We start from the raw sequence: 115,343 nt of genomic DNA, 5'->3' as shown, positions 1-115,343 counted from the left end.
AAGTCAGACCCTGGGACGCGTGGACAGAATGAATTGGTGGGGTGGTGTGAGCCAGAGCACTTCATAGCGCACAAGCCAGATCCGGACCGTCTAGGATGGGATTTTCTCCTTGAGGCGACCCCAGATCATTCCCCAGATCGCCCGCTCGATCAGCAAAATTCACTTCCGAAATTCCTTTTGCAGGTCAAGTCGACCGAGCAACAATCGAGAGTCCCACGAATAAAACTTTCGGCCTTGAAGCACCTCGTTGACGCTGATCTGCCGGCGGCGATCGCTGTGCTCTACTATACGAAGGCCTCTAGGCGTTCAGTCAGACGGCTGATAGTGCCTATCGATGACGGTGTGATCGCCGACACTTTGCGTGCTGTTCGTGAACAGGAAGCGGCCGGCAATCGCGCGATACATAATGTCAAGGTCCCAGTTCCGGTGGCGCGCGGCGTCGAGATCGGACCGGACGGGGAGGGGCTCTCGACACATCTTCACCAAATGCTTGGAGGAGACCCGAGTCGTTATGTCAGCCGTAAGATTAATTTCCGAGAAAGCTGCGGCTTCGACGACGAGCCGACCGTCGGCCGCTTTTTTATCCCGGGTGAGAATGCTCGTCAAAAGCTCGGCGAGCTTTTTCTTGGTAGCCATCGAGAAATCGAAGTCAGTGACCTAATTATCGAGCGGCGCCGATTTGGCGTGCCCTTGAAGAATGACCAGCTTTACATTCGTGATGCCATCTTGGCGATGAATGCTCCGCCAATTTCGTCCGCCTCTATCGAAATAGAATCTTCGTCGGGTGAGTGGATTGCGTTTAGCGTAGACGTCTTCATTCCTCCGCCCTTTGCCGAAGGCGCTACGATACGTTTCGCAAATCAGTTCTTCGAACTCAACATGGATTTCGAGAAACGCTGGGCCGGCATGGTCTTTAATTATGAAGGGGAGCGTGATGTCGATCTGGCAGAGGCAGTATCGATCGTCGAGCTCGGTGCAATCCTTGCTCGCGAGTCCAAGTCAGTCACTATTCATTTCGGGGAAGCGCAACTGCCGCTGGAGATGTCGTCGGATCAAGGACCTTTTTCGCATTGGATTCCGGTCGCGCCGGTCTTGCGTCGGATCAGTGACGCTATCGAGAGATCTCAGCGTCGTGCCGGAGGCCCAATAAAATTATCCTCATTCTACGAATGGGTGGAAGATAACGCTGAGCTTTTGGCTCTCGGCTCGACACCAGGGGTGAACATGTTCTTCCCCCGATGGGCAGACGATGCCATTGTCGATAGCCAAGAGGTGATCCTGGCGCCGATGTCCGTCGATATCGCCGGAATTTTGTACTCGGCCCTTGTGGAGGTTCCGATTGTTTCTATGTCGAGGGCCGATAACGAAATCAGATTGATCGGAGGGCAACCGACTATCGTGGATGACGTTGTGCGCGCCCATGGTTCAGACATCTCCGACTTTATAGATTTTGCGGTCGAGAAGTCACGCAGACGCAGAAATAGTAACGGCCCGGCTTTCGTTGCAGGGGGATTTGAGAACTGGACAAGCAGCGCCAAACGCAACTGATATAGGCGACTCCATCGACAATGTATCTTGCTGACGCCCTTATGTTGAACGAGGCATCATAATGATGACGGCTGGCTTGGATGAACCTTCAAAACCTGAGTTCGCGTCTTTCGATAGCTATCGACATTTCGCGTCCCGGTGAGACATGAACGGCGCTATGTTTGGGACGCGCCCGTGCGGGCTTTCGTGGACACGGTCTTGGCGACAAAGAAAAAACGAGATGTCGCCTTGCGCAAAGGATGGTTCTCTTTCGAGCGCAGCCGGAATCGAGTACTATGCGCCCGGTAAGAACCGAGCAGAGGACCCATCCGGTTACGATGCTGCAAGGATGAAACCTCGGCCAAACAGGTCGACAGAAGGCCGTGCAATCCCAGCTGGAATGCCGGTGCTTTATCTCGGAACCACCGAACAGAACGTGATTTCCGAGATCCGCCCTTGGGCCGGCGCCGAGGTTTCCGTAGCCCAACTCAAACTGAAGCGGAAACTCCGCGCCCTCAATCAGGATGCGTATGCTACTTCCCAAGCTCTCTTTAACGCGCCCCCAATATAGGATAGGTTGCATGCCGGGGCGAGGGGATCTGATTTGCCAACTGCACGAACTATTACCGTCAAGGAGACGATCGATCTTCTCGACGGACAATTTGCCGAGGTCGCAAAGGCAGTGGCGCAAGGCAGCTATGCGTTCTGGCTCGGCTCTGGCATTTCACGCGACCGCGTCATTGGTCTTGACGGTGTCCTTGCCAAATTGATCGAATTTTTGCGCAGCCACGCGACTACAAATCAGAACTGCCGTTTCACAACAACGTTGAATCGGATCATCGATCTCGCCGAGCCAACGCCGGGCGAACGCGCCACGATCGATGTAACGAAGCCGGCGATCGACTGGCCATGTCTCGACAATATCGTCTCAAGGCTCTGGGGAAAATACTCGGAGGTCCTCTCTCAAGATGTGGAGAACGAAAAGCAGGATTATCTCCTTTGGGATGCCCTCGACTTTCCAAACACATTCGCCCATCAGCAAGCAGACGCCGAACATCTCGCAATCGGAATTCTCGCGCTGGAGGGCGCGGTGTCCGAGATTGCAACGCCAAACTGGGACGGGCTGCTGGAAGGGGCGCTTGTCGAACTAGGTCATCCGCTCACCTCCTTCCAGATTACCGTCGAAGGGGCAGATCTCCGTGGTCCGCCGGCGGCGACAAAACTCTACAAGTTTCACGGTTGCGCGCTGCGTGCGATCGAAAAAGAAGACGAATACCGCAAGCTCTTAATTGCCCGAAACGATCAGATCATCGGTTGGATGGGCAACGCGACATTCACGATTGTTCGAGATCAGCTGACGGCGCTGATTCAGCGCTCTCGAACCCTAATGATTGGTCTGTCGGCGCAAGACGCCAACATTCAGCACCTTTTTGGTAAAGCAGGTGCAATCAAGGGATGGAAGTGGGATGCGTCGCCACCGCCGATCATGTTCGCCGCCGATCAATTGACTACCGGGCAAAAGACGGTCCTTTCGGTCGCCTATGGTGACGACTACGAAGATAACCGCCACCAAATTGGTGCTTCCGCCTTGATACAAGCTTTTGGAAAGCAGCTTCTATTGGCGCTGGTTTTGTCGGTCATCACCCAGAAGCTGGAGATGTTGGCAAGTGACGCCAGCGCGCCCAATTTACGTCAGGCTGACCGCGATGGGATTGCCGCCGGCCTCCGCTATTTACGTGACGGCGCCGCCGAGGCTGCCAATAATGATCGACTGACCGCTATCAAGCGGTTCGCTCAGGCGCTGACACGGGCGAAATATCAACTCCAGAACGGTGAAAATCCGGTCGGCGCGGTTCAGTATTTCCCACTCGATCACCGCCCCACTCATCAGATGAAAGGTGACGTCGCGCTGGCAGTGACCGGGCAGCGCGAAGCCGCCAATGCTTTGGGTTTGATGGGTCTGATCGCACAGTCCGGCGACTGGGCGCTCGGTCTTGATGACCCGACAGATCCCGCATCGGGAGCGCTGCGCATCACCTCGTCTGTGGCGCACGCACGCGTGTTCTTTGCCGCAAACGATGACAATATTGCAAGTCTGATAGAGTGCGGCGCTTTTGCTGAAGACGACGCAGATGTCGTGATATTTTGCTCGAAACGAGTAACGGCACGTCAACAGAGAAATCCGAGCGCCAACTATAGGACCGGCGTGTCGGGGCCGAGATATATCGCGTTCGGGCCGATGCTCCAGCAGACGGCGGATCTAGACAGCTTGCTATCTGATCTCCGCGCGGAGGTCGCCATATGAACACAGCAGAGCAGGTCGTCGATATTCTCAAAAGGGAAGGGCATTACCGCGAGCTGCCCAAACCCTTCAAGATAGGGACGCTCAGTTTCGAGTTTACCTCCGCGCTAATTGCTACGGAGAAGGCAAACGATCTGGTGATCGTAATCGATCTCAAAAGTGATGTTCCCGATGAGGGGGCTGTGCGCAAAGTCCATGCTTTGACACGTGCGCTTGACGTTGTCCAATCGCGCAGGTCGGTCACTGCGGTGCTCACTCAAGGACAGGCATCGTCTGAGACGGTACATGCGATGAGTCGTGTCTGCCGCGTGTTGCCGATCGGCACGCCGGTCGGGCAGAATGCCTCCGACCTCGTGCGCGACTGGGTATCGGTGCTGCTTCCGTTAAAAACACCTGAGAGCGTCGAGAGCATGGTCCATTGGGAAGAGGACGTGCGCAAGCTCCTGTCCGAGAATACCCCGGCCGATCTCACACAAAATATCTTTGCCAGCGCGTTGACCGATAAAAATGCCGTTGAGGCAGTGCTGCGTGACCAGTTGACGGCGTCGATTTCGTCCGCGATAGCCGAGGAAGGGAATGATCCATGACCAGTCCGCGGCTCAGCACTCTCGTCATTGAAAACTTCAGAAGCTTGCGCGGCAAGGTCGTCATTCCGCTCGATGCCCAGGTCATTCTCGTTCACGGCACCAATGGAATGGGCAAGACCAGCGTGCTATCGGCGATCGAGCTGGGCTTGACGGGCAAAATCCGCCATCTCGCCGAGGACGACAATGGCTACCAGCGGTTTCTCACACATCTTGAGGCCGACGGTGGCCGTATAGATCTGACGACGACCGCACCACTTCGCGCTGACGGTAAGACCGCCGGTGCATTGATCTTTGGTCAGAACAGCCTCTTTACAGCCAATCCGTTGCTCGCAGGCGATGACATCGGCTTTTTCGCCGAGCGGTGCTATCTCCCGCAGGCCACGCTGGGACGACTACTTGAACTCTACGACGATCAAAAAACAGACTCGGCCTCACCGCTGACTAAGTTCGTGAAGCAAATTCTGGGTCTTGATCCTCTCGATGCCATTGTTGACGGCCTTCATGCCGCCGGTCACGTGACGCGCATTCGCAGTCTCGTGCCTGGCTACAAAGACCTTGAAGCACGCCGCAAAGGGGTTGCGACGGATCTCGCCTCGAACACGAACCGAATATTGGTCGCAACCACCGCAAAGAGCACGCGGCAAGAGACCGTTCGCGACCTCTTGAAGACATTACGCCCCGACGAGCCGTCGATCCTGGCTGCCGAACTGGATCCTTCGGCGGTTCGGGTCTTTCTTGAGGCCGAACGGACCGAAGATGAGACATTGTCCCGCCTGACCAGAATGCGGTCTGAGCTGATGGGATTGTCGGCAAGCTGGCAGTCGGTTCCGGCGGACGCGGCAACGCGCGACCGGGCTGAGCGGGAACGCCTCGAGGCCGCGGCGATGAGCGCTCTAAATAGTTGGCGAAATGCTGTCGGTGGGGAACTGCAAGTGCTCCTCGACGAAATTCGTCCATCCTTTCCGGACCTGCCCTCCTTCGACTCGGATCCGGAGGCCCTGCACAAGGCGACCCTGCAACGGACTACAGACGAGGGAAAGCGGTGCCGATCGTTGCTGGCGGCAAGCGATGAAGCGTCTTTAACACTCAGAAAGGCTGAAGCAACGATTCAGCGATCGACTGACCGCATAGGCGAGCTTGATCGTCTTCTTCAGGCAAGCGCGCAGGACGTGCGCACGCTTGCCAACGCTTTGGCTGGAATAGCGCCACATGTTGCCGGCGAAATCTGCCCGGTCTGCGATCGTGACTACAGTGAACACCAAAGCGGTCCGCTGTCGGCACATATCGCGACTAAAATAGGAACCTTGACCGGCGAGGCTGGCCGCCTGCAATCGCTGGCAACCGAACGCGCGGAAGAGACAACCAGGCTGGATCAAGCCAAACGCGAGAAGCTCGGAGTGGAGCGCCTGGTGCTCTCGCCTGAAGAGCAGGCGGACCTCACCAATGGCGCCGGAAAGATGGAAGCCTATGCACAACGTCTTCAAGTGCTTTCAGGCTCGGCGAGAGAGGGATCGCGTCTTACGCGTGAGGCTTCGGCTGCGCAAGGCGTTGCCGCATTGTCCCGACGGCAGGACGATACATCGACATCAATCCTCCCGGGGATCGATGTCGTGATTTTTGAGGCAACCGGACAGAGGGTCAGCGCATTTGCGACCCCGGAGGAAGCACTAGGGCAAACGATCGAAAACATCGAAAGGCAGATCCAGACCGCAGAGGCATTGATATCGACACGTGTTCGCGCCAATTCGGAGTTGGGCCTGCTTGAAAATGACATCCGGGTTGTTCGGGAAATTCAATCCGCAAGGCAGGAGCTGCTAACGCGGTCCAAGGAATTGGAGGATGCTGTTGCCGGCGTGGACCTTGTTCGCGAACACGCCAAGGATTTGGCCGAGGCCGCAGACAGAGCGCGCTCGAAGATTGTCAAGTCGGTGTTCAACAACACCTTGAACAAGGTCTGGCGTGATCTATTCGTCCGCCTGGCGCCATCCGAACAGTTTGTCCCCAGCTTCAGACTTCCACAGTCGGACAAAGGTAGTGTCGAGGCCGTGCTTGAAACGATCCATCGGTCGGGCAAGGTGTCAGGTTCGCCCGGTGCGATGCTCAGTCAGGGCAATCTCAATACTGCAGCGCTGACGCTTTTCCTGGCTTTGCACCTTTCGGTTCCAGCACGCATGCCGTGGCTTATCCTTGATGATCCTGTCCAGTCGATGGACGACGTTCACACTGCGCAATTCGCAGCGTTGCTGAGAACTCTCTCGAAGGGCTTAGGCAAACAACTTGTCGTTGCCGTGCATGAGCGGGCGCTATTCGACTATCTCACCCTCGAACTCAGCCCGGCATTTCCCGGCGATACACTGATCTCCGTGGAAATCAGTCGCAATTTTGAGGGCACGGCAGTCGCAACGCCTCGCGTTTTCGCCTATTCGGAGGATCGTGCCATTGCCGCTTGACAGCGACGACAAGCAAGGTTGCGCCACAGCGTTTTAATCGGTCAGCAATGATGCGAAGAGGTCGCGCAGCTGCGCGTCATTAAAGACGTCGACCTCCGGCTTGGCGGGTGTAAAATCCGGACCATCCTCTCTCTCAGCCTCTTCCTCGATAGCGCGAATTCTGTCGTTGATCGCAGCAATTGCTTGATCGAGCCTGCCTGAGGGAACGCTTGCGCGAGGCGCCAGCTTCGAAAGACTGCTGATACGTTCTTCGAGAGTGGATTCGGAATCGGTTTCGGCGGCACGCTTGCCGGCAAGCTCGATCTCTTTTTGGATCGCTGACTGGGTGGCGGAAATGAGATCAGGGCTCAGTAGCCGTTCGGCTTCCTCAATGGCATCCGACATCTGTTCCAGATCATCGGTATCGACGCCAGACCGCAGCATTTCCACCACATGGCACTCCAGCATATGTGCGAGGCGTTCACGGTCGGGGAAATTGTCATAATACCCACCCTCCCTCAAATTGGCGGTGAGCTCAATCAAATGTGTTCCGTCTCTCCAGGGCTTCCAGCTCACAGCCGTATCTTCCGCGATGGCGTAAGCAGCCTCTGCGAATACATCTGACTGACTATGGGTCCAAAGCTGAAGGACAAGATGGAGTCGTTCGCTGCCAGATCCGCTGTTTCGGAACCATTGGTCCCCTGAGACAGACCTGCCGATCAGCATGGGCGCGATCGGGATGAATGCGTTGGCAAGTTGCGGGTTTGTCGTTCCCACCTCACGACCTCTCGTCGCAAACCGCCAGATCGCTTGGGCCCATTCGAAGAGAGCGGCCGCCGTGACAAAATCCCGTAACATCGCGCCATCCCGGAGATAGTCAGCCATGTAATCGCGAAACGACGGATTGATGTAGGAAATCTTCGTGCCGCGGATATTGATGAATCCACCCTCGAGGATTTTTACGGACTCTTCGAAATCCTTCGGATCGCGCGTTTGTCCGTACTTTTTGCACAGGTAGGCGTGGAGAGCCTCGAAGGAGACGCGGACCGCGGCGAGGTCTTCGCCGAACTCGGCGCAGAAGAACAGCGTGTAGAGTAGGTGTCTTGAACGCGCATCAATGTGGTTTCGAAACGCGATGTCCCAAAGCCGGGACGGGTTGTTGAGGGTCGCGAGAAATTCGGTCGGATACTCGGATGCATCGATACCGTTGGCATGCAGCTTGTCGGTCATCCATTCGATAATGCGTGGATTATAATTTTTGTGGTCGACGATTTTTTCGATAGTGCCTGTTTCGATGAGGGCGCGGATGTGACTGCTATTGGTGCCAGCAACAGAGAGGTGGTTATAGAGAATGCGGGCGCGTATCCGACGTGTGTAGATTCCAACATCGAGAACGTACTTCGTGACGTCCAGCCGCTGATCAGCGAGATGCTCCGATACCCGTCGTGCTTCTTCAAAAATGTAGGCACGGGTGGTGAGAATGAACCGGGCGTTGGGTGAGGCTTTGATCCGTCGAAGAAAACGCGCGAGTTCTGAATCTTTCATCGAAAGGGCATGTCGATCGAGTGCGATACGCCCCAGGAAGTCGTCGAAAATAAAAACTTGCTTCTTAGTGTCGTTGATTGCCGCAAAGCCGTCCGTCAGGCTCATGATCGGAATAAGTTCCCAGCCTTCCGCAAGGTAGGCGTAGGCCAGCATCTCGGCGAGCGTTGTCTTTCCGACACCTGGAGGGCCTGAGATGATCAGGACGTGCTGCTCCTCCAGTTTAGCGGCCGACTGGGAAAAGCTGGGGTTTTGTGCGTAGACCTTGACCTTCGCTTCGATCTCCGCACGGGTGATTGCAGCAAAAGCATGCGCCGCAGCGTGCAGGACACGGTCAAGGACACCTGTGCTGGATAGCCAAAGCTTGATGTGGCTCTTCTCGATTTCAGGATATGAGCGCAGCAGTCCATTAAGGTCGGACTGGCCAAAAATACGCTTCTCATCCTTCAACGCGGGGCCGATTGTTGCGGCGAGGCTCTTCTTGCGGGCTGGTGTAAGGCCCACGGAGGTGGCAAGCAGATATCTGTCTGGTTGCAGCGCATCGATCGAGGCTCGCTCTTTCTTCATCGCAGACTTGAGGGTAGCAAATGGTGAGCCGGCATAATGCTTCGCTTGCAATATGGTCGTTTCGCCGGCCTTCGAATGGCGGCCATCAATTCCCTGGTCTGGGCCAGCAGAAAACGCCTCGAACCTTACGCCGTAGTGTTTCCCTATTAAGTCGTGTGTGGACACCTCCGGGAATGCAAGCAAATTCTTTCGCTTCGGCAATGAGCATGCGGTCGAGTTCCGTCGTGTGTCCGGCCTCTGATGCGGCGTTCAACGCCGCGGGCCCTTATGGATGTTCGGGGATCTGATCCAAATCGGACAGGCGTGCTCGAGGCACCCGCGATTTAACTGGTTTTTCCGATCCCGTCATTCTCGACTTTCGCCCATAAACCTCCGCTTAGAACCACCGCATCCCAACGCTCCAGCCGAACGTTCTCAGGCGGCGGCTGGAGATTGGTATACTCCACCGCGGGCCATCAAGGCCCAAGCGACGCGAGCGATCTTGTTTGCCAGCGCGACCGCGACCAGCATCTTCGGCTTTCGCACAAGCATGTGCCCGAGCCAGGTGTTGGTAGTACGCTGAGCCGCGTGCCGCACGACAGCCATGGCGCCAATGATCAAGAGACGTCGTAGATCTCGTTGTCCCATTTTCGACGTCTTGCCCAGCCGCGTTTTGCCGCCAGTCGAATTCTGCTTTGGGGTGAGCCCAAGCCAAGCGGCAAAATCACGTCCTTTGATGAAGGTTGAGGGCTCTGGAGCAACCGCCACCATCGCAGCAGCGGTAATCGGACCAATGCCAGGGATCGTCATAAGCCGTCGGGCAGTCTCATCCGTTCTCGCACTTTCCTTGACACGCTCATCCAACGCGGCAATGCGTTCATCCAGCACTTCAAGATGATTGATAAGCTCTTTGCCAAGGTCAATTACAGCAATTGGCAGGGCGGCATCCGGATCTTCAAGTGCTCTGATCAGATGGCCAATGTTCTGTGGCCCTTTCGGTGCAACCACACCGTATTCCGCAAGGTGACCGCGCAGTGCATTGATCGTCTGAGTTCTTTGAGCCATCAGCAGGTCACGTGTTTTGAAAGCCATCGCCTGGCTCTGCTTTTCCGCGCTTTTGACTGCGACAAAGCGCATGGTCGGGCGGGACGCTGCCTCGGCGATCGCCTCCGCGTCAGCAGCATCATTCTTTTGCCGCTTCACAAAGGGCTTCACATACTGAGGAGCGATCAGACGTACTTCAAAGCCAAGTTTGCCGATCTCTCGTCCCCAATAATGAGCACTGGCGCAAGCTTCCATAGCCACGACACATGGTGGATGGGCGGAGAAGAATGACAGGAATTTTGCCCGCGACAGCTTTCGGCGGAACGCTATGGATCCATCGGTCCGCATGCCATGCAGCACAAATACATTCTTCGCCAGATCAACTCCAATAATGATAGTATCGTTCATGGACATCTCCTCGTAGCATGGTTTGACACCGCTACATTGGCACATTGCGATGCCGTTAGGAGGTGTCCACCCCATCGGACAAGATCCTCGAAATCTGGATGCGAGAGCGTTCTAAAATCGTAGGTCATCGTCCAGCGTTATTCTCGCAAATACAAAGCCTTGGCTAAGTTAGACGGTGCAACAAGAGATATCCGAGATCAAGGGGAAATATCAATGTAAGCAAGAGTTTAAAGGTATCGTTCCAGGGCTTGGGTTCGTATCCCTTCAAGGCGCTCATTGGAAATTCACCTGTCCCGATATGCTCGGCACCAATCGGATTCAACATAAGAACAGCAGGCCGATATTTGAACAATCACTCGACAGGGCGCTTGATATTCGATTGCGGGATACTCAGTTCAGCGGAGCATGAGAGTTGCGACGATCTGATTCTGGTTGTGCTTTACACCCGCAAGGCGTGGGTTACCGGGCGGTTATCATAGACGCAACCCAGCCTCAGGGATAAAAGCGAACATATCGTACGGAACGCTCGTATAATATCCCGCAACAGCGCTTGCTTCTCGCTGTTCGAAAGAAACAGGACATCGTTCGCGCACCTGACCAGATCCCGATTAATGCCGTCCCGTCCAATTAGCCGAAAACGCTGAAGCTGGAGCCGGGGAGGCGTTACGAATGTCTGAATATTTCCAAAGGCTGCGCGCACCTGCATGACTGAGTAAGTCCCTCTGCGCAATCGCAAAGAATCACAAATTTCACCAGCAGATGATTGAGAACGCTGCCGTTAGTCGCGTACGGCGACAGCATACTCCGTCAGACGCCGGATCTGAAGTCTTGCTGGGGGGTATCGAAGGTTTTGCGTACTTTGCGACCTTCCGAGACAACCGAGAACGCACGTCATAGCGGTTATTCTTGGGAATAAATCCTGGTTCAACCGCAATTAAGTGCGTCTCAGCAGCGCCAGATTCGTGAGGCCAACAATTTCAGTGCTGTTATAGGCGGTACTCTCATTTAATATGGGATACCGACCACTGCATCAGCCTTGACGAACGCCAGAGCTATATTGTTTGATGTCACCATAAACTGCTTCAAATACGCGCCGTAACTGCTCCGGCCGTCCCCCAATCTGAGTCCCCCAAATTTGACGAGGAAACCGCGAAGAAGCTCAACCACTTCCTCATCCAAATGTTCCGCATCCTTGTGCTTGATCATGGTCATCACAGCATTTGAGCGGGCGAATGCGGCGAGTTCGCTGGCGGAAAAAACCGGTTCACCCGCTTCCGCCGATCGGGATATCAGAATGGTTCGTACGCACCACGCGACTCTGCGGTTGATCAGAGGAGCAATGCGTTGATTTTGCCCGTGATCGATAAGGAACCATCCAAGATCGGTCGCCTTTTGGACCTCTGACTCATAGGATGACCGGATCCGAAACTGCGATCGGAGCAACGCGAGCTGTTCAAGCGGATCATAAATGGGCTTCGCTTCACGTATTATATGGCAAACAAAGAGGTCGCCGTTCTGCGCGCGCAATTGAAGATCGCCGAGCGGATAAATCGACGTTGAAAGGTGCCCCTGCAGTACATGCCTGGGACCGTCGTCTTCGGTGATGAGAAGAAGGTCCGTGTCAGACCGCAAATCCTGGTCGCCGCGCGCGTGGCTGCCGAAAAGAAGCATCGCAAAGACGGTCATTTCAATTCCAATGCTGAGGATAAATTCGACGAGCGCTCGCTATGCTCATCTCGATTTCTTGTTCCGAAGTGCCTCCACGGACAACTTCCGCACGACCTCGCGGGCTTGAATCACTTCATCAAGGTTTCGCAGGACCAGTTGCTGTTTTTCCGGCTTTATTTTATCGCCCGCAAGATCGAGATTATGTTCATTGATGAGATAGAATGCGGCGCTCAGGCGGCACGGCAGACGCAGTTCATCATCTGTCATATCATACTCTGCCGCGACGGCTACTTGCTTTGCCTTGTCAAGGCGTGGATTGGGTATTAGCGCCAGTTCGATAGTGTGGTGCCATTCCAAATCCATGCTTGGATCGATATCACATTCGCGCGGCAGCCCCGCACTTGTGATACGATTCAGGTTGTAATCCCTGAAATCGTTATGTTGTTCCGACCAAGCGCGAACATACCAGCGGTCGGCTGAATACAAGAATGAGTGCGGGGCGACAACGCGGATGCCCCCCGGCGATCCGGTGAGCGATTCATAGCCCAACTCCAGCTCACCTCTCTGCTTGATTGCATCCAGGATACGGAGCAAATAGGTTGGGTTTGTCGGCCGTCTTCGAAGCTGGCCGACGACTTCGATTGGCGGCATCTGCGAAAACCACGTGTCCTCTTCGCTCATCAAACCACGATTGACTGCCATCAGCTGCAGCAGGAACCGGTCTGAAAACGGTCCGATAAATTCCGGCTTATAATCAGCGGTCCGCACAAAACTCTTTTTGCTCGGGTCATACCTGAGGTTCCTTTGTGCCCGCAATTGGTAGGCCGAGATATCTGACGACGCCTGCTGCTCAGATATCCCAAAGAAATCCACAATATCTTTCCGATTGAAAAAGCCATCCCAGAAAAGACGAAAATCAATGAATTCCAATCGCTTAGCGACACCCCATTTCAGATTATGATCCACGGTGCCCGTCATAAATGCCTCTCCTTTCTATTCTAACGTGTAAAAAACGCATCGTATTACTTGATTGATCTGACAGAAGTGATTACCTTTTATGGACGCATAGCAAGGTGCCGTCAACGTATTGGAGCTTCCAACACGTTGACGGCTGAGATGGGAGGCTCGTCTGTTACGCGCGAATTTTTGATGAATAACGCGAAAGGTTCGAGCAATGACAGCCCAGACGACGCACTTCAAGGTTAGCAACGGCGACATGACGTTAATTGAAACTGGCGACGGGCATTTCGTCCTCGTCGACTGCAACATTCGCACGGCAGCAGATGATTTGAATGATGATACCCCAGACGTTGCCGGACAACTCAGGGACCGCCTGCCACTCGACAGCGATGGACGTCTCTATTTAGATGCCTTCCTGCTCACCCACCCCGATAATGATCATTGCAGGGGGCTGCAGAAGCACTTCCACCTTGGTCCACTGAGCGGATGGAATAAGACCGAAGACAAGATCGTCATCCGCGAGATGTGGTCGTCCCCGATCATCTTCCGGCGCGCGTCTCGTAACCATACGCTCTGCGATGATGCCAACGCATGGGCGGCGGAAGCCCGCCGCCGTGTCCGCCATTTCCGCGCGAATGGTTATGCCTATGAGGGCGATAAGATCAAAATTCTGGGCGAAGATATCGATGGCAAGACCGATGATCTGACTGAGATCCTTGTCGCTGGCGGTGACGTTTTCCATACGATCTGCGGGGTTACCGACAACACATTCGCTGGACATCTGCTGGCACCGCTGTTGGCTGACGACGAAGAAGAGGTTGAATTTCTCAGCAAGAACAATTCGAGCGTCGTCATCAATATCTCACTTGGAAAATCTGATCTTCTTCATCCAAGCTTCTACCTCCTCGGCGGTGACGCCGAGGTTGGTATCTGGGAGCGGATGTGGGCGAAATACGGCAACGATCCTTCTATCTTCCAGTTTGACGTCTTGATAGCGCCCCATCATTGCTCCTGGCACAGCCTTTCGTGGGACAGCTGGTCTGACATGGGAGAAGAGGCCGAGGTTTCAGTGGACGCACGGAATGCACTGGGGCAGCCGATGTCGGGCGCTACTGTCATCGCGAGCAGCAAAGAAATCATGGACGACGAGATCGATCCGCCATGCATCCGAGCCAAGCGCGAATACAAATCGATTTTGAACCCTGTGAATGGCACGTTCACATGCCTCGGCGAGCTTGGCGGTGACGCACCCCTCGAATTTGAAATCACGTCGACTGGGGGACCGAAGCGGAAAGAGCGCTTGGCGAAAGCCAAACTCGCAGCTCCGACCATCTTCGGACTTGCGGGGGCGGCGGCGGGCAGCCAGAGCGCCTTGGGCGCACAGCCTTTCAAGCACGGGTGACCGACTTGGACGAGCCAACGTCTGCCATTCTGCGTGCCGTGCGCCTGATCCGGGCGCACTCGCGTGTGGTCACGCTGGAAGACAACCTGGCAACCGATCTGTCGATTGTCGTGCATATTGATGCCGGCCTGAACAATCGTTGGCGGGCCGTCGGCGCGAGTCCCAATGGTGTGCGGGCAATCGAGCCCGTCACGTTTCGTTTTTCCCGCCACTATCCGGCGGACATGCCCGATGTCGCGCTGAGAGCTGACTTTGATCGCTCTCATCCACATCTTGTACCAGGTCCGCTGACGGAACCGCCAAGACCTTGCTACATAGATGGCTCCCCGCTTGATCTTATCCGGCTTCGAGGGCCGCAAGGCCTCGTGACCCAGCTTGCCGACTGGTTGGAAAAAGCGGCAGCGACTGAACTGATAAACCCCACACAAGGCTGGGAGCCCGTCCGCCGTGATCGTTTCGATGATTTCGTCGAAGCGGACGCCCAAGCGCTCCGCGAGCTTATTGACGCAGACGGCGGCGGCGCATTCTTTTTCGCACCTTTTACGGTCATCAGTGACCGCGAACTGCGGTGCTATTGTTGCCATCTGATCGAAAGAATACCCCTTCGACCCGACATCGCTCCGACCCTGAGCGACCGCTACGGCCAAATTGGAATCGGTGTCGCGGTATGGCCCCGGCGTAATTTCATTGCCGACAGGTACCAACCCGAAACTGTCACCAACGTCAGCGAGCTCTTCGAACGGGCGAAAACGCTGGGCTTATTTGATTCTCTACGGACGAATCTCGGTCTTCTACAGCGGCGTCTCCAGGCCGCACCGGTCAAGACACCGGTCGTTATCTCGGTCGTTCTCCTGGTTCGTCGTCCGCTCGATCTGATTGGCCAGACCTCCCCGATCGAAATCCTTCCATATGTGATTGAGATACACGGCGCAGACGAGTTGAGCCCGAGCAGCCTTCATCCGGTCCGGCTGGCGGCACATCGAGATACTCTGAGCCCAAAACTGCTGTCGAAAATATCGGGTGCAGCCATGGAAGATATAGCCAGATGGACACTTCTCGGTGCGGGCAGTGTTGGCTCGAAGCTGGCACTGCATCTGGCAAGAGAAGGAAAGGCACCCAGCGCAATAGTAGATAACGGGTTCCTCAGCCCACACAACTTCGCGAGACACGGACTGCTGCCTCGATCGAGGTTCGAGACACTGAACGACGCGAAGGCGCACGCTCTACGCGACGCGATCGCCCTGATGGGTCAGACCACGACCAGCTATTTCACCGATATGCTCTGGTTGGGCGCGGCGGCCGATGAAGACCAGCGCAACAAGGTGTGGCCGCGGGGCACCCGCTTCCTCGTGGATGCCACCGGCTCGCCTGCTGTCACAGATGTCCTCTGCCTGCCCGAAGTCATCAAGACCAGGCCCAGAGCCGTAGAGACAAGCTTGTTCGGAAAGGGGCGCGTCGCTTATCTCGCTGTAGAAGGTGACATGGCGAACCCGAATTTGCAGGATTTGGCTGCCGAGGCTTATCGCCTTTTTTCCGGAACCAAGGCGCTTGAACAGACAGTATTTCCTAGTGATGGCGATCTCATTTCGATCGGCCAAGGATGTTCGACACTAACAGCGCGCATGTCCGACGCGACGCTTTCCGCCCCCGTTTGCGCCATGGCCATGAAGTTGTCGTATCTGCTCCGCGAGGAGAGTTGCAACGCTTATGGCGAGATCGTGATCGGAGAGATAGCAGAGGATTTGCTTGGCCAGGCGTGGCAACATCATAAGGTGGATCCTTTGGTTATCCTCGCAGGTGAGAATAACGCGACCCCGTTCGTCCGGATGTCCCGACGGGTCGTTCAAATTATCGACCAGACAATATCGTCTTATCAGGACGTCGAAACCGGAGGAGTACTCGTAGGGCGCTTCAACGAAACGACGAACAGTTTTCAGGTCGTCGATGTTATACCCGCCCCTCCGGACAGCCAATTTAAGGTCGATCTCTTCTTGCTGGGTATAAAAGGGCTGACCGATGTCCTTCAAGGCTACATAGCTCGAAGTCACGGAACGCTCTATCCGGTTGGGACGTGGCACAATCATCTTGCCGACAGCGCTGCGTCGCGGACCGATCTGGCCACGGGCGTACAACTCGCGTTCGGGCAGACGTTCCCCGCAGTCCTTATCATCAGAACGCCGGATCGATTTCATGGACTGGTGACCGAGGCGATTGGTGACGAGGCTGAGACGGCCAAGGTCACCGTTTCAACTATATCGGAGCGGGCGGGATGACGACGCAACGCGATGATAGCTGACGGAGAGAAACTATGTCAGGTGTTTTCAAGCAGTTTGATAGCTACACGCTGCGAGCAAGGGTGTTTCCGGCGCTCATTGCCGGTCTTCCGACCTTGGCGATGTTGTTCTTTGTCATCCCTTGGGACAGGCTCGGCATTTCGCATCTTATTGCCAGCACTATGGCCATTGTGCTCTTGGTGGCATTCGCAGATGTCGCAAGGCGCGCGGGCCGAAACGTCGAAACCATACTGGGCACTCGCGCTACACCGGAACTCTGGTACCGGACGGACAACGCAATCGATTCCATATCGAAAGAGCGCTACCGGGCGTTCATGGGAACAAAACTTCAAGTTTCACCTCCAACTGAGCAGGACGAAATCTCAAATCCGGCGCAGGCGGACCAGTTTTACTTGAGCGCCGGATTTTGGCTGCGCGACCACACGCGCGATACAAAGAAATTCAAACTCCTCTATGAAGAGCTCCTGACCTATGGTTTCCGCCGCAATCTCCTCGGATTGAAACCCGTCGCACTGTGCTTGAACGCAATAGTGGCGATCCTTTGTCTTGCTGCAATTGTGTCACCGGTGGAATTGCCGATCCATCAGTCCATCGAAAGGTTAACTGTTGTCATCGTAGCCGTTGTCCTGCACTCCGCGTACATGATTTTTGCGGTAGGGAAGCAGGCGGTACGCGAAGCATCGAGATCGTATGGGGTTCAACTAATCGCCAGTTGCGAAACACTTTTGGCACCGCCCCGGCGGTCCTCTCCTAACAAAAAATCGACATAAATGAGATCAGCGCCATATCCAACGAGACCGAAAGCGGCCGTTCGGCGCTCGTTCAACGGGTGGGCGCGGTGACAAAGGCGCGATGGCTGGTTCCGTTGCAAACTTTCCGTCGATGATATCTGTGCGATTGAAAAGGTTCAGCGTCGAACCGGGAAATCGCGATGTTCAAGGGCCGCCATTTTGATCGATCTGTAATCCTGCTTTGTGTGCAATGGTATCTTGCCTACAATCTTAGCCTTCGAGACTTGAAAGAGATGATGGCTGAACGTGGCATCGAGCTCGATCATTCGACGATCCATCGCTGGGCCATTTATTTCAGCCCTCGACTACTTGAGCGCTTCAATCGCAGAAAGCGCACCGTTACCCGTAAATGGAATTTCGACGAGACCTATATCCGGGTAAAGGGAGAATGGATGTACCTCTACCACGCCATTGACGGCAACGGGGATACCGTCGAGTTCTACTTCAGCAAAGATCGTGATCTGAAGGCAGTGAAACGCTTCATTTGCAAGGCTGTGGCGCGTCATGGACGACCGGATTGTATCACGATTGATGGCAGCCAGACCAATCGGATGGCGATCGTTCAATGTGATACTGAGAGCCAATTAAAGGACCAGGCCTTAGAGCGCGGCAGACGCATTACCATCCGCTCGAGCAATACCTGAACAACTGCATTGAGCAGGATCACCGCAGTATCAAAAGACGCATCTGTTCCATGCTGGGGTTCAAGTCGCAAATTGGTGACTATACTGATGATGTCCCGCGTTCGCGTGAAGGGTATCCCTGTGTCGTAAAATGATAGAGGCGCATATTGCTCTGATGGCGGGTTATTGGGCTTGGCGGTTGGAAGAGAAAGGTGTTGCTCTTCAATATACTCTAGGAATTGCTACCTGAAATCCCGCGCCTTCACTTTGGTAGCGTCGAGTTGGAATCGACCCGCCTTCAGGATTTCCCTATCGTTCACGATGTGATAAAACCTCTGCTACATCCCTTGGGAATAGAGGAAACGTCACCTTCGATGGCATCAACCACCACCCAGAGACTTCGCGCGCTCGACCTCCTGAAAACCCGGGGAATGCTCCGGCTGAAGGATTTCGTCAGCGAAGGCATTGGCCCGGAAACGCTCGCCCGTCTTGTCCGGGAGGCAGCGGTCATCCGCGCGGCACGTGGCCTGTATCAACTTCCTAACATTAACATTGAAGCTGCCCATGCACTGGCCGAGGCGGCTATCCTGGTCCCAAAGGGTGTGGTCTGCCTGACCTCAGCGCTCCAATACCACGAACTGACGCTGCAGATGCCCTCGGCAGTGTGGATGGCGATCGACCGTGCCGCCTGGCGTCCGAAAATCGATTATCCTCCCATCCATTTCGTACGCTTTACGGGGTGGGCGCTGACCGAAGGGGTTGAACGCCACCGCATCGAGAATGTGGACGTCCCCATCACGGATCCGGCGAGGACGATTGTTGACTGTTTCCGCTACCGGACCAAGGTTGGTCTCGATGTGGCGATGGAGGGACTGCGTGAGGGCCTCCGCCGCCGTCGGTGCACGCCTGACCAGCTCTGGCAATACGCGCGCAGGACGAGGGTCTGGTCGGTCATGCGTCCCTACGTAGAGGCAATGGTCTCCGATGCCGCGTGAGCCCCGCAACATCGGCGCGTCAGTGCGGACGCGGCTCCTCGATCGGGCACGTGCTGAACGATCAGATTTCCAGATTCTACTGACCCGCTATGCGCTCGAACGCCTGCTTTACCGGCTCAGTGTGTCACCGCATCGGGACCGCTTCATCCTCAAAGGGGCGATGCTCTTCGTGACCTGGGTCGCCGACCCATTCCGGCCCACTCGCGACCTAGACTTGCTTGGTCATGGTGATAGTGATGCTGTGAGTATAGCCGAAACCTTCCGAGCGATCTGTGCGCAGCCTGTGGCAGATGACGGAGTGACGTTTGAAATCGCCGCGCTGACAGCGGCACCGATCCGGGAGGAGACGGACTACGGCGGCGTGCGGGTTCTTACGACGGCAACCATTGCCGGGGCACGAATTCCGATTCAGGTCGACATCGGCTTTGGTGACGCAGTGACACCAGGGGCCGTCGAAATCGACTATCCCGCGTTGCTTGACGCGCCGGCGCCACATCTTCGCGCCTACCCCGTCGAAACCGTTGTGGCCGAAAAATTCGAGGCGATGGTCACGCTTGGTATCGCCAATAGTCGACTCAAGGACTTCTACGACCTCTGGCTTATCGCGCAGACTTTCGAGTTTCGGCGATCGACCCTGATTGAAGCTGTAAGGCGCACGTTCGAACGGAGGGAGACGGCACTTCCCGCCGGTATTCCGATTGGGCTGAGTGATGAATTCACGGCAGCCCGGAGCCCTCAATGGCAAGCTTTTCTCCGGCGCGAGCGCATGGCCGCCGCGCCGGAGATATTCGCTACCGTTATCGTCGATCTCCATCTGTTTCTACTGCCGCTTGTTGATGCTGAAAATGATGAGCAGAGCTGGTTGCCGGGCGGGCCTTGGTCTAAAGAAAGAGAAAATGCTCTGTAGGTCCATGGTCGCGTTCGGCAGGCGCTGGGCTCAAGAGCGAGTGTCCGGGTCGAGGCGGTGGCCCCAGTCGACATCATCGGCCTCTATGTTTTTGGTGCCTCGGATCTGAGGACGGATGATGGCTCGCAAAATCATCCCCACCCACCAGTCCCGTCGTACCGCACGGCATGGGTTCGCCGGAATAGAAGTCGTCGGTGCGCTGCTGACGCCTGACATCTTGGGTCGCATTTGCTGCTTTCGATGCGAACGATCAGTCCTGTGCTCAGCCGATCTCGAGCGTCCCCAATGCCTGCCTGACGTCATCTCGGGCGTCCTCCGGCAACGGCAGAACCGGGCGCGGTGGCTGCACGTGCGCCAGACCGAGGAGGTCGGCGATGACGAACATGACGCGGAAGCTGCCGTACCGCTTGAACAGGGTCCAGAGCGGTTCGAAAGCGTGGTTCAACCGCGCGGCTTCCACAGCGTCGCCTGACTGGGCCGCACGCGTCAGCGCAAGCGCCGGGGCCGCCAGCAGACCTGCGGCAACGCTGTACCAAGTGTCACATCCGGCAAGCAAGGCATCGGCCGCACCCCAGTCGCCGCTGTATCCGATCGTGAACGTGTCAGGGGTCATCTGCCGCAGGCGTGCCAGTTCCCCTGCATAATCGTCATTTGCCGCCAGGGGCATTTTTACGGCGACGATGTTGGACACCGCTGCCAGGCGGGCGATCAATGCATCGCTGAATGTGAAGCGCGTGGTGCCTGGATTGTTGTATATGCACAAAGGCAGGTCCACCTTTGCCACGGCCCCGAAGTGCTCAAAGACTTCGTCCTCTTTCAGGGGAACATAGGACATGGGCGCCAGGAGCAGGCCGTCAGCACCAGCGGATTTGGCATCGCGCGCCAAAGCTTGCGCTTCGTCGGTACGCAATGCTCCCACACCCACGACAAGAGGCGTTTTGCCGCCGATGCATTCAACGGCAGCCTGGACGGCACGCTTCCGTTGCTCTCTGGTGAGGTAAGCATAACCGCCCGTGCTGCCGAGAAGTCCGATGGAGTCTGCTCCCGCGTGATGAATGCGCTCGAGAAAACGAGCCAGCGCCTCGGTGTCAACAATCCCTTCAGCATCGGTTGGCGTAAGGGGGAACGCCGACAGACCACGAAACAAAGTCATCCTCTATCCTTTCGAAACTATATGCGGGAGAGCAGCATGCGCAGCCCTGCGAACGCGAAGAACATCGCTAGAAGACTTTCGATCCAGCGGCGACAGCGACGGTACAGAGCCACCATCGGCGGTGTGGAGAAGACGACGGCGTAGCCGCAGAAGATCGTGACACTCAGGACGGCGCAGCCACCCAATATCGCCGCAATGCTCTGCCATGACGAATTCGGGCCGATGCCCAGCGTGACCAGCGCGATCCATGCCAGCACGGATTTTGGGTTCGCCAAGTGCATCAAGAGCCCCCTGCGATAGAGCGCACCCCGTGAAAGATCGACTTCGTCAGCCGAGGCGCGCGCCGCCAGCTGTTCGTTCGACGTCAACGCCGACCGTCCTGCCTTGAAGGCGAGGAATAGCAGATAGAGGCCCCGGAAATCTGGAGAACGATCAGTGCCTGGGCGTACCTGGCCAACAAGGCGGAGATGCCCGTCGAGGCCATCAGACCCCAGAAGATCGAGCCGCTGACAACGCCCGAGGCGAGCATGAGCGCAGCGCCTCTGCCGCGCGCCATCGCCACGCCCATGATGCGCATGTTGCTCGGGCCGGGGCTTGCAGCGGCGATGACATATGCAGCAAAGACAATAATCAACTGATGGAAATCGACATTCATTCTCTGGACCCTTGAAAATCTCATTCAAATCGATGGATGCGATCACCCGACCGGAGACGTCACTTGGCGATGGCGATCTTTTGGCTGACGATCGTGCAGCCCGGCATCAACGCGTTCAGCCCTTCGACCAGGGCATCCGTCGCCTCCGCCAGTGCTTCGTCGGGCATGGTTGCCAACGCCTCCAATATCAACCACATCCGGCCTCTTGCGGCCGTCAAGCTGGTTCGCGTGCCTTGTCGCAAGTTCCAGCGTCGGCAGGTGACGCCAATATCGTCGCGCCAAATCACTTCACGCGGCGAGGGAGGATCGTTGACAGCTGCCCCGTTCATCACGGTGTCAAACTCTCAGTCCCGTCTGCGATCGTCAGACGGGGTCTTCCGACATAAGCATCGTAGTTCTCTCCACCCACCGGGATTGCGTATTTGAGGCTGACGGCGTTGTAGAGATCGACGATTGGGTTGATGGCCGGAATGGTGGCGTCCTTGAGGACCCGCTTTCTCAGCGCTTGGGCCGAGGACGGCGTGCGGTTCGGCTTCGCGCCAAAGCGGACGTAGGCGTCGGACCAACTCGCCAGATGCGCTTCCGCCCAAGCCGGGCCACCGGCCAACACGCAATCGCAGGTTGCTGCCAGCAATCGGGGATCGATATGTCCTTCTCCGGCTGACTTGGCATCGACTTGGACGCTCATCGCTCTGAATCCGGGTGCAATATTCTGTATTCGACCGTCGATGACGGGATTTTCAAACATCCAGGCAACTCCAAATTCCAGCAAAAGAGACCCCATGAGCGGCGCGACGAGTGACGAATACCTCTCCTTGACTGGAAACCACTATTGCAATTCACTGGCACAAATGAAACTGCCAGTTATGGAGATGTTCATTGGTCCAGTACAACGACGGGTCCCGCAGAACGGGAGCAACGCGTCGGATCTATCATTCCTTGCTCACGCAGATCGAAGCCGGAGTATACGGTGTCGGCGACACTTTGCCTTCGAGCCGCTCGCTTGCGGAAGAACTGGGTGTTTCGAGGACAACGGTGACCGCCGCATTCGACCAGCTGATTTCCGAGGGTTATGTCCGGGTACAGCAGGGTCGGAAAGCAACGGTTGCGTCCGCAGGGCGGCCGAACCAGGTCAACCAGCACGACCGTTCGGCGATTGCCGTGCGCCAACTTTCCGCCTATGCAACTCGTGCGATGGCTCTGCCGTCGAACAGCACCGCCGGGAGGCCGCCGCTCAAGTTCGATTTCCGCTACGGGGATATCGCAGCGACGGACTTTCCAAAGGCCCCTTGGCGAAAAGCGCTGAACACCGTCTTCCTCAGGCATCGCGACAGATTTGGATACGATGATCCGGCAGGAAGCCGATCCTTGCGAGAGGCTTTGCAGGGTTACGTCTGGCGCTCAAGGGGCATCAGTTGCCATCTCGACCAGATCATTGTCGTAAACGGATCTCAACAGGCGCTCGACCTCTGTGCCCGCGTCCTTGTCAATCCCGGCGACAAAGTCGTGGTCGAAGACCCGTGCTACGCCATGGCAAGGAACGTCATGCTCGCAATCGGAGCAAACACCGTTGCTGTGCCCTGTGGCGCTGATGGCCTGGACACCACGAAGCTTCCTGACGCTAGCGACATCGCAGTGGCCTACGTGACGCCGAGCCACCAGTTTCCTTTAGGAGGGGTGTTGCCTGCGGCGCATCGCCAGGCATTGATGGAGTGGGCTGCCTCAGCAAATGCCTATGTCATCGAGGACGACTACGACAGCGAGTATCGCTACGACGTTGGCCCGATACCGCCTCTCTATCTGTCTGGACAAGGCCGCGTCATCTACGTTGGGACGGTTTCGAAGACCCTGGCACCAACCCTCAGGCTTGGATACGTCGTGCTCCCGCATCCACTTGTCGATGCCTTCATCGACTGCAAGCGAATTGCCGATCGGCACACCTCCACGTTCGAGCAGGAGGCTCTCGCGATGCTGATCGAGACCGGCGCCTATGAGCGGCATGTCCGCAGGATGAGGAGACTTAACTCCGAAAGACGCGCTGTGTTTCTCGCGTCAATGACCCGCGCTTTTGCCGACGACATCGAGATCGTCGGCACGACCGCGGGACTTCACGTCGTCGTGTGGTTCAACACGATGCGCTCCGGGCAAGAGGAGCGTTTTGCCGAAACCGCTCGAAACCACGACATCGGAATCTATCCAGTTTCGCGCCTGTTCTCATCCCCGACTGATGAGCGAGCCGGATATATTTTTGGCTATGCATCCATGTCTGTCGATCAACTCGCCAAAGGAGTGGAGAAGTTCCATGGCGTCTACCTTGGCTTCATCGGCAATGCAGCGCCAGGCGGTACCTACGACAACGGGAGGTTCTATGATCAGATAGTTTTCAGTGAATTGCGGAATGCCTGAACCATAAGGCAAGGCAAGGCGGAGTCTACCAACACGAAGGCGGCGAGGCGCAAGGGATGTTGGGTACGACCAACACGTGCAAAACTCCGATAAACGTCGTGAGCTTTAACGATCATGCCGGCAAAGAGTAAAGGGTCGCGCCGCTCGGAGACACATGCGGAACAGGGTACCCTTCAACCAAGTCTCTGCTGCACCCGGGGAGGACTACAGCGCCTTCAGTATAGCTCCATTGCATGGACTACAAAACGAGCGTGCTTCTGATCGACCCGACAAACATGGGGATTGCATGAGACTACCGGTCATAAAAAGAGGCTCGGCGGAGCATATCTTGGTGGTCGTCGTATACCTCGAAGCCGAGCCCGTGCCACTTAGGGTATATGGCACAAAAACCTTCCTACGCTGAGTTTAGAAGGGTAGTCTTTTTCCTACTGCCGGATAACCATGTGTCTGACAACGGACGGACTAAGAAAGCCTGGCGAATTCTAGGTGAGGTGCAGCGCATCGGGCCGCGAAGTTGTAAAAAAAGAGGCTCGACGGTTTGGCATTTGCGACGATCGCCCCTCGAGCCTCTGACATGCCCTTGTCAGGCGAACATAAAACTCCAATGAGGCAGGATGCGCAAGTCCGACCTGCCGCAATAGACAATGTTAAAGGCAGGTCGGGTGCCGACGTGTTGGCGACAGTCAGCCATTAGAGCGCGCGCCTGTATGGTTAACAAAAGCTGAGGCCCAATCAACCGGAACGCAATGACCGATAGACCGGGCCTCAAAGTTGCTGACGCGTGAAAAAGAAGCAGTCTGCTCTTCGTCAGCGCTTCATCGCCAATCGGGGGCTCTGGCGTGGAACCGACTCTCGAATGTTTCTCTTCGATTGCAGAATGCCACGGCCTTACTCCTATCAACTATTGAAGATCGGAGTGAGGTCCTTCGGCCTAGGTTCCGCAGCGAAGCTACGGTGGCGGCTGGCTCGAGTAAATAAATACATCGAGCTAATTTTCCCCGCTATCGCATGAGCGATCTGATCAAAAGACGAGGCCCGATCCACCGGCACGCAATTAACGTAGACCGAGCCCCGGCTGAGTGATGTGGTGCATTCTTTTTTCGTTCAAAGAGTTTAAAGATATTCTCCGACGATGTTCCGCAAGGCATCGACGGAGAGTTCGACTTCTCCGCTGCAGCGCCCTGAATTTCGAGAAAGCATTCTCGACGGGATTGAAATCCCGGGCCAGTAGGGCGGCAGGTGGAGCAACGCCAGTCCGCGCTCTCAATGGCTTGGCGAACCTCCGGGTGCTCGAGGCCATCACACGTCAAGTATCACCACCCCGTCATTGTCGTGGACATGGTCAAAGAAGCAATTCACGAGACAGGCTGATGTTCAATTCTGCAGGGGGAGCGAGAAAAAATGCATCGGCAACGGACGACCCGCGGATCGGCTAGCGGCGTTCTCGGTTGCGATCAAGTGATGAAATAAACTTTCGACAAATTAATTTTGCGATCGCTGCCAATTGAGCAAACGAGCGCTCTTGTCACGATCGCTGCCAACTTGTGCTCCGGCAAACGCTTGGCTACGGTGAAACAGCCAGAAAGCAGGTTTGGAATGACCGAAATCGCATTCGACCATAGTTATAGCCGACTGCCGGACAAATTCTTCATCCACACGTTGCCCACACCCGTCGCGTCTCCGAGATTAATTAAACTGAACCTTAATCTCGCATTGGAGCTAGGGCTCGATGATCGGTGGTTGAGCAGCGCAGAGGGTATCGACATGCTGGCGGGAAATAATATCCCGCGGGGCGCTTACCCTATTGCCACCGCATATGCAGGACATCAGTTTGGTCATTTCGTCCCGCAACTGGGCGATGGCAGGGCGATCCTGCTCGGCGAAGTCATTGATCGAAACGGTGTCCGACGTGATATACAGTTGAAGGGTTCGGGACAGACGCCTTTTTCGCGTGGCGGAGATGGACGTGCGGCGCTGGGTCCCGTGCTGCGCGAATATATCTTAAGTGAAGCAATGAATGCCCTGCGGATTCCAACGACCCGCGCGCTCGCTGCGGTACTGACCGGAGAAACTGTTGCGCGTGAGACGTCTCTGCCCGGTGCCGTTCTCACCCGCGTCGCCTCCAGTCACATAAGAATTGGCACGTTTCAATTTTTTGCCGCACGGGGTGACATTGAGGGCATCCGTGCTCTCGCAGACCATGTCATTGCCCGGCATTATCCCCACGCGGCAGCAGGTGAGATGCCCTACCTGTCGCTCCTGGCGGCAGTGATCGAAGCCCAGGCCTCGCTGGTTGCGCAGTGGATGTTGGCCGGATTTATCCATGGTGTGATGAATACGGATAACATGTCGATCGCCGGCGAGACTATCGACTATGGTCCATGTGCATTCCTGGACAATTACGATCCAGCGACGGTTTTCAGTTCTATCGATCATGCGGGCCGCTATGCGTATGGCAACCAGGGACCGGTCGCTCTGTGGAACCTGGTGCGTCTGGCAGAGACATTGCTCCCGTTGCTTGCGGACGATCAGGACACGGCAGTGTCCTTGGCTCAAAACGCGCTAGCCACTTTCGACGCCCAATTCGAGACGGTGTTTATCACCGGGATGAGAAAGAAGCTTAGTCTGTTCACCGAAGAAGAAAACGACCTGACGCTTATCAAAGAACTGCTCGACACTATGACGAAGAGCCAAGCGGACTTTACTCTGACGTTCCGATATCTGAGCCACTCTGCCGGGACTATGAACGACGATGAGAAAGTCCTCAACCTGTTTACAGAGCCTGGCGCATTCAGGGAATGGCTGGCACGCTGGCGGTCGCGGATCTCTCGCGAACCGCCAACAGGTTTTGAGCGCCGGACTGCAATGCTCCACGTCAATCCGCTTTTTATCCCCCGCAATCACCGCGTCGAAGCGGTGATAGCTGCAGCGGTCGAGAATAATGATTTTCGCCCGTTTGAAGAACTGCTGGCGGTGCTCGGCAAACCTTTCGAGGACCAGTCAACTTGGTACATTATGCGGAGCCACCAGAAGTTCACGAGCGCGTGCTGCAGACGTTTTGTGGTACGTGACGTCCCATATATCCAGGAGAAATCGAGGCTAGGCGCGGTGGGAAATTTGCGTGCCGAATCGGCCGAAACCGAAAAAGCACGGTTGAAGACTTCTAAAGGACCGCTTGAACCCACCAATGGTCAAAGGCCGCCAACTTTGCTTCACATCTAGTCCGGTCCTCACGGTTTTTCACCAAAAGCCGCGACTGCGGATCCAAGTTGGACTTGTTGCAGTCTTCGATCCCGCCTTGGGCTTGGCCGTCCAACCGCGTCGATCTGAGTTCTACGCACTGTCAAGGGCAAACCCTCGGAGATCATTGCTGTAACTCAAGGTTTTGAACTTTCGGGCGTGATGCCGAGTAGCAAACGGAGACGTCTGATCACTGCAGCGGCCTCCAGCATGACTAATCTCGTTTCATCGAGATAGCTGAAATCGATCCGGTCTGCGTAGTCCGTCAGCCTGCCACAAATATCCTCATCGATTTCGTAGGCAGCGGATCCATAAAGAGCTAACAGGCTTTGATATGCCTCGATTTGTTTTGCAGCCTCACGAAGCAGCGTCTGCTGCTCTTGCCGCGAGGTTGCTGCCAGCGTCCGCGCACTGGTTAACAACCGACGCACAATTCCGGGCTCCTGCGACAAGGTCAGTCCATATCCGGAACTTCCCCTGACTGAAAGATGGTCGTTGGCGGGCCGTACTCACCAATATTTGGCTCGGCTTCACGGGACCATGCAATCACCCCGTGGTGTTTTCTGGAAAGGTCGCGTGCGCTGCGCAGTGCACGCTCCTCGCTGTCGAATTGCACAGCATCGAAGGCAGGAGCAAGTTCTCCGTTGTCATCAAGGTCAAAGGCCATGACCACAACCAGTTTCGTTGGTGAAGACATCAAGTTATCCAATTCAATTCTGTGGTTGCTTTGGCCGAAGACATAGCACGACGTCCGCCCATTAGGTGAAGGTCTTCGGCGCGACAAAAGCTTGTTATTTGCCAGCCCAGGACGAGCTCGTGAGGCCCCGACACGGAATGTTTTGCTAAGTTAGGCGGCTAATCATCGAGTAGATCTCCATATTAGACATCCGTTATTTATTGTGCGATGCAAAAGAATTATTGCCATGCACAACAAACCAAGATACATATCTGTGTATTCAAAATTGAAGTCAACCAAGGCACCAGTAAATACTGGCTGCGCACAGGAGGATTCTGTAGTGAGCAAGACTGTCAAACAGACTAGCGATGCGTTCTCGATCCCCGCTTTCGATGCAACTGCTGTAACCGACCAGGTTCGCGAATTCACCGAAAAGGGCGTTGCTCAGTCCAAGGAAGCCTATGCCAAGATCAAGGATCAGGCCGAAGCTGCCCAGAAGACCCTCGAAACAACTTTTGAAACTGCTCAGTCGAATGGCGCCGCTCTTTCGCTGAAGGCTTTGGCTGCGCTCCGCGCCAACACCGAAGCCAGCTTCGCTCATATCGAAGCACTGATCGGTGTGAAGTCTTTCGGCGAAGTGATCGAACTGCAGAGCGCATTCGTTCGCAAGCAGGCTGAAGCCATCTCTGGTCAGGCCAAGGAATTCCAGGCTGTTGCTTCCAAGGCAGTCGAAGAAATCTCCGCACCGGTCAAGTCGGCGGTCGAGAAGGCAATCAAGGACGTCAAGGTCGCCTGATTTTGTGCTTCGTCATTGGCCGCCCATGTATCGGTTGGTTCATCATGATTTGCTGTGAACCAGCATCTAAATCCTGACCCTGTGCGTACTACTTCTATATCTGTGAGTTCATGGGCGTTTCCCAGTCCCGGCAGGGTTCATGCCCGGCACTATCGTGAACCCCTGTTTTGCATTGAAGACAATACGAAATCAACGATATAGGCTTGGTCTCCGCGGGGGCACGACGTTGCTCACAGCGCATAATCGGCTGCAAGCAGAACTGGTACTCTTTTGGGGCTTTCGACAAGGGACAGGCCATTGAACAAACGGATTGACCCCAATCTTAGGGTTTTTCTGATTGGAGGTTCGTCCAATGTCGGAAAATCAGCGTTGGCGTCCGCGCTCGCAGGAAAGGTCGGCTGGCGCTGTATGTCGACCGATAGGCTAGCCAGGTACCCGGGGCGGCCGTGGCGGCAGACAACCGCAGGAGTTGCCGAGCATGTCGCGCACCATTATCTGAACTCAAGAGCCAATGAACTGCTGGAATCCGTCATTCTGCATCACCGTAAGATGTCGCCACTTGTTGCGGAACTGATCCGGACAACGGTGAAGGATACGGGCTCGGGAAGACTGGTGCTTGAAGGATCGGCACTTTGGCCTTTCATCACGACCGGACACGGCTTGAAGGAAGTGGGAGCTGTCTGGCTGACTGCCAGCTCTGAGACCTTGCGCTCGCGAATTTATGAAGGAAGCGGGTTCCTGACTGCGGATGAAAAAGGCCGTGCACTGATCTCCAGGTTTCTGGAACGCAGACTGTTGTTCGACCAAAGGACTGCTCAGCTTGTCAGGGACCATGGCTGCAGAGTCCTGGATGTTGACGAGTACACAGCCGAGGAACTGATCGGCAGCATTATCGATGGCCTCGTGCGACCTTCAAAGCGCTAGAACTTCGGCATGAAGGATCGTCGAGGGCTTTGATGCATCGACCTTTTTCAATGGTTTGGAGGTAGGCCTGTTGAATTGCAACCAGTCTGATCCGAGCCATTCCGTTCAAACATAATGCCGCCCGCCGCCATCCCATTGGCAAGACGAAGTTCAAAGTAGGGACTGCAGATATCGCCTTATTTCTGGATCGCTACCATTTGGCGGTCCCAATCCACGAGTTCTATTCCGCTGGTTTTATACAGTGCACATGATGACACTTGGTCCACTTGTGCGGAGGTAGATTTTAATCGGGTTCGGTCCTTTCAGCGTCATGGTGTTGCGTGTGCCGCCAAGGGCTACCTTCAGATACCTCCACTGTGTTCCGTAGACAGGCCAGTATCGCGTTGCTGCACCCCGATTAGCAACTAGTAATGACCGCGTGCCAGATAACAGGTTTAACTAACAACCAATTTTAACCCTGATTTGGTCGACCTCTTCCACAGAACTGCAGACATTTTCGCATGGGACACCGTCTCCATCGCCATCAGCACGACGATAACCGCCACACCATAACTCGACGGCTTCTTCACATGAACTGACCTGTTTGCAACTGGCGGCAATCGGCCTGATCCATAGAGTCTGCTGTAGGCGGTCCGTTGCGCCGGTGACTGGATGGGCAGTCCCTGCAATCGGGGTAAGACTAAGTGCTACACTGGTAACGGCGACCCGTTTCCATTTCAACATTGATAATGTGCCCCTTTATGTGCGGTCGTGCCCACGTGGCCGCAGACGGTCCTTTTATGGGGCAACGGGCAATCTGTAAACGCACCGCGCGCTCAGTATCGTGTTAATTTTTGCCCCGTCATACCGGGTCAAGGCTCATTCGTATGATCAAATAATACGAACACCTAGGCCCAAGGCCGAAAACCGCTCTTATCGGCATTTTCAAAGGAAGGTTTGCTAATATGGATCGACGGTTTGCAAACATCGTTGTCAGAGGACACGGGCTTTGACAGCGGTCGGAGCTTAAATCCTTTCAAGGCGAGCGAATCGTTCATGACCCGGCCGTTCAACAATAGCCGAGCAAACTCTCCTCGGATATCAGCTGTGCAGCAGCGGAAGCAGTTGATCGCCCTGCCGCTTGATCTCGGACAGGTATGGCGTGTCCGACAGCACGAAATGCGTGATGCCCAGATCCTGGTACTTGCGCAGCGAACGGGCGACGTCCGCCCCTGAACCGACCAGCCAGGTGGTGCCGGCACCGCCGCCGCCGAACTTGCCCGGCGCGGTATAGAGATTGTCGTCGAGGACCTCGCCGCGCAACCCGAGCGCACCTGCAATCAGCCCACGGCCGGGTGCTGTCTATCGCCTCCGTCCAACAGCAGCTTGCGGTCTCCAGACTTGGTGACGGTCACCTCCGGTCATACTTCATGCAGCTCTGCCAAAGCCTCGGGGCATCAATGATCCACGATCCCGAAAAACTCTCTATTGAGGTGACGGTCGATGACAGTGCCGCCAAGGCGAATGTGTCGGTCAGTCTCGGTCTCATCGTCACCGAACTGGTGATCAATGCTCTGAAACATGCGTTTCCCCGCGATCGCAGCGGTAAGATCGTCGTCGACTATCGTTCCGATGACACGAAATGGTCGATGTCGGTAAGTGACGACGGCGTCGGGGTTTCTTCCGACCCTAAGTTTTCAAAACCCGGCTTGGGCACGGGCATTGTCGATGCGATGGCAAAACAGCTCGATGCCATGTTCACGACCGTCGCAGGCAATCCGGGAACGAAAGTCTCGATTACTCATTCTTGATACCTGGCTCTTTGAGGCTCAGGAAGCACGCTCCGCTCCGGGTCAATCGTATATGTCAAATTGAAGCGCTCGGTGTGACCTCTCCCTAACGTCGGCATTTGGGCGCATTCCAGATGCGTGACCGTGACTGCATTTAGCCGGATGTCTTGCTCCGGATGTGACCGCATTCGATTTGCCAGCCTTGCTGACAGGTGCGTGAAGCAAACAGTCATCACATGTTCTGGCGTCAATTGAGAAAAATAAACCTGCATCGACGCGCAGTTCGGCGTCTGCTTTCTTTTTAATCTAGATTAGTTTGGTAGTGTTAACAGACGCCGTGCCAACGGCAGCATCTGCTATCAGGGATATCGCTCATGCCCAATCCGACCGTCGTCGGTCTCTCCGGCAATTTCTATCGTCCTTCCAAGACAAGATCGCTCGTCACCAACATCGTCGGTCGGATCGCCAATCGATATGGTCTGACGTCTGAAATCTTTGACCTGATCGATGTGGGAGACTCGCTCTGCTCCGCCCGCCATGCAAGTGAGCTTAGTCCCGCGGCAAGCAGCATTCTTGTTAGAATCGTGGCGGCTGATATTCTCGTGGTCGGCACACCCACCTACAAGGGCAGCTATACCGGGCTCTTCAAGCATTTCATTGATTTGCTTGAGCCACTCGCCCTGCACGGCAAGCCAATCTTGCTGACCGCCACAGGCGGTAGCGATAGGCATGCGCTGATTGTCGAACACCAGTTGAGGCCTTTGTTCGGTTTCTTCATGGCGCACACGCTCCCGACGGGCATCTTTGCCGTCGACCGCGACTTCGTTGATCACGAAATTGTTGCCGAACATATCGACACGCGGATCGCTCAGGCGGTTGAAGAAGCCCGCCCCTTTGTCGGGCAGTCGGCGGCTCAAGCTGTCAGTGCAGCGGAGTAGGGGCAATGACGCGGGCATTGACGCTTGGGGAGACGGCCAGAACGGTTGCAGCGGAATTTGCTGAAACTGCAGCACGCTATGATGAAAGCGGTGTGTTTCCGCACGAAAACTTCCGGAAACTGCAGGAGTACGGATTGCTGGCGCTGACCTCGCCCGTCACCTACGGCGGACGGGGCGCAGGGCTTGCCGATGCTGCGACTGTGATCGGCGAAATTGCCAAGGGCGAACCATCAACCGCACTTATCCTCATCATGCAATACATAAACCTTGCAACGCTGCCGGGCGGGCGCTGGCCGGAACATCTCGTACGGCGTGTTCTGGCTCATGCGGCGCAGCATGGTGCACTTATCAATGCCTTGAGGGTTGAACCGGAGCTTGGAACACCAATTCGTGGCGGTCTTCCCGCCACGACAGCTCGTCGTACTGATGAGGGCTGGTCACTGAGTGGCCGCAAGATCTATTCGACAGGCATTGCCGGGCTCACTTGGTGCATCGTCTGGGGGCGTACGGACGAAGAAAACCCGCGCGTGGGTGCCTTTCTGGTTCCTGCGAACGCCGACGGTTTGCGCATTGAGGAAACATGGAACCCGCTTGGCATGCGCGCGACGGCAAGCCATGACGCGATATTGAAGGATGTCCACATACCCTTCGACCATGCGGTCGATATTCGTCCCCTGGAGGAATGGAAAGACCGTGAAGCCGGCCAATCTGTCTGGATGGCGGTGCTGCTCGGTGCACTTTATGACGGCGTAGCGCGGGCAGCGCGTGACTGGCTCGTCCAGTTCCTCCATGACCGCAAACCGGCCAATCTTGGTGCTGCACTGGCGACGGTACCTCGTATCCAGCAGGCTGTTGGTGAAATAGAGGAACTACTCGCCACCAATGCACGGCTGCTCCGCGCTGCCGCACGCAGTGCAGATGCCGGCGAAGCTCCCTCATCCATAGAGAGCAATCTTCTCAAGCTGACCGTGACCGAGAATGCCATTTCTGCCGTGGAAAAGGCCCTTAAACTTACGGGCAATCACGGAATCAGCCGCAACAACCCGCTGGAGCGTCACTACCGCAACGTCCTGTGCGGCCGCATTCATTCACCCCAGGAAGACACGGTGCGGATCGCCGCGGGGCGAGCCGCACTGGGAATCTGAAATCAATTGCTCGTTAAAGGAGGCCACTATGCCAGTCGAATTCATCGGTTATGTCGGAAATGCCAATGGGTCGGAAACGATCCGGTCGACGGGCCAGGTGCTTGACCTGAACTATATCGAGGCACTCGCGAAAGTGCAGGAAAACGGCGGTTTCGACCGTGTGCTTCTGGCGTTCAATTCGACGTCTCCCGAAAGCATTCTCGTAAGCCAGCATGTGACCAGTGTGACCAAGACGCTCAATGTCATGATCGCCCACCGTCCCGGTTTCACAGCGCCAACCATAGCAGCGCGTCAGCTTGCGACACTCGATCACATTAGCGGGGGGCGTGTCGGCGTTCATATCATCACCGGCGGCAATGATGTCGAATTGGCTCAGGATGGCGATCACCTGACGAAGGACGAGCGCTACGCACGGACGACGGAATATCTCGACATCGTCCGTCAGGAATGGACCAGCAAGGAACCATTCGATTATGACGGCAAATACTACAAGGTCGATAAGGCTTTCGGCAGCATAAAACCGGTGCAGCCCGAAGGAATACCGATCTACTTCGGCGGAGCGTCGGATGCGGCTCTTCAAGTGGCAGGCAAACATGCGGACATCTATGCCCTCTGGGGTGAGACCCACGCGCAGGTGAAGGAACTGGTTCAACGTGTGCGTGCGGCTGCAGCCCCCTATGGCCGTTCACCGCGTTTCAGCCTGTCGCTGCGCCCGATCCTGGCGCAGACCGAAGAAGCGGCATGGGCCAAGGCCGACGCGATTCTGGAAAAGGCCAAGGCTTTGATCGAGGCGGGCAGGGTCCGCGACCCCAACAACCAGCGCTTCAATCAGATCGGCGGGCAGAACCCGGCCAATGAAGGCTCAAAGCGCCTTTTGGCCGCGGCGGCGCAGGGGGCGGTCCTCGACAAGCGGCTGTGGACGGGGATTGCCGGGCTGACGGGTGCGCAGGGCAATACAACCTCATTGGTCGGCACCCCGGATCAAGTCGCTGAAGCGTTCCTCGACTACTACGACCTTGGCATCACAACTTTCCTTATCCGCGGCTTCGATCCGATCGAGGATGCCTTCCACTACGGTCGGGATCTTCTGCCGCGCGTGCGCGAGCTCGTGGCGCAGCGGGATGCGGAGGCAAAAAGCGCGCAGGCGGCGGAGTAGGTGCAGGCCGAAACCGTCGCAGTTCAATCAACACAATTTCAAGGAGATGGGAAATGGGGAATTTCACGCTTGACCGCCGCACATTGCTGCGCGGTGCCGGTGCATTGGGGCTGGCAGCGCCGTTCGGTTCCATGGCTCTGACCGGGCTGGCTGGCGCGCAGAACGCAGCAGCACCCGCAAAGGAACTGAAGAAGATCAAGTTCGCCACGAATGCTTCGGCGATCTGTCTTGCACCGGTCTTTGTTGCCAAAGAGCAGGGGATCTTCGCCAAATACGGCCTCGACGTTGAACTGGTGAACTTCGGCGCATCAACCGAAGCGCTTCTCGAGGCGATTGCAACGGGCAAGGCCGATGGCGGGGTGGGTATGGCGCTGCGCTGGCTGAAAGCACTCGAGCAGGGTTTCGACGTCAAAATTACCGCTGGTACCCATGGCGGCTGTTCGCGTCTGGTAACACCTGCGAGCACCGGACTGAAAACACTCTCGGATCTGAAAGGCAAGTCCATCGGCGTTTCGGATCTTGCCAGCCCCGGCAAGAATTTCTTCTCGATCCTTCTTAACAAGGAAGGGATCAATCCCGTCTCTGATGTGGAATGGCGGCAGTATCCTGGAGAACTGTTGCAGGTCGCTGCCGAAAAGGGAGAGATTCATGCCATTGCCGACGGCGATCCGAAGGCGTTCTTCTGGCTCCGCGACAACAACTATGTGCAGATCGCCTCGAATCTTGACCATGGTTTCGAGAACCGGGTTTGCTGCATCGTCGGTCTGCGCGGCAGTCTGATCCGTGACGATCTGCCGACTGCGACAGCTCTGACGCGCGCACTCCTGGAAGCACAAGACTGGACCGTCGCAAAGCCGGAAGACGCGGCGAGGGCATTCCTGCCGAACGCGCCAAAGGACAAGTCGACCGACGACCTGATCGCAGTACTGCTCGCCCAGACCCACAACCACAACCCGACGGGGACTGACCTCAAGAAGGAGATCGCGCTTTACGCAGGTGAGTTGCGCGATGTGCAGGTTTTCAAACAGTCGACCGATCCGGATGCGTTTGCCGAAAAGGTCTACGCGAATGTCCTGACAGCCTGAGGAAAGGAAGAGGCATGACCGCCATCGAAGCGAACGACACGGCGTTCTCGGCCGCCCGGGGAACCTCGGCTCAGTCAGCGAGGAAACCTGGCCGATTTTGGCGGACGGGCGCGATTGCCGCTGTTCTCTGGGTCGGTTCCGCGGCTGTCATAGAGTTCTGGCCCGAGATCATTCCCGCGCCCTACGGCAGGGAGCTTGCGATCTTGTCGGTTCTTGTTGCAGCGCTGCTCGTGCTGGTTCTGACCACAGGATCACTCCTCGGCAAGACCGCGGTCTGGATTCGCTATTATGGTCCCTGGTTTGCTGTTGCGGCGGTGGGGCTTGGGATCTGGGAGGTGGTGACAGCCAAGCTCGCGGTGCTTCCGGTCCCATTCTTCTCGTCACCGCAAGGTATTCTGGAGGTTTACATCGATGATTGGGCACGCCTCAGCGAGAGTGTCCTCCATTCCGTCTTGCTTCTCGCCAAAGGGTATTTCTTCGGTGCGGTCGTCGGCTTCACAACCGGTGTCACAATCGGCTGGTCACGGGCGGCCGGCTATTGGGTTCATCCCATCCTGCGGCTGATCGGACCGCTACCGGCGACGGCATGGCTGCCGCTTTCCTTCTTCATATTCCCCTCGAGCGGCTCGGCGAGCGTCTTTCTCATTGCGCTGGCCACGGCATTTCCGGTGACAATCCTCACCTGGTCCGGCATTGCCAGCGTCAACCGTGATTATTACGACATCGCCCGTACGCTTGGGGCCAGTCGCTGGTTCCTGATCTTCAAGGTCGCCATACCAGCCGCCTTGCCGCATGTCTTCGTCGGCCTGTTCATGGGTCTCGGGACATCCTTTGCTGTCCTGGTCGTTGCCGAAATGCTTGGCGTAAAGGCAGGGTTAGGCTGGTATCTGCAATGGGCGCAAGGCTGGGCCGCTTACGCAAACATGTACGCCGCGCTCATCGTGATGGCGCTGATGTGTTCCAGCCTCATTACTATCCTGTTCCGCATCCGTGACAGGGTGCTCTCGTGGCAAAAGGGGTTAGTCAGATGGTAGCGGTTGCAAAGTCCGATTTTCAGACGCCATCACACCGGACAGGTGTTCAGGTGAATATCAGCGCCGTCTCCCATCAATTCGAACTCGAAGGCGCCCCCCTGCCCGTTCTCGACCAGGTGAGCTTTTCTGTCGAGCCGGGACAATTTGTGGCACTGCTCGGACCGTCCGGTTGCGGCAAGTCCACTTTGCTGCGGCTCCTCGCGGGTCTTGACCATCCGACCAGCGGTTCGTTGCGGGTTGATGGCGAGGAGATCGGCGATCCGGGTCCCTCGCGCATCCTGGTATTCCAGGACCCGACGCTCTTTCCCTGGCGAACCGTCTGGGACAATGTAGCGCTTGGCCTTGAAGCCCAGGGCATCATCAAGACCAGCGGGGGGCGTGTCGACGCTGTATTGCGGCTCGTCGGTCTCGATGGATTTGCAAAAGCCCATCCGCACCAGCTATCGGGAGGTATGGCGCAGCGTGTCGCGCTTGCGCGTGCCCTTGTGAACGACCCGCGTCTGCTACTCCTCGATGAGCCATTGGGTAAGCTCGACTCATTGACGCGGCTCACCATGCAGGCAGAACTGGTGGCCTTGTGGCAGAAGGCCCAAATGACCGCCATCCTTGTCACCCATGATGTCGAAGAAGCCCTGTTCCTGACGCAGCGGGTTCTGGTCTTTGGTCCGCGACCTGCACGGATTGTGGCCGATATTCCGGTGGATTTGCCTTATCCGCGTCATCGGGGTGACCCGAAACTTGGCGAATTACGCCGTGTGGCGCTCCAGCATCTTGGCCTGGCGGCCAACTGGTAGCCGGATGTTTTTGACACCAGTCCTCAACCGAAGATTGCCGATCATCGTTGGCGGCGGTGTTGGGCTGCTGATTGGTTACGGCATTGACAAGACGTTCGGCTTGCCCGGTTTGAGAGATCGCTCGGTGCGGGTACCATTGGTTTCGAGCGATCTGGCTGCCACCTGTGTGAGCGCCGCCAAAGACGGTGACCCGCGAGCCGCGGCACGCCTGTTCCGGTTGATTGCGGAGGGTAGTGATCCCGGACCCCTTCCGCCGCCGAGGCTCAGGGCGACAATCGTTGTCGATCCGCCGCACGTGGGCGATGTCTCCATAAGAGTAATTGATCTTGAGAAGGATGGGCTGCCCGCAGTCGATACCGCCGAGATCATCTTCGAGCTTTCCAAGCCTTCGTTCGGTCTCGGACCGTTCCGCCACACTATCGGTCGCAGCACTGACGGCTCGTTTACCGTGCCCTCAATCACCGTTGCAATGAACGGCTATTGGGCGGTGAAAGTCACTGCCGTTGACGCTGTCGGATCCAACCTCGAGGCAACGAACGTGCTTGAGATTGTCTGAACGGCGGCTCGGCCGTTCAAAGACGTCCCGACGGGTTGGCGCGGCTATTTATGGATGGGATCTTTCCAGAGGACGCCTTCCGGCTTTTCCACCGGTTCAATATCAAGATTGACGACGACCGGGTCCTGGCCTGAACGCACGAGCACGCATTCGAGCGTCTCGTCTTCGCTTGCATTGATCTCCTGATGCGGCACGTAAGGTGGGACATAGATGAAATCACCGGGTCCCGCCTCGGCGGTGAACTCGAGATGATTGCCCCAGCGCATGCGCGCTTTGCCTTTCACGACGTAGATAATGCTTTCGAGATCCCCGTGGTGATGCACGCCGGTCTTTGCGTTGGCGTGGATTGTCACTGTGCCTGCCCAGATTTTCTCCGCGCCAGCCCGCGCGTTGTTAATTGCCGTCGCCCGGTTCATGCCGGGCGTCTGGGCCGTGTTCGGGTCGAGCTGGTTGCCGGGAATGACCTTTACCCCGTTGTCGCGCCAGTCGATCTCCTCAGGTGAGTGTTCGTGATCGTGCGCATGGTCATGATGATGGTGGTCTTTTGACACTGGATTCTCTCGATACTGCTGGTTCAGGCGGCGGCACGTTCGCCGATCAGGCGCAGGGCTTCAATAACGTTGTCAGGTTCGGTCCGGACAAGCCAGTCGGGGCTCACATCGGCAAAACGGGCGGTGCTTGTCTGATCGATGACAATGGTTGCCGGCATCGGCAATTCCCATGTGCCCGTTCCCGTGACATCGCCGATCGGTGTTCCCTTGGCGAGGGCTGCCTGCCGGGACGGCTCGTCATAGCTGTAGAGGATGCCGAATTTGCGTGCGAGATCGTTGCCGAAATCCGTCGCGACCAGAAAATCAAGGTCGTGGCGTTCCTTGATGCCGACAAGACGCTCAGGCACCTGTGGGCTGACAGCCACCAGCGTTGCGCCAAGCTCTTTGACCGCGGCAGCAAGGTGCGTGTTGTAGTAGGATAGGGCGATGTTGCAGGCCGGGCACCCCTCAAACCGGAAGAACACCAGAACCAATGGACCCGTCGCAAGGAGTTGACGCAGCGAAAGCTCCGCGCCGCCGACTTCCTTCAGTGTAAAGGCGTCAACCTTGTCTCCAGCTTTGACGAAACCGGACCGGTCGGCGGTGTCGATGAGAAGTTGGCGCTGCTGAACATTAATTTTCAGCGCGCTTGGGTCCATTGTTTTGGCCCGATTAGCCTGGAATTCTGCAAGTGTCTGGTTGAGGCTCTTTGTCTCGGACATCACTGTTGCTCCGGTTGCTTGGTCACGCATCAAAAGTACGTTCTTTACAGCAGCAGCCACAGATAGGATTTTTTGCTTTGCCTGAGCGCCGCGAATATATCCTCCAGACGACTTCACTTTGTTAGCAAGGTATTCCTTGGGCGTCAGTGGACCGCATTGGCGCACATCTGGAGCTCGTGTGATCAAATGTTTACGGTTGGCGCGATCGGTAGCAATTATCTCCCGTATGCATACTGAAATTGCAAATCCATATCTAACTCGACCAACTTAATCGTCTTAAGCTTCTCGTTGTTCTGAGCGGCGGTGCATCGCGCCCGATCGAAGCAGATCAGGGAATTTGCAATGGCGGACAAGCGTAAACTGAAGCTAGGTTTCATGCTCCATGGTGTCGGAATGGGATGGGGAGATTGGCGTCACCCGGATTCCCAACCCGACGCAAGCACCAGCTTTGCGTATTATAAGAGACAGGCACAACTTGCCGAAAGCGCCAAGTTTGATTTTCTCTTTGTGGCGGACAGCGTCTTCATTACGGAAAAATCCAGCCCGCATTATCTCAACCGCTTCGAGCCGCTCACTATCCTTTCCGCACTTGCCGGGGCGACGTCAAACATTGGGCTCGTCGCCACGCTGACCGTCAGTTACAGCGAGCCGTTCAACGTGGCGGCGCGCCAGTTCGCTTCTTTGGATCACATCAGCGGCGGACGGGCTGGCTGGAACGTCGTGACCTCCTGGCTTGAAGGCAGTGCCGCCAATTTCAGCAAGTCTTCCCATCTTGCCCATGACACACGTTATGGCCTTGCGGGAGAGTATCTCGATGTCGTGCAGGGTCTCTGGGACTCATGGGAAGACGACGCGCTTGTGCATGACAAAGCCTCAGGCGTGTTCTTTAACAGGGCGAAGCTTCATACGCTTGATCATCACGGTGAATTCTTCCAGGTTAAAGGGCCTCTCAACATCGCCCGTTCGGCGCAGGGTCAGCCAGTAATTTTTCAGGCCAGAGCTTCTGAAGACGGCAAGAACTTTGCCGCCGCCCGGGCCGACGCGATATTCGTCCATCACGAGAATCTTGAGGAAGGTAAAGCCTACTACCGGGACACCAAGAATAGGGCCGCCGGCTTTGGCCGTGATCCAAACGACTTGTTCATCCTGCCCGGGATTCGCCCTGTCATCGGATCCACTGAAGAGGAAGCGGAGCGCAAATACCAGGAATTCGCCAATCTGACTTCTATCGAGAATGCCCTTTCCATGCTGGGCCGTCCTTTCAATGATTATAATTTTCTGCAGCACGATCTTGATGGCGCATTCCCCGATATTGGGGCGCACGGAGCCAACAGCAACCAAAGTGCGTCCAACAGGATTCTCGATACGGCGCGAAGAGAAAACCTTACCCTTCGACAGGTGGCATTGCGCTTTGCAACGCCGCGAACGGAATTCGTCGGTACGCCAACCCAGGTTGCTGACGCTTTGCAGCGCTGGCTGAACGAACGCGGATCGGACGGATTTGTCATCAACGTTTCGCTGCCGAATGAACTGGAAGTCTTTGTAGAGACGGTTGTTCCAATCCTTCAGGAGCGCGGCATCTACCGCACCGAATACGAGTCCGAAACGTTCCGCGGCAATCTTGGCATCCCGGTCCCAGTCAACAGGTATGCCGCAGAGATTTCGGCCGCCGCCGAGTGAATTTCCCCTCTGGATATTGACCCTAACGAAAGTTGATCCCCTCATGAAAATGATTTCCCGCCGATTTATCAATTTTGCCATCGCAGGTCTCGTTTCGGGGCTTGTCCTGGGGGCAGCTCCCTCAACATTCGCAGCTCAGGACCTGAGCAAAGTCACACTTCGAATTGGCGATCAGACAGGGGCTACGCGGGCAAAACTGGAGGCCGCGGGCTTGTTGAAAGACGTGCCCTATCAGATTGAGTGGTCGGTCTTTCCGGCAGCCGTCAATCTTCATGAGGCGCTGAAGGCAGATGCCATTGATATTGGAGGGGCTGCGGATTCCCCGACCGTCAGCGCAATTGCCGGAGGATCGAAAATCAAGGTAGCGGCTTACTTCTCGAACGGTGGCCTTGGGAGCTCGATTATCATACCTGCCGGAAGTCCGATCAAATCGATCCAGGACCTCAAAGGTAAGACGATCTCGCCAACAACACGCGGCAGTGTCGCCCACTATCTGACGCTTGGCGTCCTGAAAAAAGCCGGGCTCACTGTCAACGACGTGAAGCTCGCCTTCCTTACGCCAGCCGATGCGAGCGCCGCATTTCAAGCCGGAAGCATCGATGCCTGGGGAACCTGGGGCGTCTACAAGGCTCGCAGCATCGGTACTTTGAAAGCCACGGTCTTGATCGATGGGCCCGGTATCAATACGGGAAACAATGTTCTCAGCGCGACAGACAAAGCATTGAGCGATCCTGGTAAGGTTGCTGCCATTGCCGATTTTTCCGATCGCGTCGAGCGCGGCTACAAGTGGTCGACGGAGAACAAGGAGGCGTTCATCGACTTCTACAGCGCTTTCACCAAGCAGGATCGGTCAACAATCGAAAGCATCTATGCCGATGAGGCGGCCTACAAGCGCGGGGCGCTAGACGATGCCTTTGCTGCTTCGCTGCAGAACGTCTTTGAAACCTGGAAAGAGGCAGGGGTTCTCACCGGCTCGCTCAATCTGAGCGACTATGTCTATCGCGATCTTCCGACCAATTGATGGTCTGGATGATGAGTTCTCTTCACAGAGATCCTGTGCTGAATATTGACCGGATGGACGCCGCCAATCCAAAGGGCGTGAGTGCACTGCCGTTGCAAAAAATCACGCCTGCATCTGCGACACGTGGGAGCATTCCACGTTGGGTGAGACGCTTTTGCGGCCCGGTACTGCTCGTGCTGATCTGGCATGTCGCCTCGGTCTCCGGAGTGTTACCGGGCGAAGTTCTGGCGGGGCCGGCAACTGTCATTTCAAGCGCCGCCAAGCTGTTTGCAACCGGTGAGCTCCAACAGGCAATGTGGATATCACTCAGACGCGCACTCAGCGGTCTTGCGATCGGAGGTACGATCGGGGTGACACTCGCGGTTGTGGCAGGACTGTTCCGGCTCGGGGAGGACTTGATCGACGCGCCAATGCAAATGTTGCGGACTGTGCCCAACGTCGCCCTGATCCCACTGCTTATTATCTGGTTCGGTATCGGGGAAACGCCGAAGGTCGCGCTGATTGCGCTCGGTACCGCTTTTCCCCTCTACCTGAATGTTTATGCGGGTATCCGCAATGTCGATTCAACGCTGATCGAAGCGGGGCGGACTCTTGGACTTTCGCGTCTGGCGATGATCCGCCACGTGATCCTGCCCGGAGCGCTCCCGAATGCACTTGTGGGTCTGCGTTATGCACTCGGCATCGCCTGGCTTGCGCTTGTCTTCGGGGAGCAGATTAATGCAACAGCGGGCATCGGTTATCTGATGGCCAACGCGCGCGAGTTTTTCCAAACAGATGTCATCGTCGTCTGCCTTGCGGTCTATGCGCTGCTTGGCCTTGCCGTCGATTTCACGGTCCGAACTCTAGAGAAGGTGTTCCTTGCATGGCGGCCAGCGTTCAACGGAACTTGAAAATTGTCGAAACCGAAACGCCAGCGGACGTTTTGGGTCGGGCAAAAGCGAACGATTTGGCAGTCAGAGTGCGCGGGCTCACGCGCCGTTTTGGCGAGCGCGAGGTATTAAAGGATCTGGATCTCGACATCGCGCCAGGTGAGTTCGTCGCGCTCCTCGGCGCGAGTGGTTGCGGCAAGAGCACGCTGCTACGGATTCTCGCCGACCTTGATCGCGAAATGATCGGTGAGGTCGAAGTTCCTGTCCGGCGTGCGGTTGCCTTCCAGGCTCCTCGCCTGATGCCATGGAAGAAGGTCTGGCGAAACGTCGTTCTCGGTCTGCCGGGGCGGCCCGACGGCAAGCGGGCGCTTGCCGCTCTGCAAGAAGTCGGCATTGGCCACCGCGCTGATGAGTGGCCGAAGGTCCTGTCGGGAGGGGAGGCGCAGCGCACGTCGCTTGCCCGCGCCTTGGTGCGCGAGCCCGATCTGCTTTTGCTTGACGAGCCGTTCGCTGCTCTCGACGCGCTTACGCGTATCAAGGCACAGGAACTGGTTGGGGAACTATGGCAGCGGCATGGCTGTGCAATTCTTCTGGTCACCCATGACGTGGAAGAGGCCGTTCTCCTCGCGGATCGCGTTCTGGTGATGAAAGATGGTGTCATTGCTCACGAGGAACGCATAGCCATGCGTCGTCCGCGCGACGTTGCGGATCCGGCCTTTGCACGCATACGCGGCGATCTTCTGGACTGGTTGGGCGTGCGTCACGGAAAGCACCATAATGATTAAGGCCTTCGAACCAACGCTGCGGCCATTTGCACGGTGAGCGGTCATAGGCATGATACACTGGAATTGACCGCCGATGTTCTTATCATCGGCGGTGGATTGGCCGGAACTTGGGCAGCGGCCGCAGCTCGTCGGACCGGAGCCTCAGTCATACTCGTGGACAAGGGCTATTGTGGCACCAGTGGTGTCACCGCGACGGCTGGACCCGGTCACTGGTGGGTACCGCAGATCCTGCCGAATTGCGCGAGAACACAATCCGCAGCCGTCTCAAGACGGGGTTCGGACTGAACGACCCGGAATGGATGAGCCGGGTACTGGCATTGACTTGGGAAAGTCTGCCTACACTTGCGGGGTTCTACAATTTCTCGAAGGACGAAAGGGCATTACGCAGTACCGGGCACTCCGGGGTCCTGAATACATGCGCGCGCTCCGCAAACTGGTCGACAGTCTTGGCGTCACGGTCCTCGACCACAGCCCGGCATTGGAACTGCTGCAGAATTCCGATGGTTTGGTGTCGGGCGCTCGTGGTATCCGTCGCCAGAAGGGTGGTGATTGGCAAGTCCATGCAGGCGCTGTGGTGCTTGCGACCGGGGGGACATCGTTTCTTTCCCGCCCGCTCGGCTCGCACACCAACACCGGTGACGGCTACATCATGGCGGCAGAGGCGGGGGCAGAACTCTCCGGTATGGAGTTTACGAGTTACTACACTGTCGCTCCAGTGCATTCGACGATGACGCGGTCGATGTCTTATGCCTTTGCAACCTACTACGACGAGGATGGTGCCGTCATCCCGATGCCCTCCGGCCCGGATACAATGCGGCCTCTGGCGCGCGCCATGCTCAAGGGGCGGGTTTTCTGTGACCTGCATCGGACGCCTGAAGACATTCGAGCGAAAGTGCCGGTGATATCGCCAAATTTCATGCTGCCATTCAGGCGCTGGGGTATTGATCCCTACAACGATCGCTTCGAGGTCACGCTTCACGGGGAAGGGACAATCCGCGGAATTGGCGGATTGAGGATTGTGGGCGGTGATTGCCGCACCTCGGTACCGGGACTTTTCGCTTCCGGTGATGCCGCCACGCGTGAACTGGTTGCGGGCGCGATTTCCGGCGGCGGAAACATCAACTCGGCCTGGGCGGTTTCATCCGGGCAGTGGGCAGGACAAGGAGCCGCCCGCTACGCCAAGGAACACAAGGCCATTAGCGGCGGCCAGCCTATCGGGCAGGCAGGACTTCGCCCCAGTGCAGCGGCCAACAATGTCGATTTGGCTGCAACGCTCTCCGCCATACAGAACGAGGTTTTGCCGTATGACAAAAATATTTTTCGCAGCGGCGAACGACTTGAGCAGTCACGGACAATACTTGAAGGGGTCTGGACAGAGTTTCGTTCACATGCCGCCGGAAGCTCCGGCACATGCTTGCGAACACGCGAAACGGCAGCAATGTTGGCAACAGCGCGTTGGTGTGTGGCATCGGCACTTGCACGGGATGAAAGTCGCGGCATGCATCAGCGTGAGGACAGGCCCGAGATAGATCCGCACTTCAATCGACGCATCATTGTCGGGGGACTGGGGAAAGTCTGGACTGGCAGGGATCACGAGCCAAGACTGGAGCTCGCATCATGATCGAGCTCGTCATCGATGAGCGTTGTTCCGGCTGCAATTCTTGTGTCGAAATATGCCCGACCAACGTTCTTGAAATCGGCACCGGCAACTCTCCGTTTATAGCGCGACAGAACGACTGCCAGACGTGCTTCATGTGTGAACTCTATTGCGCTGACGATGCGATCTATGTCGGGCCAGACTGCGACCGGCCTGTTCCTGTCGAAAAGCAGGCGATTCTCGCGTCTGGTTTGCTCGGTGAATTGCGTCGCCATCACGGCTGGGACGAGTGGGCCATCGATTCCCGTTACACCAACGAACATTGGCAAATGGAGAAGGTTTTTTTGCGCGCGCGGGATACGATCTTCCCGACCCAAAGCCAAGAAACATAAAATGCATGCGTCAATGAACAATTACCAACGACTTGCTACCTCTGAGTGAGATATACTTATTTTTTCATGCATTATAAAACTTTCGTCTAATAGTATATTTACTGGAGTCATATCTGTATTTATCATCATGTGGCATAATTGCAACATACCGAAATTGTGACGCAGATTGCTCCAAAACATCATAAGATGTTCTTTGACTCTACTGTAGCAGTCGGGTTAATCGATGCGTGTCACTACGACTTTCATGGAGAGAAATTATGAATATTAAGGGCCTTCTACTCGGCTCCGCTGCAGCCCTCGTTGCAGTAACCGGCGCACGTGCTGCAGACGCAGTCGTTGTCGCTGAACCAGAACCCGTCGAATACGTTCGCGTTTGCGACGCTTACGGCGCTGGCTTCTTCTACATTCCGGGGACCGAAACCTGCCTGAAGATCAGCGGCAAAACAGGTTGACCCGCATCATCTGCGCAATGCCGCGGGCATCATTGCGATCGGTCTTGTTCGGCTGGGCTTTCAGGAATGCATTGTGTAACGCGTCTCGATGCAGATTACCGCCAGGCCGGCTTTGGCAAGGCCTCGAACGGCCATTGCGACCATGGTCCGGCTTCAAGACCGATCCGTTCGATCTTCCAGGCCCGGTCCTTCAAGACTTCCATCAGACAACTGGGTGACTGGTAACTTTCACCTCGCGACAAACCTTGCTTGTTTCGTCAAGGATACAAACGAGGTCTCTCCACCGATATGTCGAGTCTCGTCTAATGTTTCATACTGCGGTTCCTTCCTTGATGTTTGTGGCGGTTTCAATGCTGACTGCGTTTACCATCAGCCTGAACGGCAGCACCACAGGCCACAATGTGAAGAGAAGATGGGGCTCAAAGCCGAACATTCCATCTCTCATCCGCGGATCGACCCCACATTCGTCGCCCAAGCGTAGTCGGAGGATTTCCCATTATGCCTGGATTTCGCGGCACGTTGGTCAGGTTGGTATGTTCAGAACCGTCCCTACCTTGTTGGTTTCAAGAGTGAAGCCGAGCGTCAATCCAAATCCTGGAATGACACTCGGCCTCTTAAACCGCCAACCCGCTTTCGCGAGGTTGGATATCATGCTGTTACTGTTTCGGCTTATAAATCTGGTCAAACGTTCCGCCATCTCCGAAGTGGTAGGGCTGTGCTTTCGCCCATCCACCGAAGATTGGATCATCGATCGTCACCAGTTTCAACTCCGGTAATTTCTTCACGAGGTCGGCCGGGACCAATTCCGGTTCTGCCGGACGATAGAAGTGCTTGGCCGCCAGTGTCTGACCCTCTTCCGAATAAAGATACTGAAGATAGGCTTCTGCCGTTTTGCGCGTGCCTTTCGCGTCGACATTTGCGTCAACGATGGCAACCGGTGGCTCGGCCAGAATCGACTGTGGCGGAACCACGATATCAAACTTGCCGGCGCCGAACTCGGCCAGCGAAAGATAGGCTTCGTTTTCCCAGGCCAGCAGCACGTCGCCAAGTTCACGCTGAGCGAAGGTGGTCGTTGAACCGCGGGCACCGGTGTCAAGGACCGGAACGTGCTGGAACAGCGCGCCGATATAGTCCTTGATCTTGGCTTCATCACCGCCATATTGGCCGTAGGCCCAGGCCCACGCCGCCAGATAGTTCCAGCGTGCACCGCCGGAGGTCTTGGGATTCGGCGTGATGACTTCTACACCATCCTTGACGAGGTCGCCCCAATCCTTGATGTCCTTCGGATTGCCCTTGCGCACAAGAAAGACAATTGTCGACGTGTAGGGAGCCGAATTGTGCGGATACTTGGTGCGCCAGTCAGGATTGATCTTGTTGGTCTTGGCGATGGCTGAAATATCGCTTTCAAGCGCCAGCGTCACCACATCGGCGTCAAGCCCGTCAATAACAGCGCGGGCTTGTTTACCCGAACCGCCGTGCGACGCCTGGATTGTCACTGTTTCACCCGTGTCGGCCTTCCATTTAGCTGCGAACGCCGTGTTGAAATCTTTGTAGAATTCGCGTGTCGGGTCGTACGACACATTCAAAAGGGTGGTGTCCGCAATGGCAGCAGACATTGGCTGCAACGCAATCGTCGCTGTAAGCAACGCCGCCGCCAGTGATAGAGAAAGTCGGGAATGTTTCATGCATGGCTCCATTTGAATAGAACTGAAGCGTAGCAGAGCCCCTCACAATAAGGGCGTTAGAAAGAATTCCTTTTATAGGGAAAAACTAGAATATTCTACCTGTTGACCATTGATTGCAAACTCTCCCGTTACTGTCATCGCCTCGTTTGCGTTTGTGACAACTATTCCAAGCGGCCGGTGGCCAATCATCCGGGAGGTGACGCGATGATCGCTGACGTCTATGCTGAGGAGAGCCTGCGTGTCTCGAGACAATGTTCTCGCGTACTTGTATGCGGCAGGTTCTTTGACCAAGCCATGATGCAGTAATGCGCATCGCGAGCAAGGCTCCGTGGCGGCGTGCCCCGCTCTCGTCTGGAGAGCCGGTGAGAGCAGCATAGCACGCAACCGCTTTTCGATAGCAAAGCTGTGGGACAGAATCTCGTCGCGAGCATATCAGCGCCCAAAACCTTGTGGCTGTAAGCCGTCTTCAGACCGGGTCAAGCATCGGTGCTCGTAACCTTTAAGTGGCTTGGAGCGCCGCTCTTAAATTATCTTGGCCACCAAAACCGCGAACGCAACTCCGATGGCCAATACGCTCAGATATTTGATGGGACACGAGTGACAAGACCACGCTGCCTCGTCGTCTTCATCCAGATCGTCGTATTTGGAGAGATCGTTCATATGCACCGGTCTGTCCCTGTTGCGATCACCACCATTAAGCTTGATGCCTATCATTCGTGACCAACAGGATTGTGACCAGAAATATGCTTTCAATGTTCGACCGTTGCCTAAAACTTCTTTGCGGTCGAGTTTACTGCCATTCACAAAGTAGTCCGGTGGCGACGTTTGCAAGACTGACGTGCATGTTGAGGTCTAAGAACGCGGGGCGTCCAGTTCGATCCGGATCCATTGGCGTAGCGCTTCGACGTCGGAGCAGCTGCTGACGGCAGGCGCGCTGACGAAATGGTAGATGTCGCCGGGCAGGATGTGACGGAAAGGCTGGACCAGCAGGCCCGAGGCGAGGGCGTCTGCCGCCAGTACCAGACTGACAATCGCCACGCCCTGTCCGGCGATGGCCGCCTGCATGGCGTGCAAGCCGTTGGAAAACCCAGACCGGCCGTGGTGTTCACGCCGCTGATACCAGCTTCTGCGCACCAGCGTGGCCAGTCCGGTAGCGGCAGCGGTGAGGTGCGGCCATCGACATGAATGAGCGCCACACGATGAATGTCTTCAGGGTTCATCATATTCAATCCGGGACTGCACACCGGGGCGAAAACATCGATCTTCAGCGGAGTTGCCTCGACACCTGCGAACGGCCCCTTGCCATAGCGGATTGCCACATCGATTTCGCCCGGTTGTAATTTCACCATCGTTTCGGAGGCATGCAAGCGCAGATCCAGTTCCGGTAGAACACGGCGGATTTCGGCCAGACGCGGGACCAGCCAATGGCTCAGGAATGCCGTGGTCGCAGACAGCGTCAAGGCCTTGGGGTTTTCGAATTCGCGAAGACGGGTGACCGATCGACGGATCTCGCCGAAACCGGACACTGTCGCCTCATAGAGTTCCTTGCCCTTGGACGTAAGCTTTACACTGCGCGGTGTTCGATCGAGCACGCGCAATCCCAGATATTCTTCAAGCTGCCGGATCTGATGGCTGATGGCTGTGGGCGTGACGAACAGCTCCGCCGCCGCCGCTTTGAAGCTGCTGAGGCGAGCGGTCGCTTCGAAAGCGCGAAGAGCCGTCAGGGGCGGCATATCTGATCCTGTCATGATGAATCCGTTTCACCTTAGACATGAGAAATGCGATTTTGCAGTCTCGCTGCCACCAGCATATCCTCTGCGACACAAGTGATTTCCACTCATCTCACAAGGACAAATTATGGTCAATCTCATCGCAGGTCTGGTCGACGTTTTTGCCGACGCGCCGCTGAACGGCAATCCTCTCGCCGTGGTCGAAGGAGCCGACCACATCGAGGATGACGTTCTTCGCCGCATCGCGCGCGAATTCAACCAGTCGGAAACAACCTTTGTCTTGAAAAGTGATCGTGCTGACTGGAAGCTTCGGTCCTTCACCGCCAGCGGAGCAGAGGTTTTCGGAACCCGCCACAACGCTCTGGGAGCCTGGTTATGGCTTGGATATGACGGTCAGCTCGGTGAGCTGACGACACCGAAAACATTCCGGCAGGAGATCGGCGACGAAATATTGCCCATTGCGATCGAAGCGCGCGATGGCCGCATCCATGGCCGGATGAAGCAAGCACCCCTGAAGTTGTCACCTCCGCTGAGCTCATTGGATACTCTGGGGGAGGCCCTTGGGTTGAACACTGCTGACCTTTGCTCGGATCCAGCGCCACGCGCCGCTGATACCGGCGCGGCCCATCTCATGGTCCGGGCGCGCGATCGGCAATCCGTCGATCGCGCCGAACCCTCGGCAGGAAAGCTGATCCAGGTGCTCGGTCCTGCAGGCGCGCAGGGGTGCTATCTCTATGCATTTGACGCCGCCGATCCGACGACCGCTTACGCTCGCTTCTTCAACCCCGCGATGGGACTTTGGGAAGACTCGGCAACCGGAACGGCGGCGGGGCCGTTGTGCGCATATTTGGGCTCGATCGGTTTGCTGACAAACGGAAGCAAGCTGCTGATCGAACAGGGCACCCGCATGGGGCGGAAAAGCTTTCTGCAGGTGCGACTTGACCCTGACCCCGAACTTTCTGGCTCAGGTGTCGTGGTGTTTCGCGGTATGCTGCATCTGTGATGCACAGCAGCAACGCAGGCGGGGTCCGCATTGGTTCAGAACGCATCCGCTCGGCCGCGTGTGCTCTCGAGGTCGGCTTGATCAGCCGGCCCAATCATCGCTCGTCGGAACGCAAGATTAGCTACGTTCCAGCTTAAGCGAGCACACCGGCATGATCGTTACCAATCCCGTCAATCGCATGCCGCGGCTTCGGCGCGTGGGAAAGAGGGGATCTTGTAAAATGATGTAGCAATGCTGCCGAAATTGGCATGAACTTTCTCAGTCAGCTCGAAAATGAGATCAAAAATGTTATCAATCTTGCTCTCAAAAATCTACGCTTCGCCTGCCATGCTTCACACTGAAGCGCGGAACGGGGGATAGGCGGGACAAATGATGCTTGTTTTGACTCCCGAGGCTACGTCGAGTGCAACTCAGGAGACCAAAATGCATCCATTTTTTCGAGCACGTCCATTTCGCGCCATATCGTCACGAACGGCCCGCGGGGGTTACTTCCTGAGATCCACAGCATTTGGATTTCTGTTCATAGTTGGTGCGCCTTTCGCTTTGAGCGCGCCCCAGGCAGTTGCCCAGACCCCTTCCGGTACTCTCGTCGTGGCAAAATATATCAGTGATCTGATCACGCTGGATCCTGCGGAAGTCTATGAAGCAACCGGGGGGGAGGTGGTCAACAACGTTTATGAGCGTTTGATAACGTTCGATCCATCGGACTTTACAAAGCCAATAGGCGGAGCAGTTGAGTCATGGACGATTTCCGATGACGGTCTTACATTCACGTTCAAGATACGCGACGGTTTATATTTTTCCTCCGGACGCAGCCTGACCGCTGAAGATGCCGCCTTTTCGCTGCAACGTGTCTTGCGTCTCGACAAGACTCCGGTTTTTTACCTGACGCAGTTCGGATGGTCGAAGGACAACATCGATGACCACGTTAGCCAGCTTAATGAGAAAACGCTCGTCCTCAAGCTCGACAAGCCTTACGCCCCGGACCTGTTTCTGAAGGTTCTTTCATCTACGGTTTCGTCAGTCGTAGACAAGCAGGAAGTCCTGAAGCATCAGAGCGATGGTGATCTGGGTTACGGCTGGCTAAAGAAAAATACAGCAGGTTCCGGGCCGTATCAGCTTGCTGGGTGGACCCCGAATGAGGCCGTTGTCCTTGCGGCTAACCCGCACTACAAGCGCGAAAGCGTGCCGCTGAAGAATGTCGTTCTGCGCCATATTCCGGAAGCGGCGACCCAGCGTCTTTTGCTCGAGAAGGGCGATGTGGATATCGCACGCAATCTGACTGCCGACCAAATACAGGCGCTGTCGACGAACGCGGATATAACGATCATTTCGACACCCAAGACTGACGTGAACTATATCGCGCTCAATCAGGCGGTAAAGCCGCTCGGCGATGCCAAAGTACAGCAAGCCTTGCGGTGGGCGATCGACTATGACGGTATAACAAAGAACATCCTGAAGGGGCAGGCAACTGTTCATCAGAGTTTTTGGGGCAGCGGCTCGGGCGGCTCCCTGGACGAAACGCCCTACACGCTTGACATCGCGAAAGCAAAGGCGCTGCTCAAGGCAGCAGGCTATAAGGACGGCTTCAAGCTCAGGCTCGACGTATCCAGTCGTTCGCCGGACAGAGAAGTCAGCCAGTCATTGCAGTCCACCTTCGGTGAAGCAGGTGTCACCGTTGAGCTGAACACGCTCGACCGCGCGCAGCTGCAGACGAGGTTTCGTGGACGTCAGCACGATGCCGTGTTCTTTGGATGGTCGCCTGATTACCTTGACGTCCACGCCAGCGCGTCATTCTTTACGATCAACGATGACGACAGCGAAAACTCCAAAAACAAGAACGCAGCCTGGCGCGATCACTGGCTTGTCCCGGAGCTGACCAAAAAAACGCTATCGGGCCTGACCGAGGCCAATTCCGCAAAGCGTTCCGCCACTTACCTCGATCTTCAGAAAGAGGTGCGCGACAATTCGCCGTTCATCATCATCTATCAGCAGCTTGGACAAGTGCCGGTGCGGGCAAATGTGAAAGGTTTCGTCCCCGGGCCGAGCTGGGATACGCCAGCCTACTGGCGCACCAGCAAGAACTGATCGCACAGGCATGCCGGGGTGGTCCCGGCATCGCTTTCCTTCGACATTTCCGCAATCCGCGAGAACAGCATGGCACGGCGAAACAAGCTCATACTCGGTGCATTTCTGCAGACCCCGGGCCAGCACACGGCGGGCTGGCGATATCCACGGGCGAACGCCGAAGCCAGTCTTGATATCGACGCGCAGATTGCCTTTGCCAGGACGGCTGAACGAGGACTGTTTCACGCGATCTTCATCGCCGATACGCTTCCTTTTCCGGTCAATCTCAATGATGAGACGCTCAGCTACAGTGCAAGGGTCGTCGATTTCGAGCCGATAACCCTGCTTTCGGCCTTGGCCGTTGCGACGAACCGCATCGGCCTGGTCGGCACGGTAACCACCACCTACTATGAACCATACACCGTTGCGCGTCAGTTGGCGTCGCTCGATTACCTAAGCAAGGGCCGAGCGGGATGGAATGTAGTGACTTCTTCCAATTCTGCAGAGGCTTTCAATTACGGCAAACGCGAACATCCATTGCATTCGCTTCGTTATGTCCGGGCGAGGGAATTCGTCGATATCGTCAAGGGCCTGTGGGATAGCTGGGATGACGACGCCTTTCTGTTCGACAAGGCAAGCGGCAAGTTTTTTATTCCCGAAAAAATGCATGTCCTCAACCATCAAAGCCCGCAGTTCAATATCCGGGGTCCGCTCGGCGTCGCCCGCCCGCCCCAGGGACATCCGGTGATCGTGCAAGCCGGGTCCTCCGATGCGGGACGAACCGCAGCAGCCAGTTTCGCCGACGTTATCTTTACCGCACAATCGGACCTGGCGGGCGCGATTGCATTTTATGACGATGTCCGGGCACGAACGTCGGCCGCCGGTCGCGACCCCGACCATATCGCGATCCTACCGGGGGTTACGCCGGTCGTTGCCGCGACGCGGAGCGAAGCGGAGGACAAGTACGCACAGTTGCAGGATCTTATTCATCCTGTAGCCGGTGTCGCAATGCTTTCTGGCGCGGCGGGAGCGGACCTGTCGAAATACTCGATCGACGGTCCTTTGCCAGAAGTGCCGCCGACGGAGGGTGACAAGACACGGCAGGAACTGCTGGTGGCTCATGCAAGAGAGACCGGAAAGAGCATCCGCGATCTCTACCGCTGGCTTGCTTCCGGTTACAACACGGTCGTCGGGACGCCAACAGATATCGCGGACCATTTCGAACATTGGTTCAACAGCGGAGCTGCCGATGGCTTCAATGTGCGGTTTTCTTATCTGCCGGGCGATCTTGACGATTTTGTCGATCTGGTCGTTCCGGAACTCCAGCGCAGGGGTCTTTATCACGACGCGTATGAGGGGGTGACGCTGCGCGACAATCTCCAAATACCGCGTCCCCACAGCCGTTACCGCCGCGATTGAACAAGAGACCCGGAACTCGAATGTAGAGATAGCTGAAGACCAGATGCTCAAGAAACCAATTTTCTTCAATCTGTTTGAGATGAACAATCGCACAGGCGATTCTCACGGTCTGTGGAGACACCCAGACAGCCGGCACCATGAGTATAATGACATCAATTTCTGGGTGACAATCGCGCGCAAGATCGAAGAGGGAGGGTTCACCGCACTTTTTCTCGGCGATTTTTTTGGTGCGTCTGACGTTTACAAAGGCTCGCCGGAGACCGCAATCCGCTATGCCATGCAATTTCCCTCCAATGATCCATCACTGCTCATTCCAAGCATGGCTCAGGCCACGACAAGCCTCGGTTTTGCGACCACGATTTCGACAACATACGAACATCCCTTCCATGTGGCCCGGCGCCTCTCCACCCTCGACCACCTGACAAACGGCCGCATCGGCCTCAACGTCGTTACGTCTTATATTGCCAGTACCGCCCGCTATTTCGGGCTGAGTGAGCCGATCGCGCACGACCGCAGATACGCCATCGCCGATGAGTTTCTGTCGGTTTGCTACAAACTGTGGGAGGCGAGCTGGGAGGATGGCGCGGTCAAGTTCGACGTGGCAAACAACATCCATATCGACCCCGCGCGGGTTCACGACATCAGCCATCAGGGCGACGTCTTTAAAGTTGCCGGTCCGCATGTGTGTGAGCCATCACCGCAGCGTACGCCTGTGATCTTTCAGGCCGGAAGTTCGAAAGCCGGACGCGATTTTGCCGCCCGGCACGCGGAGTGCGTGTTTGTGCAGGGGCGGACATTGGCCGCAGTCAAGGAGAACATTGCAAGCATACGCAAGCGTGCGGTCGACTTCGGCCGCGATCCCGGCGACATTCTGATGTTCCATCAACAGACGGCAATCGTTGCCCCAACGCGCGCCGAAGCTCGCGAGCAGTTCGAGGAATATGCACGTTATCGTTCCGCTGAATCGGCGCTCGCGCAATACTGCGGATCGTCCGGCTACGACCTGGCCGCCCTCGATCCGGATTCTGTCCTGACCTACACCGCGACGGAAGCGAACCAGTCGCGCGCGGCCCAATACACGACACAGTCCGACCGGTCTTTCCGGGTGCAGGAAGTGATCGATGATGTGGGACGTTTTGGCGCCGGTATACTTGTCGGCACACCAGTCGATATCGCGGATCGGCTGGAATCGATCGTAGATGAAACCGGTCTGGACGGGTTCAATCTAAACTCCATCGTCACACCCACTACGATTTTCGAATTCGTCGATCAGGTCATGCCCGAGTTGCGTAACCGGGGCCGTATTGCAGAGCGCCGGTCCACCTTTCGCGAAACACTGTTCGGGCAAGGACGTTCTCACGCCGAGAACGCGTCGCGTCTCGCTCGCTGACGGAAGTTCGATCGTTGCCCAGCGGAGCCAGAATCCTGCTGGCAGACGGATCCAATGAAACAGGAATGTCTTCTAGCCGTAGGATCATCACTGGCAAAACATTCGCCGTGGAGGCGAATAATTGAAAACAACATTGTTAACAATAATGCTTTCCTCCCTATATTGAGGCTGCAAAATTAACATTAATTTGGGGTTGGATAAGGCATGTTTAAACGAATTCTGTGGGCATCGGTCACTGCTGCTTTTTTGTCGGGCCTTGCTGTTTCTTCTGCGGCGGCTGAAACGACGTTGGAGCGCATAAAGCGTGACGGCATCGTGCAGATTGGCTTTGCCAATGAGAAACCATATAGCTTCAAGCAACCCGATGGCAGTCTCGCCGGAGTGGATTACGAGCTGGCGCGTGCTGCTTTCGCCAAGCTCGGTGTGCCAAAGGTCGAAGGGGTGGCTGTTCAATTCAGTGCGTTGATACCCGGCCTCAAGGCAGGGTATTTCGATGTAATCGCGGCAGGTCTTTTCATCCGTCCCTCACGATGCGCGGAAATTGCTTTTGCCGAACCGCACATCCAGATTGCCGATGCTATTACCGTCCGGAAGGGAAATCCCAAGAACATCCATAGTTACGACGATGTTCTCAAAAACCCGGATATCAAGATCGGTACGCAGCAGGGCTCGGCTTCCCGCAAGGATTTCGAGCGGCTGGGTATTCCAGAGAGCCAGCTTGTCGTTTTTCAGGATTTTCCAGAAGTCTCTTTCGCATTGAAGTCTGGGCGTGTCGACTTGACGACGTCGACCATCTTTGCAGCCAACGAGGCTGTTGCAGCCGATGGCGGCAAGACAATTGAGCGTGCTTTGCCGTTCACGCTTCCGGTGTTCGATGGAAAGCCATCCATAAATTATCTTGGTTTTGGTTTCCGCAAGGACGACCAGGAGCTCGTTACCAAATTCAACGATGCCCTACGCAGCCTCAAAGGGACACCGGAATACGAAGCCATTCTTGCAAAATATGCGGTTTCTGCCACGGATATTCCCTCACCAGAGGTGAAGATCGCCGACATTTGCAAGCAGTGATGGGCCTGTAGCTCCCCTTGTCGATATGGGCCAAGCGATCATGATTTCTGTCGATCTGCAAATTACGGAGGGACCGGCACATGCAAGATCTGCTTGAGTGGGTCCCGCTGTTGCTTGGGGGACTTGTGCAAACAGTGTTGCTGTTTGCGACCGTGTTGATATTGGGCTCGAGTTTGGCGATCGTCATCGGCCTCGCGCGCTTATCCCGATTTCGTTCGGCCCGTTATCTGGCTTCAGTCTATGTCGAGTTTTTTCGGGGTATTTCCCTCTATGTCACGTTGTTTTGGCTCTATTTTGCTTTTCCATTTATAGGCATGCGACTGACAGTTTGGGAGGCCTCCGTCATAGGGTGCGCGTTAACGCACGCTGCCTATTCTTCAGAGTATATAAGGTCGGCGGTCCTTTCCATTCCTGGAAGCCAACATGAAGCGGCTGTGGCGCTGGGAATGAATACCTTTCAGCGCATCCGGTATGTCGTGCTCCCTCAGGCGCTGGTGGCCTTGCTGCCATTGATGGGCAACGAGTTCGTCATGCTTCTCAAGGGTACTTCCATTGTCTCCCTGATCGGCCTCGCGGAGCTCACCGAGCAGGCCCACTCGATTATTGTCAGCACCTACCAGCCCGTCCCTGTGCTGGTGGTTGTTTTGTGCATCTATTTCGCGGGCGCCCAGTTGATCATTCGTGTCATGGGATTGATGGAGATCCGTTTCGGCAGGTGGAAACGGCGTACCGTTGCGAGTCCCGTAAGATGAGGACTGCTGGAACGGAGTGGGCAGGTTACGAAGGTATCGCCGGGAGAAGCCACCGCCGAGCCGGATCGGCAAACGTGCGTCTTGAATACGGTATTGAGGCCGGGTCGCAACCGCGGAGACCATCTTCCGAAATGCGGGCTGTGATCGTCGTTGCAGCCCGGAAAATGCGACGAGAAATATGCGCCCGGTTACGAAAACCGATTGTCGCACCTGACGATCCTGGTCGGATGCGCGGCGGCGGACAAGTCCGTCACATTCCATGGTGGCAGGAATTCATTTCCACGCACCGGGCTTTCTTCAAATGAGTATATTCGGCCCTGACATTATCGGACCGGACTGGTTCCGGCTGAACGTTGCGGTCGTCATACTGCCGAAGCTGATTGCCGCTGCGGGAGTGACGATTTACGTTGCACTTTTCGCATTTGCGGGCGCACTGGTGATTGGGATACCCGTGTTGTCGGCCCGCCGCTCGAGTATCAGGCTGATCGCGCAGCCGGCAATTCTTCTGTCCGATTTCATCCGCTCCACGCCGCTGCTCTTGCAGATATATTTCTATTTTTTCGTTCTGCCCCAGGTCGGCGTGATGTTGCCGGCGATTGCGACCGGTATCCTCGCCTTGTCGATCCACTATGGTTGCTATGTGTCGGAAGCGTATCGTTCGGGTCTTGAAGCCTTGCCGCACGGGCAGCGTGATGCTGTCGCCGCTCTTGGTTTTTCACGCGTCGATACCTATCGCTACATCATTGTGCCGCAACTCATTCCTTTCTTGATCCCGGCGCTTGGCAACCTGTTGGTGTCAATCTTCAAGGAAACGCCATTGCTTGCATCAATCGCCGTTACGGACATCATGTTCGTCGCCATGCAGCATGGGGCGGACCATTTCCAGTATATCGAGCCAATCACCCTCTGCGGCCTCATCTTCCTGGCTATCAGTCTGGCTACCTCATTCGTTATCCGAGTTCTCGAAAATGCTGCCTCGCAGGCGTGGCTTGGCCGGAGGACCATACATGGTTGATCAACCTCATTCTCCGATCATCACCTTCCGCGAGGTCACGAAGAAATTCGGGGACGTCACGGTTCTCGAACGGCTGAATCTCGAGGTTGCGCCAAATGAAAATCTGACGCTTATCGGTCCGAGCGGCTCAGGAAAATCAACGATTCTGCGCATCCTCATGACGCTGGAGAACGTGCAGGCTGGCGCAGTCACCGTCGATGGCGAGGCCCTCTGGGTCGATCATGGCCCCGATAAACTCAGCGAGCAGGCTGCGGCGGCGCAAACTCGCGCGATTCGTCGTAAAGTCGGCATGGTTTTCCAGAGTTTCAATCTGTTTCCGCACATGAGCGCACTGCGAAACATCGCGGAAGCGCCCATTCGTGTGCTGCGGCTCTCCAAGGATGAAGCTTACGACCGCGCGATCGAACTATTGAATCTTGTTGGGCTTGCCGACAAGCAGAACAGCTTTCCCATCCAGTTGTCTGGCGGTCAGCAGCAGCGTGTGGCGATTGCCCGCGCGCTCGCAATGCGTCCCAAGATCTTGCTGTTTGACGAGGTCACATCGGCGCTGGACCCTGAAACGGTCGGCGAGGTCCTGTCGGTTATACGTGCGTTGGCCCGAGAGCATCAGTTCACGACGTTAATGGTCACACACCATATGGGGCTGGCCAGGGAAATTTCGGATCGAGTATGCTTCCTCGAAGGCGGCCGCATCATCGAACAGGGCAGTCCGGCGCAGATATTCGAATCCCCTGCGAACAATCGTACGAAAGCTTTCCTCAGGGCCATCCTGGAAGCCTGACGAGCAGATTGCTGCCTTTTCACACAGGATCGGAACGCCGGTGGGTGCCCCATATTGCTCTCCTGTCAGTCGAAGGTTGTCCTCTTCCTTAAGAGGGGCGATCACCGAATTTGAAGTCATAGCGCCGGGCCTTCTCCCGGCGTGCACGCCCTTTATGACCGGGCAGTTGGGGTGGAGGTTCCGCACTCCCGTGCAACGTGCTGCATTATTTTTTCGCAAATAGCGCCTTGCGCAAAATTATCCTCTTGCTCGCGCGATTGATGGCAATATTGTATGCCAAATATTCGGTTCGGGGAGAACGGTGGCGCATTCACCGTTTTGTCACAAACAGTGACAGGTCGGCGGGGTGTCGACCGTTATTCATGCGATTGAAAGGAAAGAGATTAAAGGTGGTGAGGGTTTCCAAACGACAGAACGATCCGGTGGCAAAGCTGCGCAAGGCGATCGAGACAGGGCATTTTCTCCCGGGTCAGCGGCTTCCTGAGATAGAATTGGCAGAGTGGTTGGGCGTCAATCGGGTCAATGTGAAGCTGGCGCTAGGGAAGCTGGATCAGGAAGGCCTTGTCGAAGTCGAGCGCAACAAGGGTGCGCGCGTACGTGTGATCAGCCAGCAGGAGGCGGTTGAAATCCTTCAGACGGTTGCGTCACTTGAGACGCTCATTGCACGCAACGCTGCCGCCAAGGCGACCGCAGATGATGGCGAGCGCCTCAAGAAGATTTTGACGGCAATCAAGCAGGCCCGTGCCGAGGAAGCCTATGTTGAATACTTGCATGAGATAAACAAACTTCACACCGAGATTCGGCGCATCGCCGCTCTTTCGACCGCAAGCCGCATCGTCGCAACGCTGAATGCTCAGATCGCACGCTTCCGGTTTCAAACGGTTTTGTTCCCGGGCCGTATCAAACAATCCATCCAGGAGCTGGAGGAAATTGTCGATGCGATCTGCGCCGCAAATGGTGTGCGTGCCGGAAAGGCAATGCTCGAGCACCTCAACAATGTTGCAAAGGCCTTGGAGCAGAACCTGGCTCGCGTGAACGCCTGAAGTTTTCTGCTTTCCTGGAGCGCTTGCCTGCTGCGAAGGCGTTGGATGACGATGATCGGTGTGCAAGTCTGTGGACCTCGCCGCATGCTGCAAAAGTTTCGATTCCTGGGCTGTCGCGGGAAATATATCTCAAAAATCTGCAAATAGTGAAATCAATATTGTTAGCAATGTAGCTCCTGGTGTGGAATTGTTGCTTAAGCTTTGGCAACCTCGCTGGTTGCCGTCTGGTCAGAGATCGCAGGGAGCAACTTGATGGCGGAAGAGATCCCGGCAGTTTCTGCGCCGCGCCGTGCTGTCTTTCGAGACTACGGCAGTTCGCCATTCGCTTTGCGCGCTTTAACCGGACCGTTACGATATTGCGCCGCATTTGCCGGGAGGCTGGCATCGGCCGCAGTGGTTCCGGGCGTGGTTCTGCTCGGCCTCCTTTTTGTCGTCTTCGCCATTGGCCGATTGCTGCCGACCGACCCTGTTCTGACGGTGATCGGGGATCATGCGCCGCAGGAACTATACGAAAAAGTGCGTCGTGAGATGCATCTGGACAAACCGATAGCCGAGCAGTTTGTCCTGTTCGGCCTGGACATGGCGCGCGGAGATTTCGGTGTTGCCACGACAACCGGAAATCCCGTCGTAGAGGACATAGGCCGCTTTCTACCCGCCACGATCGAGTTGGCGAGCGTGGCAATCACGCTCGGCGTAGGGCTGGGTGTGCCAATTGGATTGCTTGCGGTGCGATTCTCCGGGCGGTGGCCGGACAATCTCGTGCGGCTGGTCATGATCCTCGGAAATTCCCTACCGATTTTCTGGATGGGATTGGTGGGGCTGCTGCTGTTTTATGCGCATCTCGGCTGGGTAGGGGGTCCAGGAAGGCTTGACATCGTCTATCAGTATACGGTCCCCAGAGTGACCGGCCTTGTTCTGGTAGATACAGCAATCAGTGGCAACCCGGCGGCGTTCGGCAATGCGGTGTCGCATATAGCCCTTCCTGCCTCGCTGTTGGGATTGGTTGCCTTGAGCGATATAGCTCGCACCACTCGCGGGTTCCTGCTGTGGCAGTATCGCCAGGACTATATCAACGTTGCACGGCTGAAGGGACTGTCTGAAACGAAGGTATTGTGGCGCCATGCCTTGCCCAACGCGGCGGGCCCTCTCTTTGCCGTTATCGCCTGGAGCTATGCCTATCTCCTCGAAGGAGCGGTGTTGACGGAGACAGTGTTCGCCTGGCCCGGGCTCGGACTCTACATCACCCAGTCCCTGATGGCGTCCGATATGCGTGCTGTGCTGGCGGCAACGTTGATCATCGGCACCATGTTCATGGTGCTGAACATGGTGGCGGAAATCGCGCAAACGCGCGTCGATCCGCGTACGCGGGCCTGACGAATGGGCGCAGTCAAGGAATGGCTTTTCGACAATAGTCCCAATACCCCGCTCCAGGCGCAACTGGGAAGGATCGCACGCGATATCAGGGCGGTGCTGCGCGATCCGATCGCGGTCATCGGTCTGCTCGTTGTTTTGTTGATGGTGGGCGTGGCGGTGTTGGCACCCGTGCTGCCGCTCCAGGATCCCGGTTTCCAGATCCTCAACGACCGTTTGCAACCGCCGTCTGCTGTCCACTGGTTCGGGACCGACACGCTCGGGCGCGATATCTTTTCGCGCGTCGTATCAGGCGCGGGGCCGACGCTCGCCATTGTTGCCTCGGTTCTGGCGATCGTGACGCCGGTGGGCGTCCTGATCGGCATCGCTTCGGGGCTGTTCGCACGGCTTGACACGCCGATTATGCGACTTTGTGATGTGTTCATGGCGTTTCCGCGCCTTATTCTCGCGATTGCCGTAGCGGTCACGCTTGGCCCCGGCATCGGGGCGGCGATCGTCGCGATCGCAGTGACAGGGTGGCCTTCCTATGCCCGCATCGCCCGGGCCGAGTCCGTGGCAATGCGGCGCTCCGAATTCGTGCAGGCCGCACAGGTCCTCGGCGCCTCGCGCATCCGCATCATGCTCACACACGTTCTGCCGCTTTGCCTGCCTTCGGCAATTGTCCGTGCCACACTCGATGCTTCGAGCATCATTCTCATAACCTCAGGACTGGGGTTTCTGGGGGCCAGCGTGCCGCCTCCGCAACCAGAATGGGGAGCAATGGTCGCCGAGGGCAGGGATGTCGTATTCGAGGCGTGGTGGGTCTCGACGATGCCCGGAATTGCCATCCTGGTTTTTGCCCTTGGCTTCAATCTTCTCGGCGATGCGTTGCGCAATCTTGTCGATCCGCGGTCTTGAGAGGAATGAAATTGCACGATTCCCTGCTCGACGTTTGTGATCTCAAGGTCGGCTTTCGCACCTCTGACGGCTATGTCGAGGCCGTGAAGGGCGTCAGCCTCACGCTCGGTCGCGAGCGTCTGGCGATTGTGGGCGAGTCGGGATCGGGAAAATCGATGACGGTCCGCTCGCTGATCGGCCTTGCCGGACACAATGCAATCGTTTCGGCGCGGCATGCCCGCTTCGGCGAGACGGATCTGCTGTCGCTTTCCGATCGAGAGCTCAGCGCAGTTCGCGGCCATCGCATCGCGATGGTGGTTCAGGACCCAAGGCAAGGCCTCAATCCGGTGCAGACCGCTGGGCGGCAGGTCGGCGAGATGCTCCGCATGCATCGACGGACCCGGCGGCACGACATGCGCAATGCGGTAGAGATGCTTCTCGACGAAGTGCACATCCGCGATCCGCGGCGGGTGTTTGATCTCTATCCCCACGAACTCTCGGGCGGGATGGCGCAACGGGTGATGGTTGCGATGATGCTCGCCGGCGGGCCAGACATCCTGATTGCCGATGAGGCCACATCCGCCCTCGATGCCGTCGTTCAAAGGCACATCCTCGAACTGATCGACGAGCAGGTCCGGTTGCGGGGTATGGGTCTTATCCTCATCAGCCACGACCTGGAACTTGTCTCCGACTTCGCCGACCGGATCATGGTCATGTACGCAGGCCGGACCGTGGAAACGTTCGCCGCAGGGCAGGGGTACGGGAGCGTGCGACATCCCTACACGCGTGGCCTGATCGCGTGCGTGCCATCTCTTGATCGCCCCGGCCAGTGTTTGCCGGTTCTTACGCGCGATCCGGAGTGGGCCCGATGACGCCGCATGCGCTTTCCCTTGACGGGCTGTCGATCCGTTTGCGGGCGTCGCTGGTCGTCGACAATGTCTCGTTGACGCTCGACCACGGGGAAAGTCTCGGCATCGTCGGCGAATCCGGCTGCGGCAAGAGCACATTGCTGAAATGCATTGCGGGCATCTACGATACCTGGCTGGGAAACATCGAAGTTTTCGATCGCAAACTCAATGCCCGGCGAACCTATGCCGATCGCCGTCTCCTGCAGATCGTTTTTCAGGATCCAGCGGCAGCGCTGAACCCGGCGCACACCGTGGACACAATCCTGCGTGAACCGTTGATTATCCATCGCTTCGATCGGCAGGACAAGCGCATCGCCGACGTGCTCGAAGCAGTCAGTCTGCCGCATTCCATCCGGTTCAGGTTCCCCGGTCAGATTTCGGGAGGGCAGCGGCAGCGTCTTTGCATTGCGCGCGCTCTTCTGGTCGAGCCAAGGATCATTCTGCTTGATGAGCCGACATCATCGCTCGATGTGTCGGTGCAAGCAGAAATCCTCAACCTGCTTGCCGAATTGCGCGCCGAGCGGCAGATTTCCTACCTCCTCATAAGTCATGATCTCGCGGTTGTCGCGCAGTTGTGCGAGCGGATCATGGTGATGGCCGCCGGAAAGATCGTCGGACGCACCACGCGCGATGAATTGCGCGGCAAAGCAAAAGAGCAAAGTTACCGCAAGCTGCTGTTGCCCTTCTCGCGAGACTAGAATCTCCCTGCCTTGTCGTGAAGTTGTCGCTCCGCAGGTCCAGTCTTTCGAGGCCTTCGAAGGCGACGTTCGGTGATTACGCTTTAGGCGGTGCGCTCAAAAACTGTGCGTTCGCCAGAGCGAAAAGAGCAATTTATTCCCATCTCGCCGCAAGAATGGGCATTCGATTGTTATCAAGATTGATATCAATCTGCTTGGATATCCCCATTCGAAACGGGCGGTATTGAGATGACAAAATCCACACTCATACAGCAACTGAAAGAGCAGGTTCTGCGACATCCGGATCGAGTTGCCGTCTCCTCGGATTCCGGTTCGTTGACTTTTGCCGAGCTTTGGCGTCGCAGCGGACAGGTCGCGGCCCATTTGCGCAAACATGGCGTCAAAGCCGATGCCGTCGTCGGCGTCTTTGTCGATTCCTCTCTCGAACTCGAAATTGCGATCTGGGCGGTCCTTCGCTCGGGTGGAGCCTACCTGCCCTTGTCCCCAGAGTATCCGAGCGGCCGGCTGCGATATGCTCTTGAGGATTCCGGCGCCAGGATCATCTTGACGACGGCACTCCTGGAGAGCGATGCACGGACAATCCAGTCCGCCCAAGGTGCCATTCTCCGTATTGAGGAATGTCTGGAAGGGGAAAGCGACGATGCCGAACAGGACGTCAACGCCGGCTCGAACAACCTTGCCTACATCATCTATACATCGGGAAGCACGGGCAAGCCCAAAGGCGTGGCGATCGAGCATGGGAGCATTGCGCACCAACTCGATTGGTTGCGTGACGCTATGGGCATCAACGAAGACGTCAGGATTTTGCAAAAGACCCCCTTCAGCTTCGATGCGGCCCAATGGGAAATCCTTAGCGCCGCTCTTGGCGCGACCGTCGTCATGGCCGGCATCGGCACATACCGCGATCCTTCCAGACTCGTCGAAACCGCCAAACGCCATGCGGTCACAACGCTGCAGTGTGTGCCGACGCTTTGGACGGCTCTTGTGGAAACGGACGGATTTCAGGATTTAAGCCTCGCCCAGATATTTAGCGGCGGGGAGGCCCTGACGTCGCGTCTCGCGCGCAATCTCATCCGCGTTCACCCCGCGGCAAGCCTGATTAACTTGTACGGGCCGACAGAGACCACCATCAATGTCTCCGCCTACATTGTCAGAGCCGACGAACTGGATGATACCGACCGCGTCCTGCCGATCGGATTCCCGGTCTACCACACAGACCTCATTGTTTGCGATGGCGCGAGGGAACTTGCGGATGGCGAAGTTGGCGAACTTTGCATTGCCGGGCCGCAGCTGGCCCGTGGTTACATCGGCAACCCCGAGTTGACGGCGGCAAAATTCACGATGTTGGTCGATGCGCAGGGACGCGAGCGCCGCGTGTATCGAACCGGGGATCTTGCGATCAAGGGCGCCGATGGGCTCGTTGGTTTCGTCGGCCGCGTCGACAATCAAGTCAAGATCAGCGGCCATCGCATCGAACTCGACGAGATCCGGCTGGCGATCGAGAACCATCGCTGGATCCGAAGGGCGACGGTCGTTCCCTGGCAAACCCGTCGCGGCACCCCGCAATTGGCAGCTTTCGTCGAGCTGGATGAAACCGAAGCGGCTCTGATGGACCAGAACATCTCCGGCAGCCATCACAAATCCAAGGCAAGCCGCCGCCAGGTCAATGCGCAGCTTTCGAACGGCGCGTTCCGTTTGGCGGACGAGCTTGACGGAAATATCGTAAGCCTGCCATCCCGTGCGGCGCCAGAGGATATCGCGACACGGGCATTTGCGCGCAAAACCTATCGCAATTTCAGGACGCGGGTCCGCGGCGATCAGATCGTGGAGGCGATACGCACTGCGCAACGTCCTCCGCTGCCAGGCAGCACTCATGACGCGACGCTTGATAAAACTTTGATAGGGCGAATCTTGCGCTGGTTTGGCCCGTTCTCCAGCGATACACGCCTTTTACCCAAATACGCCTACGCTTCTCCAGGTGCATTGAACGCGTCGCAAATCTTCGTCGAAGCCAATGGCGTAATGGGGCTCTGGCCGGGCCTATATTACTTCCACCCGGCAGACCACACATTGACCCTCGTTTCGCCATTGACGCCATCGAACGCTGGTATACGTCTCCACATTTATGGCAAGCGCAGCCGTATCCGGGAAGTCTATTCGACAAATGTGGACGAGGTTCTTTACCTCGAAGCGGGGCACATGCTGGGGCTTCTGGAGGAAGTCGCAGTCGAGCACGGTCTATACCCGGCCAAGGCTGCGCCGCCGCATTCCGTCCCGGCGGGGCTTTTCAGCGCCGAAGACTACGTCCACACTCTCAGCGTCAAACTGGTGCGCCGGGTTGTGCCAGAGCCGCTCGTCAAGTCCCTCGCCCTCGTTCAGATCCACGAAGAGACCCCGGATGGCGTTACACCCGGTACGTATCGACTGGATAACGACAAGCTGGCGCCCATCGGTGATCCCATCATCCGCCGCAAGGACGTCATTGCCATCAATCAGGCGGTCTTCGACCGGTCGACCTTTGGCATAGCCTTGATCGTTGCGAAGCAATCCGGATGGGAAGGTTTTGTCGAACTCGGCCGCTTTCTCCACCGCCTGCAAACGAGCGATCCCGCGATCGGGTTGATGTCGTCGGGCTACAGTTCGCTTTCGGGCTACGAGATGGCGACGTCGAGCCGGCTCGATGCACTCATCGGAAAGGACTTTTTCCCCGGTAGCGGCACCATTTCCTATTTTGCCCTCGGAGGCGGGATTTCTCCCGCCCAGCGATCAAGCCGCGGCATGGAAGAAGACCTCGTGCACATGCGCGGGCCGACGGAAATTCTGAAGGATGATCTGCGCGAACTTCTGCCCGAATATATGGTTCCTTCGCGCGTGAAGGTGATCGAGACGACACCGACCATGCCGAGCGGCAAGATCGATCTGCAGTCCCTGCGCAATCTGGTCGAAGCGGAAGAAAGCGCGCGCCCGATCGTCCCGCCGGCCACGCGAATCGAGCTTGAGGTCGCGGGTATTTGGAAGGACATTCTCGGGCTGCAGCACGAGGAACTGTCGATCCGGGATTCGTTTTTCGACGTGGGCGGCAATTCCCTTTCGGCCATGGCGCTTATCAATCGGCTGAACGCCAGATTCGGTACAAGGCTACCGATACAGGCTCTCTTCGCTGTGCCGACTGTCGAAGCCCTTGCAAGCGCAATCGGCTCTGGCGCGGTAAGCCACGACAGCCGTCTGGTCAGCCTCAATGAGGCACCAGAGGGAAGCCCGATCTATTGCTGGCCGGGACTGGGAGGCTATCCCATGAGCCTTCGCTCATTGGCGCAGGCGGCAGGTGAAGGTTCCTATCGGTTCCTTGGCGTTCAGGCGCACGGCATCAATCCGGATGAAGTCCCGTTTACGACAATCGAGGACATGGCGGCGGCGGATGTGGAGCTCATTCAGCGCGACCATCCCATCGGCCCCATAACATGCATGGGTTATTCGTTCGGTGCCCGGGTGGCCTTCGAAACTGCTTATCAGTTGGAACAGCTGGGTCGAACGGTGGACAAGATCGTTCTCATTGCCCCTGGATCTCCATTGCAAAAGGCAACCGCGGCGGCAGCCGAGGCTGATCGCTTCGAGGACGAGCGGTTCCTGCGTATTCTTCTTTCGGTGTTTGCCGGGACGCTGAACTCTCCGCTGGAGGCGCAATTGCTTGCCAGCGTCCGTGACGAACGCGCCTTCATCGACTTCATCTCGGGCAAATTCTCGGATCTTTCCAGCGAGCTGGTGGCGCGCATCGTCACCGTCGTCAAAGCCACGTTCTCCTTCGAATACACCTTCGATGAGCTCAATCAGCGCACGGTTCGCGCGCCGATCGCCCTCATCAAGGCGCAAGGGGACGACTATTCGTTCCTGGAGGCGGCGGGCAGCCGTGTCAGCCAAGGCTTTAGCCAGGTCATCGAACTTCCCCATGACCATTATTCGATCCTGCGTGGCGATGGCCAGACGGCGCTCGCCCAGGTTCTCAGCGACGTGCTTTCAACCGATCGGGAGATTTCCATGCCTCATATCAGCGTCAAGCATTTCCCCGCCCACATCGACGAGGGTCGCCGAAAGATTTTGGCCGACGAGCTCGCATCCGCCGTCATCAAAGCCTTCGGCTGCGCGCCGAATGTGGTCTCGGTGGCGCTCGAACCGGTGGAGAAGGACAACTGGGATGCGCTCGTCTACCAGCCCGAGATCATCGGACGACAGAAATTTCTGGTCAGAGAGCCAAACTACGCCCTACGCCAAAACGCAAAATAGGGAGAGAAAAGATGGAAAAGGCAACTGCGGCGCGGTTTTTCGGGCAGGCGGCGATATGGGGGGCAAGTTTCACCTTCATCAAGTTCGCGCTGGAGGAGTTCAGCCCCAACCAGCTCGTGCTCTTTCGGCTGATCCTCGGAGCGGCCACGCTCGCTGTGATTATCGTATTCACGGGAAGGTCCTTCAAACTGACCTCAAAGGCATGGTTCCACGTCGCGGTCTCTTCGATTTTCGCAAACGTCGTGCCCTATCTGCTGCTCAGCTATGGCGAACTGCATGCCAGTGCCGGTTTGGCGGGCGTGCTGATCGGCGGCACGCCATTGGTGACGCTCTTCATCTCGACTCTGGCGTTGCGGGACGAGCCGGCAACCGGGCGCAAGGTGACCGGCTTCGTTCTGGGTTTCCTTGGTGTGTCGCTCGTGGTCAGTCCGTGGAAGGTGGAGGGGAGTTCGCTGCTCGGCGCCTTGGCGTGCTTTGGAGCGGCGACGAGCTATGCGGTGGGTTACGCCTATGTCGGCCGTTTCCTGTCGCCTTTGAAGGTGGACCCGATCACGCTCGGTGCCAATCAACTTGTTGCGGCGGCCATCCTTCTGGCTCTGGCCGTGCCCTTCTTCACCTGGCCTCCAATTGAATCGGTCTCTGCAATACCGCTGCTGTCTCTGCTCTATCTTGGCGTGCTTGCCAGCGGTTTTGCCAACATCCTGTATTTCAGACTGATCCAGGATGTCGGGGCGTCAACCGCATCCGCCGTCGACTACGTCGTCCCGGTGTTTGCCGTTCTGTTCGGTGCGGTTTTGCTGCTCGAACCGTTGTCGTGGAACGTGATCGTGGGCGGTGCTGTCATCCTGATCGGGATGGCGATCGCCGAGGGGCGCATCTCCTCGTCCGCCTTCTCGCAAGCCTCGTCTGGAAAGGTCAACAACTCATGAGTGGCGCAGAATCTTTTCCATCAAACAGTGCTTCGCGTGCGATCCTGCCGCATGTCGATAGGGAATCGACGCACACGCCCCGGCCTGGCCTCCGGCAAGACGTGACGCCCTCCAAAACCGCCAGAGAGGCCCGCTTCTTCGGCTCCGGTATCGGCGCAACACCTGTTCTTGAACTGCCGGCGGACGTGGTCGGCGGACGAGCGGTGTATGCCAAGCTGGAAAAATACAACCCCTATTCCAGCATCAAGGATCGCATCGCCTGGTACATGCTTGCAGGGGCCGAAACCCGTGGGCAACTGGTCTCGGGTGGCACGGTCATCGAGGCCACTTCCGGCAACACGGGAATTGCGTTCGCGGGTTTTGCAAGGGCGCGCGGCTATCGCTGCATCATCGTTCTTCCGGATAGTGCGTCGAAGGAACGGATAGAGTTGCTGAAGTTTTTTGGCGCGGAGCTGGAGCTAACACCGAGCGAGGCGGGATACACCGCAGCGATCGAGAAAGCCGAACAACTGCGCGACGCGACCCCGGGGGCATGGTTTGCTTGCCAGCACGAAAATGCCGACAATGTTCTGGCTCATTACGAAACGACCGGGCCGGAACTGTGGCGCGATCTTGCCGGAAAGATCGATACCCTTGTTTGCGGTGTTGGCACTGGCGGAACGATCAGCGGCACCGGGAAATATCTCAAGGAACAGAACCCGGATATCAAAATCGTCGCCGTAGAGCCGGAGCGCTCGGCGGTTCTGAGCGGCAATCCCGGCGGGATCCACCGCATCCCGGGACTGAACGGCGGCTTTGTCGCGGAGACGACTGACCGTACCTTGATTGACGAGATCATCACGGTGGCCGATGAGGATGCCTGGGCAATGGCAAAGAAGCTTGCGTCCGCAGGGATTTTCGTCGGGATTTCATCTGGCGCTGTCGCCCATGTCTGCAGGGCAATTCGGCAAAGGTCGACCTCAGGCGAGGGACGCATCGCTACCATCTTTCCGGACTCCGGAGAGCGGTACGTGTCCCTTCTCAGCGCATAGTCCTGGCGGCTCCATCGAAATGAATATTCTGATCGTATCTCAAGGAAGGAAGAAGTCATGACGCAATTTTCGAAGACCCTGTTTCCCGGCGAAGGCGAATCCGTTCAGATCGGAACCACCACGCACACGACGTTCAAGGCGGTCGGCAAGGAAACGGGCGACCGTATCGGCTTGTTCGAGCACCGGATGAAACCCGGTGCGCCCGGCGCATCGCCGCATGTTCACCGTCATCAGCTCGAGGCTTTCTACGTCCTCGAAGGAACGGTAGAGATCTTTGTCGATGGCGAACATATTGCCGCCCCTGCAGGCACCTACATACAGGTTCCGGAGGATGTGCCTCACGGCTTTCACAATCCCTACGACAAGGAAGCGGCGATGCTGATCTTTTTCAGCCCCGGAAAGAATCGCGAGGAATATTTCCGCAGGCTGGCGGCGCTCTATGCCAATGGCCGCCGGGCATCCGAGCAGGAGCTCATCGACCTTATGGCCGACTTCGATCAGTTTGAGGTCGAGTATACCGGTGACGTCCCGGGGTGGGGCCGCCATTAACAGCCTTGAAACTGGACTATCATCCTGCAACGGGTGGCAGTTCCCCTGCCGATCCGCCTCACCATGATGTTACAAGGACAGCAAATGTTACCAAATCCGTTTGACGACAAGCCCTTTCAAATCGGGACCAAAGCCGCAGTCACCTTTGCGTTCCTGATTTCCGCGAATATCGCCGCGTGGATTTGGGCATGGGTCGCGTTTGCAGATCGGCCTGCCCTCATGGGCACTGCGTTTCTTGCCTATATGTTGGGGCTGCGTCACGCCTTCGATCCTGATCACATCGCTGCGATTGACAATGTGGTGAGAAAGCTGATGCAGGAGGGCAAAGCGCCTTATTCCGTCGGTTTTTTCTTTTCGCTCGGACACTCAAGCATCGTCGTCCTCGCTTCCATTGCCATTGCGGCAACGGCCGCCACGCTGCAACTTGAAGAGATCGGCGATATCGGCGGCGTTATCGGCACAACCGTTTCGGCGGTATTCCTTCTGATCATCGGTATTGCCAATCTCGTTGTGCTGAAGGGGGTATGGTCCGTGTTCAAGCGCGTCCGCAGAGGCGAGAAGATCGTCGAAGAAGACCTCGATGCTCTTCTTGCGGGGCGTGGTTTGATCGCCAGGGTCTTTCGACCAGTCTTCCGGGTGGTCTCCCGTTCCTGGCACATGTATCCTATCGGCTTCCTGTTTGGCCTTGGCTTCGACACGGCAACGGAAATCGGACTGCTGGGAATCTCGGCGATGCAGGCCGCCCAAGGCATGTCTTTCTGGACGATCCTTGTTTTTCCTGCGCTGTTCACGGCAGGCATGTCGTTGATGGACACGACGGACAGCGTTCTAATGACCGGGGCCTATGGCTGGGCATTCGTCAATCCGGTCCGCAAGCTCTGGTACAATTTGACGATCACCGCAGCTTCCGTCGTCGTCGCCGTGTTCATCGGCGGTCTTGCAGCCGCCGGGCTCATCATTGAAAAGCTCGGTCTTGATGGCGCCTTTTGGACCTATATCGGTGGAATTAACGACAACCTGGCCGGTGTCGGTTACGCGGTTGTCGGCATTTTCATCTTGAGTTGGATCGTGTCGACGGTCGTATATCGCGCCAAGGGATATGACACTCTTCGCGTGGGATGATTATGCGCCGTCAGCGAGCCTGGCTTCAGAAACGCGCTGCGGCCGTTTCCAGTAGAGCAAACGGTCCTTAGACTTAAAGGGAGTCGCGGCGGTCTCATTCATATTTGGCTGGAGGTTTAACGAGCAATGCTCAACCATCCTATCGCACCTTGGCTGGAAAGCGTTGTGGCCATAGGCTTGGAACTGAGGGTGAAGTGGTTGCGGCCCCGATTTTACGCAATCCTCGCCCTTGATGTTCCACGTCAAACGCCAGTGTGCAGCGGTTTGCCGATTACGGCGGAGGAGTGGGGCAGGGCCCAGCGCTACAAGCATGTAATGGACCGCAATCGCTCTCTGGTAGCGTGGAGTGCGCTGCGGGTTCTCCTCGGTGTGCTTTTTGAAACGCAGCCGGAACTAGTCGAAATTGCCCGGACGGTTCACGGCAAACCGTTGGTTCCGGACGGGCCAAGCATCAGCATTTCTCATTCCGGCGAGCTGGCGGTGATCGCGCTGTCGAGCGCATTGAGCATTGGGGTGGATATTGAAGCAATCAAGGACAGCGCTGTGTTCGCTCCCGCCGTGCTCGATACGTTGACGAAGTCTGAATTGGCCTATTTTTCCGATCGTACGGGGGACGCCGCTTTTCTCCTTCGGGCATGGACCCGGAAAGAGGCAACGGCGAAGGTCCTGGGTGCCGGGCTTTCTTTTGATTTTCGTTCTCTATCGGTTCTTGATGGCTATGGCTGCCGATTCAAGGTTCTTTTTCACCAACCAGATGGACAGGTCTTTGTTAACGGCATCGACCTGGACCTTCGCGATGGCTATATAGCGGCGCTGGCATCCACCCAAACCATTCCTGAAGTGGCAACCTACCTTGTCGCTGCAAATGGCGCATCTGCTGTGGGCTTCGCCAGTTGGCCTGCCGAGTTTGCAACCGAGCGCACCAAGTGCCGTCAAACCCTAAAGATGAGATTTTGTCGACGGACTTTCTGAAGGATCAGTGGCGATCGTAGAAAAGCAGGAGCGAACCTTAATGAAGTTCCACCAGTTGAATCAGATGCAGCAGAAGTCTGCGTTAGACGAGGCTCGTGCTGGCCTCGACGTTTCTCAAGACGAGCTAGTCTGGAGCACATTGTGCCGGGAAGCGCACGCCGCCGTTGACAATGACAAGCGTCTTGGTCGCACGATGAATTCGAATATTCTCGGTCATCAGAGTTTTTCCCGTTCACTTGCTTATCGGATAGCGGTGAAACTCGCAAACGATGATGTTGACGCGGAAGTTTTGTTTCCTTTGACCTGCGGGGTCTTTCAAGAGGATCCAAATATCGTGTCGTCCGCAAGGGTCGATCTGGAGGCGATCCGCGATCGCGACCCGGCCACAACAGACGTGCTCACACCATTCCTGTACTTTAAAGGGTTTCTGGCTTTACAGGGGCACAGGGTCGCGCATTGGCTCTGGAGCCATAGCGACGTTTACTTGGCTCGCCATTTTCAAAGCCGTATATCGGAAGTTTTGGCGATCGACATTCATCCGGCAGCCCGGATGGGCAAGGGAATTATGCTCGATCATGGGAATGGTCTTGTGATCGGCGAAACTGCTGTCGTGGAAGATGATGTTTCAATCCTTCAGGACGTGACATTGGGTGGGACGGGGAAGGAAACTGGAGATCGCCACCCGAAAATTCGCCGTGGCGCCCTTATCGGCGCCGGAGCGAAAATACTCGGAAATATCGAAGTCGGAGTGGGAGCCAAAGTAGGTGCAGGGAGCGTTGTCGTCTCGCCGGTGGCGGCGCACACTTCAGTCGCTGGCGTGCCGGCGCGGTTGGTAGGGAGGCCAAAATCCGATCTACCGGGCATCAGTATGGAGCAGTCAATTACGGGACCCGAATACGTAATCTGACTGAGATGCCTACAACCTCGGTTAGCAGCTGCTGATCCATGCCCGCTCGAACCGCGGGTACCATCATCAATTACAAGGCCAACAATCGCGCTGGCTTGCATGTCGCAACCACCCTTGCCGATCACCTCAGCCTTCTTGGTGATCTGAAGTCATGTCGGCGCGGCCGGCCGGCCAGATCGATAGCAGTACTTGACGGGGTCGCGCAGTTGCAGAGCGCAGTTGACGTGCCGGCGCCTCAGGAAAAGGCGCTGACAAAGGCCAGGCGCCGGATAAGGGAATTGGAGCAGAAAGTCGGGCAACAGCAGCTTGATCTCGATTTTTTCAAAAAGCCTTGCGGCACTTCGAGGAAGATCATCACTCCACTCATCAAGGGCGTATCTGACTATCTCAGATAGGCTTGTCATTCTAGCAGGCTACATGCAGTCGTCGTCGGATGTGCAAAGACGGCATCTCCACCGTTGATGCTGCAGCTCGGCGATTTGGCGGTCACGGAATGGCATGCAGAGTCCGCGACGCGGAGGAAAGTTTGGTTACTATCAAGCTGCCCGATGCAGTGTGAAGTAGCTCACTCCCTTTTTGTTATTCGGCATGATCAGTGCTCCCTGCAATTCTCCGTTTTCGGTGCAGCAGGATTTCAGGTGTCTTCTCTCCAAATCCATTTGGCAGCATTGAGGCGAGACCTTTTGGGAAGAACAAGAGAACGACGACCATCGTCACGGCAACTATCATGAAGCGGCCTTCAGCGAAGTTATCGATATTGGCGAGCCCTTCCGACATGAAAGTCAGCACGAGTGCCGCGAATACCGGACCGTAGATGCTCGATGTGCCTCCGACGAGCACCATGCTCAACACTAGCGACGCGGTCGAGAAGTCGAAGATCTCTGGCGAGGCCACGCGCAGGTAGAGGACGTAGAAGCCGCCGGCCATCCCGGTGAAGAAGGCACTGGCAACAAGCGCCTTCAGGCGCTGCCGCGCGATCGGGATGCCGCGCGAGACACCATAATCCTCACTGTCGCGCAGGGCCTTGATGGAGAGGCCAAAATCGGAGCGCACCAGGCAGCGCAGACAAACGGTCGTGGCGACGAGCAGGCCAAAGGCGACATAATAGTAGCCAAGCTTGTAGTCACGTAGGAAATTGTAGCCAGGCAACCATATTGTCGGCACGCGCACCAGTCCCTGCGTTCCACCCGTTATGGACGACTGGCTGATCACGACTTGCAGCACCAGTTGGCTAAATGCGAAGGTGACGAGGATCACATAGACGCCCTTAAGGCGAACAATCGGCAGGGCGACGATAGCGGCTGCGGCTGATGCGGCAAGCCCACCTATCAGCATCGCCATCCATGGATCAACACCGAGAACCTTCGCTGTTAGCCCTGTCGCATATATACCGACACCGAAGAAGGCGATATGGGCAAAATTGAAGATACCCGCATAGCCGAGAGTGAGATCCCAGCTTGCCGCGACCATCCCGTAGACGAATGCTATAATAAACAGATGCCGCAGATAGGTGTCTTCGACGAAGATTGGCACGAGGAGTCCAGTGATAACCAGGAGAGCGATTAGCCATGTCTTCCCGTTGTGTAGAGCGTCCATCAACGTACCACCTTTCCGAGGAGTCCCTGCGGGCGAAAAAGGAGTACGACGATCAACAAGAGGAAGATCATGGAAGGTGTCCAGTAAATGCCGATGAAGAAGGTGAGCGTTGCTTCGATGATGCCCAGGAGGTAGGCGGCCGCGATTGTTCCTCCTAGCGAACCGAGGCCGCCGAAGATCACTATGATCAATGCCTTGACCAGTGGTTCAGAGCCGAACTCCGGGGTCAGCAGACGGACCGAGCCAAGCAGTACCCCTGTTAGCCCCGCAAGGAGGGCCGACAGAGCGAACGTAATGATGAAAAGACGAGAGACGTCAATCCCGATGAGCCGAGCCGCGTCCGCGTTCTGCCCTACCGCCTTTATGCCGCGTCCAATCCGGGAACGACTAAGGAAGAGCCATAGTGCGGCAAGTACGATTGGAGCGAGCACTATCATCAGCGTTTCCTGGGCCGAGATTGTCGTGCGCCAGAGCTGCACCGTGCCAGGCACAATCGGAGCGAGCTGCTTCAGCCTCGCGCCCCAGATGAGTTGGATCCCGTTCTGCAAGAAGATCATCGCGGCAAGCGTCGTCATTACGGTGATCAGCAGAATATCACGATGATCATAGAACGGCCGAACGACCACCCGTTCGATCAAGATGCCGGCGCCGATCAAGGCCGCTACGGTAACAGCGACGCCCGCGGCGAGCCCGAGGCCAAGCCCACCCCCGCTAGAGATGGTCCAGGCGACATACGCGCCGAGCGTCATCAGCACCCCGTGAGCAAAGTTGAATATACCAAGTGTCGTCCACACAAGGGACAGTCCGCTCGCCATCAATGCATAGCCCGAACCGAGCACGATGCCACTGACGAGAATGGCGCTAAGCATGTCAACCATGATCATGCGCCCCCGATCCAAAATACATGTCCATAATCTCCTGGTGATCGACTTCTGCGCTGCGGTTAATTTCTCTGCTGATCTCTCCGTGGTCGACAAGGTACATGCGGTCGACCAGTGAGAGGATGAAGGCGATGTCCTGTTCGACGAGAAGCAGGGGGATGCCGCGCGACGATATCTCCGCGATCGCCTCCGCCAACTCATCCTTGAGCTTGGGCGAAAGTCCCAGCGTCGGCTCATCTAGCATGAGCATGCGCGGCGCGCACATGAGCCCGACGCCGATCGACAGCATCTGCCTCTCGCCACCCGACAGCGTCTTGCACTGCTGTCGACGGCGCTCGGCAAGCCGGGGGAAAAGCTCGAGCACATAGTCAAGGTTGGCCTTCATCTCTGCCCGCGCCCGCGGCGTGAAGGCGGACAGTTCCAGCGTCTCCATGATCTGCATGTCTGGAAAGAGCCGGTTTGCCTGCGGTACGTGGACGAGTCCGCGCGCCACGATCTTCTGCGGCGCGAGCCCGTCGATTGCCTCGCCCATGAAGCACACGCGTCCAGCCCGCGGTTTAATCACATGCGAGATGGTGTTGAGAAGCGTGGTCTTGCCGTGACCGTTGGGCCCAAACAGACCTACTCGCTCGTTCGCGCCGACATACAGATTCATTCCGTGCAGCACATCTGATGCATCATAGCCGGCCCGCAGGTCTACGATTTGGAGGGCGTTCTGGTTGTTGCTCAAAGACCTGCCTCCCGCTTCCCGAGATAGGCTGCGACAACCACTGGGTTACGCACCACCTCTTCCGGCTTGCCTGAAGCGATGACGGCGCCATGGTTAAGGACCATCAGGTGTTCGGACACCTTCAGGAGAAGCGGCAGGACATGTTCGATGAGGACAATCGTGATGCCACGACCGTGCACGGTGTATATGAGATCGGCAAGATCGGATGTCTCAGGCCTTGTGAGGCCGGCAGCAGGCTCGTCGAGGAGAAGCACCTTCGGCCGCGCGGCGATCGCAGAAGCGATCATCAACTGTTTGCGTTCGAAGACCGAGAGGTCAGATGCGGCTTTGGTCCGGCGTTCAGCCGCCAGTGACACATCGTCGAGCGCCTGCTGGGCTGCTACCCGTGCCTCATTTGACCCCATCTGCCCGCAATAGACGGCGCTTGCATAGACATTCTCGAGGGCGCTGAGCGTGGCGAACTCTGCGTCCTTCTGGAAAGTGCGAAGGACCCCTGCACGGCTGATCTGGTGGGGCCGCAACTTGTGGATCGGCTGACCCGCAAGAAACACCTCGCCCGCGCTGGGCGGAAATGGAATGCCGGTTATGATGTTAAAAAGCGTGCTCTTGCCGCTGCCGTTCGGGCCGGCGATGCCGAAGATTTCGCCCTTTTGGATCGAGAACGAAACTCTGTCGACGGCAACCAGTGCACCGAAGCGTCGACTGACCTGGCGGACCTCGAGCAGCGGCTGGTTATCATTCGTTTCTAGCATTGTATGTTGTTCTCAGCTCGCGTTGAAAAAGTCGGCCACACCGGGATTCCGCGTGGCCCAATGGTGTGATGCTACTGCTTCATCCAGGGCGGCATGCGGAATTCGCCTTCGGCATATTCGTGCGGATAAAACAGGACGCGCTTGCCGTCCCATATCTGGAAGAACTGGATCGGAATGGCGTTATCGCCCTGCACGGCAAGATGCGTGTTCGGGTCAAAGGAGAGCATGCCGCTGGCAATCTGCATGTGGGACTCGCCGATCACCTTGCTGATTTCGAGCCGCTTGGTCGGATCGCCGACTTTCTTCAGCGCGTTCGCATAGAACATGACTTCCTCATAGAGCAATGCTCCGTAGGTTCCCGGCTCGTTACCGTAGTTGTCGTTATATTTCTTCATGACCTCAGCAGCCCGAGGATTCTTCGGCGTGTTCAAGGTGCCGCCGAGGAGATTATAGACGATTCCCGTCGCCTGCTTGCCCGTTAGGTTAAGGAATTCCGGCACTGACGGTGCATACTGGATGAAGACGAGGCTATCCGTCGGCTGTTCGAGGAACTGCGTCAAGAACTTGGCCGCATTACCCGGCTGATAGTCGGTGTTGATGATTACGGCCGGATTGTCCTGACGGACTTTGGCCAGGAATGTACGCCAGTCGTTGATTTCGCCGAACGGCAGAAGGTCGGCGGAGGTCACGCTCCAGCCGGCGTCCTCGAAGCTCTTCTTCAGGCCTTCCATAATCGACTTCGAATAGGGATTGTCCGATGAGATCAAGGCGGCCCTCCTGTTGGTAAGCTTGAGCTTGCCACTCGTCTCCAGCCCCTGCAGCACAGGCACCATCGCCGTATTGTAGGCATCGTAGGATGGCGTCAGCGACCAGACGGTCGGGAACTTGTCCGGATGTGCGGCAATGATGTCGCGGGTCTGCGCCGAATTCGCCGCAATCAGATAGGGCATGTCCTGCTCGGCAATCATCTCGATCTCGAAATTGCTTCCGCTGGCATAGCCGGTGAACATGGCATTGAGGTCGCGGTCGCCGGCGAGGCGCTCGAAGGCGCTGGTAACGGCGTCGGCCGACTGGTTCTGAGTGTCGCCGACGACGACTTCGAGCTGGTAGCCGGCCACGCCGCCGGCCGCGTTGATCTCATCGACGGCGAGCTTGGCACCGTTGACCATTTCATTGCCGTCGGCCGCCGAGCCGCCGGTCAACGGTGCGAGCACGCCGATCTTTGCGATCTTATCTTGGGAGTTGGCAGGCGTAGCAGCGACAAGAGCAGCAAGAGCCAGACTTGTGCAAAGTTTTGAAAGACTCATGACAATGTTCCCCGTTTTACAGTGGTAGGTATGCTGTCTGACGCGGCGGTAATCACGCTGACATTAAGTTCGCTGTTTTCACACAAAAGTGGCCTTCTCTGCTTCTACCCGGGGAGTGCATCTCCCCGTTGGTTCAAACTGCATAGAATGCGGGCGGCCGAATGTCCTTCCAGGGCTGCGCCTCTTCGATTTGAGCCGAGAGGTTCAGCAGCGTTGCCTCGTCGCCCACTGGAGCCACGAACTGGATGCCGACAGGGATGTCGTTGGCATTGCGGTGAAGCGGCAGGGTGATCGCCGGCTGGCCCGTGATATTGAAGGGCGCAGTAAAAACGATGTCACGCATCAGCCGCTCATTATAGACCTGGATATCAGGCTCCGACATGTCGTACCAGCCCGCTGGTCGCGGCGGCACCGGCTGCACGGGCGCAAGAAATACATCGTAGGGCCTGAGGCTTTCAACCAGGTCGCGCGACATCTTACGCATGATTTCGATATCTGTGGCGTGCTGAACACCCGAAACTGTTTTGCCAAGTTCGATGATGCCCCACGTCGCCGGTTCTACATCATCCGGCGTTACCCGGCCGAACCTTTCGGCGCAGCCCTGGAAAAAGGACGATGACAGGACTGCCGTGATGCGACCGAAAGTGCTCTTGAACACCTCGACGTCATAGCGGAAATCATGCTCGATGACTTCGTGGCCGAGTTGCCGGCACAGGTCGGACGCTTTCTCAACCGCAGCCTTTACGTCGAAATTGAGCGGTTCGCCGTCAGGTTCGCTGTGGGCTACGCCGATGCGCAGGCGCTTCGGTCTCTGTCCCACTGCGGACAGATAGGACGCCTGCGGCTTGGGCAGGGCGTATGGGTCGCCCGGATGCGCCCCGGCAACGACGTCGAGATAGGAAGCCGTGTCACGGACACTGCGCGAAACGCACAGGAATGCCACGGCACCATACCAGTAATCGACAACACCAGGGCCGAACGTTACCCTGCCTCGTGACGGCTTGAGCCCGACGATGCCATTATTGGCAGCGGGTATCCGGATGGAGCCTCCCCCGTCGCTTGCATCGGCGAGCGGTACCATCCCAGAGGCTACCGCGACTGCAGACCCGCCACTTGAGCCGCCGGCGACCACTCCTGCGTTCCAAGGGTTAACCGTGGACCCGAAGAGCACGGGCTCGGTCGCGGCGCACCAGCCGTTTTCAGGAACGTTGGTCTTGCCGACTGGGATGAGCCCGGCATTCCGCATTCGTGCTGAGATCTCCCAGTCGGTGCTGGCTACATAATTTTTAAAGTAGCGGCTGCCATTTGTGACCGGAAAGCCCTTCCACTCCACGGACAGGTCTTTCAGGAGGATAGGCACTCCCGCGAGCGGGCCATCCGGAAGCGGACGCGTCGCCACCTCGCGGGCATAATCATAAAGCCTGTGCACGACGGCATTGAGCCGAGGGTTCAGCGCCTCGATGCGCCGAATGGCCTCGTCTACGAGATCGAGGGCGGAGACTTCCCGCTGACGAACCAACTTCGCCAGGCCCGTGGCATCGTTAGAGGTGAATAGTTCTCGGACCATGTCTACGTTTCCTTTTATGCCAGCATCGGGGTTGACCAGTTGAAAATTATTGTCTCGGCACATCCAGGCTCTCCGACAGCAGCCCGCAAGCTAACAAATTGCATTTCTGCCTGGTCACTCCAATGCTTGTAAAGCATCCAACAGTCTGCGGATGGTGTCCACTAGTAACCCTGCTAGTCAGTGCCGCTCCGTGCGTTCTTGAGGTGTATCCCCGTCGAGGGTTTGTCGCACATGGGTCAAACGACAAACCTGACCAAACCAGGAATTGCCCCTTAGGATCAAGGGCTACGGCAGCCCGCCTCATCTCGTGGGCTCACGTGTCGGTCCTGACGATTGTTCGTTGAGCCAGGAGCAGTCACTACTTTTCACGCTTGGGCCAGCCCCTCGCGATGACATATTCATCGTGACGAGAAAGTGGATGGTGAACCGAGCTGGCTATCCAGCTTGGAGTTCTCCTAACAATTACATGCAATCGTCGATGCTGGGTGAAACAGCGCCGGTTTTTTCGCGACATCTTGGTGGACGGCGAACGGACTATCGGTGAACGGCTGCACACGACGGGGACGCGATATCCCATCATTGATCCAGAGAAGCTAATTTGTTCCGTGTTCGACTACGCGAAGCACGACCGCATCCCATACGATGATTTTGCAAAGCGAGGGATGTCCGGGGAGGAGACGCAGATGAACGCGTTGCGAAGTTTACGTGATGGGCGGATGAGCCCGCTGCAAGTCAATGCGACGTTCGGCCTTGTGAAATCGATACAGCAGGGTCGCTACTGGGCAGCTGATCAGTGCGAACAGATCCTTGAAACCGCTAAGGGATCAAGCAGCTCATGCCAGCCTAGTTAGGTTTAAAGGAGACCTTTGCGAAACGCTTCATTAGCGGCTTGAACCTTTGAAACAGCCTCAAGTTTCCGCATCGCGCGCTGAAGGTGATAGTCGACTGTGGCCTTACTCAGTGACAGGATACGAGAGATCTCCCATGAGGTCTTTCCGTGGAGCGTCCAGCGCAAGCACTTTCGTTGCGTGTCTGTCAACATCAGCTCCGCTTCTGGCCGCCGCGGCCGGTACTGGTTAACGGCAGACGCATGGACCATCGGCGCAATCATCCAAAGAAGGTTCCGATTGCGCTTCGCCAGTTGGATCGAAGAGTTCAAGCCCTCACCCGAAATCATCGATAAGACGGTCAACTCTCCACCGGGGCCATGGGTAGGAACACTGATGCCATGAGCGATACCGATTTCTCGGCTTTCATTCATCAACTGTCTTCGATCGGGGTTCAGGTTCCTGATGTCCTCATCGCGGCCCCAGAAAAATGGTTCAGTGCTACGCTGCGCATAAAAGGCGACTGGGTCGATCAATATGTATTGCTTCTCACGATAGTAGCTTCTCCATTGCTCCGGGTAGTTGCTTTCTACGACTTTCTCATCTGATGTTTGATCACAGGCCCCTACGTCGCCAATCAGCAGCGAAAAGAATTCGAAGCCAATTCGACGGCATAATTGTCCTAAACACGGTATCAAATCGCTCCCATCACGGACCAGATCGACACAATGAGTGAATGTCTCTGCGTCCGGAAACATGAAGGGTTGACCAGCTAAGCTGGCACGATATGCCTCAAAAGATTCGCCACCTTTTGCCATGATGAACTCCCATTTTCTTAGTTCCCTTGCTGTCCACACTTGTCGGCGTCGACTTTTTGTTTGATATAAAATCTATCCCCTAAGGGTGACAAGTCCAGCAAAATCGGCAGCAGAACGATTCACCGGGTGCCTCGATATCGGCGGTTCAGGAAGAATCCTAGCATTGTTCCTAGTGGACAGAATTGTCTCCAGTTCCGATTATTCCACTCAACATGAAGTGGCGAGGACAGCGAAATGATCCAGGGATACGGCGACTACGATGGCGTGGGCTTGGCACAACTGATTGCGAAACGGGAAGTGTCTCCCCTCGAGCTTATGGAGACGGCGATCGTCCATACTACTGCCATGGACAAGGAGCTTAATTTTCTTGCGGTCGAATGCTTCGATCTGGGCCGCAAGGCAGCGGCCCAAGCTCTTCCAACCGGCCCGCTTGCCGGTGTTCCTTATCTTTTGAAAGACACCTTCACATCGTGGGCTGGGACGATCACCACAAACGGGTGCAATCTATACCGCAACTTTGTATCGCCGAGCGATACCGAGACGGTGCGCAAGGCCAAGGTCGCCGGCCTCTTGATGTTCGCCAAATCGACAACGCCTGAATTCGGCTGGGCTCTGGCGACTGAAACCCTGCTGCACGGGGATACACTCAATCCTTGGGATAAAACCAAGACACCGGGTGGCTCGACGGGGGGAGGAGCCGCCGCTGTGGCGGCAGGGGGGGTCCCGTTCGCCAACGCAAGCGACGGTGGTGGGTCAATCCGTATTCCGGCGGCATATTGCGGCCTAGTAGGCCACAAACCCTCGCGCGGACGTATAACCTGGGGGCCAGACGTTGCAGAAGTGTGTTCTGGCGTGGCAACGGAAGGTGTGGTTTCGCGAACTGTGCGAGACCAGGCAGCCTACCTCGACATTATGCACGGTCAGTTGCCGGGCGACCGCGATCTACCGCCACCCGTCGACGAAACCTTCCAGCGGTCTTTGAACAGTCCACTCAGAAAGTTGCGGATCGGTTTTACGACCGAGAGCTTTAGTCACGTTGCTACTTATGAAGCAGGTATTAGCGGCGTTCAGCGGGCCGCAAAACTATGTACGGAAATGGGCCATCTTGTCGAAGAAGCATCCTTGGGGGGCTTTGACTACATTAAGGCCTATTCGCATATCAGGGGCATCTTCGGAATGGGGCATTACGCCACCTTGTGTCGGGCAGCCGTTCTGAAGGGGTGCGAGCCAAGCGGTGACGATTTCACACGGTTCATGTTCGAGTCGGCTCGCGACAGCGCGCGAATGACGGGGTTCGAATATGCTCAGCACGTCGAGGGCATTAGGCAAGGAGCGCGACAGATGGAGTTGGCTTGCCTTCCATTCGATATCGTTTTGACGCCTATGTCTATCATCGCTCCCCCAGCGATTGGGCACAACCACATGCACCACACGGAACTCAACCAGTATCACGACACGCTGCGGGATTACGGAATGGTTTTTTCGGTTCCATTTAATGTCGGCGGGCAGCCCGCCTGCTCTATTCCGATCGGAATTGACCAAAACGGACTGCCGGTCGGCCTGCAGATCGTGGGGAAATGGGGCGATGACGTAACGGTCCTGCAGCTTGCCGCGGAATTCGAACGAGCTGCACCGTGGAGTCACCTACGTCCACCTACATGGATCAAAGAGCCCGATTATTCGCCAAGGTAGTCGGGTAGAGATGAGGGGCGCGGCGAAACCACCCTCGGACCCGAGCCACCGGACCATGCGAGAGTCTGGGCCAATTGGCAACGTATGGATGGATTGTCTGGAGGAGTAAACTATTGAGTCAGGAAGGCAGAAAACTCGGAGTTGTCGAGCGTGATGGCATTGTCACAATCACTTGTAGCGATGTCGCTGGCAAGGTCCGGCGGAAGGCGTTTCCCGCTGATCAGCTAAGCTACACCGAGGCATATTAACATGGAGGTGACGGTGATATCAGAGACGTTACTCGGCCGCGATGATCCGCATCCTGTAGGTATTCGCAACGGCGAACTTGTGTCGGAATTTATCATCACCTGCGAGCACGCGGGCAATGCCGTGCCTAAGTCCCTGAACGGACTTGGCTTGGGTTCGGCAGAACTCAACAGGCACATAGCTGTCGATATAGGAATTCTCGCTGTCTCCGAGCGGGTTTCCGATCTTATTCGCGCGCCGCTCGTTTACCAACGATATTCCCGGCTGGTCGCCGAATGTAACAGAGTACTAACTGACACAGAACTGTTCGCCGTCGTCTCAGACGGTACAGTTATCCCCGGCAACGAGGATATCAGCGAAGTAGATGGGCGACGCCGCATCGAAGAAATCATAATGCCGTACCAAAACGAGATCACGTGCCGCCTGGACGAACAGCAGATGAGCGACCATCAGACGTTATTCGTGTCGATGCATAGCTTTACACCATCGCTTCGCTCGCGGCCGAGCGAGCGACCTTGGCATGTGGGGCTGTGCATAGGTGTCGACGACCGATTTACTAACCACGTGGCCGCTGCGTTGCGAGTGGATGGCGATATAGTGGTTGGGTTCAACGAGCCATATACTGTCGACATGGCCCGCGAGTATACCATCCCCGTTCATGCCGAAGGGCGCTCTCTCCCCTACGTACAATTTGAGATCCGCCAAGACCTTATCGCCGACGAATCTGGGCAGAAGGAATGGGCGATCCGAGTCGCAAACGCCATGGATTGCGCCAGAGCAACATTTCTCAGCCAGATGTCCCAGCGCGCTTCGACTTGATGGCCGCAGTCCAGTTCGCCACCAAATATGAGGAACAATCCATGCCCAACTCTAGCCTAAAAGACACAACGCCTCTAGACCGAAACAGGCCAGTTGAGCCCAGGAAGACTGCTCTGCTGTCGATAGATATGCAAAACGCAGAATGGAGCGATGATCTTCTCGCCAGATCACGAGTCGTCGGCTCGGCTGAGTCCAAGAAAAATGCCTTTCTGGAAAGGCTCGACAGCATCGTTATGCCCAACCAAAAGCGTCTGCAAGATGCTGCCAGAGCTATCGGAATTGAAGTGATCTTCACGACGATCGAAGCGTACACCCAGAATGGTCGTGACATCAGCCTTGACCACAAAATTTCGGGCCTCTTCTTTCCGAAAGGGTCTTGGGACGCGAAAGTAATAGATGCAGTCGGTCCAGTCGGGGACGAAATCGTCATCCCTAAAACTGCGTCTGGGATCTTCAATTCCACAAACATCGAATACGTCTTGCGGAATCTGGGCATCGAATATCTGGTTATCTACGGCGTCAGCACGGATCAATGTGTTGAGACGGCCGTACGTGATGCTGCGGACAAGGGCTTCTTAGTAACGCAAATCGAGGATTGCTGCGCGGCCGAGGAGGAGCATCGCCATATCCGCTCAATTGAGGCGATGGATGGGCATTACTGCCGAATGCTATCGACGGATGCAATGGTTGAAGAATTTGCCCAGATCACAGCACCGCATGTTTGAGAAAACTACCCGAAGGGAGCCACATATGAGCACAACTCTGAGCGCTGGTGTTGACACGGGCACGGCAATGTTTGTGAACTCGGATCTGTCGTCCGTTCTGCGCGGTCGATCGTTTCCAGTAGGCCGCCTTCCCAACTTGGTTCAGGCCGGTCTGCCTTGGGTGCCCATAAATTTGCTGATTTCACCATTGAACACTATTCCCGGCGACAACCCGTTTGGTCCAGTCGGCGAGACCCGTCTCATCGCTGATTTAAATGCGCATGTCACGTTGCCGTCTGTAGGCAATCGGTCCGCAATGCTCCTCCATTTATCAGACATTCATGATACAGATGGCTCACCATGGGCAGTATGTCCACGCGCCCAGTTAAAACGAGCTATCGCAGACCTTGAGCGTGAATTTGGCCTTAGGCTATTGGTTGGCTTTGAGCATGAGTTCTATATATACGGCTCTGATAATGTGCCAGGTCCTGCTTTTTCCGTAAGCAGCAACCGAAATGGTGCAGCGTTGGCGGATGCCGTCTGCAATGCATTGGCTACCGGCGGCATTACATTAGAGCAATTTTCAGCTGAGTACGGAGAGCACCAGTTCGAGATCGCAAGCCCTCCAGCTGACACGCTGACAGCGGCCGATCAAGCAGTGCTATCTCGTGAGGTAATCCGTGATGTTACTCAGACCCAAGGTTTCCGGGCGACTTTCATTCCAAAGCCACAACCGAACCAAGCTGGAAGCGGTGTTCACATTCATTTCAGTCTCTGGCGGTCGAGTAAGCAACCCGCGACTGCGTTCAAAGGTAAGCTTACAACCGAAGCTGGATCGTTTTGCGCCGGGATTCTTAATAATTTGGCTTCGTTAATTGGCTTTACTACGCCGTCGGTCAATTCGTTTGCTCGTCATAAACCCTCAAGTTGGGTTGGGGTCTACTCTTGCATCGGCGAACGAAATCGCGAAGCAGCCATACGTTTTTGCCCACGAAGCTCTGACGAAGATGGCTGGCATCAAAACGCTACGCTAGAGTTTCGTGTCGCAGATGCAACTGCAAATCCCTACCTAGCCTTGGCGGCACTAATCCGCGCCGGTCTTGATGGATTGCGTGATTCTCTCGAAGAACCGACGAACGTTGATCGAGACCCTGCAGCGATGAGCGAAGCAGAGCGGCTCGCGGTTGGGGCTCACCGTCTTCCAACGTCAATATCGGAGGTGCTTGAAGGAATTGACCGAGCTGGCGCCGCTGAAAGGTGGTTTGGCAATCTATTTTGGAGCGCATACCGCTGCACGCGACTAAATGATGTCGCAGATGCCGAAAAAGCTGGCGACTCGTATACAGAACGGCTCTCTTGGGCGATCTAGGAAGCGTTGAGGGCGACTTGGAGCGACCGCTTGATCACGCAACGATGCTATCTTAAACGTAAGAATGATAACTTCGCGGACGTCCTCGCCACGTTGCGCCATGAGCCCGAACTCCCACAGGATGGGTGGGCGCAGGCTGCATCCGCCACAGTAGGCGGGTATTGATCCTTACAAGGATCGCTGCGAGGTCATTGCCTCCGGCTCGCGCGTTGCTTGCTGCACAAAGCCATTCGACGGACGCCTGAGACCAAGGTTCTCTCGCAGGGTCATGCCTTCATATTCATACCGGAAAGGCCACGCTTGCGAAGGATCGGGACGACCTGGTCCCAAAATCAGTCAACCCGGTGGGCAGGATTGCCGGCATGACGTTGAAGGCGTCGGCAGCGCCATTCTCGAACCACTCCTGCATCGCGTCGGCGATCTGTTCCAGTGAGGCCTCGTCCAAGAAATATCTCAGGCAACTGTCGCGGCTACAGGATGCCTTGGGCGAAGCCAATGACATCAAAACCTCGCGAACATTGCTGTCGGATATCCGGGAAAGTGTGCCCAGTCCCGATGTGCATCGCGCCATCGGCGCGGTAACCGGCTGGCAAGGCCATCGCGAGCTTGCGGGCGCAGACCGGTTGAACAACCGGTGGCGCAAGTTCAAGCGCACGGCACCATTCTGGCCCTGCTGAGGCGGCTCGCCTGGAATGCAATTTCCTATTCGGCATCACGCAGAGGTCGCGGTTCGCCATAGCGCCTGTAGAGCCGGCAGCCGGTACCGACGGCGGTTTCATATAGGCTGTCGCCTGGCTTGATCTGTGCCCAAGTGGAATGCGAAGGACCAACCCGCAGGCGAGGCTGAATGGTGAGGCCAACAATTGCGGAGAGTTCCGCCGCATAGGCTTCAAGCGCTCGCCGATCCATTCCGGTGAAGCATGTCGCGAGATACAGATAGTTCTCCAGTGCCTCCTGCCCGACACTGTCCTTGTTGCTGATCGCCGGATTGTCGACCGGCCCGAGCAACAGCTCCGAAGCGCATTGAATGACGGTGTCGTCCCACGTCGTATCCTGCAGGAAGATCTCGTGTTCCTGAGTGGCAAATCCATGCGTGCGATGGTGTGTTGGCAAGCATTTTACGAAGGGGCGGGCAACCTCGGCATCGTCGAAAATCTGGTGAACAAGCGCCTTGCCTTGTGAAAAGGACATCGTCCTGCGGATCGGTTTGATGTGCGCAAGCCACGCAATGTGACGGACCTGCGCCGGTACCGCTGCCTTGCTGAATTTGGTCATCTCGGCCACCTTGACTATCCATGCCAGTGCTTTGACGGCAGTGCACTTTATCAGAAGCGACTTTTGACCATGAAATAAGGGCATAATTTTATGTAAATTTGACGCAAGCAATAAATAAAATGGCTAGATCAACGCGGCTTTGCTTACGCAATTGTCACATTCTGCCCTGCGTTCCAGGCGCGACACCTCATCCGTCCATCACCCGACCATGGAGACGAGCTGTGAGTGACAAGATATTTCACGTGCTGTTCCTGCCGAAGTGCAATTCGGCCAAAAGCAGGAGCGTCAGCTCGTTTCCGGGGTCGTCGTCAGCCGCATCAACGCTGGCGCTAAAGGCCCCGAAAGTGCGGATGGCCGATGCGGTTAAGTACTACTTCGGCCATGGTGTGAGACGGATATTTTTGTCGAATACACCAGGACGATCAAAGAGGGGCACTGCAAGGTTTTTTCACCGGACAACGGTAACTTGAACGAAATGTGAACGAGCGGGTTTCGCTATTGTTTCCTGCAACCATCCTTAAACTAGCGATTCCAGCGTCACGATACGAAAGCGACCTGATTGTCCCTTTTTTGAAACAGCGGCAAACACAGAATTTGTCCGAAAACCTTGCTATTCGTCGGCAAATCGGACATGGTCCGAATTCAACGGGAAAACGGACACGTCATGCCTCATGACCGCCATCGGCTATGCAAGAGTCTCCGCCGGCGACCAGGAAACTGCCCTGCAGCTCGACGCATTGCGCAAAGCAGGGTGTGATAGGGTATTCGAAGACAGAGCATCGGGCGTGAAGGGTGATCGGCCTGGTCTTGGCGAAGCCATTCGATATGTCCGGGAGGGCGACACACTCACCGTCTGGAAGCTGGACCGCCTCGGCCGCTCGATGAAGCATCTGATCGACATCATCACCGAATTGGAGGCTAAAGGCGTCGGCTTCCGATCCATCACTGAAAATATCGATACGACGACATCTGGCGGGCGCTTGGTATTCCATTTTTTCGGCGCTCTGGCTCAATTCGAGCGCGATCTGATCAGGGAAAGAACCCGCGCTGGCCTGCAAGCCGCTGGGGAAAGAGGCAGGCGCGGCGGGCGGCGGGCTGTCGTGACGCCTGAGAAGCTGGAAGAGGCTCGCCAGTTGCTCGCAACCGGTCTCAACGTGCGCGAAGCTGCCGCGCGCGTCAAGATAGGGAAAACTGCGCTCTATGAAGCGCTCAAGGCAGAAAAGTCAGTCGCATCCACCGTTAAACCAGTATGAGTTCTGCCGCGCGCGAGCGAGAAGAGAGAAGAATGTCACTCAGTCACAATCGTCATAAGAAGCTCATCGAGATGGTCCAAACGCACGGCGAAGTTCGGATCCGCGATCTGATGTCGCATTTCAATGTATCCGAAGAGACTGCCCGACGGGATATCAAGCAACTAGAGCAAGATGGGTTGGTCGTGCGCGTACATGGCGGTGCAGTCGCCACACAGCAACCGAAGCTCCTGGCCATCTCGTCGCGTGCCGTTTCTCAGCTGGCAGAAAAGAACGCCATCGCCGAAATCGCGCTCGGCCTTTTGAAGCCGGGGCAGAATCTTTTCTTTGGTGGGGGGAGCACGGTGCTGGCGCTGGCGCGTCGGATATCCCTGTTGCCGGAAATGCGTATCGTCACCAATATGGTCGACACCGCCATCGCAGCCTCCGAAGGCGGCCGGCACCACGTCGTCCTGCTGGGCGGTGATTTCAACGGCGATTATCGCGTCGTGACCGGATTTGCGGCCCTGCGCACGCTTCGCGAACAGCAGATCGATATCGCTTTCATCGGGGTCAATGCGGTGCACCCGACGCTCGGCGTTTTTGACCATGAGCAGGGTGGGCAGGAACTCGCAGCGACGCTTGCAGAACAGGCACGGAGGATCACTGTGCTCGCCGACCATAGCAAGTTCGATCGGTCGGCGCGCTACCGAACCCTGCCTCATTCTGCCATCGCCACAATCATCACCGATCAGAAACCGGCACCGGACATACTGACCGCCATCGAAGGCGCTGGCGCCGAAGTCCTATACCCGCCGCAAAATCCGTCATAACCAGCATTCTATTGAGGCCCATATCCATCACTATCCGTCACACTCCCGCGTAAAACTGTCATGTAGCTGCTCTATATCTCGGATTGGAAGCGGATTGTCTGTTCATCCGCCAGAGAGAGGGTTTCTGACATGCAAGCATCACGTCGCACATTTCTTGGCATGACGGCCCTGGCCGCCAGCACGATGGCATTGCCGCGGTCCATCATGGCCGCAGCCGGCCAGCGGCCAAGCCTCAACATCGCAGTCCAGGACCTGCGCACCATTCTGGAACCGGTAGACAGTTCCTCCAACGCCAATGTTTCCTGGCGAGTGCAGTACAGTATTTATGATCAAATTCTGCGGACCGACTATAATGATAACTATCACCTGCACTTCGCGCTCGCGAAGTCGCTGAAACAGATTGATACGAAGACCTATGAGATTGGCCTGCGCGACAATGTGAAGTTCCATGACGGTTCTACAATGACGGCTGACGACGTCGTGTTCTCGCTTGGCCTGGAGCGGTTGCGGGGCGAGAAGGCGCCTGGCGCAGCAGTGTTTGGAAACTTTCTTGCCTCGCTTGCCGATGTGCAGAAGATCGATGATCGAACCGTCCGTCTGGTTACCAGAACGGAGGATCCGGTCTTGATCGACCGTCTCGGCGCCTGGGGCGCCCAGATCATCAGCGCCAAGGCATGGAAGGCCGCGAGGAATTACAACGCGTGGGCAGCGCGGCCGATCGGCACCGGTCCTTACAAAATCGGCGAAGTGCGAACAGGCGATGAGATAACGCTGATCGCACGACGAATATTGGGGCGGCCAGCCGCCGTTCGCCTCCATTCGTTTCAAGCGGCTGCCCGAGATCGCCGCGCGCATCGCCGGGCTTAAGGCGGGAGACTACGATATCGTCACAGATATTACCCCGGATCACATTGCGGAGATCGACGGCGTCAACGGCCTTTCAGTTACTGGTGGCGAAACCACATGGTTCCGCTTTCTCACCTTTGCTCCGCTCAGGACTCCCGTCCTGAAGGATGCCAATCTCCGACGTGCCCTTGCCTCCGCCATCGATCGGGATGCGCTCGCAGACGGCCTCTGGAACGGCCGCGCAAAGGCGCTCAACGGCTTTCAGCTGCCGATCTTCGGCGAGATCAACGATCCCGAGCGCAAGGGCGTGTCCTATGATCCGGCCCTGGTCAAGAAGCTCCTGGCCAAGTCGTCCTACAGGGGCGAGGAAATTCCCTATCCGACCGTCGGGACGTACTACCCGATGCAGCTTGCCGACAACCAGGCTCTGGTCGAAATGTGGAAGGCCGCGGGCATCAACGTCAAGCTGATCATGTGCGAGAACTGGGATCAGGTTGGCAACATCGGCGGCATCAATGATATGTCCGGGGGCGGCCTCTACGCCGATCCCGTCTCCATGCTCTGGCAGATCATCGGGCCCACCAACGACCTGCAGGCCTCGGGCGGCTGGACCAATGCCGAGTTCAATGCGCTCGGCAATCAGCTTGAGACGACGACGGATCCCGCCAAGCGCAAGGCCGCATTCAAGCGCATGCAGGACATTGTCGAGATCGAAGATCCCTGCGTCACGCCACTGCACTCCATGCCGTTCATTTATGGGCAAAAGGAGGACATCTCCTGGAAGCCCAATCCGTTGCCGCAGATGTGGCTGGGCCCGCAGTTGCCGTCCGAGCCTGTGGCTTGAACCCGATGCTGGACGCATTCAACACGAACAGCGCGGATGCCGCGCTGTTCGCCCGTTCAGACGTCGCCAGCCGCTTCTGAATGCGCCGAAACATCCATAGACGCGCGAGCCCATGGGCGCGATCCCTCCGTCAGACGGCCCGCTGTCCGGTTCACCGCCATACCGGGCGCCCCGTCGGCATCGCGCTATCCCTGCCGCAAAATCCGTCATAACCCAGCATCGGAACCCTTTTCGGAGGAAGAAATGCCAGGCAGTCTTGTTTAGTTAACACCATTTAACCGCTACCCACGCTTGTTTCCATCATAATCCGTCATAGTCCCACATAAAACTGTCATATAACTGCTCTATATCCCGGGTTGGAAGCGGATTGCCTGTTCGTCCGCCAGAGAGAGAGGGTTTTTGACATGGAAACATCACGTCGCACATTTCTCAGCATGACCGCCATGGCGGCTGGCGCTCTTGCACTGCCGCGCTCGCTTTTGGCCGCCGGCGGCCAGCGGCCAAGCCTCAACATCGCAGTCCAGGACCTGCGCACGATCCTGGAGCCTGTGGCCAGTTCTTCCATCGCCAACGTCTCCTGGCGGGTGCAGTACAGTATTTTTGATCAGCTGCTACGGACCGACTACAACGACAATTTCCGCCTCAACTTCGCTCTGGCGACATCGTTGAAGCAAATCGACGCGAAGACCCACGAGATCGTCCTGCGAGACAATGTGAAGTTCCACGACGGATCCACGATGACGGCTGATGACGTGGTGTTCTCGCTTGGCGTGGAGCGGTTGCGCGGCGACAAGGCGCCGGGTGCAGCGGTGGTTGCCAACTTCCTCTCTTCACTGGCCAACGTGCAGAAGGTCGACGATCGCACGATCCGCCTGTTCACCAAGACGGAAGATCCTGTCTTCGCAAACCGGCTCGGGGCATGGGGCACCCAGATCATCAGTGCGAAGGCATGGAAAGCCGCCGCGAGCTACGACGCATGGGCGGCAAAGCCGATTGGCACCGGACCCTACAAGATCGGTGATGTGCGCAGCGGCGACGAAATCACCCTGGTCGCCCATGACGAATATTGGGGCGGCCAGCCGCCGTTCGCCTCCATCCGCTTCAAGCGGCTGCCCGAGATCGCCGCGCGCATCGCCGGCCTCAAAGCCGGAGACTACGATATCGTCACCGACATTACGCCGGACCATATCTCGGAGATTGAGGGCGTCAGTGGACTCACCGTCACCGGGGGCGAGGCCATGTGGTTCCGCTTTCTCACCTTCGCCCCGCTCAAGACGCCTGTCCTGAAGGATGTGAACCTGCGCCGCGCACTCGCCTTCGCGATCGATCGGGAAGGCCTGGCTGACGGTCTCTGGAACGGCCGCGCAAAGGCGCTGACCAGCTGGCAGTTGCCGATCTTCGGCGACATCAATGATCCCGAGCGCAAGGGCGTGTCCTACGACCCGGCTCTCGTCAAGGAGCTGCTGGCCAAGTCGTCCTACAAGGGCGAGGAAATTCCCTATCCGACCGTCGGGACCTACTACCCGATGCAGCTTCCGGACAACCAGGCTCTGGTCGAGATGTGGAAAGCCGCGGGCATCAACGTCAAGCTGATCATGTGCGAGAACTGGGATCAGGTCGGCAATATCGGCGGCATCAACGACACGTCCGGCGGCGCCTTCTACGCCGATCCTGTCTCCATGCTCTGGCAGATCATCGGTCCGACCAACGACCTGCAGGCCTCGGGCGGCTGGACCAATGCCGAGTTCAACGCGCTCGGCAACCAGCTTGAGACAACGCTGGACCTCGCCAAGCGCAAGGCCGCATTCAAGCGCATGCAGGACATCGTCGAAATCGACGACCCCTGCATCACGCCGCTACACTCCATGCCGTTCATCTACGGGCAAAAGACGGACCTGGCCTTCACGCCCAATCCATTGCCGCAGATGTGGCTCGGCCCGAACTTGCCGTCCGAGCCTGTGGTGTGAACCCGATGCTGAATACACCTAACGCGAACAGCGCGGGAGCCGCGCTGTTCGCCAGCCAGGACGTCGCCGGTCGCCGCAAACGACCTGTTCTCACGGTCAACGGCCTCATCGTATCCTTCAACGGTGTCGCCGTGCTCCAGGGTGTGGACCTTGCCGTTGATAAGGGCGAGGCGATCGGTATCGTTGGAGAGTCCGGTTGCGGCAAGTCCGTGACGTGGCGTGCGGTGCTTGGCCTCCTGCCAAAGTCGGCCAAGGTCATGGGCGAAGCGCGTCTGGATGGTTTCAACCTGGTTGGGGCCAAAAGCTCCGTCCTCGATCGGGTGCGCGGCGGCCGCATTGCGATGATCTTCCAGGATCCCGCAAGTGCGCTCAATCCTGTCCATCGCATCGGCGCCCAGATTAGCGAGGCACTTTTCCTGCATCGCGGCCTCACGGGCGCGGCAGCGCGCGCAGCGGCGCGACGGTTGTTGGACCAGGTTGGCATTCCGGATGCGCAGAGCCGGCTCAATGCCTATCCGCACGAACTCTCAGGCGGACAGAACCAGCGGGTGATGATCGCCATCGCGCTGGCTGGTGAACCCGAGCTCCTGGTCGCCGACGAGCCGACGACGGCGCTCGACGCGACCGTGCAGGCGCAAATCCTGCTGCTCCTCAAGGACATCCAGCGCGACACCGGTATGGGGCTCGTCATGATCAGCCATGATCTTGCTGCCGTGGCCGCCGTGTGTGACCGTGTCTGCGTCATGTATGCCGGCCGCCTCGTCGAGGAGGCGCCCACGCCTACGCTTCTGAACACGCCGCAACATCCATACACGCGCGATCTCATTGGCGCGATCCCTCCCTCGGACGGCCCGCGTGTCCGTTTGACCGCCATCCCGGGCGCCCCGCCGCATCGCGTCTTGCCGTCAGGCTGCGCCTATGCGCCACGCTGCCGAAGTGCTGATGGCGCATGCGCCATGACGAGGCCGGACATGCGGGCGATATCGGCGAAGCACGTCGTCCGCTGTATCCGCGTCGCTGATGGTGCATGTCAATGACGCTTCTGCAGCTCGAAAAGGTCAGTCGTCGATATCCGATCGGCAACACAGTTTTTGGATCGCGGAAATCTCTGACCGCTGTCGACCAGGTGTCGCTCGAGGTCAAAAAGGGCCAGACGACCGGTGTCGTCGGCGAGTCAGGCTGCGGAAAATCCACCACGGGACGTCTGGCGCTCGGCCTCGAACAGGCCGACAGCGGCCACGTCCTCTTCGAAGGCAAAGAGCTTGCAGCGTCGGGCACACGCGAATGGCGTTTAAGGCGCCAGCGCATGCAGCTTGTCTACCAGGATACGCTCGCCGCGCTTGACCGGCGGATGACGGTCGGTGATCTGATTGCGGAGCCTTTGGTCATCCATGAAATCGGCGACCGGCCAAGCCGTCGACAGCGCGTGCTCGATCTCTTGCAGGCCGTTGGCCTTGGCGAGCATCACCGCGCACTTTATCCGCATCAGCTTTCCGGCGGGCAGCGCCAACGCGTGGTGCTGGCGCGTGCGCTTGCGCCAAGCCCCTCACTTCTTGTTTGCGACGAGCCGGTCTCCGCACTCGACGTCTCCGTCCAGGCGCAGATCGTCAATCTGCTCGTCGATCTTCAACAGGACCTTGGGCTCGGTATCCTGTTCATCAGCCATGACTTGAGGGTCGTTCGCCATGTCAGCGACCGCATCGTCGTCATGTATCTCGGCCAGGTGGTCGAGGACGGGCGCGCCGACGCCGTCATCGATCAACCCTTGCATCCCTATACGCAGGCGCTCGTGTCGGCAATGCCGAGACTGCCGGGCGGCTTCGATCATTATCTGCCCTTGCCGGGCGAGCCGCCAAGCCCCACTGAGCGGCCATCGGGATGTCCATTCCATCCACGCTGTGATCGGGCGAAGGATATCTGCCGGCAGACGCCGCCTGAACTCCTCACCCTCGGACCAGAACGGCGGGTCGCCTGCCACTTGGTGTCAAATCCATGACAAGCTTGCTCCCTTACATCGGCCCGAAACTCCTGCGTGCCGCGCTCTCGATCATCGTGGTCGTGACGCTCACATTCTTCGTGCTGCGCGCTTCAGGAGATCCGGCCCTGCAGATTCTCGGGCCCGGCGCGCGCGCCCCCGATCTTGCAGCCTTTCGCCAGCAATGGGGACTGGATCAGCCCCTCTACGTTCAATATCTTCGTTATCTCTGGGGCGCGCTGCAGGGCGATTTCGGCAACTCGATGCTGGCCGGCAAGCCCGCCGCGGAGCTTGTGCTCGAGCGAATGCCGTTGACATTGGCCTTGATGCTGCCGGCGCTCGCGCTCAACGTCCTGATCGGTATTCCGGTCGGCGCCTATGCGGCCATGCATCGAGACAGCTGGATCGACCGGTCGGTGATGATGCTGACCGTGCTCTGTTTCACGGTTCCAAGCTTCGTGCTTGGCTTGCTGTTCATCCTGATCTTTTCGGTGACGTTCGGCCTGTTCCCGTCGGGCGGGGCCGATAAATGGCAAAGCTTTGTCCTGCCGGTGCTGACGCTTGGCACAGGCGGCGCGGCAGTCATTGCGCGTTTTACGCGCAGCGCCATGATCGAGGTTCTCTCACAGCTCTACATTGTTGCCGCCAGCGCCAAGGGCGTCACCTGGCGCCAGGTCATTTACCACCACGCTTTTCCGAACGCCATCATTCCGATCCTCACCTTGTTGGGCCTGATGCTGGGCGGGCAGGTCGCCGGCGCGGTGCTGGTCGAAAACGTCTTTGGCTGGCCGGGAATTGGCCAACTGCTCGTCATTTCCGTCGGCAACCGCGATCTCGCGGTCGTGCAGGTCATCCTCCTCCTCGTGGCGCTCACCATGACGTCGGCAAATCTGACGATGGATCTCTTGTACGGCGTCGTCGATCCCCGGCTGAGAAATGCGCGCCAGGGATCACACTGAGGACGCCACATGCAAAAGAAGTTACAGATTGACCTTTCGACGCTGCTTGCATCGCTTTGGCTTTGCCTCATGCTGCTGACAGCAGTGACCGCGCCGCTGATCGCTCCGCATGACATCACCGCCATGGACCTGCGCCACCGCCTGTCGCCGCCTTTCGGGTTCGGCGGCACGGTCGTTCACCTGTTCGGCTCCGACGATCTTGGCCGCGATGTCGCGTCGCGCCTCTATTACTCGATCCGCACCAGCCTGCTCATTGCCTTCGGCGCGACCGTCATCAGCGTCCTCGTCGGAACCGCGATCGGCTTCATCGCCGCCTACTTCAAAGGGATCGTCGAGCATTTCCTGCTGCTGCTCATCGACGTTCAGGCGTCGCTGCCCTTCCTCATCGTCGCGCTGGCGATGCTGGCGTTCTTCGGCAACTCGCTGCCGCTGTTCGTGGCGTTGATGGGCCTTTACGGATGGGAAAGGAATGCGCGGCTCGCGCGCGGGCTTGCACTTGCAGCCGGCTCTCAAGGGTATGCGGGGGCGACCCGTCAGCTCGGCGCTCATCCCTTGCGCATCTATCTCCGTCACATTCTTCCCAACAGCGCAGCAACGCTTCTCGTTGCGGCAACGGTGACGTTCCCGGAGATCATTCTCGTCGAAAGCGGCTTGTCGTTTCTTGGGCTCGGCGTCCAGCCGCCGATGACCAGCCTCGGCGTCATGGTCGGCACTGGCCGCGAATACATCACGCGCGCGCCCTGGATGTTGCTGGCCCCGAGCATTGTCATCGTGCTGACAGCCGTCGCGGTCAGCGTTTTGGGCGACTATCTGCGCGACAAACTCGATCCCACCCTAACGTAACGGACGTTTACCATGCAGAAGAAACTGATTTCCATTCTGGTTGACGGCGTCAGCGCCGATACTTTTGAAAAGCATGCGCATCGGCTGCCCAACATGCGCCGGCTGGCGGAACGGGGCTTGCGCGTTCGCCGCCTGAAATCAACAGTTCCCGCCACCTCGGTTCCCGGACGGGCCACGATGTTGACCGGTGTTGGTCCGCAGGTCCATGGTATTTATGGCAACCACATCTTCAGTGGCGACGCCTTCGTGACGCCGCTGGCCGAAGACCTGCTGGCGCCGACGATCGCAACCCATGCCAGCCGCGCCGGCCTTGATGTTGCCTGCATCGGTCATGCATTGATCCATCCCAAGGACGCATCGGTCTATGTCTCGCCCTGGTGGCTCCGCGGCTACATGACAGGTAGTCGCTTCAGCAAGATGGTCACGCCGGAAGCGTTGGCGGCGTCACGCGCGATCCACGATCCTGAAGACAGGCTCGCCCGGGCCGGGCTGACGGAGATGGATGCGTTTAAGGATGCGGCCGACGGCGGGGCTCCGCATCTGATCTCGGGCCTGGCGCTCGACCAGTTTCTCAACCGCGCAGTCGTTGCCTTGCTCGGCTCCGACCGGGCGCCGGATCTGTTGCTGACGGAGATCGAGATGCCGGATGCGTTCCAGCATTATCTCGGCTACGACAGCCCGGCGGGGATCTGGTCGGTGGAGTTCGCCGACATGCTGATCGGCAACCTGCTCGCCGTCCTGGAGCGCACCGGGCGCAGCGACGATTACGTCATCGCGGTCGCCAGCGATCATGGTCATGGCCCGGTCGATACCGCCATCTTTCCGGAAGCCATCATACCCGACATGAACTGGATGACGGAAGGCGCGAGCCTCTACGTTTCGCTCAAGACACCCGGCGATCTCGAGAGAGTGGCCGAGCGGCTTTTGCCATACGGTGTCGAGCTCTGGCAAGACCATCACGTGCCGGAAAGCCTGCGCGGTAGGGTGGCGATGTTCGTCGCTCCACCCCGGCATTCGTTCGAAGAGCGGCCCAGTGATGCGTCCGGAAGTGATGCATCCGGGCCGCTCCTGGCGACGGGTCGTCCGCAGCTCATCTCGACCCACGGTTTCCGACCGGGCAGCCCTGAGGACGATCGCATGTTCATCCTTTCGGGCGCCGGCATTGCCCCGCAAATCATCGAGGAGGCGGATGCCGATCAGTTCACACCGACTCTCGCGCGCGTGCTCGGCTTGCCGTTGCAGCCTTACGCCGGACCGTCCCTGATCACAGAAGAGAGCCACCCATAGTGCGGCGCCCGCAATCGTGAACTGCACCTGAAATAAATCGAAGAAGATATCCAATGTGCTTACAAATCTCCAATGCGCGAATCGTGTGCGAACATCATGTCGCAGACGCTGGCCTCACAATCCGCGACGGTCTCATTCACTCTTTTGAACGGGACGGGTCCCCGAAAGCGGAAGCCATCGACTTAGAGGGCGACTTCCTGCTGCCCGGCCTGATCGACCTGCATACCGACAACGTCGAACACTTCATGCAACCGCGGCCCAGTGTCCAGTGGCCATCGTCCCTTGCTGCCGTGCTTGCACACGATTGGCAGCTGCTCGGCAGCGGTATCACGACGGTGCTCGATGCGCTCGCGCTCGGCGACTACGACAGCGGCGGCGCCCGCACCGCCATGCTGAATGAGGCAATCGACGGGCTCAGCCGGGCCCGTGCGGCCGGTCTTCTGAGAACCGATCACTATTTCCACTTCCGTTGCGAGCTCTCCGATCCGGCCCTCCTGTCGATCGTCGAGCGGCACATTGATAATCCCGGCCTGAGATTGGTCAGTATGATGGATCACACGCCCGGCCAGCGGCAGTGGCACAATCTGACGCTCTACCGGGAGTTCCGCCGCAAGAAGAATGCCCGGGTGTGGACAGAGGAAGAATTCGCGCACTACATCACTGAGCGCCGCGAGCACCAGCAGCAATATGTCCCGCCGGGCCGTTCGACCATCGGACACCTCTGCCGCGAGCGCGATATCCGCATCGCCAGCCATGACGACACGACAGCCGCGGACGTCGACGAATCGTTCACTGATGGCATCACGATCAGCGAGTTTCCGACGACGGTCGAGGCGGCGCGGCGCGCGCGCGAACGCGGCATGAAGATCGTCATGGGCTCGCCGAACATCATTCTCGGCGGCTCGCATTCCGGCAATGTCAGCGCAATGGAGCTTGCCGACCAAGGGCTCCTCGACGTGCTCACCTCCGACTACGTGCCCGGCAGCCTGCTGCATGCCGCGTTTGCGCTCTCGGCGGAAGGCTTCGATCTCCCGGAGGCGATTGCCATGGTGACGAAGAACCCCGCCGACCTCATCGGTTTTACCGATCGCGGCCGCATCGCGCCGCGCATGCGCGCCGACTTGATCCGTGTGCGTCTCATTGAGGGCGTGCCGGTGATCCGCAACATCTGGGTCGCCGGTCGGCAATATCTTTAACGGTGCAGAGGCGCCAAAGGAAACAAACCAATGAACTCAAAAACGAGGATCGAAGCGGAGCAGGCCGCCATCGCACAGCGCTCCGACTGGCTCGGCATTCTGTCGCGCAGTATCGGCAGTGAGCTTGAGGAATTGGCCGTGCCATTTGCAGCCGGACTGGCGTTTGAATGGCTGAGAGTGCCTGATGTCGGCCTGGTCATGGTGCGTGGTCGCGCCGGCGGCACGGGCAACGTGTTCAATCTCGGCGAGATGACGGTCGCCCGCGCTTCGATCCGGCTTGCAGACGGCACTGTCGGACACGGTTACGTCCAGGGGCGCGACAAGCGCCAGGCGGAACTTGCGGCAATCATCGATGCGCTGTTGCAGCATCCGGACCACTATCAAGAGATCATGGCAAAGGTGATCGAGCCCCTGCGGCAACGAGCCGAAGCACGGCGCCTCGCAAAAAGCCGCAAGGCCGCGGCCACCAAGGTCGAGTTCTTCACCATGGTTCGCGGGGAGGACCCGGCATGACGGTCATATCTTCAGCACCATCCATGCGTCCCGTCTCCTCCGGCGGCACTTCGCTGAAGCCCGGCTTTGCCGATCCGGTCTTCGACGCGCAAGGAGTGTTTCGCGCGAGCCTCGTTGCGACGGCCTATCCCGGCCGCATCGTACCGCTCGACCGCACCTTTGCGGCGCCGCGGCCCTTCTCACCGGCAACCGCGGCGCTCTGCCTGACGCTCCTCGATTTCGAGACGCCAGCCTGGCTCGACCGGCAGGCGCAATCCGGCGAGGCGGCAAGCTGGCTACGCTTCCATTGCGGCCTGCCGCTGATCGACGAGACCGCAACGGCCCGGTTCGCGATTGTCACCGATCCTCTCAACCTGCCGCGCCTCCATGAATTCGCCTCCGGCGAAATCGAATATCCCGACCGCTCGACCACCCTGGTGATCCAGGTCCAGTCTTTCACAGACGGACCCGATACGACCTGGACCGGTCCCGGCATCAAGGAGAGCGCCGGGGTTGCCATCGACGGGTTGCCCTCGTGGTTCTGGTCCGACTGGGATCTGAACAGCGAACTCTATCCGCGTGGCGTCGACGTGATTTTCACCTGCGGCAATGCCCTGATGGGCCTGCCGCGCACCATCAAAGTGGAGGCGTAAATGGCCTATGTCGCCGTCAAGGGTGGGGAACAGGCCATCCTCAACACCCATAAACTGATCTCGGAATCCCGCCGGGGCAATCCGGATCTTGCCGAACTCACGCTCGCCCAGATCAGCGAGCAGTTCGCCCTTGCCGTCGATCGGGTGATGACGGAAGGGTCCGTCTACGATCGCGAGCTTGCCGCGCTGGCGCTCAAGCAGGCACAGGGCGATGCGGTCGAAGCGATCTTTCTGCTCCGCGCCTATCGCACTACATTACCGCGGATCGCGCTGTCGGAGCCGATCGACACCGCGAAGATGACGATCCGCCGCCGCATCTCGGCGACGTTCAAGGACATCCCTGGCGGCCAGGTGCTGGGACCGACCTACGACTATACGCATCGGCTTCTCGACTTCGCGTTGGCGGCCGAAGGTCTCGAACGGCCGAATGCGGAGCTTGCGCGCGAACCGCTCGACGGCGCCACGCCGCGTGTGATCGACCTCCTCGATAGCGAGGGCCTAATCGAGGCGGAAAGCGACGATCGTGCGGGCGAGTGTTTCGATCTTACCCGCGAACCGATGCGCTTTCCGGCCGGGCGCGACCAGCGTTTGCAGAACCTTGCACGCGGCGACGAAGGCTTCATGCTTGGGCTCGCCTATTCGACTGTCCGCGGTTATGGCGGCGCGCATCCCTTTGTCGGCGAACTGCGGGTCGGCGAAATTGAGGTCGAGATTGTTCCTGAGGAGCTCGGGTTCCCGATCGTCGTCGCCGAGGTCACCGTCACCGAATGCCAGATGATCAACCAGTTCCGCGGGACGGCTGCCACGCCGCCGCAGTTCACACGCGGTTATGGTCTGGCCTTCGGCCATAACGAACGCAAGGCCATGGCCATGTCGCTCGTCGACCGGGCGATGCGCGCCCGCGAACTCGGCGAGGACGTGCGTTACCCGGCCCAGGACGAGGAATTCGTGCTCTCCCATACGGACAATGTCGAGGCGAGCGGCATGGTCTCGCATTTCAAGCTGCCGCACTATGTCGATTTCCAGGCCGAGCTGGCGCTCGTCCGGCAATTGCGGGCCGAACACGCGGTCACCCGGGCTGAAGCACAAATGAAGGAGGTCGCCGAATGAGCGCCGGCACGACGATGAACCACAGCGACAACGGTTACAACTTCGCCTATCTCGACGAGCAGACGAAGCGGATGATCCGCCGTTCGCTGCTGAAGGCCCTGTCCATTCCGGGCTATCAGGTGCCTTTCGGCGGTCGCGAAATGCCGCTCGCCTATGGCTGGGGCACCGGCGGCATTCAGGTGACGGCGGCCGTCATCGGGCCCGACGACTGGCTGAAGGTGATCGACCAGGGTGCCGACGACACTACCAATGCCGTCTCCATTCGCCGTTTCTTCCAGACGGTCGCCGACGTCGCCGTCACCGAATCCACCGAAGTCGCGACGATCATCCAGACACGCCACCGTATTCCGGAGACACCGCTCAAGGAGGGTCAGGTACTCGTCTATCAAGTGCCTCAGCCCGAACCCCTGCAAAAGATCGAGCCGCGCGAGACCGAGACCCGCAAGATGCATGCCTATGCCGAATATGGCGCCATGCAGGTGACGCTCTATGAAGACGTCGCCCACTTTGGCCGCATCGCCAAGACCTACGACTATCCGGCCATAGTCAACGGAAGGCACCTGATGTCTCCATCACCGATCCCGAAGTTCGACAACCCGAAAATGGAAAACAATCCCGCAATCCAGCTGTTTGGCGCCGGCCGCGAAAAGCGCATCTACGCCGTTCCTCCCTACACCTCCGTCAGAAGCCTCGACTTCGACGATCATCCCTTCGAGGTGCAGACGTGGAAAGGCTCATGTGCGCTCTGTGGTTCGACGACCAGCTATCTCGACGAGATGATCACCGACGACCGCGGTTCCCGCATGTTCGTGTGCTCGGACACCGACTTTTGCAACACCCGCCAGGCCGAGGCGGCTAGCGCACCGGACGACAAGGCGGCAGGAGAAGACGCATGACAGCGAGTGCGCTCCGCAAACCCGCCCCTAAGCCACCGCTTCTTGAAGTCTCGGGCCTCTCTAAATCCTATGGCACTCAGGTTGGTTGCAGAGACATCTCCTTCGCGGTACGGCCCGGAGAGGTGCTCGGTATCGTTGGCGAGAGCGGCTCCGGCAAATCCACCCTGCTTGCCTGCCTGTCCGGACGCTTGCAGCCCGATACCGGCTCGATCAGCTATGACATGAAGGATCGCGGGCCGGTCGACATTCTGACGCTCTGCGAACCCGAGCGGCGGCGGCTTGCCCGCACCGACTGGGGCATCGTCCACCAGAACCCGCGCGACGGGCTGCGGCTCGACGTCTCGGCCGGCGGCAATATCGGTGAACGCCCGATGGCGCTCGGCGCCCGCCACTACGGCAACATCCGCACTGAAGCTCAGGATTGGCTGCAGAAGGTCGAGATCGATCTTGCGCGCACCGACGATAGGCCCCGCACCTTTTCCGGCGGCATGCAGCAGCGCCTGCAGATCGCCCGCAATCTCGTCACCCGTCCCCGGCTCGTCTTCATGGACGAACCGACCGGCGGGCTCGACGTCTCGGTCCAGGCACGCCTGCTCGACCTGTTGCGCGGGCTCGTGCGCGAGCTCGGCGTCGCCGCGATCATCGTCACCCATGATCTCGCCGTCGTGCGCCTGCTCGCCGATCGGCTGATGGTCATGCAGCGTGGCCGTGTCATCGAGGAGGGTCTGACCGACCAGGTGCTCGACGATCCTCATCATCCCTATACCCAACTGCTCGTCTCCTCCGTCCTGCAGGTTTGAGACTTAAGGACAACTCATGACCATTCGTTTGCACGCCAAGGGCTTGACCAAGACCTTCACGCTCCACACACAGGGCGGCATCGTCCTGCCGGTCTTCGACGACGTCGAACTGACGGTAAAGGCCGGCGAATGCGTCTGCTTGCACGGGCCGTCCGGCGCCGGCAAGTCGACGCTGTTGCGTTCGCTCTATGCCAACTACAAGCCGGATGCCGGGCAGATCCTGGTCAAACACCTTGGCCAGACCGTTGATCTTTTGGCGGCCGAGCCCTGGGAGGTCGTCGAGATCCGCCGCAGCACCATCGGCTATGTCAGCCAGTTCCTGCGCGTCATTCCACGCGTCGGGGCCCTTAACGTCGTCACTGAACCGGCCATCGCCAACGGCATGCCCGCCGCCGAAGCGACAGCGAAAGCACAAGAATTGCTCATGCGGCTCCATATTCCGCAGCGCCTGTGGTCGCTGGCGCCCGCCACCTTTTCCGGTGGCGAGCAGCAGCGCGTCAACATCGCCCGCGGCTTCATCGTGGATTACCCGGTCTTGCTGCTCGACGAACCGACCGCATCCCTCGACGCCGCCAACCGTGCGACCGTCGTTGATCTGATCAACGAGGCGAAATCGCGCGGCATCGCCATCGTCGGTATCTTCCATGACGAGGAAGTTCGAGAAGCCGTTGCCGACAGGCTCTTCGAGATAGGCAACCAAACGGCCACAAGGACTGTGCCGGCTGTTGCCCTGGCGGAGGTGTTGAGTTGATGTCCGAACAATGCGGTCCTCGCTACGCCATCTACTACACACCGGCTCGGGAACATCCACTGACCGTAGCAGCGAGTTCCTGGCTTGGCCGCAATGCCTTCAGCGCTGATCCTGTCGGGGACGCTCGTCCGGAAGCGGAGGTCCGTTTAACCGCAGAGCCGCGCCGCTATGGTTTTCATGCCACCCTCAAGGCACCGTTCCGGATGAGAGAAGGCGCCTTGGTCGAGGACCTGGAACAGGCGCTCGGCAGGTTTGCCGCCTCACGGTCCCCTTGTCCGATCGGGCCTTTGCGTATCGATCTTCTCGGCGGCTTCTTCGCGCTCGTTCCCGCCAGTCCCATTCCAACTTTGCGCGGTTTTGCAACGCACATCGTTGAAGAGTTCGACCAATTCCGCGCGCCGATGAACGCGCCGGAACTGCAACGGCGGCTGCAAAGTCCGCTTGATGAGACAGAGACTGCCCATCTCGTGCAATGGGGCTATCCTTATGTGCTTAATCGCTTCCGGTTTCATATGACGTTGACCGATCGTGTGCCGGAAGACCGGCGCGCGGCAACGCGGGCGCGCCTGGAGGAAATGTTCGAACCGCATCTCTCTGAAGACTACCGTATCGATACCCTGTCGCTTTTCGTGCAGGAACACCGTGACGCCGATTTCGTGGTCCGATCGCAGTTCGCGCTGAAGACCCGCACACCCCTCAAGTCGGCGGTATGATGCCTATGGAAGTCCGAGGCTGCCTTGTGCTTGTCGTTGGCCCCAGTGGTGCGGGCAAGGACACGCTGATCGACTACGCGCGCGGCCGGCTTGAAAATGATCGGCGCGTTCATTTCGTGCGCCGTGTTATCAGCCGGCCGACTGCGGTCGGAGAGGACCATGAACCTGTCGACGATGACGAATTCCGGCGGCGGGTTATCAAAGGTGCCTTTGCGCTGCATTGGCAGGCGCACGGCCTATCTTATGGGATACCCTCGGATATCGACGCGTGGCTGAAGCGTGGCGATGTCGTCATCGCCAACGGCTCCCGGGCCATTCTATCCGAAGCGCAAGAGCGCTACCCGCAACTGCTCGTCGTCAACGTCACCGCACCGATGGAGGTATTGGCAAAGCGCCTGGTCGAACGGGGACGTGAAAATCTGGAGAGCATCAGGCAGCGTCTGCTGCGGAGCAAGCAGCAAAGCATCGAAGGTGACGATGTGCTGCAGATCGATAATTCGGGTGCGCCGGAGGTTGCCGGCGAGCGCCTTCTGGCGGTGCTTATTGCACGAGATGGCAGAGCGAAATGAGGCGAGTCATGGTGGGGACGCGTCCCCCATTCGGGCTCTGCCATCTGCGCTATTTCCTGGCGGGCGGCCGAGCATGGCAGCTTCTGCAAGGCAGGTAGCGCGCGTACCCGGAGGAAGGATCGGATGGCTGGCGGCCTGCTGCCGCAATCGCATCGAACAAACGGTTTCCCCCCTCCGCTAACCGGTCTCTCGTTCAATCGTATGCGCTGTCTGTTCCCTGATGCTCGTCATGCGTCGTCCCACAAGAGCGCCTTGTTTGAGAATATTTTGTCTGGATAGTAGCGAAGTTCGGGCTTGGATTTCTTCTTTATCTCACGGCTCTTGTTAGTGTTCCTGCGCGGCAGCGTGTGCGCTGTTTTGTTTCAAAGGATCCTCCCATGTCCAATCCGACCGTCGTCGGCCTTTCCGGCAACTTCCAGCGCCCATCAAAAACACGATCACTTGTCGCCAACGTGGTCAGCCGGATCAGTCATCAATATGGGCTTGCTTCTGAAGTTTTCGATCTGGTTGATTTCGGTGACAGCCTTGGCGCGGCCCGCTACGCCAAAGATCTTGACGCTCCCTCAACACACATTGTCGAGAAGATTCTGGCGGCTGACGTCCTTGTGGTCGGAACCCCGACATACAAGGGCAGCTACACGGGACTTTTCAAGCACTTCATCGATCTACTCGATCCGCTGGCCCTGCAGGGCAAACCCATTCTCCTGACCGCCACAGGAGGCAGTGACCGGCATGCGTTGATTATCGAGCACCAGCTGCGACCGCTCTTCGGCTTCTTCACGGCACACACATTGCCGACGGGTGTTTTTGCTGTCGATCGCGACTTTCTGGACTATGAAATTGCAACCGCCCACATCAACGCCCGGATCACCCAGGCCGTAACTGAAGTTCGGCCTTTTGTGACAGCAGAGAGGTCCATCGTCGCGAGCGCTGCGGAGTAATGGGATCAATCTCTTCGCGTCATATGTGTGTGAAGAAACTGGAGCATTATCTTGCGAAGCGGCGTGGAACCGGAATGTCATAGGAAAGTTTTTAGCGCATGATCAATGCATTCCCGCCAGTTACTATCGAAGCCGCCCGCCTGGGCAAGCCAATAAATATCTGTTCCGTCACACAAGCAGCCGAGTTTCTGCTTATGAAATGGCCGATACATGACGGACCCAAATTAAAGATTGCCCGCCAGTTGTGCTTTGACGCCCTCGAAGGGAAAGTGAGCGCTGCGGATGCGCGTTCGGCATTCATTGGTGCCGCGAAAGAAGCCAACATCTTCCACGACTATCTGAAAAAGAGCGCTTAATCAGCATTTCCGTGGTCTCGTCTGAGCCGGTTCATTGCAGCCGATTTCCCAGAGCGACCGTGGTTTGCAGCGTGCTGGAGAGCATTCGGATGACTGCGGTCACGGGCTAAGGCCAGTGCCGTGTCCGCCATGTTGACAGAGATGTCACGATCCATTGGGCCGGATTTGGGCGCCTGCACCTTCGCGTGGTTCATACGTCGGTTCGCTCGGTCACACATTGCATCCACGCTGATGGGCCAACGGAAATTGGACGGCATTCAAGTTAGCCTTAGCCATACATTTAAATCGTCGCTGCCAAATAAACGCATCAGCCGTTTCACGTCAGGCGTTCATTTTGGAATGTCTTTCTTTTACGGAGGCCGCCAAATCCTTAATCTCCAGTAAATCGGTATAATAAGGCAATGTGGTATGCAGCGCTTAAAAATTCTGGGTTTGTCAGGCAATGTCCGCCGGCCATCGCGCACGGCATCCCTTGTCCGGGCAATTACCGCGGCGATTGGAAAGCAATTCGATGTTGATGGCCGGGTTATTGAACTCGCCGATGCGGCGCCGGTCCTTTTCCGTGCTTTAAGAACAGATCAACTGGACAAGGCTGGCCGCGATATTATCGATGCCCTTGAAGCGGCAGATATCCTCGTCGTCGGCTCGCCTGTGTACAGAGCCTCCTATACGGGTGCTTTCAAGCATCTGTTCGATCTTGTACACTTCCGCGCATTGACGGGAAAACACGTCATCCTTGCTGCCACCGGCGGCACGCAGCTGCATGGATTAGTTACCGAACACCAGCTCCGTCCGCTCTTCGGCTTTTTCAACGCCCTGACAATTCCAACAGCGGTCTATGCGACTGAGGCCGACTTCACCGGGTACGATCTGACAAATCCCGACGTCGCGAAACGCATCGATCGTTCGGTGACGGAGCTCGCTCAGCTGTTTCGTCGTGCCGATGCCAATTCCGGCAACAGCCGCACAAGTGCGCAGCGGGAAGTTGTTTTGGCGCAAACCTGATTTCATTTTGAAGGGGAATTACATGTCACAGATAAAAAGAGAGCCGGTTAAATTTGCCTATTGGGTGCCGAACGTATCGGGTGGTCTGGTCATTTCCAATATCGAACAGCGCACGAGCTGGGATATTGATTACAATCGCAAACTGGCCCAGATCGCCGAAGCCAACGGTTTTGACTATGCGCTGAGCCAGATCAGATTCACAGCCGGTTATGGTGCTGACAATCAGCATGAATCCGTGTCCTTCAGCCACGCGCTGCTGGCAGCGACGACGAAATTGAAAGTGATTGCTGCCCTCTTGCCGGGACCCTGGAATCCGGCGCTGGCGGCGAAGCAGATAGCAACCATCAACCATCTCACCAACGGACGTGTTGCAGTCAATATAGTCAGCGGCTGGTTCCGGGGTGAATTCGCAGCAATTGGCGAGCATTGGCTTGATCACGACGAGCGCTATCGGCGCTCGGAGGAGTTCATCCGGGCGCTGCGTGGAATCTGGACAGAGGACAGTTTCACGTTCAAGGGCGATTTTTACCGGTTTAACGAATACTCGATGAAGCCGAAGCCGATTGATCCACTACCGGAAATTTTCCAGGGCGGCTCCTCTCGGGCTGCACGCGACATGGCGGCGCGTGTTTCCGATTGGTATTTCACGAACGGCAATACGCCAGCGGAAATCAGGAAGCAGGTGGATGACATCCGTGCCAAGGCTGTTGCCAACGGTCATTCGGTCAAAATTGGCGTGAATGCCTTTGCGATTGCCCGCGACACGGAAGCGGAAGCCCGCACAGTGCTGGACGAGATCATTGCCAAGGCCAACCCGGAGGCTGTGCAGGGTTTTGCCGATCAGGTGAAGAATGCCGGCAAAGCCTCCCCGGAAGGCGAGGGGAACTGGGCCAAGTCGTCTTTCGAGGATTTGGTACAATACAATGACGGCTTCCGCAGCAATCTCATCGGCACGCCAGAACAGATTGCCGAACGCGTGATCGATCTCAAGAATGCTGGTGCGGACCTCATCCTTCTCGGCTTCCTGCATTTCCAGGAAGAGGTCGAGTTTTTTGGCAAGCATGTGATCCCGTTGGTCCGGAAACTTGAAGAGGCGGAAACGGTTACGGCAGTGGCAGCCGAATAATCCACAAACGACCAAGGCCGGCAGACCTGATATGTCAGCCAAACTAAGCGCTGTATCGTCGTCCGTATCATCCGGTCTGCGAAGGGGATTTTGCGCTCTGTCGTATCGATTTGATCAAACGGGAAATGGGCCTGGAGAGACGCAGAAAATGCATTCGATAAACTACCTTCACGAAGGTCCCGCCACCGTTGCCTTTCGGGAGCCGGTGGCCGCTCCGGAAATCGAGTTGTTAAGGCAGGTCCAGCCCCAGCAGCAAGCGGATACTATTCTTGGTCTGGAGGGGATCAGCCTCTCCTTTGGCGGCGTCGTTGCACTCCACGATATCGACCTCACTGTGCGATCGGGCGAAATACGCGCGATTATTGGTCCCAATGGTGCCGGCAAAAGCTCCTTGATCAATATCATCAGTGGCGTTTATAGGCCCGATCGCGGCCAGGTCCGGATCGGGGCCAATCGCTTCGCGCGGGTGCCGACCCAAAAACTTGCTCACCTTGGAATTGCGCGGACGTTCCAGAATCTTGCGCTGTTCAAGGGATTGAGCGTCATCGACAACGTCATCTCCGGTCGAGCATATAAGGTCCGTTCGACCTTTCTCGCGCAGGTACTGGGACTTGGTCTCTCGCGCCGCGAAGAGTTAGATGCCCGCGAACGTGCGGGCCAAATACTGGATTTCCTCGATCTTACCCACGTCAGCGATCGTCTGGCAGGCACTTTGCCCTATGGATTGCAAAAGCGCGTCGAACTCGCACGCGCGATGGTCGCGGAACCGGCGATCCTGCTGCTTGATGAGCCGATGGCTGGAATGACCGCTCCAGAGAAAGCCGAGATGAGCGAATTCATTCGCGCCGCCAACCGGCAATACGGCACGACAATTATCCTCGTTGAACATGATATCGGCGTGGTCATGGGCCTGTCCGACCATATTGCCGTTCTCGACTATGGTCGCAAGATCGCCGATGGCACGCCTGAAGAAATCCGAGCGGATCAGGGCGTGATTGATGCCTATCTCGGCGTCGCTCCCGAAAATATCGATGGCGGGGGGATCTGATGGTTGAGTTCGATTGGCTTTTCTTCTTCGAGGTACTGATTGGCGGCCTGCTCTCAGGGGTGATGTACTCCCTCGTTGCGATCGGTTTTGTGCTGATCTACAAGACTTCGGGCGTCTTGAATTTTGCTCAAGGGGCGATGCTGCTTTTTGCGGCACTCACCTTCGTCAGCCTGGTGGAAAGAGCTGTCCCATTTGCGTTGGCGCTGGCGATTACATTTGTATTGATGGTCGCCATCGGGATTGCAATCGAGCGCGTTGTTCTTCGGCCTCTAACCAACAGATCGCCGATGACACTCTTTATGGCCACTCTTGGACTCTCCTATATCATCGAGGGTGCGGCGCAGCTGATATGGGGAACGCAGGTTCACGGCCTCGATCTCGGCATAGAAGATATCCCCTTCGACTTTGGCGGCATTTTCATCAGCCAGTTTGATCTCTTTGCTGCCGCTGTCGCAGCCAGCATGGTAGTTCTGCTGTCGATTTTCTTCCGGTACACCCGTGTCGGGCTCGCCTTTCGCGCAGTCGCGGATGATCAGTTTGCTGCTCTCGCAATCGGATTGCGCTTGCCATGGATTTGGGCAACCGTCTGGGCCGCCGCGGGGCTCGTCGCGCTGGTTGCCGGTTTGCTCTGGGGCGCAAGGCTGGGCGTGCAATTTTCGCTGTCTCTTGTCGTGCTGAAGGCCCTGCCGGTTTTGGTTCTGGGCGGTTTCGATTCCATTCCGGGAGCTATTGTTGGCGGGCTCTTGATTGGAGCCGCGGAGAAGCTTGCCGAAGTCTATATCGGGGAATATGTCGGCGGCGGCATTGAAAGCTGGTTTGCCTATGTCGTCGCACTTGCCTTCTTGCTGGTGCACCCCTCCGGTCTTTTCGGACAAAAGCTGGTGGAAAGGGTGTAGGCAATGACCGCAATCGCTTCCGAATTTTCCTCATCCCATCGGATTCCGGGATGGCTCCCCCCAGTTCTGCTGCTTGGCGTGGCCTATCTCATTGTTCCCTTCATCGGCACAAGCTATCTGTTCGAAGCCATCCTGTTGCCATTCCTGGCTTTGAGCCTAGCTGGAGTGGGGCTCAACATTCTGACCGGTTATGCCGGCCAGGTATCGCTCGGCAGCGCAGCATTCTTGGCGGTGGGTGCCTTCGCCGCGTATAATTTCAACCTTCGCGTCGAGGGGTTGCCGCTCATCGGCAGTATCATTCTGGCGGGGCTTGCTGCTGCTGCAATCGGCATTGTTTTTGGCCTGCCGAGCCTTCGTCTCAAAGGCTTCTATCTCGCTGTATCGACCCTTGCAGCACAATTCTTCGTGCAATGGGCTCTGACGAAATTCAGTTGGTTTTCCAACGATTCCGCCTCGGGTGTGATCGATGCGCCCGCACTGTCGATCGCAGGCATTGCATTCAACGGAGCCGTCGGGCGCTACCTGTTCTCGTTGACGGTCGTAACCCTGCTTACCTTCCTTGCTTATCGGCTGGTGTCCTCCCAATCAGGGCGCAATTTCATTGCCGTGCGCGACAATGAAACGGCAGCGCGGATCATCGGCGTTCCCGTCCTGAAGACGAAACTCCTGGCCTTTGCCATATCGTCTTTCATTATCGGCGTCGCGGGGGTGCTCTGGGCTTTCGCTTACTTGAGAACAGTGGAGCCTGCAGGGTTCAATCTCGACCGATCATTCCAGATCTTGTTCATCATTATCATTGGCGGGCTCGCATCCATTCGCGGCGCGTTTTTCGGCGCTGCCCTCCTGGTGATCCTGCCATTGGCTCTTTCGAGGCTCGGTTCGTTTTTGCTCGGAGACGTTTTTAATTCGGGCGTGCTCGACATGAGTCAGCGGATCGTTCTGGGTGCCTTGATCATTCTGTTTCTTATTCTGGAGCCCGACGGTTTGGTGTCGCTTTGGGACAGAATTCGAAAACGATCTGCCGCCGTCTTTGGACGGATGTGATCGATACCGGAGCCTGACGGTTCCCTGCAATAAAAACTGCCTAGCCATCGACATCCGACCGGCAAATTTCTCCGGTCAACGAGAGGAGTGTATCCAGAAATGACGATTTTCAACAAACTCAAAGTCGCTGCGATTGCAGCAGGACTGAGCCTTGCCATCGCGCTGCCGGCAGCCCATGCGGACGAGCAGTATTTTCCGCTGCAAAGCTACCGTGTCGGGCCCTATGCGGCCGGCGGCACCGGCTTCTTTGGCGGGTTCATTGACTACCTCAATCTCATCAACACGCGCGACGGCGGCGTGAATGGCGTCAAGCTCACCTGGTCGGAAGGCGAAACGCAGTACGAAGTGGAACGCGGCGTCGAGGTCTACGAGCGTCTTAAAAACAATCCCGGCGTCGCTGCCTGGAATCCGCTATCCGTCGGCATCGCCTACGCGATGATCGACCGCATCACCCAAGACAAGGTGCCCTTGATCACCATCAATCACGGCCGTACCGATTCAACGGATGGGCGCGTCTTCCCTTACGTCTTCCCGCTGTTGCTCAATCCCTATAGCGAGACGTCAGGCATCGTCAATTATATCGCCTCCAAGGAAGGCGGGCTGGAAAACCTCAAGGGCAAGAAGCTTGTCGTGCTCTATCACGGCTCACCCTATGGCAAGGAAACCATTCCGATCTACGAACTTCTGGCGAAGAAATATGGCTTCGAACTGCAGCAGATCGAAGTGCCGCATCCCGGAAATGAACAGCAGGCGCAATGGCTGACGATCCGCCGTGCGAAACCCGACTACGTGGTGCTGCGCGGATGGGGAGTGATGAACCCCGTTGCCTTGAAAAGCGCAGCCAAGGTTGGCTTCCCGGTTGATCATATTGTCGGCAACGTCTGGTCGAACTCCGAAGAAGATGCCATTCCGGCAGGGGAGGCCGCGAAAGGCTATACCGCCATCACCACACAGGCATCCGGCGCCGAATATCCTGTGGTCAAAGAGATCATCAAGACACTCTATGACAACGGCAAGGGCAACCTTGAGGACAAAAGCCGCATCGGCTCGGTCTATCATAATCTTGGCATTGTCAACGGGATCCTGAATGTAGAGGCTATCCGCATCGCTCAGGAAAAATTCGGCAAGCGGACGCTGACGGGCGACGAGGTGCGTTGGGGTTTCGAGCATCTCCAACTCGATCCGGCACGCGTCGAGGCACTGGGTGCCAAAGGCCTGTTCCATTCGATCAATGTCACCTGGGACAACCACGAGGGCAATGGCTACGTCACCTTCCAACAGTGGGACGGCAAGAAATGGAATGTCGTCTCGGATTGGATAGCTCCGGACTGGACCCTCCTTCGCCCGATCATCGAGAAGTCTGCCGAAGCCTACGCAGCAGAAAAAGGTATCAAACTGCGCACCTCCGAACAGGCCGAAGCTGCAACCAACTGAAGCCAAGTCGAACCGGGCAGCGCCGCTCCCCGGTTCGACTACCGTTGCTTCAACCCAACCTCAGGAGATGATCCTATGGCGCACAATAGCTCTCTGCTTGCTGTCGATGGTGTCAGAGCCACTTACAACCATGCCATCACGGCATTACACGGGGTGAGCCTGACCGTCGGGCACGGCGAAATCGTTGCACTCCTCGGAGCAAACGGTGCGGGGAAGACCACAACGCTCAAGGGGATCTCGAACCTGCTTCCGGCCGAGCGGGGGCAGATCACAGCCGGCTCCATCACCTTCGACGGACGTGACGTGTCTGCCATCAGCCCGGCAGATCTCGTCCGGTCCGGCCTCGTACAGGTGCTGGAAGGCCGTCATTGTTTCCGCAGCCTGACGGTGGAGGAAAATCTCATCACCGGTGGGATCGGCCGGAGCGCCAGGCGGGCAGAAATTGCCGATGATCTGGAAAAGATCTATGCGCATTTTCCGCGTCTTAAAGAAAAGCGCCGGACACCGACTGGCCTGACATCAGGCGGCGAGCAACAGATGACAGCAATCGGCAGGGCGCTGATGTCACGTCCAAGGCTGCTGGTGCTCGATGAGCCATCGATGGGCCTTGCACCACTGATCGTGCAGGAGATTTTCAAGACGCTCCGCCGGCTTAACCGGGAAACCGGTCTCGCCATCCTGGTCGCCGAACAGAATTCCACGATTGCGCTCAAATATGCCGACCGCGCGACGATCCTTGAAAACGGTATGGCCGTCTTGAGCGGCGCGGCAGACGAGCTTCGCGATAACGACGACCTAAAGAACTTTTACCTTGGCCAGAAGACCGCGCCATTCGCCGCTTCTGCACCCGTGCACCCTGCGCCTGCAGTTGCCATCTGAACCCATATCGAAAAGGAGAAAATCCATGACCATTTCCAAAGTCAACGTCGACAATGCTGCTAAAGCGGTCC

General features: G+C 57.3%; 102 protein-coding genes and 8 pseudogenes (2 of these 110 cut by a window edge). 85 read left to right on the top strand and 25 right to left on the bottom strand.

Annotation, left to right across the window (positions count from 1 at the left end):
* From CU103_RS20635 to CU103_RS20620, 4 genes are all read left to right on the top strand, one after another.
* Nucleotides 1-1,548: the 3' portion of a hypothetical protein gene (locus CU103_RS20635; protein ID WP_106665900.1), read on the top strand. 3 nt of this gene lie to the left of the window's left edge; 1,548 of the gene's 1,551 nt are visible here — the last part of the coding sequence; its start codon lies beyond the left edge, outside the window; it ends in the stop codon at nucleotides 1,546-1,548.
* A 745-nt stretch (nucleotides 1,549-2,293) separates the two neighbouring features.
* Complete coding sequence (locus CU103_RS20630) at nucleotides 2,294-3,832, top strand: SIR2 family protein (protein WP_170117086.1); 1,539 nt, start codon at nucleotides 2,294-2,296, stop codon at nucleotides 3,830-3,832.
* Nucleotides 3,829-4,416: a hypothetical protein gene (locus CU103_RS20625; protein ID WP_106665898.1), complete on the top strand. Its 588-nt coding sequence runs from the start codon at nucleotides 3,829-3,831 to the stop codon at nucleotides 4,414-4,416. The genes CU103_RS20630 and CU103_RS20625 overlap by 4 nt, the downstream gene beginning before the upstream one ends.
* Complete coding sequence (locus CU103_RS20620) at nucleotides 4,413-6,866, top strand: AAA family ATPase (protein ID WP_106665897.1); 2,454 nt, start codon at nucleotides 4,413-4,415, stop codon at nucleotides 6,864-6,866. Before CU103_RS20625 ends, CU103_RS20620 begins: the two co-directional genes overlap by 4 nt.
* Nucleotides 6,867-6,899: 33 nt before the next feature.
* On the opposite strand, the gene CU103_RS20615 is transcribed toward CU103_RS20620, so the two are convergent.
* From CU103_RS20615 to CU103_RS20595, 4 genes are all read right to left on the bottom strand, one after another.
* Nucleotides 6,900-8,954 (bottom strand): ATP-binding protein, encoded by a 2,055-nt coding sequence (locus CU103_RS20615; protein ID WP_245448912.1) that lies wholly within the window; start codon nucleotides 8,952-8,954, stop codon nucleotides 6,900-6,902.
* Between the two features lie 414 nt (nucleotides 8,955-9,368).
* A complete protein-coding gene (locus tag CU103_RS20610; protein ID WP_106665895.1) occupies nucleotides 9,369-10,385 on the bottom strand; it encodes an IS110 family RNA-guided transposase in 1,017 nt (338 codons plus the stop codon).
* 1,005 nt (nucleotides 10,386-11,390) lie between these two features.
* Nucleotides 11,391-12,071, bottom strand: a complete 681-nt coding sequence (halB, locus tag CU103_RS20600) for an anti-phage Hailong system nucleotidyltransferase HalB (protein ID WP_106665893.1) — start codon at nucleotides 12,069-12,071, stop codon at nucleotides 11,391-11,393.
* Nucleotides 12,072-12,116: 45 nt separating this feature from the next.
* Nucleotides 12,117-13,031, bottom strand: coding sequence for a WYL domain-containing transcriptional regulator (locus CU103_RS20595; protein WP_106665892.1), 915 nt, complete (start codon nucleotides 13,029-13,031; stop codon nucleotides 12,117-12,119).
* Between the two features lie 196 nt (nucleotides 13,032-13,227).
* On the opposite strand from CU103_RS20595, the gene CU103_RS20590 reads away from it, so the two are divergent.
* The 6 genes and pseudogenes from CU103_RS20590 (at nucleotide 13,228) to CU103_RS20565 (ending at nucleotide 20,025) form a co-directional block, all read left to right on the top strand.
* Nucleotides 13,228-14,415 carry an anti-phage 6A-MBL system MBL-fold protein gene (locus CU103_RS20590; protein ID WP_245448911.1) on the top strand — a complete coding sequence of 396 codons (1,188 nt, stop codon included), beginning with the start codon at nucleotides 13,228-13,230 and terminating at the stop codon, nucleotides 14,413-14,415.
* A gap of 5 nt (nucleotides 14,416-14,420) precedes the next feature.
* Nucleotides 14,421-16,688: an anti-phage 6A-MBL system cap2_3 protein gene (locus CU103_RS20585; protein WP_170117085.1), complete on the top strand. Its 2,268-nt coding sequence runs from the start codon at nucleotides 14,421-14,423 to the stop codon at nucleotides 16,686-16,688.
* A 35-nt stretch (nucleotides 16,689-16,723) separates the two neighbouring features.
* Entirely contained in the window at nucleotides 16,724-17,479 is a 756-nt protein-coding gene (locus CU103_RS20580; RefSeq protein ID WP_106665890.1) for a hypothetical protein, read from the top strand.
* A gap of 161 nt (nucleotides 17,480-17,640) precedes the next feature.
* A pseudogene (locus tag CU103_RS20575) lies at nucleotides 17,641-18,212 on the top strand (IS6 family transposase); the annotation flags it as partial.
* A gap of 285 nt (nucleotides 18,213-18,497) precedes the next feature.
* Entirely contained in the window at nucleotides 18,498-19,118 is a 621-nt protein-coding gene (locus CU103_RS20570; protein ID WP_170117084.1) for a type IV toxin-antitoxin system AbiEi family antitoxin domain-containing protein, read from the top strand.
* Nucleotides 19,108-20,025 (top strand): nucleotidyl transferase AbiEii/AbiGii toxin family protein, encoded by a 918-nt coding sequence (locus tag CU103_RS20565; protein WP_106665889.1) that lies wholly within the window; start codon nucleotides 19,108-19,110, stop codon nucleotides 20,023-20,025. The genes CU103_RS20570 and CU103_RS20565 overlap by 11 nt, the downstream gene beginning before the upstream one ends.
* A gap of 262 nt (nucleotides 20,026-20,287) precedes the next feature.
* On the opposite strand, the gene CU103_RS20560 is transcribed toward CU103_RS20565, so the two are convergent.
* The 3 genes and pseudogenes from CU103_RS20560 to CU103_RS20550 all read right to left on the bottom strand — a co-directional run bounded on the left by CU103_RS20560 (nucleotide 20,288) and on the right by CU103_RS20550 (nucleotide 22,581).
* Entirely contained in the window at nucleotides 20,288-21,178 is an 891-nt protein-coding gene (locus CU103_RS20560; protein ID WP_106665888.1) for a dihydrodipicolinate synthase family protein, read from the bottom strand.
* 17 nt (nucleotides 21,179-21,195) lie between these two features.
* Nucleotides 21,196-21,833, bottom strand: a pseudogene (locus tag CU103_RS20555) (LysE family translocator).
* 59 nt (nucleotides 21,834-21,892) lie between these two features.
* A pseudogene (locus CU103_RS20550) lies at nucleotides 21,893-22,581 on the bottom strand (B3/B4 domain-containing protein).
* A gap of 131 nt (nucleotides 22,582-22,712) precedes the next feature.
* Between CU103_RS20550 and pdxR the strand changes: the two are divergent.
* Both pdxR and CU103_RS20540 read left to right on the top strand, forming a co-directional pair.
* Nucleotides 22,713-24,239, top strand: a complete 1,527-nt coding sequence (pdxR, locus tag CU103_RS20545; RefSeq protein WP_106665887.1) for a MocR-like pyridoxine biosynthesis transcription factor PdxR — start codon at nucleotides 22,713-22,715, stop codon at nucleotides 24,237-24,239.
* 1,596 nt (nucleotides 24,240-25,835) lie between these two features.
* Nucleotides 25,836-27,310 (top strand): annotated as a pseudogene (locus CU103_RS20540) (protein adenylyltransferase SelO).
* 306 nt (nucleotides 27,311-27,616) lie between these two features.
* Here CU103_RS20540 and CU103_RS20535 read toward each other — a convergent pair.
* Together CU103_RS20535 and CU103_RS20530 are read right to left on the bottom strand one after the other, a co-directional pair.
* Nucleotides 27,617-27,931, bottom strand: a complete 315-nt coding sequence (locus CU103_RS20535; RefSeq protein ID WP_106665886.1) for a hypothetical protein — start codon at nucleotides 27,929-27,931, stop codon at nucleotides 27,617-27,619.
* 2 nt (nucleotides 27,932-27,933) lie between these two features.
* Nucleotides 27,934-28,176, bottom strand: a complete 243-nt coding sequence (locus tag CU103_RS20530) for a hypothetical protein (protein WP_106665885.1) — start codon at nucleotides 28,174-28,176, stop codon at nucleotides 27,934-27,936.
* A gap of 319 nt (nucleotides 28,177-28,495) precedes the next feature.
* On the opposite strand from CU103_RS20530, the gene CU103_RS20525 reads away from it, so the two are divergent.
* Both CU103_RS20525 and CU103_RS20520 read left to right on the top strand, forming a co-directional pair.
* A complete protein-coding gene (locus CU103_RS20525) occupies nucleotides 28,496-28,951 on the top strand; it encodes a phasin (RefSeq protein ID WP_106665884.1) in 456 nt (151 codons plus the stop codon).
* 297 nt (nucleotides 28,952-29,248) lie between these two features.
* A complete protein-coding gene (locus CU103_RS20520; RefSeq protein ID WP_146147824.1) occupies nucleotides 29,249-29,875 on the top strand; it encodes a P-loop NTPase family protein in 627 nt (208 codons plus the stop codon).
* A gap of 438 nt (nucleotides 29,876-30,313) precedes the next feature.
* Here the strand turns inward: CU103_RS20520 and CU103_RS20515 are convergent, their stop codons facing one another.
* Entirely contained in the window at nucleotides 30,314-30,598 is a 285-nt protein-coding gene (locus CU103_RS20515; RefSeq protein ID WP_106665882.1) for an excalibur calcium-binding domain-containing protein, read from the bottom strand.
* 357 nt (nucleotides 30,599-30,955) lie between these two features.
* Nucleotides 30,956-31,174, bottom strand: a pseudogene (locus CU103_RS20510) (LLM class flavin-dependent oxidoreductase); the annotation flags it as partial.
* A gap of 140 nt (nucleotides 31,175-31,314) precedes the next feature.
* Here CU103_RS20510 and CU103_RS32145 point away from each other — a divergent pair.
* From CU103_RS32145 to CU103_RS20470, 8 genes are all read left to right on the top strand, one after another.
* Nucleotides 31,315-31,665 carry a sensor histidine kinase gene (locus CU103_RS32145; protein ID WP_106665881.1) on the top strand — a complete coding sequence of 117 codons (351 nt, stop codon included), beginning with the start codon at nucleotides 31,315-31,317 and terminating at the stop codon, nucleotides 31,663-31,665.
* A 353-nt stretch (nucleotides 31,666-32,018) separates the two neighbouring features.
* On the top strand, nucleotides 32,019-32,582 hold the full coding sequence (gene msuE / locus CU103_RS20500; protein WP_106665880.1) for an FMN reductase: 564 nt from the start codon (nucleotides 32,019-32,021) through the stop codon (nucleotides 32,580-32,582).
* Nucleotides 32,583-32,587: 5 nt separating this feature from the next.
* On the top strand, nucleotides 32,588-33,727 hold the full coding sequence (locus CU103_RS20495) for an acyl-CoA dehydrogenase family protein (RefSeq protein WP_106665879.1): 1,140 nt from the start codon (nucleotides 32,588-32,590) through the stop codon (nucleotides 33,725-33,727).
* A 28-nt stretch (nucleotides 33,728-33,755) separates the two neighbouring features.
* Complete coding sequence (locus CU103_RS20490) at nucleotides 33,756-34,883, top strand: LLM class flavin-dependent oxidoreductase (RefSeq protein ID WP_106665878.1); 1,128 nt, start codon at nucleotides 33,756-33,758, stop codon at nucleotides 34,881-34,883.
* Between the two features lie 53 nt (nucleotides 34,884-34,936).
* Complete coding sequence (locus CU103_RS20485; protein ID WP_106665877.1) at nucleotides 34,937-35,968, top strand: ABC transporter substrate-binding protein; 1,032 nt, start codon at nucleotides 34,937-34,939, stop codon at nucleotides 35,966-35,968.
* Between the two features lie 14 nt (nucleotides 35,969-35,982).
* Nucleotides 35,983-37,002, top strand: a complete 1,020-nt coding sequence (locus CU103_RS20480) for an ABC transporter permease (protein WP_106665876.1) — start codon at nucleotides 35,983-35,985, stop codon at nucleotides 37,000-37,002.
* Entirely contained in the window at nucleotides 36,996-37,796 is an 801-nt protein-coding gene (locus CU103_RS20475) for an ABC transporter ATP-binding protein (protein ID WP_106665875.1), read from the top strand. Before CU103_RS20480 ends, CU103_RS20475 begins: the two co-directional genes overlap by 7 nt.
* Before the next feature lie 4 nt (nucleotides 37,797-37,800).
* The gene (locus tag CU103_RS20470; protein WP_106665874.1) at nucleotides 37,801-38,352 is read left to right on the top strand and encodes a hypothetical protein; all 552 of its coding nucleotides are present in this window, start codon (nucleotides 37,801-37,803) and stop codon (nucleotides 38,350-38,352) included.
* Between the two features lie 44 nt (nucleotides 38,353-38,396).
* Here CU103_RS20470 and CU103_RS20465 read toward each other — a convergent pair whose 3' ends face one another.
* Both CU103_RS20465 and CU103_RS20460 read right to left on the bottom strand, forming a co-directional pair.
* The gene (locus CU103_RS20465) at nucleotides 38,397-38,903 is read right to left on the bottom strand and encodes a cupin domain-containing protein (RefSeq protein WP_106665873.1); all 507 of its coding nucleotides are present in this window, start codon (nucleotides 38,901-38,903) and stop codon (nucleotides 38,397-38,399) included.
* Nucleotides 38,904-38,926: 23 nt separating this feature from the next.
* Nucleotides 38,927-39,604 (bottom strand): peroxiredoxin-like family protein, encoded by a 678-nt coding sequence (locus CU103_RS20460; protein ID WP_106665872.1) that lies wholly within the window; start codon nucleotides 39,602-39,604, stop codon nucleotides 38,927-38,929.
* 342 nt (nucleotides 39,605-39,946) lie between these two features.
* Between CU103_RS20460 and CU103_RS20455 the strand changes: the two genes are divergently transcribed.
* From CU103_RS20455 to CU103_RS20425, 8 genes and pseudogenes are all read left to right on the top strand, one after another.
* Nucleotides 39,947-41,284, top strand: coding sequence for an LLM class flavin-dependent oxidoreductase (locus CU103_RS20455; RefSeq protein ID WP_106665871.1), 1,338 nt, complete (start codon nucleotides 39,947-39,949; stop codon nucleotides 41,282-41,284).
* 43 nt (nucleotides 41,285-41,327) lie between these two features.
* Complete coding sequence (locus CU103_RS20450; protein ID WP_106665870.1) at nucleotides 41,328-42,305, top strand: ABC transporter substrate-binding protein; 978 nt, start codon at nucleotides 41,328-41,330, stop codon at nucleotides 42,303-42,305.
* An 8-nt stretch (nucleotides 42,306-42,313) separates the two neighbouring features.
* Nucleotides 42,314-43,195, top strand: coding sequence for an ABC transporter permease subunit (locus tag CU103_RS20445; protein ID WP_106665926.1), 882 nt, complete (start codon nucleotides 42,314-42,316; stop codon nucleotides 43,193-43,195).
* A 56-nt stretch (nucleotides 43,196-43,251) separates the two neighbouring features.
* Entirely contained in the window at nucleotides 43,252-43,959 is a 708-nt protein-coding gene (locus tag CU103_RS20440; protein ID WP_245448910.1) for an ABC transporter ATP-binding protein, read from the top strand.
* Between the two features lie 33 nt (nucleotides 43,960-43,992).
* Nucleotides 43,993-44,244, top strand: coding sequence for an FAD-dependent oxidoreductase (locus tag CU103_RS32140; protein ID WP_245448909.1), 252 nt, complete (start codon nucleotides 43,993-43,995; stop codon nucleotides 44,242-44,244).
* A 130-nt stretch (nucleotides 44,245-44,374) separates the two neighbouring features.
* The gene (locus CU103_RS20435) at nucleotides 44,375-45,580 is read left to right on the top strand and encodes an FAD-binding protein (protein ID WP_245448908.1); all 1,206 of its coding nucleotides are present in this window, start codon (nucleotides 44,375-44,377) and stop codon (nucleotides 45,578-45,580) included.
* Entirely contained in the window at nucleotides 45,577-45,948 is a 372-nt protein-coding gene (locus CU103_RS20430; RefSeq protein ID WP_106665868.1) for a 4Fe-4S binding protein, read from the top strand. The genes CU103_RS20435 and CU103_RS20430 overlap by 4 nt, the downstream gene beginning before the upstream one ends.
* Before the next feature lie 257 nt (nucleotides 45,949-46,205).
* Nucleotides 46,206-46,388, top strand: a pseudogene (locus CU103_RS20425) (porin); the annotation flags it as partial.
* 1 nt (nucleotide 46,389) lies between these two features.
* Here the strand turns inward: CU103_RS20425 and CU103_RS32135 are convergent.
* The 3 genes and pseudogenes from CU103_RS32135 to CU103_RS20405 all read right to left on the bottom strand — a co-directional run.
* A pseudogene (locus CU103_RS32135) lies at nucleotides 46,390-46,707 on the bottom strand (hypothetical protein); the annotation flags it as partial.
* Between the two features lie 349 nt (nucleotides 46,708-47,056).
* Nucleotides 47,057-48,085 (bottom strand): sulfate ABC transporter substrate-binding protein, encoded by a 1,029-nt coding sequence (locus CU103_RS20415; RefSeq protein WP_106665867.1) that lies wholly within the window; start codon nucleotides 48,083-48,085, stop codon nucleotides 47,057-47,059.
* Nucleotides 48,086-48,885: 800 nt separating this feature from the next.
* Nucleotides 48,886-49,833, bottom strand: a complete 948-nt coding sequence (locus tag CU103_RS20405) for a LysR family transcriptional regulator (RefSeq protein WP_245448907.1) — start codon at nucleotides 49,831-49,833, stop codon at nucleotides 48,886-48,888.
* Nucleotides 49,834-49,942: 109 nt separating this feature from the next.
* On the opposite strand from CU103_RS20405, the gene CU103_RS20400 reads away from it, so the two are divergent.
* The 21 genes from CU103_RS20400 (at nucleotide 49,943) to CU103_RS20300 (ending at nucleotide 74,392) form a co-directional block, all read left to right on the top strand.
* Entirely contained in the window at nucleotides 49,943-50,818 is an 876-nt protein-coding gene (locus tag CU103_RS20400; RefSeq protein WP_106665865.1) for a PhzF family phenazine biosynthesis protein, read from the top strand.
* Between the two features lie 423 nt (nucleotides 50,819-51,241).
* On the top strand, nucleotides 51,242-52,906 hold the full coding sequence (locus CU103_RS20395; protein ID WP_106665864.1) for an ABC transporter substrate-binding protein: 1,665 nt from the start codon (nucleotides 51,242-51,244) through the stop codon (nucleotides 52,904-52,906).
* Between the two features lie 69 nt (nucleotides 52,907-52,975).
* Entirely contained in the window at nucleotides 52,976-54,304 is a 1,329-nt protein-coding gene (locus CU103_RS20390) for an LLM class flavin-dependent oxidoreductase (protein ID WP_106665925.1), read from the top strand.
* 43 nt (nucleotides 54,305-54,347) lie between these two features.
* Nucleotides 54,348-55,694, top strand: coding sequence for an LLM class flavin-dependent oxidoreductase (locus tag CU103_RS20385; RefSeq protein WP_106665863.1), 1,347 nt, complete (start codon nucleotides 54,348-54,350; stop codon nucleotides 55,692-55,694).
* A 204-nt stretch (nucleotides 55,695-55,898) separates the two neighbouring features.
* Entirely contained in the window at nucleotides 55,899-56,762 is an 864-nt protein-coding gene (gene ehuB, locus CU103_RS20380; protein WP_106665862.1) for an ectoine/hydroxyectoine ABC transporter substrate-binding protein EhuB, read from the top strand.
* Nucleotides 56,763-56,842: 80 nt separating this feature from the next.
* Nucleotides 56,843-57,514, top strand: coding sequence for an amino acid ABC transporter permease (locus CU103_RS20375; RefSeq protein WP_106665861.1), 672 nt, complete (start codon nucleotides 56,843-56,845; stop codon nucleotides 57,512-57,514).
* 301 nt (nucleotides 57,515-57,815) lie between these two features.
* Entirely contained in the window at nucleotides 57,816-58,529 is a 714-nt protein-coding gene (gene ehuD, locus CU103_RS20370; protein ID WP_106665924.1) for an ectoine/hydroxyectoine ABC transporter permease subunit EhuD, read from the top strand.
* Nucleotides 58,522-59,310, top strand: coding sequence for an ectoine/hydroxyectoine ABC transporter ATP-binding protein EhuA (ehuA, locus tag CU103_RS20365; protein WP_106665860.1), 789 nt, complete (start codon nucleotides 58,522-58,524; stop codon nucleotides 59,308-59,310). The genes ehuD and ehuA overlap by 8 nt, the downstream gene beginning before the upstream one ends.
* 392 nt (nucleotides 59,311-59,702) lie before the next feature.
* A complete protein-coding gene (locus CU103_RS20360) occupies nucleotides 59,703-60,353 on the top strand; it encodes a GntR family transcriptional regulator (RefSeq protein ID WP_245448906.1) in 651 nt (216 codons plus the stop codon).
* Between the two features lie 252 nt (nucleotides 60,354-60,605).
* On the top strand, nucleotides 60,606-61,727 hold the full coding sequence (locus CU103_RS20355; RefSeq protein WP_106665858.1) for an ABC transporter permease: 1,122 nt from the start codon (nucleotides 60,606-60,608) through the stop codon (nucleotides 61,725-61,727).
* Between the two features lie 3 nt (nucleotides 61,728-61,730).
* A complete protein-coding gene (locus tag CU103_RS20350; protein ID WP_106665857.1) occupies nucleotides 61,731-62,621 on the top strand; it encodes an ABC transporter permease in 891 nt (296 codons plus the stop codon).
* A 5-nt stretch (nucleotides 62,622-62,626) separates the two neighbouring features.
* Complete coding sequence (locus CU103_RS20345; protein ID WP_170117083.1) at nucleotides 62,627-63,472, top strand: ABC transporter ATP-binding protein; 846 nt, start codon at nucleotides 62,627-62,629, stop codon at nucleotides 63,470-63,472.
* A complete protein-coding gene (locus tag CU103_RS20340; protein ID WP_210203804.1) occupies nucleotides 63,469-64,206 on the top strand; it encodes an ABC transporter ATP-binding protein in 738 nt (245 codons plus the stop codon). The genes CU103_RS20345 and CU103_RS20340 overlap by 4 nt, the downstream gene beginning before the upstream one ends.
* Before the next feature lie 228 nt (nucleotides 64,207-64,434).
* Nucleotides 64,435-68,487, top strand: coding sequence for an amino acid adenylation domain-containing protein (locus CU103_RS20335; RefSeq protein WP_106665855.1), 4,053 nt, complete (start codon nucleotides 64,435-64,437; stop codon nucleotides 68,485-68,487).
* A gap of 11 nt (nucleotides 68,488-68,498) precedes the next feature.
* Nucleotides 68,499-69,416 carry a DMT family transporter gene (locus CU103_RS20330; RefSeq protein ID WP_106665854.1) on the top strand — a complete coding sequence of 306 codons (918 nt, stop codon included), beginning with the start codon at nucleotides 68,499-68,501 and terminating at the stop codon, nucleotides 69,414-69,416.
* On the top strand, nucleotides 69,413-70,447 hold the full coding sequence (locus CU103_RS20325; RefSeq protein WP_210203803.1) for a PLP-dependent cysteine synthase family protein: 1,035 nt from the start codon (nucleotides 69,413-69,415) through the stop codon (nucleotides 70,445-70,447). The genes CU103_RS20330 and CU103_RS20325 overlap by 4 nt, the downstream gene beginning before the upstream one ends.
* A gap of 57 nt (nucleotides 70,448-70,504) precedes the next feature.
* A complete protein-coding gene (locus CU103_RS20320) occupies nucleotides 70,505-70,996 on the top strand; it encodes a cupin domain-containing protein (RefSeq protein WP_106665853.1) in 492 nt (163 codons plus the stop codon).
* A gap of 84 nt (nucleotides 70,997-71,080) precedes the next feature.
* Complete coding sequence (locus tag CU103_RS20315; RefSeq protein WP_106665852.1) at nucleotides 71,081-72,118, top strand: HoxN/HupN/NixA family nickel/cobalt transporter; 1,038 nt, start codon at nucleotides 71,081-71,083, stop codon at nucleotides 72,116-72,118.
* Nucleotides 72,119-72,244: 126 nt separating this feature from the next.
* Nucleotides 72,245-73,090: a 4'-phosphopantetheinyl transferase family protein gene (locus CU103_RS20310; RefSeq protein WP_106665851.1), complete on the top strand. Its 846-nt coding sequence runs from the start codon at nucleotides 72,245-72,247 to the stop codon at nucleotides 73,088-73,090.
* A gap of 40 nt (nucleotides 73,091-73,130) precedes the next feature.
* Nucleotides 73,131-73,997, top strand: coding sequence for a serine O-acetyltransferase (gene cysE, locus CU103_RS20305; RefSeq protein WP_245448905.1), 867 nt, complete (start codon nucleotides 73,131-73,133; stop codon nucleotides 73,995-73,997).
* A gap of 38 nt (nucleotides 73,998-74,035) precedes the next feature.
* Nucleotides 74,036-74,392, top strand: coding sequence for a hypothetical protein (locus tag CU103_RS20300; RefSeq protein WP_106665850.1), 357 nt, complete (start codon nucleotides 74,036-74,038; stop codon nucleotides 74,390-74,392).
* 184 nt (nucleotides 74,393-74,576) lie between these two features.
* On the opposite strand, the gene CU103_RS20295 is transcribed toward CU103_RS20300, so the two are convergent.
* The 7 genes from CU103_RS20295 to CU103_RS20260 form a co-directional block, all read right to left on the bottom strand.
* Nucleotides 74,577-75,593 carry a branched-chain amino acid ABC transporter permease gene (locus tag CU103_RS20295; RefSeq protein ID WP_106665849.1) on the bottom strand — a complete coding sequence of 339 codons (1,017 nt, stop codon included), beginning with the start codon at nucleotides 75,591-75,593 and terminating at the stop codon, nucleotides 74,577-74,579.
* Complete coding sequence (locus CU103_RS20290; protein ID WP_170117081.1) at nucleotides 75,593-76,471, bottom strand: branched-chain amino acid ABC transporter permease; 879 nt, start codon at nucleotides 76,469-76,471, stop codon at nucleotides 75,593-75,595. The genes CU103_RS20295 and CU103_RS20290 overlap by 1 nt, the downstream gene beginning before the upstream one ends.
* On the bottom strand, nucleotides 76,464-77,204 hold the full coding sequence (locus tag CU103_RS20285; RefSeq protein WP_245448904.1) for an ABC transporter ATP-binding protein: 741 nt from the start codon (nucleotides 77,202-77,204) through the stop codon (nucleotides 76,464-76,466). The genes CU103_RS20290 and CU103_RS20285 overlap by 8 nt, the downstream gene beginning before the upstream one ends.
* Entirely contained in the window at nucleotides 77,201-77,956 is a 756-nt protein-coding gene (locus CU103_RS20280; RefSeq protein ID WP_106665847.1) for an ABC transporter ATP-binding protein, read from the bottom strand. The genes CU103_RS20285 and CU103_RS20280 overlap by 4 nt, the downstream gene beginning before the upstream one ends.
* Nucleotides 77,957-78,027: 71 nt before the next feature.
* Nucleotides 78,028-79,263: an ABC transporter substrate-binding protein gene (locus CU103_RS20275; RefSeq protein WP_106665846.1), complete on the bottom strand. Its 1,236-nt coding sequence runs from the start codon at nucleotides 79,261-79,263 to the stop codon at nucleotides 78,028-78,030.
* Nucleotides 79,264-79,396: 133 nt separating this feature from the next.
* Nucleotides 79,397-80,830, bottom strand: a complete 1,434-nt coding sequence (locus CU103_RS20270; protein ID WP_106665845.1) for an amidase — start codon at nucleotides 80,828-80,830, stop codon at nucleotides 79,397-79,399.
* Nucleotides 80,831-81,683: 853 nt separating this feature from the next.
* Nucleotides 81,684-82,475 carry a LuxR family transcriptional regulator gene (locus CU103_RS20260; RefSeq protein ID WP_106665843.1) on the bottom strand — a complete coding sequence of 264 codons (792 nt, stop codon included), beginning with the start codon at nucleotides 82,473-82,475 and terminating at the stop codon, nucleotides 81,684-81,686.
* A gap of 234 nt (nucleotides 82,476-82,709) precedes the next feature.
* Here CU103_RS20260 and CU103_RS20255 point away from each other — a divergent pair, with 234 nt between their 5' ends.
* From CU103_RS20255 to CU103_RS20240, 4 genes are all read left to right on the top strand, one after another.
* Nucleotides 82,710-84,167, top strand: coding sequence for an amidase (locus CU103_RS20255; protein ID WP_106665842.1), 1,458 nt, complete (start codon nucleotides 82,710-82,712; stop codon nucleotides 84,165-84,167).
* A 261-nt stretch (nucleotides 84,168-84,428) separates the two neighbouring features.
* Nucleotides 84,429-85,232 carry an N-formylglutamate amidohydrolase gene (locus CU103_RS20250; RefSeq protein ID WP_245448903.1) on the top strand — a complete coding sequence of 268 codons (804 nt, stop codon included), beginning with the start codon at nucleotides 84,429-84,431 and terminating at the stop codon, nucleotides 85,230-85,232.
* The gene (locus tag CU103_RS20245; protein ID WP_245448902.1) at nucleotides 85,151-85,957 is read left to right on the top strand and encodes a cysteine hydrolase family protein; all 807 of its coding nucleotides are present in this window, start codon (nucleotides 85,151-85,153) and stop codon (nucleotides 85,955-85,957) included. Before CU103_RS20250 ends, CU103_RS20245 begins: the two co-directional genes overlap by 82 nt.
* Nucleotides 85,958-85,982: 25 nt before the next feature.
* Nucleotides 85,983-87,305 (top strand): glutamate-cysteine ligase family protein, encoded by a 1,323-nt coding sequence (locus CU103_RS20240; protein ID WP_170117080.1) that lies wholly within the window; start codon nucleotides 85,983-85,985, stop codon nucleotides 87,303-87,305.
* 168 nt (nucleotides 87,306-87,473) lie between these two features.
* Here the strand turns inward: CU103_RS20240 and CU103_RS32130 are convergent.
* A pseudogene (locus CU103_RS32130) lies at nucleotides 87,474-87,732 on the bottom strand (nitrilotriacetate monooxygenase); the annotation flags it as partial.
* On the opposite strand from CU103_RS32130, the gene CU103_RS31490 reads away from it, so the two are divergent.
* Nucleotides 87,668-87,982 carry a CHAD domain-containing protein gene (locus CU103_RS31490; protein ID WP_170117079.1) on the top strand — a complete coding sequence of 105 codons (315 nt, stop codon included), beginning with the start codon at nucleotides 87,668-87,670 and terminating at the stop codon, nucleotides 87,980-87,982. The pseudogene CU103_RS32130 and the gene CU103_RS31490 sit on opposite strands and share 65 nt — an antisense overlap.
* A 25-nt stretch (nucleotides 87,983-88,007) precedes the next feature.
* Here the strand turns inward: CU103_RS31490 and CU103_RS20225 are convergent, their stop codons facing one another.
* The gene (locus tag CU103_RS20225; RefSeq protein ID WP_146147821.1) at nucleotides 88,008-88,580 is read right to left on the bottom strand and encodes a hypothetical protein; all 573 of its coding nucleotides are present in this window, start codon (nucleotides 88,578-88,580) and stop codon (nucleotides 88,008-88,010) included.
* Between the two features lie 671 nt (nucleotides 88,581-89,251).
* On the opposite strand from CU103_RS20225, the gene CU103_RS20220 reads away from it, so the two are divergent.
* The 29 genes from CU103_RS20220 to CU103_RS20085 all read left to right on the top strand — a co-directional run.
* A complete protein-coding gene (locus tag CU103_RS20220; protein WP_106665837.1) occupies nucleotides 89,252-89,833 on the top strand; it encodes a recombinase family protein in 582 nt (193 codons plus the stop codon).
* A gap of 32 nt (nucleotides 89,834-89,865) precedes the next feature.
* Complete coding sequence (locus CU103_RS20215; protein ID WP_106665836.1) at nucleotides 89,866-90,642, top strand: DeoR/GlpR family DNA-binding transcription regulator; 777 nt, start codon at nucleotides 89,866-89,868, stop codon at nucleotides 90,640-90,642.
* A gap of 129 nt (nucleotides 90,643-90,771) precedes the next feature.
* Complete coding sequence (locus CU103_RS32545; RefSeq protein WP_280954615.1) at nucleotides 90,772-91,509, top strand: ABC transporter substrate-binding protein; 738 nt, start codon at nucleotides 90,772-90,774, stop codon at nucleotides 91,507-91,509.
* Entirely contained in the window at nucleotides 91,460-92,332 is an 873-nt protein-coding gene (locus CU103_RS32540; RefSeq protein WP_342588905.1) for an ABC transporter substrate-binding protein, read from the top strand. The genes CU103_RS32545 and CU103_RS32540 overlap by 50 nt, the downstream gene beginning before the upstream one ends.
* A 434-nt stretch (nucleotides 92,333-92,766) precedes the next feature.
* The gene (locus CU103_RS20205) at nucleotides 92,767-94,299 is read left to right on the top strand and encodes an ABC transporter substrate-binding protein (protein ID WP_245448901.1); all 1,533 of its coding nucleotides are present in this window, start codon (nucleotides 92,767-92,769) and stop codon (nucleotides 94,297-94,299) included.
* Between the two features lie 5 nt (nucleotides 94,300-94,304).
* Nucleotides 94,305-95,336, top strand: coding sequence for an ABC transporter ATP-binding protein (locus tag CU103_RS20200; protein ID WP_106665834.1), 1,032 nt, complete (start codon nucleotides 94,305-94,307; stop codon nucleotides 95,334-95,336).
* Nucleotides 95,327-96,295 carry an ABC transporter ATP-binding protein gene (locus CU103_RS20195; RefSeq protein ID WP_170117078.1) on the top strand — a complete coding sequence of 323 codons (969 nt, stop codon included), beginning with the start codon at nucleotides 95,327-95,329 and terminating at the stop codon, nucleotides 96,293-96,295. The genes CU103_RS20200 and CU103_RS20195 overlap by 10 nt, the downstream gene beginning before the upstream one ends.
* A complete protein-coding gene (locus CU103_RS20190) occupies nucleotides 96,292-97,233 on the top strand; it encodes an ABC transporter permease (RefSeq protein ID WP_106665832.1) in 942 nt (313 codons plus the stop codon). Before CU103_RS20195 ends, CU103_RS20190 begins: the two co-directional genes overlap by 4 nt.
* A 9-nt stretch (nucleotides 97,234-97,242) precedes the next feature.
* The gene (locus tag CU103_RS20185) at nucleotides 97,243-98,076 is read left to right on the top strand and encodes an ABC transporter permease (protein WP_106665831.1); all 834 of its coding nucleotides are present in this window, start codon (nucleotides 97,243-97,245) and stop codon (nucleotides 98,074-98,076) included.
* A gap of 12 nt (nucleotides 98,077-98,088) precedes the next feature.
* Nucleotides 98,089-99,363: an alkaline phosphatase family protein gene (locus tag CU103_RS20180; protein ID WP_106665830.1), complete on the top strand. Its 1,275-nt coding sequence runs from the start codon at nucleotides 98,089-98,091 to the stop codon at nucleotides 99,361-99,363.
* A gap of 53 nt (nucleotides 99,364-99,416) precedes the next feature.
* Complete coding sequence (locus tag CU103_RS20175; RefSeq protein WP_106665829.1) at nucleotides 99,417-100,559, top strand: alpha-D-ribose 1-methylphosphonate 5-triphosphate diphosphatase; 1,143 nt, start codon at nucleotides 99,417-99,419, stop codon at nucleotides 100,557-100,559.
* A 30-nt stretch (nucleotides 100,560-100,589) separates the two neighbouring features.
* Complete coding sequence (phnG, locus tag CU103_RS20170) at nucleotides 100,590-101,072, top strand: phosphonate C-P lyase system protein PhnG (RefSeq protein ID WP_106665828.1); 483 nt, start codon at nucleotides 100,590-100,592, stop codon at nucleotides 101,070-101,072.
* Nucleotides 101,069-101,704: a phosphonate C-P lyase system protein PhnH gene (gene phnH / locus CU103_RS20165; RefSeq protein WP_106665827.1), complete on the top strand. Its 636-nt coding sequence runs from the start codon at nucleotides 101,069-101,071 to the stop codon at nucleotides 101,702-101,704. Before phnG ends, phnH begins: the two co-directional genes overlap by 4 nt.
* The gene (locus CU103_RS20160; RefSeq protein ID WP_106665826.1) at nucleotides 101,705-102,814 is read left to right on the top strand and encodes a carbon-phosphorus lyase complex subunit; all 1,110 of its coding nucleotides are present in this window, start codon (nucleotides 101,705-101,707) and stop codon (nucleotides 102,812-102,814) included.
* Nucleotides 102,811-103,710 carry an alpha-D-ribose 1-methylphosphonate 5-phosphate C-P-lyase PhnJ gene (locus tag CU103_RS20155; protein WP_106665825.1) on the top strand — a complete coding sequence of 300 codons (900 nt, stop codon included), beginning with the start codon at nucleotides 102,811-102,813 and terminating at the stop codon, nucleotides 103,708-103,710. Before CU103_RS20160 ends, CU103_RS20155 begins: the two co-directional genes overlap by 4 nt.
* On the top strand, nucleotides 103,707-104,510 hold the full coding sequence (gene phnK / locus CU103_RS20150; RefSeq protein WP_106665824.1) for a phosphonate C-P lyase system protein PhnK: 804 nt from the start codon (nucleotides 103,707-103,709) through the stop codon (nucleotides 104,508-104,510). The genes CU103_RS20155 and phnK overlap by 4 nt, the downstream gene beginning before the upstream one ends.
* A gap of 16 nt (nucleotides 104,511-104,526) precedes the next feature.
* On the top strand, nucleotides 104,527-105,261 hold the full coding sequence (gene phnL / locus CU103_RS20145; protein ID WP_106665823.1) for a phosphonate C-P lyase system protein PhnL: 735 nt from the start codon (nucleotides 104,527-104,529) through the stop codon (nucleotides 105,259-105,261).
* Nucleotides 105,261-105,974, top strand: a complete 714-nt coding sequence (locus CU103_RS20140; protein WP_106665822.1) for a DUF1045 domain-containing protein — start codon at nucleotides 105,261-105,263, stop codon at nucleotides 105,972-105,974. Before phnL ends, CU103_RS20140 begins: the two co-directional genes overlap by 1 nt.
* Before the next feature lie 5 nt (nucleotides 105,975-105,979).
* Nucleotides 105,980-106,543: a phosphonate metabolism protein/1,5-bisphosphokinase (PRPP-forming) PhnN gene (phnN, locus tag CU103_RS20135; RefSeq protein ID WP_106665918.1), complete on the top strand. Its 564-nt coding sequence runs from the start codon at nucleotides 105,980-105,982 to the stop codon at nucleotides 106,541-106,543.
* Nucleotides 106,544-106,920: 377 nt separating this feature from the next.
* Nucleotides 106,921-107,484 (top strand): FMN reductase, encoded by a 564-nt coding sequence (msuE, locus tag CU103_RS20130; protein WP_106665821.1) that lies wholly within the window; start codon nucleotides 106,921-106,923, stop codon nucleotides 107,482-107,484.
* A 98-nt stretch (nucleotides 107,485-107,582) separates the two neighbouring features.
* Complete coding sequence (locus CU103_RS20125; RefSeq protein ID WP_106665820.1) at nucleotides 107,583-107,840, top strand: DUF982 domain-containing protein; 258 nt, start codon at nucleotides 107,583-107,585, stop codon at nucleotides 107,838-107,840.
* A 408-nt stretch (nucleotides 107,841-108,248) separates the two neighbouring features.
* Nucleotides 108,249-108,845, top strand: coding sequence for an FMN reductase (msuE, locus tag CU103_RS20120; protein WP_106665819.1), 597 nt, complete (start codon nucleotides 108,249-108,251; stop codon nucleotides 108,843-108,845).
* A gap of 22 nt (nucleotides 108,846-108,867) precedes the next feature.
* Complete coding sequence (gene sfnG / locus CU103_RS20115) at nucleotides 108,868-109,971, top strand: dimethylsulfone monooxygenase SfnG (protein ID WP_106665818.1); 1,104 nt, start codon at nucleotides 108,868-108,870, stop codon at nucleotides 109,969-109,971.
* A 148-nt stretch (nucleotides 109,972-110,119) separates the two neighbouring features.
* Nucleotides 110,120-111,019, top strand: a complete 900-nt coding sequence (locus CU103_RS20110; RefSeq protein WP_106665817.1) for an ABC transporter ATP-binding protein — start codon at nucleotides 110,120-110,122, stop codon at nucleotides 111,017-111,019.
* Nucleotides 111,019-111,915 carry a branched-chain amino acid ABC transporter permease gene (locus CU103_RS20105; RefSeq protein WP_106665816.1) on the top strand — a complete coding sequence of 299 codons (897 nt, stop codon included), beginning with the start codon at nucleotides 111,019-111,021 and terminating at the stop codon, nucleotides 111,913-111,915. Before CU103_RS20110 ends, CU103_RS20105 begins: the two co-directional genes overlap by 1 nt.
* Before the next feature lie 3 nt (nucleotides 111,916-111,918).
* Entirely contained in the window at nucleotides 111,919-112,959 is a 1,041-nt protein-coding gene (locus CU103_RS20100; protein WP_106665815.1) for a branched-chain amino acid ABC transporter permease, read from the top strand.
* A 99-nt stretch (nucleotides 112,960-113,058) separates the two neighbouring features.
* Nucleotides 113,059-114,393, top strand: coding sequence for an ABC transporter substrate-binding protein (locus CU103_RS20095; RefSeq protein ID WP_170117077.1), 1,335 nt, complete (start codon nucleotides 113,059-113,061; stop codon nucleotides 114,391-114,393).
* A 75-nt stretch (nucleotides 114,394-114,468) separates the two neighbouring features.
* A complete protein-coding gene (locus CU103_RS20090; RefSeq protein ID WP_106665813.1) occupies nucleotides 114,469-115,272 on the top strand; it encodes an ABC transporter ATP-binding protein in 804 nt (267 codons plus the stop codon).
* A gap of 25 nt (nucleotides 115,273-115,297) precedes the next feature.
* Nucleotides 115,298-115,343, top strand: the 5' end (the start) of a protein-coding gene (locus CU103_RS20085; RefSeq protein ID WP_106665812.1) for an SfnB family sulfur acquisition oxidoreductase. Its footprint extends 1,202 nt past the window's final position; only the first 46 of its 1,248 coding nucleotides appear in the window; it begins with the start codon at nucleotides 115,298-115,300; its stop codon lies beyond the right edge, outside the window.

The organism is Phyllobacterium sophorae (assembly GCF_003010965.1).
Taxonomy (GTDB): domain Bacteria; phylum Pseudomonadota; class Alphaproteobacteria; order Rhizobiales; family Rhizobiaceae; genus Phyllobacterium; species Phyllobacterium sophorae.
This window is presented reverse-complemented; position numbering and strand designations above follow the sequence as displayed.

Coding starts and splice junctions, on each gene's coding strand:
- CU103_RS20105 (WP_106665816.1), top strand. CDS start 111,019: ATGGTTGAGTTCGATTGGCTTTTCTTCTTCGAGGTACTGATTGGCGGC.
- CU103_RS20110 (WP_106665817.1), top strand. CDS start 110,120: ATGCATTCGATAAACTACCTTCACGAAGGTCCCGCCACCGTTGCCTTT.
- CU103_RS20350 (WP_106665857.1), top strand. CDS start 61,731: ATGGGCGCAGTCAAGGAATGGCTTTTCGACAATAGTCCCAATACCCCG.
- CU103_RS20455 (WP_106665871.1), top strand. CDS start 39,947: ATGGCGGACAAGCGTAAACTGAAGCTAGGTTTCATGCTCCATGGTGTC.
- CU103_RS20460 (WP_106665872.1), bottom strand. CDS start 39,604: ATGTCCGAGACAAAGAGCCTCAACCAGACACTTGCAGAATTCCAGGCT.
- CU103_RS20435 (WP_245448908.1), top strand. CDS start 44,375: ATGCGCGCGCTCCGCAAACTGGTCGACAGTCTTGGCGTCACGGTCCTC.
- CU103_RS20335 (WP_106665855.1), top strand. CDS start 64,435: ATGACAAAATCCACACTCATACAGCAACTGAAAGAGCAGGTTCTGCGA.
- CU103_RS20385 (WP_106665863.1), top strand. CDS start 54,348: ATGCTCAAGAAACCAATTTTCTTCAATCTGTTTGAGATGAACAATCGC.
- CU103_RS20220 (WP_106665837.1), top strand. CDS start 89,252: ATGACCGCCATCGGCTATGCAAGAGTCTCCGCCGGCGACCAGGAAACT.
- CU103_RS20355 (WP_106665858.1), top strand. CDS start 60,606: ATGGCGGAAGAGATCCCGGCAGTTTCTGCGCCGCGCCGTGCTGTCTTT.
- CU103_RS20100 (WP_106665815.1), top strand. CDS start 111,919: ATGACCGCAATCGCTTCCGAATTTTCCTCATCCCATCGGATTCCGGGA.
- CU103_RS20200 (WP_106665834.1), top strand. CDS start 94,305: ATGCTGAATACACCTAACGCGAACAGCGCGGGAGCCGCGCTGTTCGCC.
- CU103_RS20340 (WP_210203804.1), top strand. CDS start 63,469: ATGACGCCGCATGCGCTTTCCCTTGACGGGCTGTCGATCCGTTTGCGG.
- CU103_RS20175 (WP_106665829.1), top strand. CDS start 99,417: ATGTGCTTACAAATCTCCAATGCGCGAATCGTGTGCGAACATCATGTC.
- msuE (WP_106665819.1), top strand. CDS start 108,249: ATGCAGCGCTTAAAAATTCTGGGTTTGTCAGGCAATGTCCGCCGGCCA.
- CU103_RS20445 (WP_106665926.1), top strand. CDS start 42,314: ATGATGAGTTCTCTTCACAGAGATCCTGTGCTGAATATTGACCGGATG.
- CU103_RS20595 (WP_106665892.1), bottom strand. CDS start 13,031: ATGACGGGCACCGTGGATCATAATCTGAAATGGGGTGTCGCTAAGCGA.
- CU103_RS20405 (WP_245448907.1), bottom strand. CDS start 49,833: ATGACAGGATCAGATATGCCGCCCCTGACGGCTCTTCGCGCTTTCGAA.
- CU103_RS20300 (WP_106665850.1), top strand. CDS start 74,036: ATGCCCGCTCGAACCGCGGGTACCATCATCAATTACAAGGCCAACAAT.
- CU103_RS32545 (WP_280954615.1), top strand. CDS start 90,772: ATGCAAGCATCACGTCGCACATTTCTTGGCATGACGGCCCTGGCCGCC.
- CU103_RS20320 (WP_106665853.1), top strand. CDS start 70,505: ATGACGCAATTTTCGAAGACCCTGTTTCCCGGCGAAGGCGAATCCGTT.
- phnL (WP_106665823.1), top strand. CDS start 104,527: ATGACCATTCGTTTGCACGCCAAGGGCTTGACCAAGACCTTCACGCTC.
- CU103_RS20480 (WP_106665876.1), top strand. CDS start 35,983: ATGACCGCCATCGAAGCGAACGACACGGCGTTCTCGGCCGCCCGGGGA.
- CU103_RS20485 (WP_106665877.1), top strand. CDS start 34,937: ATGGGGAATTTCACGCTTGACCGCCGCACATTGCTGCGCGGTGCCGGT.
- halB (WP_106665893.1), bottom strand. CDS start 12,071: ATGACCGTCTTTGCGATGCTTCTTTTCGGCAGCCACGCGCGCGGCGAC.
- phnK (WP_106665824.1), top strand. CDS start 103,707: ATGACAGCGAGTGCGCTCCGCAAACCCGCCCCTAAGCCACCGCTTCTT.
- ehuB (WP_106665862.1), top strand. CDS start 55,899: ATGTTTAAACGAATTCTGTGGGCATCGGTCACTGCTGCTTTTTTGTCG.
- CU103_RS20315 (WP_106665852.1), top strand. CDS start 71,081: ATGTTACCAAATCCGTTTGACGACAAGCCCTTTCAAATCGGGACCAAA.
- CU103_RS20245 (WP_245448902.1), top strand. CDS start 85,151: ATGGGCGATCCGAGTCGCAAACGCCATGGATTGCGCCAGAGCAACATT.
- CU103_RS20470 (WP_106665874.1), top strand. CDS start 37,801: ATGTTTTTGACACCAGTCCTCAACCGAAGATTGCCGATCATCGTTGGC.
- CU103_RS20190 (WP_106665832.1), top strand. CDS start 96,292: ATGACAAGCTTGCTCCCTTACATCGGCCCGAAACTCCTGCGTGCCGCG.
- CU103_RS20495 (WP_106665879.1), top strand. CDS start 32,588: ATGACGCGGGCATTGACGCTTGGGGAGACGGCCAGAACGGTTGCAGCG.
- CU103_RS20415 (WP_106665867.1), bottom strand. CDS start 48,085: ATGAAACATTCCCGACTTTCTCTATCACTGGCGGCGGCGTTGCTTACA.
- msuE (WP_106665880.1), top strand. CDS start 32,019: ATGCCCAATCCGACCGTCGTCGGTCTCTCCGGCAATTTCTATCGTCCT.
- CU103_RS20125 (WP_106665820.1), top strand. CDS start 107,583: ATGATCAATGCATTCCCGCCAGTTACTATCGAAGCCGCCCGCCTGGGC.
- CU103_RS20310 (WP_106665851.1), top strand. CDS start 72,245: ATGCTCAACCATCCTATCGCACCTTGGCTGGAAAGCGTTGTGGCCATA.
- sfnG (WP_106665818.1), top strand. CDS start 108,868: ATGTCACAGATAAAAAGAGAGCCGGTTAAATTTGCCTATTGGGTGCCG.
- CU103_RS20240 (WP_170117080.1), top strand. CDS start 85,983: ATGAGCACAACTCTGAGCGCTGGTGTTGACACGGGCACGGCAATGTTT.
- CU103_RS20475 (WP_106665875.1), top strand. CDS start 36,996: ATGGTAGCGGTTGCAAAGTCCGATTTTCAGACGCCATCACACCGGACA.
- CU103_RS20255 (WP_106665842.1), top strand. CDS start 82,710: ATGATCCAGGGATACGGCGACTACGATGGCGTGGGCTTGGCACAACTG.
- CU103_RS20450 (WP_106665870.1), top strand. CDS start 41,328: ATGAAAATGATTTCCCGCCGATTTATCAATTTTGCCATCGCAGGTCTC.
- CU103_RS20490 (WP_106665878.1), top strand. CDS start 33,756: ATGCCAGTCGAATTCATCGGTTATGTCGGAAATGCCAATGGGTCGGAA.
- CU103_RS20345 (WP_170117083.1), top strand. CDS start 62,627: ATGAAATTGCACGATTCCCTGCTCGACGTTTGTGATCTCAAGGTCGGC.
- CU103_RS20090 (WP_106665813.1), top strand. CDS start 114,469: ATGGCGCACAATAGCTCTCTGCTTGCTGTCGATGGTGTCAGAGCCACT.
- CU103_RS20295 (WP_106665849.1), bottom strand. CDS start 75,593: ATGGACGCTCTACACAACGGGAAGACATGGCTAATCGCTCTCCTGGTT.
- CU103_RS20160 (WP_106665826.1), top strand. CDS start 101,705: ATGGCCTATGTCGCCGTCAAGGGTGGGGAACAGGCCATCCTCAACACC.
- CU103_RS20610 (WP_106665895.1), bottom strand. CDS start 10,385: ATGAACGATACTATCATTATTGGAGTTGATCTGGCGAAGAATGTATTT.
- CU103_RS32145 (WP_106665881.1), top strand. CDS start 31,315: ATGATCCACGATCCCGAAAAACTCTCTATTGAGGTGACGGTCGATGAC.
- CU103_RS20275 (WP_106665846.1), bottom strand. CDS start 79,263: ATGAGTCTTTCAAAACTTTGCACAAGTCTGGCTCTTGCTGCTCTTGTC.
- CU103_RS20430 (WP_106665868.1), top strand. CDS start 45,577: ATGATCGAGCTCGTCATCGATGAGCGTTGTTCCGGCTGCAATTCTTGT.
- CU103_RS20620 (WP_106665897.1), top strand. CDS start 4,413: ATGACCAGTCCGCGGCTCAGCACTCTCGTCATTGAAAACTTCAGAAGC.
- CU103_RS20590 (WP_245448911.1), top strand. CDS start 13,228: ATGACAGCCCAGACGACGCACTTCAAGGTTAGCAACGGCGACATGACG.
- ehuA (WP_106665860.1), top strand. CDS start 58,522: ATGGTTGATCAACCTCATTCTCCGATCATCACCTTCCGCGAGGTCACG.
- CU103_RS20260 (WP_106665843.1), bottom strand. CDS start 82,475: ATGGCAAAAGGTGGCGAATCTTTTGAGGCATATCGTGCCAGCTTAGCT.
- CU103_RS20195 (WP_170117078.1), top strand. CDS start 95,327: ATGTCAATGACGCTTCTGCAGCTCGAAAAGGTCAGTCGTCGATATCCG.
- CU103_RS20330 (WP_106665854.1), top strand. CDS start 68,499: ATGGAAAAGGCAACTGCGGCGCGGTTTTTCGGGCAGGCGGCGATATGG.
- CU103_RS20290 (WP_170117081.1), bottom strand. CDS start 76,471: ATGGTTGACATGCTTAGCGCCATTCTCGTCAGTGGCATCGTGCTCGGT.
- CU103_RS20530 (WP_106665885.1), bottom strand. CDS start 28,176: ATGTCTTCACCAACGAAACTGGTTGTGGTCATGGCCTTTGACCTTGAT.
- CU103_RS31490 (WP_170117079.1), top strand. CDS start 87,668: ATGACGTTGAAGGCGTCGGCAGCGCCATTCTCGAACCACTCCTGCATC.
- CU103_RS20215 (WP_106665836.1), top strand. CDS start 89,866: ATGTCACTCAGTCACAATCGTCATAAGAAGCTCATCGAGATGGTCCAA.
- cysE (WP_245448905.1), top strand. CDS start 73,131: ATGAAGTTCCACCAGTTGAATCAGATGCAGCAGAAGTCTGCGTTAGAC.
- CU103_RS20395 (WP_106665864.1), top strand. CDS start 51,242: ATGCATCCATTTTTTCGAGCACGTCCATTTCGCGCCATATCGTCACGA.
- ehuD (WP_106665924.1), top strand. CDS start 57,816: ATGAGTATATTCGGCCCTGACATTATCGGACCGGACTGGTTCCGGCTG.
- CU103_RS20325 (WP_210203803.1), top strand. CDS start 69,413: ATGAGTGGCGCAGAATCTTTTCCATCAAACAGTGCTTCGCGTGCGATC.
- CU103_RS20615 (WP_245448912.1), bottom strand. CDS start 8,954: ATGAAGAAAGAGCGAGCCTCGATCGATGCGCTGCAACCAGACAGATAT.
- CU103_RS20270 (WP_106665845.1), bottom strand. CDS start 80,830: ATGGTCCGAGAACTATTCACCTCTAACGATGCCACGGGCCTGGCGAAG.
- CU103_RS20280 (WP_106665847.1), bottom strand. CDS start 77,956: ATGCTAGAAACGAATGATAACCAGCCGCTGCTCGAGGTCCGCCAGGTC.
- msuE (WP_106665821.1), top strand. CDS start 106,921: ATGTCCAATCCGACCGTCGTCGGCCTTTCCGGCAACTTCCAGCGCCCA.
- CU103_RS20390 (WP_106665925.1), top strand. CDS start 52,976: ATGGCACGGCGAAACAAGCTCATACTCGGTGCATTTCTGCAGACCCCG.
- CU103_RS20095 (WP_170117077.1), top strand. CDS start 113,059: ATGACGATTTTCAACAAACTCAAAGTCGCTGCGATTGCAGCAGGACTG.
- CU103_RS20560 (WP_106665888.1), bottom strand. CDS start 21,178: ATGACTTTGTTTCGTGGTCTGTCGGCGTTCCCCCTTACGCCAACCGAT.
- CU103_RS20185 (WP_106665831.1), top strand. CDS start 97,243: ATGCAAAAGAAGTTACAGATTGACCTTTCGACGCTGCTTGCATCGCTT.
- phnH (WP_106665827.1), top strand. CDS start 101,069: ATGACGGTCATATCTTCAGCACCATCCATGCGTCCCGTCTCCTCCGGC.
- CU103_RS20625 (WP_106665898.1), top strand. CDS start 3,829: ATGAACACAGCAGAGCAGGTCGTCGATATTCTCAAAAGGGAAGGGCAT.
- CU103_RS20565 (WP_106665889.1), top strand. CDS start 19,108: ATGCCGCGTGAGCCCCGCAACATCGGCGCGTCAGTGCGGACGCGGCTC.
- CU103_RS20140 (WP_106665822.1), top strand. CDS start 105,261: ATGTCCGAACAATGCGGTCCTCGCTACGCCATCTACTACACACCGGCT.
- CU103_RS20155 (WP_106665825.1), top strand. CDS start 102,811: ATGAGCGCCGGCACGACGATGAACCACAGCGACAACGGTTACAACTTC.
- CU103_RS20180 (WP_106665830.1), top strand. CDS start 98,089: ATGCAGAAGAAACTGATTTCCATTCTGGTTGACGGCGTCAGCGCCGAT.
- CU103_RS20515 (WP_106665882.1), bottom strand. CDS start 30,598: ATGTTGAAATGGAAACGGGTCGCCGTTACCAGTGTAGCACTTAGTCTT.
- CU103_RS20205 (WP_245448901.1), top strand. CDS start 92,767: ATGACCGCCATGGCGGCTGGCGCTCTTGCACTGCCGCGCTCGCTTTTG.
- phnG (WP_106665828.1), top strand. CDS start 100,590: ATGAACTCAAAAACGAGGATCGAAGCGGAGCAGGCCGCCATCGCACAG.
- CU103_RS20570 (WP_170117084.1), top strand. CDS start 18,498: ATGGCATCAACCACCACCCAGAGACTTCGCGCGCTCGACCTCCTGAAA.
- CU103_RS20225 (WP_146147821.1), bottom strand. CDS start 88,580: ATGACCAAATTCAGCAAGGCAGCGGTACCGGCGCAGGTCCGTCACATT.
- phnN (WP_106665918.1), top strand. CDS start 105,980: ATGGAAGTCCGAGGCTGCCTTGTGCTTGTCGTTGGCCCCAGTGGTGCG.
- CU103_RS20400 (WP_106665865.1), top strand. CDS start 49,943: ATGGTCAATCTCATCGCAGGTCTGGTCGACGTTTTTGCCGACGCGCCG.
- CU103_RS20375 (WP_106665861.1), top strand. CDS start 56,843: ATGCAAGATCTGCTTGAGTGGGTCCCGCTGTTGCTTGGGGGACTTGTG.
- CU103_RS20580 (WP_106665890.1), top strand. CDS start 16,724: ATGTCAGGTGTTTTCAAGCAGTTTGATAGCTACACGCTGCGAGCAAGG.